Origin of the sequence: Burkholderia sp. EMB26 (assembly GCF_024730645.1) — a bacterium.
Taxonomy (GTDB): Bacteria; Pseudomonadota; Gammaproteobacteria; order Burkholderiales; family Burkholderiaceae; genus Burkholderia; species Burkholderia cenocepacia.
Genome location: NZ_CP078071.1, coordinates 346,029 through 460,448, shown reverse-complemented (window position 1 = coordinate 460,448; position 114,420 = coordinate 346,029). Strand labels below are relative to the sequence as shown.

The 114,420-nt window shown below is 68.7% G+C and carries 100 protein-coding genes (2 of these 100 running past the window's edge); 52 read left to right on the top strand and 48 right to left on the bottom strand.

Annotation, left to right across the window (positions count from 1 at the left end; translation table 11 throughout):
- On the bottom strand, positions 1-710 hold the 5' portion of the coding sequence (locus tag KU887_RS18725) for an aspartate aminotransferase family protein (RefSeq protein ID WP_012493315.1). Its footprint begins 646 nt before the window's first position; the window shows 710 of its 1,356 coding nt (coding positions 1-710); it begins with the start codon at positions 708-710; its stop codon lies off the left edge, out of view.
- A gap of 105 nt (positions 711-815) precedes the next feature.
- Here KU887_RS18725 and KU887_RS18720 point away from each other — a divergent pair, with 105 nt between their 5' ends.
- Positions 816-1,766: a LysR family transcriptional regulator gene (locus KU887_RS18720; RefSeq protein ID WP_006494919.1), complete on the top strand. Its 951-nt coding sequence runs from the start codon at positions 816-818 to the stop codon at positions 1,764-1,766.
- A gap of 18 nt (positions 1,767-1,784) precedes the next feature.
- Here the strand turns inward: KU887_RS18720 and KU887_RS18715 are convergent, their stop codons facing one another.
- Genes KU887_RS18715 through KU887_RS18705 form a run of 3 tightly spaced genes read right to left on the bottom strand, consistent with a single transcriptional unit; the run spans position 1,785 to position 3,884 of the window.
- Positions 1,785-3,026: an MFS transporter gene (locus KU887_RS18715; protein WP_048985517.1), complete on the bottom strand. Its 1,242-nt coding sequence runs from the start codon at positions 3,024-3,026 to the stop codon at positions 1,785-1,787.
- Positions 3,023-3,358: a hypothetical protein gene (locus KU887_RS18710; protein WP_006482655.1), complete on the bottom strand. Its 336-nt coding sequence runs from the start codon at positions 3,356-3,358 to the stop codon at positions 3,023-3,025. Before KU887_RS18710 ends, KU887_RS18715 begins: the two co-directional genes overlap by 4 nt.
- 37 nt (positions 3,359-3,395) lie before the next feature.
- Complete coding sequence (locus tag KU887_RS18705; protein ID WP_249189473.1) at positions 3,396-3,884, bottom strand: MarR family winged helix-turn-helix transcriptional regulator; 489 nt, start codon at positions 3,882-3,884, stop codon at positions 3,396-3,398.
- Between the two features lie 153 nt (positions 3,885-4,037).
- Between KU887_RS18705 and KU887_RS18700 the strand changes: the two genes are divergently transcribed.
- A complete protein-coding gene (locus KU887_RS18700; RefSeq protein WP_034202382.1) occupies positions 4,038-4,529 on the top strand; it encodes a 2,4'-dihydroxyacetophenone dioxygenase family protein in 492 nt (163 codons plus the stop codon).
- Positions 4,530-4,637: 108 nt separating this feature from the next.
- Here KU887_RS18700 and KU887_RS18695 read toward each other — a convergent pair whose 3' ends face one another.
- Positions 4,638-5,786 carry an epoxide hydrolase family protein gene (locus tag KU887_RS18695; protein ID WP_060265994.1) on the bottom strand — a complete coding sequence of 383 codons (1,149 nt, stop codon included), beginning with the start codon at positions 5,784-5,786 and terminating at the stop codon, positions 4,638-4,640.
- A 78-nt stretch (positions 5,787-5,864) separates the two neighbouring features.
- A complete protein-coding gene (locus KU887_RS18690; RefSeq protein WP_060265990.1) occupies positions 5,865-6,824 on the bottom strand; it encodes a GlxA family transcriptional regulator in 960 nt (319 codons plus the stop codon).
- A 132-nt stretch (positions 6,825-6,956) separates the two neighbouring features.
- Between KU887_RS18690 and KU887_RS18685 the strand changes: the two genes are divergently transcribed.
- Positions 6,957-7,757 carry an SDR family oxidoreductase gene (locus tag KU887_RS18685; RefSeq protein ID WP_006494925.1) on the top strand — a complete coding sequence of 267 codons (801 nt, stop codon included), beginning with the start codon at positions 6,957-6,959 and terminating at the stop codon, positions 7,755-7,757.
- On the opposite strand, the gene KU887_RS18680 is transcribed toward KU887_RS18685, so the two are convergent.
- From KU887_RS18680 to KU887_RS18670, 3 genes are all read right to left on the bottom strand, one after another.
- Entirely contained in the window at positions 7,739-9,103 is a 1,365-nt protein-coding gene (locus KU887_RS18680; protein WP_060265986.1) for an MFS transporter, read from the bottom strand. The genes KU887_RS18685 and KU887_RS18680 overlap by 19 nt on opposite strands.
- A gap of 94 nt (positions 9,104-9,197) precedes the next feature.
- Entirely contained in the window at positions 9,198-10,550 is a 1,353-nt protein-coding gene (locus tag KU887_RS18675; protein ID WP_034202385.1) for an MFS transporter, read from the bottom strand.
- Between the two features lie 186 nt (positions 10,551-10,736).
- On the bottom strand, positions 10,737-11,696 hold the full coding sequence (locus tag KU887_RS18670; protein WP_006482658.1) for an MBL fold metallo-hydrolase: 960 nt from the start codon (positions 11,694-11,696) through the stop codon (positions 10,737-10,739).
- A gap of 177 nt (positions 11,697-11,873) precedes the next feature.
- On the opposite strand from KU887_RS18670, the gene KU887_RS18665 reads away from it, so the two are divergent.
- Positions 11,874-13,529, top strand: a complete 1,656-nt coding sequence (locus KU887_RS18665; RefSeq protein WP_258257110.1) for an IclR family transcriptional regulator — start codon at positions 11,874-11,876, stop codon at positions 13,527-13,529.
- Positions 13,530-14,325: 796 nt separating this feature from the next.
- Here KU887_RS18665 and KU887_RS18660 read toward each other — a convergent pair.
- Positions 14,326-14,808 carry an Lrp/AsnC family transcriptional regulator gene (locus KU887_RS18660; protein ID WP_006479115.1) on the bottom strand — a complete coding sequence of 161 codons (483 nt, stop codon included), beginning with the start codon at positions 14,806-14,808 and terminating at the stop codon, positions 14,326-14,328.
- 284 nt (positions 14,809-15,092) lie between these two features.
- Between KU887_RS18660 and KU887_RS18655 the strand changes: the two genes are divergently transcribed.
- The 4 genes from KU887_RS18655 (at position 15,093) to KU887_RS18640 (ending at position 19,659) form a co-directional block, all read left to right on the top strand.
- Positions 15,093-15,749: a LysE family translocator gene (locus tag KU887_RS18655; RefSeq protein ID WP_006481932.1), complete on the top strand. Its 657-nt coding sequence runs from the start codon at positions 15,093-15,095 to the stop codon at positions 15,747-15,749.
- Positions 15,750-15,865: 116 nt separating this feature from the next.
- Positions 15,866-17,041, top strand: a complete 1,176-nt coding sequence (gene kch / locus KU887_RS18650) for a voltage-gated potassium channel protein (protein WP_006481934.1) — start codon at positions 15,866-15,868, stop codon at positions 17,039-17,041.
- Positions 17,042-17,102: 61 nt separating this feature from the next.
- Complete coding sequence (locus tag KU887_RS18645) at positions 17,103-17,534, top strand: YqaA family protein (protein WP_048985523.1); 432 nt, start codon at positions 17,103-17,105, stop codon at positions 17,532-17,534.
- 139 nt (positions 17,535-17,673) lie between these two features.
- Entirely contained in the window at positions 17,674-19,659 is a 1,986-nt protein-coding gene (locus KU887_RS18640) for a methyl-accepting chemotaxis protein (RefSeq protein WP_060265977.1), read from the top strand.
- Between the two features lie 35 nt (positions 19,660-19,694).
- Here KU887_RS18640 and KU887_RS18635 read toward each other — a convergent pair whose 3' ends face one another.
- Positions 19,695-21,347 carry an acyl-CoA synthetase gene (locus KU887_RS18635; RefSeq protein ID WP_034202390.1) on the bottom strand — a complete coding sequence of 551 codons (1,653 nt, stop codon included), beginning with the start codon at positions 21,345-21,347 and terminating at the stop codon, positions 19,695-19,697.
- Between the two features lie 168 nt (positions 21,348-21,515).
- Between KU887_RS18635 and KU887_RS18630 the strand changes: the two genes are divergently transcribed.
- From KU887_RS18630 to KU887_RS18600, 7 genes are all read left to right on the top strand, one after another.
- Positions 21,516-22,259: a Crp/Fnr family transcriptional regulator gene (locus KU887_RS18630; protein ID WP_006481933.1), complete on the top strand. Its 744-nt coding sequence runs from the start codon at positions 21,516-21,518 to the stop codon at positions 22,257-22,259.
- 185 nt (positions 22,260-22,444) lie between these two features.
- Positions 22,445-25,612, top strand: coding sequence for an efflux RND transporter permease subunit (locus KU887_RS18625; protein ID WP_006494933.1), 3,168 nt, complete (start codon positions 22,445-22,447; stop codon positions 25,610-25,612).
- A 36-nt stretch (positions 25,613-25,648) separates the two neighbouring features.
- Positions 25,649-26,878, top strand: a complete 1,230-nt coding sequence (locus KU887_RS18620; RefSeq protein ID WP_077021060.1) for an efflux RND transporter periplasmic adaptor subunit — start codon at positions 25,649-25,651, stop codon at positions 26,876-26,878.
- A gap of 5 nt (positions 26,879-26,883) precedes the next feature.
- Positions 26,884-28,389 (top strand): efflux transporter outer membrane subunit, encoded by a 1,506-nt coding sequence (locus tag KU887_RS18615; protein WP_258258460.1) that lies wholly within the window; start codon positions 26,884-26,886, stop codon positions 28,387-28,389.
- A 32-nt stretch (positions 28,390-28,421) separates the two neighbouring features.
- Complete coding sequence (locus KU887_RS18610; RefSeq protein WP_006485649.1) at positions 28,422-29,117, top strand: heavy metal response regulator transcription factor; 696 nt, start codon at positions 28,422-28,424, stop codon at positions 29,115-29,117.
- Positions 29,114-30,598, top strand: coding sequence for a heavy metal sensor histidine kinase (locus KU887_RS18605; protein WP_212111082.1), 1,485 nt, complete (start codon positions 29,114-29,116; stop codon positions 30,596-30,598). The genes KU887_RS18610 and KU887_RS18605 overlap by 4 nt, the downstream gene beginning before the upstream one ends.
- A 99-nt stretch (positions 30,599-30,697) precedes the next feature.
- Positions 30,698-31,285: a LysE family translocator gene (locus tag KU887_RS18600; RefSeq protein WP_006485658.1), complete on the top strand. Its 588-nt coding sequence runs from the start codon at positions 30,698-30,700 to the stop codon at positions 31,283-31,285.
- A gap of 12 nt (positions 31,286-31,297) precedes the next feature.
- Here the strand turns inward: KU887_RS18600 and KU887_RS18595 are convergent, their stop codons facing one another.
- Together KU887_RS18595 and KU887_RS18590 are read right to left on the bottom strand one after the other, a co-directional pair.
- Positions 31,298-32,143, bottom strand: a complete 846-nt coding sequence (locus tag KU887_RS18595; RefSeq protein ID WP_006485655.1) for an AraC family transcriptional regulator — start codon at positions 32,141-32,143, stop codon at positions 31,298-31,300.
- A 232-nt stretch (positions 32,144-32,375) separates the two neighbouring features.
- On the bottom strand, positions 32,376-32,933 hold the full coding sequence (locus KU887_RS18590) for an inclusion body family protein (RefSeq protein WP_006485654.1): 558 nt from the start codon (positions 32,931-32,933) through the stop codon (positions 32,376-32,378).
- A gap of 362 nt (positions 32,934-33,295) precedes the next feature.
- Here KU887_RS18590 and KU887_RS18585 point away from each other — a divergent pair, with 362 nt between their 5' ends.
- From KU887_RS18585 to KU887_RS18575, 3 genes are all read left to right on the top strand, one after another.
- Positions 33,296-33,850 carry an AidA/PixA family protein gene (locus KU887_RS18585; protein ID WP_080330966.1) on the top strand — a complete coding sequence of 185 codons (555 nt, stop codon included), beginning with the start codon at positions 33,296-33,298 and terminating at the stop codon, positions 33,848-33,850.
- A 122-nt stretch (positions 33,851-33,972) separates the two neighbouring features.
- Positions 33,973-34,527 (top strand): inclusion body family protein, encoded by a 555-nt coding sequence (locus KU887_RS18580; protein ID WP_048985533.1) that lies wholly within the window; start codon positions 33,973-33,975, stop codon positions 34,525-34,527.
- Positions 34,528-34,929: 402 nt separating this feature from the next.
- Complete coding sequence (locus KU887_RS18575) at positions 34,930-35,724, top strand: SDR family NAD(P)-dependent oxidoreductase (protein ID WP_006485656.1); 795 nt, start codon at positions 34,930-34,932, stop codon at positions 35,722-35,724.
- A gap of 38 nt (positions 35,725-35,762) precedes the next feature.
- Here the strand turns inward: KU887_RS18575 and KU887_RS18570 are convergent, their stop codons facing one another.
- The 5 genes from KU887_RS18570 to KU887_RS18550 all read right to left on the bottom strand — a co-directional run bounded on the left by KU887_RS18570 (position 35,763) and on the right by KU887_RS18550 (position 40,876).
- Positions 35,763-36,137 carry a hypothetical protein gene (locus tag KU887_RS18570; RefSeq protein WP_006494939.1) on the bottom strand — a complete coding sequence of 125 codons (375 nt, stop codon included), beginning with the start codon at positions 36,135-36,137 and terminating at the stop codon, positions 35,763-35,765.
- Between the two features lie 222 nt (positions 36,138-36,359).
- On the bottom strand, positions 36,360-37,430 hold the full coding sequence (locus KU887_RS18565; protein WP_006485660.1) for an AI-2E family transporter: 1,071 nt from the start codon (positions 37,428-37,430) through the stop codon (positions 36,360-36,362).
- Positions 37,431-37,568: 138 nt separating this feature from the next.
- Complete coding sequence (locus KU887_RS18560; RefSeq protein WP_006485651.1) at positions 37,569-38,678, bottom strand: NADH:flavin oxidoreductase/NADH oxidase; 1,110 nt, start codon at positions 38,676-38,678, stop codon at positions 37,569-37,571.
- 141 nt (positions 38,679-38,819) lie between these two features.
- The gene (locus tag KU887_RS18555) at positions 38,820-39,506 is read right to left on the bottom strand and encodes a type 1 glutamine amidotransferase domain-containing protein (protein WP_006481723.1); all 687 of its coding nucleotides are present in this window, start codon (positions 39,504-39,506) and stop codon (positions 38,820-38,822) included.
- A gap of 341 nt (positions 39,507-39,847) precedes the next feature.
- Positions 39,848-40,876, bottom strand: a complete 1,029-nt coding sequence (locus KU887_RS18550) for a substrate-binding domain-containing protein (RefSeq protein ID WP_258257061.1) — start codon at positions 40,874-40,876, stop codon at positions 39,848-39,850.
- A gap of 187 nt (positions 40,877-41,063) precedes the next feature.
- Here KU887_RS18550 and KU887_RS18545 point away from each other — a divergent pair, with 187 nt between their 5' ends.
- Both KU887_RS18545 and KU887_RS18540 read left to right on the top strand, forming a co-directional pair.
- Entirely contained in the window at positions 41,064-42,626 is a 1,563-nt protein-coding gene (locus tag KU887_RS18545) for a glycoside hydrolase family 68 protein (protein ID WP_258257059.1), read from the top strand.
- A 201-nt stretch (positions 42,627-42,827) separates the two neighbouring features.
- Positions 42,828-44,465 carry a glycoside hydrolase family 32 protein gene (locus KU887_RS18540; RefSeq protein ID WP_058903072.1) on the top strand — a complete coding sequence of 546 codons (1,638 nt, stop codon included), beginning with the start codon at positions 42,828-42,830 and terminating at the stop codon, positions 44,463-44,465.
- 66 nt (positions 44,466-44,531) lie between these two features.
- On the opposite strand, the gene KU887_RS18535 is transcribed toward KU887_RS18540, so the two are convergent.
- Together KU887_RS18535 and KU887_RS18530 are read right to left on the bottom strand one after the other, a co-directional pair.
- Positions 44,532-45,281, bottom strand: coding sequence for an SDR family oxidoreductase (locus KU887_RS18535; protein ID WP_006481722.1), 750 nt, complete (start codon positions 45,279-45,281; stop codon positions 44,532-44,534).
- Between the two features lie 122 nt (positions 45,282-45,403).
- Positions 45,404-46,318, bottom strand: a complete 915-nt coding sequence (locus KU887_RS18530; protein ID WP_080322727.1) for a LysR family transcriptional regulator — start codon at positions 46,316-46,318, stop codon at positions 45,404-45,406.
- Positions 46,319-46,483: 165 nt separating this feature from the next.
- Here KU887_RS18530 and KU887_RS18525 point away from each other — a divergent pair, with 165 nt between their 5' ends.
- The 3 genes from KU887_RS18525 (at position 46,484) to KU887_RS18515 (ending at position 48,932) form a co-directional block, all read left to right on the top strand.
- Positions 46,484-47,968: a PLP-dependent aminotransferase family protein gene (locus tag KU887_RS18525; RefSeq protein WP_006485811.1), complete on the top strand. Its 1,485-nt coding sequence runs from the start codon at positions 46,484-46,486 to the stop codon at positions 47,966-47,968.
- A 96-nt stretch (positions 47,969-48,064) separates the two neighbouring features.
- Positions 48,065-48,502, top strand: a complete 438-nt coding sequence (locus KU887_RS18520) for a carboxymuconolactone decarboxylase family protein (RefSeq protein WP_006479143.1) — start codon at positions 48,065-48,067, stop codon at positions 48,500-48,502.
- A gap of 10 nt (positions 48,503-48,512) precedes the next feature.
- Positions 48,513-48,932 (top strand): cupin domain-containing protein, encoded by a 420-nt coding sequence (locus KU887_RS18515; protein WP_006485809.1) that lies wholly within the window; start codon positions 48,513-48,515, stop codon positions 48,930-48,932.
- Positions 48,933-49,041: 109 nt separating this feature from the next.
- Here KU887_RS18515 and KU887_RS18510 read toward each other — a convergent pair whose 3' ends face one another.
- Positions 49,042-50,241: a porin gene (locus KU887_RS18510; RefSeq protein ID WP_006494947.1), complete on the bottom strand. Its 1,200-nt coding sequence runs from the start codon at positions 50,239-50,241 to the stop codon at positions 49,042-49,044.
- Between the two features lie 479 nt (positions 50,242-50,720).
- Positions 50,721-51,788, bottom strand: coding sequence for a phytoene/squalene synthase family protein (locus KU887_RS18505; RefSeq protein WP_258257046.1), 1,068 nt, complete (start codon positions 51,786-51,788; stop codon positions 50,721-50,723).
- Between the two features lie 370 nt (positions 51,789-52,158).
- On the opposite strand from KU887_RS18505, the gene KU887_RS18500 reads away from it, so the two are divergent.
- Complete coding sequence (locus KU887_RS18500) at positions 52,159-53,304, top strand: glycerophosphodiester phosphodiesterase (protein ID WP_212250855.1); 1,146 nt, start codon at positions 52,159-52,161, stop codon at positions 53,302-53,304.
- Positions 53,305-53,374: 70 nt separating this feature from the next.
- On the opposite strand, the gene KU887_RS18495 is transcribed toward KU887_RS18500, so the two are convergent.
- Positions 53,375-55,000: a rhodanese-related sulfurtransferase gene (locus tag KU887_RS18495; protein ID WP_124674724.1), complete on the bottom strand. Its 1,626-nt coding sequence runs from the start codon at positions 54,998-55,000 to the stop codon at positions 53,375-53,377.
- Between the two features lie 105 nt (positions 55,001-55,105).
- Complete coding sequence (locus KU887_RS18490; RefSeq protein WP_258257043.1) at positions 55,106-55,672, bottom strand: cysteine dioxygenase; 567 nt, start codon at positions 55,670-55,672, stop codon at positions 55,106-55,108.
- A 17-nt stretch (positions 55,673-55,689) separates the two neighbouring features.
- Between KU887_RS18490 and KU887_RS18485 the strand changes: the two genes are divergently transcribed.
- Positions 55,690-56,664 carry a LysR family transcriptional regulator gene (locus KU887_RS18485; RefSeq protein ID WP_179148648.1) on the top strand — a complete coding sequence of 325 codons (975 nt, stop codon included), beginning with the start codon at positions 55,690-55,692 and terminating at the stop codon, positions 56,662-56,664.
- A gap of 61 nt (positions 56,665-56,725) precedes the next feature.
- Here the strand turns inward: KU887_RS18485 and KU887_RS18480 are convergent, their stop codons facing one another.
- Positions 56,726-58,090 (bottom strand): acyl-CoA dehydrogenase family protein, encoded by a 1,365-nt coding sequence (locus tag KU887_RS18480; protein WP_258257041.1) that lies wholly within the window; start codon positions 58,088-58,090, stop codon positions 56,726-56,728.
- 226 nt (positions 58,091-58,316) lie between these two features.
- Here KU887_RS18480 and KU887_RS18475 point away from each other — a divergent pair, with 226 nt between their 5' ends.
- The 8 genes from KU887_RS18475 (at position 58,317) to KU887_RS18440 (ending at position 66,429) form a co-directional block, all read left to right on the top strand.
- On the top strand, positions 58,317-59,402 hold the full coding sequence (locus tag KU887_RS18475) for an LLM class flavin-dependent oxidoreductase (RefSeq protein ID WP_006494954.1): 1,086 nt from the start codon (positions 58,317-58,319) through the stop codon (positions 59,400-59,402).
- Positions 59,403-59,425: 23 nt separating this feature from the next.
- Positions 59,426-60,265: a class II aldolase/adducin family protein gene (locus KU887_RS18470; protein WP_258257039.1), complete on the top strand. Its 840-nt coding sequence runs from the start codon at positions 59,426-59,428 to the stop codon at positions 60,263-60,265.
- A 31-nt stretch (positions 60,266-60,296) separates the two neighbouring features.
- On the top strand, positions 60,297-61,331 hold the full coding sequence (locus tag KU887_RS18465; RefSeq protein ID WP_006494956.1) for an ABC transporter substrate-binding protein: 1,035 nt from the start codon (positions 60,297-60,299) through the stop codon (positions 61,329-61,331).
- Between the two features lie 4 nt (positions 61,332-61,335).
- Entirely contained in the window at positions 61,336-62,433 is a 1,098-nt protein-coding gene (locus KU887_RS18460; protein ID WP_212247124.1) for an ABC transporter permease, read from the top strand.
- On the top strand, positions 62,427-63,248 hold the full coding sequence (locus tag KU887_RS18455) for an ABC transporter ATP-binding protein (RefSeq protein WP_006488658.1): 822 nt from the start codon (positions 62,427-62,429) through the stop codon (positions 63,246-63,248). The genes KU887_RS18460 and KU887_RS18455 overlap by 7 nt, the downstream gene beginning before the upstream one ends.
- Positions 63,249-63,298: 50 nt before the next feature.
- Complete coding sequence (locus KU887_RS18450; protein ID WP_258257036.1) at positions 63,299-64,480, top strand: cytochrome c; 1,182 nt, start codon at positions 63,299-63,301, stop codon at positions 64,478-64,480.
- 33 nt (positions 64,481-64,513) lie between these two features.
- On the top strand, positions 64,514-65,467 hold the full coding sequence (locus tag KU887_RS18445; RefSeq protein WP_006484257.1) for an ABC transporter substrate-binding protein: 954 nt from the start codon (positions 64,514-64,516) through the stop codon (positions 65,465-65,467).
- A gap of 95 nt (positions 65,468-65,562) precedes the next feature.
- A complete protein-coding gene (locus KU887_RS18440) occupies positions 65,563-66,429 on the top strand; it encodes an MOSC domain-containing protein (RefSeq protein ID WP_006484261.1) in 867 nt (288 codons plus the stop codon).
- Between the two features lie 24 nt (positions 66,430-66,453).
- On the opposite strand, the gene KU887_RS18435 is transcribed toward KU887_RS18440, so the two are convergent.
- The 3 genes from KU887_RS18435 to KU887_RS18425 all read right to left on the bottom strand — a co-directional run bounded on the left by KU887_RS18435 (position 66,454) and on the right by KU887_RS18425 (position 69,997).
- A complete protein-coding gene (locus KU887_RS18435; protein WP_205672173.1) occupies positions 66,454-67,875 on the bottom strand; it encodes a sensor histidine kinase in 1,422 nt (473 codons plus the stop codon).
- Positions 67,876-67,954: 79 nt separating this feature from the next.
- Positions 67,955-68,635: a response regulator gene (locus KU887_RS18430; RefSeq protein WP_006484260.1), complete on the bottom strand. Its 681-nt coding sequence runs from the start codon at positions 68,633-68,635 to the stop codon at positions 67,955-67,957.
- Between the two features lie 126 nt (positions 68,636-68,761).
- Entirely contained in the window at positions 68,762-69,997 is a 1,236-nt protein-coding gene (locus tag KU887_RS18425) for a multidrug effflux MFS transporter (protein ID WP_258257034.1), read from the bottom strand.
- Positions 69,998-70,098: 101 nt separating this feature from the next.
- On the opposite strand from KU887_RS18425, the gene KU887_RS18420 reads away from it, so the two are divergent.
- The 5 genes from KU887_RS18420 to KU887_RS18400 all read left to right on the top strand — a co-directional run bounded on the left by KU887_RS18420 (position 70,099) and on the right by KU887_RS18400 (position 77,061).
- Complete coding sequence (locus KU887_RS18420; RefSeq protein WP_258257033.1) at positions 70,099-71,577, top strand: PLP-dependent aminotransferase family protein; 1,479 nt, start codon at positions 70,099-70,101, stop codon at positions 71,575-71,577.
- A gap of 196 nt (positions 71,578-71,773) precedes the next feature.
- On the top strand, positions 71,774-72,874 hold the full coding sequence (locus KU887_RS18415) for an ABC transporter substrate-binding protein (RefSeq protein ID WP_006490712.1): 1,101 nt from the start codon (positions 71,774-71,776) through the stop codon (positions 72,872-72,874).
- A gap of 108 nt (positions 72,875-72,982) precedes the next feature.
- Positions 72,983-74,755, top strand: coding sequence for an iron ABC transporter permease (locus KU887_RS18410; RefSeq protein ID WP_006490713.1), 1,773 nt, complete (start codon positions 72,983-72,985; stop codon positions 74,753-74,755).
- Entirely contained in the window at positions 74,748-75,815 is a 1,068-nt protein-coding gene (locus KU887_RS18405; protein WP_006494964.1) for an ABC transporter ATP-binding protein, read from the top strand. The genes KU887_RS18410 and KU887_RS18405 overlap by 8 nt, the downstream gene beginning before the upstream one ends.
- Before the next feature lie 154 nt (positions 75,816-75,969).
- Positions 75,970-77,061: a porin gene (locus tag KU887_RS18400; RefSeq protein WP_034202414.1), complete on the top strand. Its 1,092-nt coding sequence runs from the start codon at positions 75,970-75,972 to the stop codon at positions 77,059-77,061.
- Between the two features lie 144 nt (positions 77,062-77,205).
- On the opposite strand, the gene KU887_RS18395 is transcribed toward KU887_RS18400, so the two are convergent.
- Together KU887_RS18395 and KU887_RS18390 are read right to left on the bottom strand one after the other, a co-directional pair.
- On the bottom strand, positions 77,206-78,168 hold the full coding sequence (locus tag KU887_RS18395) for a zinc-binding alcohol dehydrogenase family protein (RefSeq protein ID WP_258257032.1): 963 nt from the start codon (positions 78,166-78,168) through the stop codon (positions 77,206-77,208).
- A gap of 30 nt (positions 78,169-78,198) precedes the next feature.
- Complete coding sequence (locus tag KU887_RS18390; RefSeq protein WP_006490702.1) at positions 78,199-78,450, bottom strand: hypothetical protein; 252 nt, start codon at positions 78,448-78,450, stop codon at positions 78,199-78,201.
- Between the two features lie 95 nt (positions 78,451-78,545).
- On the opposite strand from KU887_RS18390, the gene KU887_RS18385 reads away from it, so the two are divergent.
- On the top strand, positions 78,546-79,337 hold the full coding sequence (locus tag KU887_RS18385) for a helix-turn-helix domain-containing protein (protein WP_006490701.1): 792 nt from the start codon (positions 78,546-78,548) through the stop codon (positions 79,335-79,337).
- A gap of 78 nt (positions 79,338-79,415) precedes the next feature.
- Here the strand turns inward: KU887_RS18385 and hpaI are convergent, their stop codons facing one another.
- From hpaI to KU887_RS18350, 7 genes are read right to left on the bottom strand one after another with little or no spacing between them, the layout of a single operon-like run.
- Entirely contained in the window at positions 79,416-80,222 is an 807-nt protein-coding gene (gene hpaI, locus KU887_RS18380; protein WP_258257030.1) for a 4-hydroxy-2-oxoheptanedioate aldolase, read from the bottom strand.
- Positions 80,223-80,234: 12 nt separating this feature from the next.
- Positions 80,235-81,038: a 2-oxo-hept-4-ene-1,7-dioate hydratase gene (hpaH, locus tag KU887_RS18375; RefSeq protein WP_006490710.1), complete on the bottom strand. Its 804-nt coding sequence runs from the start codon at positions 81,036-81,038 to the stop codon at positions 80,235-80,237.
- Between the two features lie 20 nt (positions 81,039-81,058).
- Positions 81,059-81,451 carry a 5-carboxymethyl-2-hydroxymuconate Delta-isomerase gene (locus KU887_RS18370; protein ID WP_006494969.1) on the bottom strand — a complete coding sequence of 131 codons (393 nt, stop codon included), beginning with the start codon at positions 81,449-81,451 and terminating at the stop codon, positions 81,059-81,061.
- 44 nt (positions 81,452-81,495) lie between these two features.
- Positions 81,496-82,344 carry a 3,4-dihydroxyphenylacetate 2,3-dioxygenase gene (gene hpaD / locus KU887_RS18365; RefSeq protein WP_006494970.1) on the bottom strand — a complete coding sequence of 283 codons (849 nt, stop codon included), beginning with the start codon at positions 82,342-82,344 and terminating at the stop codon, positions 81,496-81,498.
- A gap of 46 nt (positions 82,345-82,390) precedes the next feature.
- Positions 82,391-83,854 (bottom strand): 5-carboxymethyl-2-hydroxymuconate semialdehyde dehydrogenase, encoded by a 1,464-nt coding sequence (gene hpaE / locus KU887_RS18360; RefSeq protein ID WP_006490715.1) that lies wholly within the window; start codon positions 83,852-83,854, stop codon positions 82,391-82,393.
- A gap of 26 nt (positions 83,855-83,880) precedes the next feature.
- On the bottom strand, positions 83,881-84,645 hold the full coding sequence (locus KU887_RS18355; RefSeq protein WP_124632818.1) for a fumarylacetoacetate hydrolase family protein: 765 nt from the start codon (positions 84,643-84,645) through the stop codon (positions 83,881-83,883).
- Positions 84,642-85,331, bottom strand: coding sequence for a fumarylacetoacetate hydrolase family protein (locus tag KU887_RS18350; protein WP_258257022.1), 690 nt, complete (start codon positions 85,329-85,331; stop codon positions 84,642-84,644). The genes KU887_RS18355 and KU887_RS18350 overlap by 4 nt, the downstream gene beginning before the upstream one ends.
- 153 nt (positions 85,332-85,484) lie before the next feature.
- Here KU887_RS18350 and hpaR point away from each other — a divergent pair, with 153 nt between their 5' ends.
- Positions 85,485-85,925 carry a homoprotocatechuate degradation operon regulator HpaR gene (gene hpaR / locus KU887_RS18345; protein ID WP_006490704.1) on the top strand — a complete coding sequence of 147 codons (441 nt, stop codon included), beginning with the start codon at positions 85,485-85,487 and terminating at the stop codon, positions 85,923-85,925.
- Positions 85,926-86,054: 129 nt separating this feature from the next.
- Here hpaR and KU887_RS18340 read toward each other — a convergent pair whose 3' ends face one another.
- A complete protein-coding gene (locus tag KU887_RS18340) occupies positions 86,055-87,266 on the bottom strand; it encodes an SDR family oxidoreductase (protein WP_006492943.1) in 1,212 nt (403 codons plus the stop codon).
- Positions 87,267-87,915: 649 nt separating this feature from the next.
- On the opposite strand from KU887_RS18340, the gene KU887_RS18335 reads away from it, so the two are divergent.
- The 4 genes from KU887_RS18335 (at position 87,916) to KU887_RS18320 (ending at position 92,512) form a co-directional block, all read left to right on the top strand.
- A complete protein-coding gene (locus KU887_RS18335) occupies positions 87,916-88,263 on the top strand; it encodes a DUF3564 family protein (RefSeq protein ID WP_109342429.1) in 348 nt (115 codons plus the stop codon).
- Positions 88,264-88,677: 414 nt separating this feature from the next.
- On the top strand, positions 88,678-90,573 hold the full coding sequence (locus KU887_RS18330) for a penicillin-binding protein 2 (protein WP_048985571.1): 1,896 nt from the start codon (positions 88,678-88,680) through the stop codon (positions 90,571-90,573).
- A 159-nt stretch (positions 90,574-90,732) separates the two neighbouring features.
- Positions 90,733-91,728, top strand: coding sequence for an arabinose ABC transporter substrate-binding protein (locus tag KU887_RS18325; protein WP_006483551.1), 996 nt, complete (start codon positions 90,733-90,735; stop codon positions 91,726-91,728).
- Between the two features lie 19 nt (positions 91,729-91,747).
- Positions 91,748-92,512, top strand: a complete 765-nt coding sequence (locus KU887_RS18320; RefSeq protein WP_006483553.1) for an SDR family oxidoreductase — start codon at positions 91,748-91,750, stop codon at positions 92,510-92,512.
- Between the two features lie 70 nt (positions 92,513-92,582).
- On the opposite strand, the gene KU887_RS18315 is transcribed toward KU887_RS18320, so the two are convergent.
- The 4 genes from KU887_RS18315 to KU887_RS18300 form a co-directional block, all read right to left on the bottom strand.
- A complete protein-coding gene (locus KU887_RS18315; RefSeq protein WP_006493088.1) occupies positions 92,583-94,298 on the bottom strand; it encodes a cation:proton antiporter in 1,716 nt (571 codons plus the stop codon).
- A 209-nt stretch (positions 94,299-94,507) separates the two neighbouring features.
- Positions 94,508-95,935: a cytochrome c gene (locus KU887_RS18310; protein ID WP_060265898.1), complete on the bottom strand. Its 1,428-nt coding sequence runs from the start codon at positions 95,933-95,935 to the stop codon at positions 94,508-94,510.
- Positions 95,932-97,710: a GMC family oxidoreductase gene (locus tag KU887_RS18305; RefSeq protein ID WP_006491161.1), complete on the bottom strand. Its 1,779-nt coding sequence runs from the start codon at positions 97,708-97,710 to the stop codon at positions 95,932-95,934. Before KU887_RS18305 ends, KU887_RS18310 begins: the two co-directional genes overlap by 4 nt.
- Positions 97,710-98,450 (bottom strand): gluconate 2-dehydrogenase subunit 3 family protein, encoded by a 741-nt coding sequence (locus KU887_RS18300; RefSeq protein ID WP_006491164.1) that lies wholly within the window; start codon positions 98,448-98,450, stop codon positions 97,710-97,712. The genes KU887_RS18305 and KU887_RS18300 overlap by 1 nt, the downstream gene beginning before the upstream one ends.
- Positions 98,451-98,820: 370 nt before the next feature.
- On the opposite strand from KU887_RS18300, the gene KU887_RS18295 reads away from it, so the two are divergent.
- Positions 98,821-99,162 carry a 2'-phosphotransferase gene (locus KU887_RS18295; RefSeq protein WP_258257016.1) on the top strand — a complete coding sequence of 114 codons (342 nt, stop codon included), beginning with the start codon at positions 98,821-98,823 and terminating at the stop codon, positions 99,160-99,162.
- A gap of 18 nt (positions 99,163-99,180) precedes the next feature.
- Here KU887_RS18295 and KU887_RS18290 read toward each other — a convergent pair whose 3' ends face one another.
- Positions 99,181-99,597 (bottom strand): DUF3995 domain-containing protein, encoded by a 417-nt coding sequence (locus KU887_RS18290; RefSeq protein ID WP_043204794.1) that lies wholly within the window; start codon positions 99,595-99,597, stop codon positions 99,181-99,183.
- 296 nt (positions 99,598-99,893) lie between these two features.
- On the opposite strand from KU887_RS18290, the gene ald reads away from it, so the two are divergent.
- On the top strand, positions 99,894-101,009 hold the full coding sequence (ald, locus tag KU887_RS18285; protein ID WP_006494982.1) for an alanine dehydrogenase: 1,116 nt from the start codon (positions 99,894-99,896) through the stop codon (positions 101,007-101,009).
- Positions 101,010-101,049: 40 nt separating this feature from the next.
- Here ald and polX read toward each other — a convergent pair whose 3' ends face one another.
- From polX to KU887_RS18265, 4 genes are all read right to left on the bottom strand, one after another.
- A complete protein-coding gene (gene polX / locus KU887_RS18280) occupies positions 101,050-102,828 on the bottom strand; it encodes a DNA polymerase/3'-5' exonuclease PolX (protein WP_058903049.1) in 1,779 nt (592 codons plus the stop codon).
- Positions 102,829-102,977: 149 nt separating this feature from the next.
- Entirely contained in the window at positions 102,978-103,370 is a 393-nt protein-coding gene (locus KU887_RS18275) for a TraR/DksA family transcriptional regulator (RefSeq protein WP_012493297.1), read from the bottom strand.
- A 384-nt stretch (positions 103,371-103,754) separates the two neighbouring features.
- Entirely contained in the window at positions 103,755-105,161 is a 1,407-nt protein-coding gene (locus KU887_RS18270; protein WP_034203353.1) for an undecaprenyl-phosphate glucose phosphotransferase, read from the bottom strand.
- 11 nt (positions 105,162-105,172) lie between these two features.
- Entirely contained in the window at positions 105,173-105,955 is a 783-nt protein-coding gene (locus KU887_RS18265; RefSeq protein WP_006494985.1) for a Crp/Fnr family transcriptional regulator, read from the bottom strand.
- A 919-nt stretch (positions 105,956-106,874) separates the two neighbouring features.
- On the opposite strand from KU887_RS18265, the gene KU887_RS18260 reads away from it, so the two are divergent.
- From KU887_RS18260 to KU887_RS18235, 6 genes are all read left to right on the top strand, one after another.
- Positions 106,875-107,657, top strand: coding sequence for a Crp/Fnr family transcriptional regulator (locus KU887_RS18260; RefSeq protein ID WP_006494986.1), 783 nt, complete (start codon positions 106,875-106,877; stop codon positions 107,655-107,657).
- Positions 107,658-107,837: 180 nt separating this feature from the next.
- On the top strand, positions 107,838-108,089 hold the full coding sequence (locus tag KU887_RS18255) for an acyl carrier protein (RefSeq protein ID WP_006490451.1): 252 nt from the start codon (positions 107,838-107,840) through the stop codon (positions 108,087-108,089).
- Positions 108,086-109,282, top strand: coding sequence for an acyl-CoA dehydrogenase family protein (locus KU887_RS18250; protein ID WP_006494988.1), 1,197 nt, complete (start codon positions 108,086-108,088; stop codon positions 109,280-109,282). The genes KU887_RS18255 and KU887_RS18250 overlap by 4 nt, the downstream gene beginning before the upstream one ends.
- Positions 109,279-110,253, top strand: coding sequence for an amino acid--[acyl-carrier-protein] ligase (locus KU887_RS18245; protein WP_006490442.1), 975 nt, complete (start codon positions 109,279-109,281; stop codon positions 110,251-110,253). The genes KU887_RS18250 and KU887_RS18245 overlap by 4 nt, the downstream gene beginning before the upstream one ends.
- Entirely contained in the window at positions 110,250-111,305 is a 1,056-nt protein-coding gene (locus tag KU887_RS18240; RefSeq protein WP_034203354.1) for a DUF1839 family protein, read from the top strand. Before KU887_RS18245 ends, KU887_RS18240 begins: the two co-directional genes overlap by 4 nt.
- Positions 111,302-113,788, top strand: coding sequence for a glycoside hydrolase family 2 protein (locus KU887_RS18235; RefSeq protein WP_258257004.1), 2,487 nt, complete (start codon positions 111,302-111,304; stop codon positions 113,786-113,788). The genes KU887_RS18240 and KU887_RS18235 overlap by 4 nt, the downstream gene beginning before the upstream one ends.
- Before the next feature lie 54 nt (positions 113,789-113,842).
- Here KU887_RS18235 and KU887_RS18230 read toward each other — a convergent pair whose 3' ends face one another.
- Positions 113,843-114,420, bottom strand: partial view of a sigma-54 dependent transcriptional regulator gene (locus KU887_RS18230; RefSeq protein WP_012493293.1) — the 3' portion only. The gene runs 814 nt beyond the window's last position; only the last 578 of its 1,392 coding nucleotides appear in the window; its start codon lies beyond the right edge, outside the window — the gene reads right to left on this strand; the stop codon is at positions 113,843-113,845.

Here is a 114,420-nt window from a genome sequence, read left to right as displayed (position 1 = left end):
ACGCCCGCCGAACCGGAGAACGGCTCGACGATCACGGCCGCGATGTTCGACGCGTCGTGCAGCGCGATCAGCTCGAGCAGGCGGTCGGCCAGCTCGGCGCCGTGCTCGGGCATGCCGCGCGAGAACCTGTTCTCGGCCAGTTGCGTATGCGGCAGGAAATCGGCATCGAGGCCCTGACCGAACAGCTTGCGGTTCGGTCCGATCCCGCCGACCGAGATGCCGCCGAAGTTCACGCCGTGATACCCCTTCTCGCGACCGATCAGGCGCGTTTTCGTGCCCTTGCCCTTTGCGCGCCAGTACGCGCGGGCGAGCTTCAGCGACGTGTCGGCCGCTTCCGAGCCCGAACCCGTGAAGAATACGTAGTCGAGGCCGGCCGGCGTCAGCTCCTTGATCTTGTTGGCAAGTTCGAACGATTTCGGATGGCCGAACTGGAAGGCCGGCGCGTAGTCGAGCTGCGCGACCTGGCGGCTCACGGCCTCGACGATTTCCGTGCGGCCGTGACCGAGGCCCGTGCACCAGAGGCCCGACAGGCCGTCGAAGATCTTGCGGCCTTCGGCGTCGGTGTAATACGCGCCCTTGCCGGACACGATCATGCGCGGATCGGCCTTGAACTGACGGTTGGCCGTGAACGGCATCCAGTGCGCATCGAGCCAGGCGGCGTCGGTGCGGAGGTTCGTGTCGTCGTGCTGGGCGGTGGTGATGTCGGTCATGTCGGTCGGCGCGGCGCGCCCCTCCTCCTTGTGATGATGTTGCACATTGTCGGGACGCCAATTAGTCTTTTGAATATCGCAATATCAATGTTCACTTGCTCAACTATGCAAGCAAAGAAACCGAAGAGCCGCGCGCTGCTCGGGCAGCTCAGCGACATGGATCTCCGTTTGCTGCGGGTCTTCAAGGGCGTCGTGCAGTGCGGCGGGATGGCGGCGGCCGAACTGGAACTGAATATCGGCATCTCGACGATCAGCCGGCACGTGAAGGATCTGGAAACGCGGCTCGGCCTCGTGCTGTGCCGGCGCGGCCGCGCGGGCTTCACGCTGACGCCCGAGGGGCAGACGGTGTACGAGGAAACGCTGCGGCTGCTCGCGTCGATGGAAGCATTTCGCAGCAGGATCGACGGCATTCACGACCGGATGGGCGGAGAACTGCACATCGCGGTATTCGACAAGACGGCCACCAACGCGAATGCCCGCCTCGGCGACGCGATCCGCCAGTTCGCCGACGAAGCGCCCGACGTCGCGCTGAACCTGCACGTCGCGTCAATCAACGAGGTCGAGCGCGGGATCATCGACGGCAGTTACCAGGTCGGGATCATTCCCGTGCACCGCAACTCGGGCAGCCTCGTGTATTCGGAGCTGTTCGACGAACGGATGCTGCTCTACTGCGGCCGCCAGCATCCGCTGTTCGATGCGCCGCACGGCAAGCTTACGTGGACGACGATCCGCAACCACGCGTTCGCCGGGCTGGGTTTCCATTCGCCGAACATGGAGCTGAGCCATCGCGCGAAGCTCACCCGCAGCGCGACCGCGTCGGACCAGGAATCGATCGCAACGCTGATTCTGTCGGGCCGCTATCTCGGCTTCCTGCCCGATCACTATGCGGAGAGTTTCGAAAACAAGGGGCTGATGCAGCCGATCGCGCCGCACCGGTTCAATTACCGTTGCCGGTTCGTGAGCCTGCTGCGGCGCTCGCCGCGGCCGTCGCGGGCGGCGCTGCTGTTCCAGTCGTGCCTCGACGCCGCGCATGCGGCGGCACGGCCGGCGGCGTAGCGGCGGCTTGCGGTCCGGTCAGGCGGCGTCGCCGCCCGTACGCGGCTGTGCCCGCTTGCGCGCGACGAAATGGGTCGCGACGAGCGCGGCCGCAAAGCCGGACGCCGCGCCGACGCCGAGCGCCCAGCGCGGGCCGAGATGGTTTGCCACCCAGCCGGCCACCGGCGCGCCGATCGGCGTGCCGCCCAACGCGACCGCGAGGCGCAGCGCCATCACGCGGCCGCGCATCGCCGGCTCGGTGGACAGCTGCATCAGGCTGTTGGTCGAGTTCATGAAGGTGATCGCGGCGATGCCCGTCAGCACCAGCGCCGCGGCGAACGACCAGTAGCCGGGCGCCAGCGCGGCGAACGTGCAGCCGAGCCCGAACAGCGTCGCGCCGATCCACAGATGACGAAACCGCGGCTGCTCGCGGCGCGCGGCGAGCAGCGCGCCCGAGATCGTGCCGACCGCCATCATCGACGACAGGAACCCGAACCCGCGCGCATCGACGTGAAACACGCTGGCGGCCATCGTCGAAATGAACAGCTGGAAATTGAGCCCGAACGTGCCGATCAGGAACAGCATCACGAGGATCGCCGTCAGGTCCGGGCGGCGCCACACGTAGCGGAACCCGTCGAGCAGGCTGCTGCGCGCGCGATCCGCCCGCACGTTCGCGCGCAGTTCGTCCTCCCGCAGCCGCGACAGCGACGCCAGCACCGCGAAGAAGCTGAGCCCGTTCGCGAGGAACGCCCAGCCGGTGCCGACCGATGCGATCAGGAACCCGGCCGCCGCCGGGCCGACCATCCGCGCGGCATTGAACGACGTCGAATTGAGCGCGACCGCGTTCGCGAGCTCGCGGTCGCCAACCAGTTCCGCGACGAAGGTCTGCCGCACCGGCGCGTCGAACGCCGACGCGCAGCCGAACAGGAACGCGAACACATACACGTGCTCGAGCCGCACGGCGCCGGTGACCGTCAGCACGCCGAGCACGAGCGCCAGCGCGCCCATCAGCGCCTGCGTCGCCATCAGCAGCTTGCGCTGGTCGAACCGGTCGGCCGCGTAGCCGGTCCACGGCAACAGCAGCAGTTGCGGCCCGAACTGCAGCGCCATCACCGTGCCGACCGCCGAGGCATCGTGATGCGTGAGTTGCGTGAGGACGAGCCAGTCCTGCGCGGTGCGCTGGATCCACGTGCCGATGTTCGACACCAGCGAGCCGATCGCCCACACGCGATAGTTGAAACTGCGAAGCGAGCGAAATACGCCCGCGGCCGGCACGCTCATGGCCGCTCCCGGTCCGGCTCGTTGCCGCCGTGCAGCGCGCCGAAGCGCCGCGCGAGGAACAGGCCGAGCACCAGGATGCCGAGGCCGAGCGCCGCGGCGTCGGCCGTGCGCTTCAGGTCGAAATCGCCGACCCGGCACACGAGCGCATACGCGATGACGAGGTTCACGACGCCCCACACCACGTTCACGGTGGACGACGACAGCCCGCGGCCGGGCGGATTCGCGAACGGCGTCTGGAACGGCTCGCCGCGCAGCCCGCTGACGAGATGCGGCACGACGTTCGCGAGAAACGCACCGCCGAAGAAGTACGACACGAGAGGCAGGAAGTTCATGCGCGGATTGTCCTTGCGGCGAGTGGATCGGAGCGGTTCACTGACGCGCCGGGTCCTGGAATTCGGCGAGCCGCTGCAGCAGCTTCACGGCCGCCGCGAGCTCGGCCTGTTCCGCCGCCGACAGTTGCGCGTGCAGCGCGCGGAACAGCCAGTCGTCCTTGGCCGCGCGGTTGGCTTGCAGCACCTTGCGGAAACCAGGCGTGAGCGCGATCAGCGTCTGCCGGCCGTCGCTCGGATCGGGCGCGCCGGCGACCGCGCCGAGCGCCTCGAGCGTCGCGACCGTCACGCGCATCGATTGCGGGCGCACGCTTTCGGCACGCGCAAGCGCCGACACGGTCGCCGGGCCGTCGCGGTCGAGCCGCAGCAACACCGATTTCTGCGAGGACGTGAGGTCGTTCGGATGGGTCTGTTCCCGCAGCCGCCGCATCAGCTTGCCGACCGAGATGCGGAGTTCGCCGGCGAGACCGGCCAGCGGGAGTGGGTCGGGGGGAGACGATGGCGCGTTCATAAATTCAAGATAGCACATCGACAGTCAAACTGTACAGTTTGACTGTATATTTCAGCGTGTAAGGATCGCCCCCGCCGTGCCGGCCTTCGCCGCGGCGCCGCCTCCGTTCGGCCGCGTGATCCGGCTCTGCGATAATGCGGGCTTCTTTCCGTTTCCGCTCCGCCTTCCGCCATGACGCAGCCGTCCGCCCCGCTCTCCACCGACCTGCCGCCGATCTCCTGCCTGCCCGGCGACGCGCTGCCGTGGCTGCCGATGAGCGCCGACCTGCCGGGGCTCGCGATCAAGTACCTGCACATCAATGCGGCCGAGGACACGCTGACCGCGCTGCTGAAGATGCCGGCCGGCGGCACGCTGCCGCGCCATCGTCACGACGGCGAGGTGTTCGTCCATACGCTGCAGGGTGCGTGGCGTTACCGCGAATACGACTGGATCGCGCACGCCGGCTCGACGGTGCTCGAACCGGCCGGCTCGGTGCACACGCCGGAAACCCTCGGCGCGCCGGGCGAGGACGTGATCACGCTGAACGTGATGCGCGGCGACCTCGTGCTGCTCGACGACGACGGCCGCGAAACGGCGCGCGAGAACTGCCGCGTCGCGCTGCTGCGCCAGCGCAAGCATGCGCGTACGGCGCCGGATGCGGCCACGGCGTTCGTCACGCGATAAGACACGCGGCGGCGGCGCGACGCGATTCGCATCGCGCCGGCTCCCGTCACGCCTGAACCGCGCGAGCGCCCTGCGGCCCAGGTTTCCGCCGAGCGGCCTGCCCGCCCGTTACCGGAAACGCCGGAAAAACCGCCGAATATCGTCGGCGAGCAAGTCCGGCTCCTCCAGCGCCGCGAAATGGCCGCCGCTCGGCATGTCGGTCCACTGCACCACGTCGAACACGCGTTCGAGCCAACTGCGCGGCGGACGGCTGATCTCCTTCGGAAAGCGCGCGAAGCCGACGGGCGCCGCCACGCGTTGCCCCGGCGCGAAGCGCATCGGCTGCAGCCGGTTTTCCCAATACATCTGCATCGACGAGCCAATGCAGCCGGTGAACCAGTAGAGCGATATGCCCGTCAGCAGCGTGTCGTGCGAAAACCGCCGCGCGACGTCGCCGTCGCAATCGCTCCACGTGCGGAATTTCTCGGCGATCCAGGCGGCCAGCCCGGCCGGCGAATCGTTGAGCGCGACGGCCAGCGTCTGCGGTTTCGTCGCGTGCACGTGCGCGTATCCGCCTTCCATCGCGACCCAGTCGGTGCGCTGCTTCAGGAATGCCTGCTCGTCGTCGGTCAGCGGCGCGGCCGGGTCGATCGCCGGCTCGTAGCTGCCGGGCAGGTAGTTCAGATGGACACCGTCCACCCTGTCTGCATGTCGCGCGCCGAGCGCCACCGACACGGCCGCGCCGATATCGCCGCCCTGCGCGCCGAAGCGCCGATACCCGAGGCCTGCCATCAACCCGGCCCAGCGATCGGCGACCTGAAACGCCGACATGCCGGGTGCCGCCGGCGCCGGCGAGAACAGGAAACCGGGCAGCGAGGGCACGACCACGTCGAACGCGTCGTCAGGATCGCCGCCGAATGCCGCCGGATCGCACAGCCGATCGAGCAGCGCATCGAATTCGAACACGGAGCCCGGCCAGCCGTGCGTGATGACGAGCGGATAAGGTGTCGGTCCCGCGCCACGCCGATGGATGAAATGCACGCGCTGCCCGTCCACGTCCGCGACGAACTGCGGCAGCCGGTTCAGCGCATGCTCGAGCGCACGCCAGTCGAAGCCCCCGGCCCAGTACGCGACCAGCTCGCGCAGCCATGCGCCGTCCACTCCCTGCTGCCAGGGCTCGGCGGGGGTCAGCGTCGGCAGGCGCGCGTCGCGCAGGCGCCGGCGCAGATCATCGAGCGCTTGATCAGGTATCGCAATGTCGAACGGTACGGCGTGCATCGTGTCTCCTCGCGAAGCATGTCGACGAGATTCTGCGCGCTTTTTCCGACTCGCGCCGGCGGCGGGCGGCCGCGCACGTCAGCCCGTTTCCCGCTCGTCCGCCCGCGCGTCGCGCCGCAGCGCCTGCGGCGGCACGCCGAACCCGCGCACGAACGCCTCGCGCATGTGCCGGCGGTCGCGAAAACCGTTCTCCTGCGCGATCACGTCGAGCGGATGGCGGCTCTGTTCGATCATCAGCCGCGCCGCTTCGAGCCGCAGCCGCTCGATCGCCTTCGCCGGCGACTGTCCGGTTTCGAGCGTAAATATGCGGCTGAACTGGCGCGGACTCAGGTGCACGGCCTCGGCCAGATCCTCGACGGTCAGCGCGCGGCCGAGGTTTTGCCGCGCGTAGTTGAGCGCGTTCTGGATCCGGTCGGATTTCGGCGCGAGATCGAGCATTTCCGAATGCTGCGACTGGCCGCCGGCCCGGCGCTGGTGCATCACCAGCTTGTGCGCGACCGCCCGCGCGGCATCGGCGCCGAGATCCTTTTCCACCATGGCGAGCGCGAGATCGAGCCCGGCCGTCATCCCGGCCGACGTCCAGATCGGGCCGTCGACGATATAGATCCGGTCGTCCTCGACGCGAATCTCCGGGTAATGCCGCTGCATGTCGCGGCCGAACGCCCAGTGCGTGGTCGCGCGACGCTGCGCGAGCAGCCCGGCCTCGGCCAGCACGAACGCCCCCGTGCAGATGCCGGCGATCCGCCGCGCACGCGTATTCGCGCGGCGCAGATAGGCGACGACGCCGGCCGGCGCCGGCGCGGCGAGCGGATCGTTGACGCCCGCGACGATCCACGTGTCGACGCCGATCCGCCCGCGCAGCGCGCGCGTGGCGACCGACAGCCCGAGCGACGAGCGCACGTCGCCGCCGTCGACCGAATAGTTGTCCATCGCGTAGAACGGCTTCTCCAGACCCATGTTCGCGTACTCGAACACCGACTGCGCGGCGAGCGCCATGATCTGGAAGCCGTCGCTGATCAAAAAGCCGATTCGGTGCATGTGCGTCCTCCGGTCCCGTGTCGATCGCTGCGATGTCCGGAATCATACCCATCTACGTCATTTGTGTCGAAGCGCTTCGAGGCCAGAATGCTTTCACGCCATCCGGCCATCCTCATCGAAACGGAGTACATCATGACGCAAGCCCATCGCGGTACCGCCCTCATTACCGGCGCGTCGTCGGGCATCGGCGCCGTCTACGCGGACCGCCTCGCGCGCCGCGGCTACGACCTGATCCTGGTCGCGCGCAGCCGCGAGCGCCTGAGCGCCCTCGCCGAGCGCATCACGAACGACACGCAGCGCAGCGTCGAGATCGTCGACGCGGACCTCAACGACCGCGCGGCGCTCGCCGCCGTCGAAGCCAAGCTGAAACAGGACGCGAGCATCACGCTGCTGGTGAACAACGCGGGCATCGGCACGCATGCGCCGCTGCTCGACAGCGACGTCGACGCGATGACGCGCATGATCGACCTGAACGTGACCGCGCTCACGCGCCTGACCTATGCGGCGGTGCCCGGCTTCGTCGCACGCGGGCGCGGCGCGGTGATCAACATTTCGTCGATCGTCGCGATTTCGCCGGAAACGCTGAACGGCGTGTACGGCGGCAGCAAGGCGTTCGTGCTCGCGTTCAGCCAGTCGCTGCATCACGAGCTCGCCGGCAAGGGCGTGCAGGTGCAGGCCGTGCTGCCCGGCGCGACGGCCACCGATTTCTGGCAGACGGGCGGCCTGCCGCTCGAGCACCTGCCGAAGGAAATCGTGATGACCGCGCAGGACATGGTCGATGCGGCGCTGGTCGGGTTCGAGCGCGGAGAACTCGTCACGATCCCGTCGCTGCACGCGGGCGACGAATGGGACGCATACGAGGCCGCGCGCCGCACGATGGCGCCGCACCTGTCGGCCGATACGCCCGCGCCGCGCTACACCGCGGCGCGCTGATTGCCGGCGGGATCCGCGTCGCGCGGTGCGGCGCGCACGCCCAGCAGCATCGCGACCGCGCACGCGGCCAGCAATCCGGCGATCATCAGCATCGCCGAATCCATGCTGCCGGTGCGCGTGCGGATCACGCCGACGATCCACGGCGTGATCATCCCGCTCGATACGCCGATGCTGCTGATCAGCGCAATGCCGCCTGCCGCACCGGCACCCGCGAAATACGCGGACGGCACGGCCCAGAACACCGGATGCGCGGCGAAGATCAGCATCGCCGCGATCGACAGCAGCGCCATCATCGCGACGATGCTCGGCAGATGCAGCGTCAGCAACGCGAGCGCCACCGCGCCGCCGAACGCGCATGCGGCGAAATGCCGGCGGCGTTCGCGCTTGCGGTCCGAGCGCCGCGCGATCGCGATCAGGCCGGCCGCGCCGATCGCATTCGGCACGATCGACAGCAGGCTGATGTGAACCACGTCGTGAATGCCGAATTCGCGAATCATCAGCGGCATCCAGAACAGCAGCATCAGCAGCGCGGTCGTCAGCGAGAAATAGATGAACGCGAACAGATAGGTGCGCGGCTCGGCCAGCACCTGCCGCAGCGACGAAGCCGCGTGCGCGGGTGCCTCCGCGCGATCGGCGGCGAGGTCGGCCACGAGCCGCCGCCGGTCGTCGTCGGACAGCCAGCGCGCGTGTTCGGGGCGGTCGCACAGCCAGAACCATGCCATCACGCCGAGCACGAGCGCCGGCGCGCCCTCGATCGCGAACATCCATTGCCAGCCGTGCAGACCGAGCACGCCGGACATCCCGCGCATCAGCCAGCCCGACAGCAGTCCACCGACCATCCCGGCCACCGCGACGCCCGCATAGAAGATCGACAGCACCGACGCGCGACGGCGCGCGGGATACCAGTACGTCAGGTAGAACACGACGCCCGGGAAAAAGCCGGCCTCGAAAAGCCCGAGCAGGAAGCGCAGCACGTAGAACTGCCTTGCGCTGTCGACGGTGATCATCGCGACCGACACCGCGCCCCACAGGAACATGATCCGCGCGAACGTGCGTCTTGCGCCGAAGCGGCGCAGCAACGCGTTGCTCGGCACCTCGAACAGCACGTAGCCGACGAAGAACAGCACCGCGCCGAGGCTGTACATCGCGTCGGTGAGGCCGAGATCCTGCCGCATCTGCAACTGCGCGAAGCCGATGTTGCTGCGATCGAGGATCGACACGATGTAGCAGACGAACAGGAACGGCACGATGCGCATGCCGATGCGGCGGTACAGCGCGTCGTGGTCCGATGCATGAGGGCCGGACGCTGCGGCATGCGCGGCGTCTGCCGGGAGAGGGGCTGACATCGATCGTCTCCTCCACGGAAGTCAACAGGGAGCGGGCAGGACGTGCAACGCCGGTCGCCGCCGCCCGCCGACGGCGACCGGCCGAAGCCGACGTTCAGCCGCGCCGCGCGCCCTCGCCCTTCACGCCGAGCATCAGCGCCACGCCGCTCGCCACCAGCAGCGCGGCCAGCAGGTACACGGCGAGATCCATGCTGCCGGTGCGCGTGCGGATCATCCCGATCACCCACGGACTGACGATGCCGCTCGTGATCCCGATGCTGCTGATCAACGCGATCCCGGCCGCGGCGGCATTGCCGGACAGGTAGCGGGTCGGCACGGCCCAGAAGATCGGCAGCGCGGCGAAGATCAGCGTGGCCGCGATCGACAGGCACGCGAGCATCGCCGCGAAGCTGTGCAGGTGCAGCGTCAGCGCCGCGAGCGCGAGGCCGCCGCCGATCGTGCAGCACGCGAAGTGCTTGCGGCGTTCGCCGGTGCGGTCCGAGCGGCGCGCGATCAGCACCAGCCCGACCGCGCCCACCGCATTCGGCACGACCGTGTAGAGGCTCACGGCGACGACGTCGGTCACGCCGAAGTCGCGGATCATCAGCGGCATCCAGAAGTTGAGCGTCAGCGACGCGCAGGTCAGCGAGAAATAGATGAACGCGAACAGATACACGCGCGGATTCGCGAGCGCGGTCATCACGCTGCGGCCGTCGTGCGCATTGCCGTGTGCGCGGCCTTCGGCGCACAGCGCGGCGACGCGCGCCTTTTCGTCGGACGTGAGCCACGGCGCGTCCTGCGGCCGGTCGACGAGCAACGTGAACGCAACGAACGCGAGCAGGATCGCCGGCGCCCCTTCGATCGCGAACATCCATTGCCAGCCGTGCAGCCCGAGCACGCCGCTCATGTCGCGCATGATCCAGCCGGACAACAAGCCGCCGAGCACACCGGCCACCGCGACGCCCGCGAAGAACACCGAGATCGCCGCCGCACGCCGGTTCGCGGGGAACCAGTAGGTCAGGTACAGCACGATGCCGGGGAAGAAGCCGGCCTCGAACACGCCGAGCAGGAAGCGCAGCACGTAGAAATGCGACGGCTGCGACACGAACATCATCCCGGTCGACGCGAGGCCCCACAGCAGCATGATCCGCGTGAACGTGCGGCGCGCGCCGAAGCGCGCGAGCAGCATGTTGCTCGGCACTTCGCAGCACACGTAGCCGACGTAGAACACCGCGGCGCCGAGGCCGTACATCGCATCGCTGAAGCCGAGATCGTGCTTCATCTGCAACTGCGCGAAGCCGATGTTGATGCGGTCGAGAAACGACACGACGTAGCAGAGGAACAGGAACGGGACGATCCGCCACGCGATCTTGCGGAACAGCAACGCGTCGCTGAAGGCGGATGCGGAAGTCGGCGCCGACGCGCTCGCGTGCGCGAGCGTCGCTTCGGCGGGAAGCGATTGGGGCATGTCTCTCTCCAAACGGGCCGCGCGATGTCGAGCGCGCGGCAGTCTCCGAGGGCGTGCATGCGCCCTGCTTTCTTGTGAGACCGGATACGGTTGCCGGCACCGCGGCGCGATGCCGCCGCGACTGCCGCAACCTTCAGGGAAACGGCGAGGCGATCATGTGAGCGCCGCCCCGCCGCCGTGTGCCGCTCAGTCCTGCAGCGCGGCCCACATGTCCTTGTCGCGCTGCGCGGTCCAGATGCGCGGATGCGCGATGCCGCTCGCCTCGTCGAACGCACGCGACACGTCGAACGGCAGACAGTGCTCGTAGATGAACACGTGGCCGAACTTCGGGTCCATCGCTTCGCGCGTGAGCGCCATCGCGGCCTTCAGGTCGAGATTGCGCTCGACGGCCTTGCGGCCCTGCGCGAGCAGCGTCGTGACGAAATCCTTCGTGTAGTCGAGGCCCTTGTTCACTTCCGCCGGATTCAGCAGCGCGGGGCCGCGGCCCGGCACGAGCTTCTCGGCGCCGAGCGCGCGCAGCGCCTCGAGCGTGGCCGGCCACTGTTCGAGCTGCGCGTCGCCGCAATAGCACGCGGCGTCGTATTCGACGAGGTCGCCCGAGAACAGCACCTTCTGCGACGGCAGCCAGACGATCGTGTCGCCCTTCGTGTGGCCCGAGCCGACGTGCATGATCTTCACTTCGAGCTTGCCGAGGAACAGCGTGATCTCGCGCTCGAACACGAGCGTCGGCCAGGTCAGGCCCGGCACCGTCTCGACGCCGGCGAACAGGCGCGGGAAGCGCTCGATCTCCGACTTCATGTCGGCCTCGCCGCGCTCGACGATCATCTCGTACGTGCCGCGGCTCGCGATCACGTGCTGCGCGCCTTCGTCGAAATACGCGGACGCGCCGAGCACGCGCACCGCGTGGTAGTGCGACAGCACCACGTGCTTGATCGGCTTGTCGGTGACGCTGCGGATCTTCGCGATCAGGTCCTGCGCCATCGCGGGCGTCGCGGTCGTGTCGACGATCAGCACGCTGTCGTCGCCGATGATCACGCCCGAGTTCGGGTCGCCTTCGGCTGTGTACGCGTAGGCGTTCTCGGACAGCTTCGTCCAGGTGACTTTCTTCTCTTCCAGATCGGCTTGGGAGGCGAATGCTTTGGCCATTGTGCGTTCCGTGGCTGCGAGCCATGTGTTGAGGGGTGTCAGCGGATCATCTGCTCGCGCCGAATATTTGTCAATGGCAAACGTGCTTGTTATTGTCTAATACGGGTAAACCTGCGGGCTGGCGCGAGAAATGGCGTCGGATACCATGCGGGGTTTCGTCAACGGAAGAATCATCGCGTGCAGAACCACGAAGTCAGCGCGGACGATGCGCCGCCCAAGGCGCAGCGCGGCATCCAGAGTGTCGAGGTCGGCGGCCGGCTGCTCGACGCGCTCGCGCGCCGGCGCAAGCCGCTCGGGCTGTCGGAGCTGGCCGCGGCGGCCGATCTCTCCACCGCTCAGGCGCACACCTATCTCGTGAGCCTGACGCGACTCGCGCTCGTGAAACGCGACGCGCTCACCGGCAACTACGAGCCGGGCCCGCTGTCGCTGCGGCTCGGGTTGATGTCGATCGAGCGCCAGCCGGCCTACCGCGCGACGCTTCCGCACGCGGTGCGGCTCGCGGAAACGGTCGGCCTGAGCGTCGCGCTGTCCGTGCCGGGCGTGCTCGGCCCGACGATCGTGCGCATCGAGCACGGCGGCTATCCGTTGCACGTGAACCTGCACGTCGGTTCGGTGATGTCGCTCGACACGACGGCGACCGGCCGCGTGTTCCGCGCGTTCGGCGACGCCGCGCAACTCGACGCGATGGCGGCCAGCCAGGCCGGCGCGGGCGATACGCTGGCAGGCGCCGAAGGCGCGCCGGTCGCGCCGGACGCCGGTGCGCAACCCGTCGAACTCGACACGATCCGCATGCGCGGCATCGAACGCAGCATCGACCGGCCGAGCCCCGGCGTCAGCGGGATGTGCGTGCCCGTTTTCGATGCGCAGGGGCGCCTGCAACTCGCGTTGACGGTGATCGGTTCGACGGGATCGATCGATGTCGACTGGGACGGCCCGATCGCCGTGGCCTTGCGCGACGCGGCGCGGCAGGCGACCGCGTCGCTCGGCGCCGCAGGTGCGGACCCGGCGCCGGCGTCCGCGCCCGCGCCGGCCGCCGCGCGCGTACCGCCCGCGCTGGCCGACGACGCAAAAGCGCAGCGCGGGATCAATGCGCTCGACAGCACCGGCGAGCTGCTGCTCGCGCTGGTGTCGGCGGGCCGCGCGCTGCCGCTGCGCGATCTCGCGACGGCGGCCGGCATGCCGGCCGCGAAGGCGTTTCCGCATCTGGTCAGCCTGCAGAAGATCGGCCTGCTGAGCCGCGACGACGCCGGCTGCTTCGACGGCGGCCCGCTCGCGCAGGCGCTCGGCCTGATCGCGATGCAGCGCGTGTCGCCGACCCGCGATGCGGAAGCCGAGATCGTCGCGCTCGCCGGCGCGACCGACATGAGCGTGGCCGCCGCGACGCTCGGGCCGCTCGGGCCGACCGTGATCCGGCTCGAAGAATCGGCGCGGCCGCAGCACGTGAGCCTGCAGGTCGGCACCGTGATGTCGCTCGTCAATACGGCGATCGGCCGGATTTTCGCGTCCGGCATGTCCGACGACGTGCTGGCCGACCTGCTCGCCAACGAGCCGGTGCGCCTCGCCGGCGCGCACGCCGCGCCGGACGATGCGGCCTTCCGCGCCCGGCTCGCCGCGATCCGCGCGGACGAACTCGATTTCGCGTTCGACGCGCCGGTGCCCGGCATCGGGACGATCGCCGCGCCCGTATTCGATCACACCGGCAGCATCCGGCTCGTGATCGCGATCATCGGCTCGTCGCGCGGCTTCCCGCGCGGGCCGGACAGCGCGCTGGCGCAAGCGCTGCGGGCCGCGACGCGGCGGCTGTCGTGGCGCTTCGGGTGGATCGGCCGGTAAGCGCACTTTTTTCCTACGCCCGACTTCGTTCTTTCTCCACGCGAGGCCGTGCCGGCACGGCCTCGTCACGCCTGCCCGGCATGCCCGGGTGGCCGACATTCATGTTGCGCAGCAGCAACACAAATTGTCAGTAATTCTCATATAACGAAATCGCATTTCACAAGACGGTGCCGCTTCGCTATGATTAGGGTTATCCCTAACTCGCCACCTATATGGGGCTTCGTCATGCAAACGTCTAATGTCTCCGATCGTTCCACCCAATCCACTGGCTGGCTCGCACGTGTTGGCGAGCTGCTGGCAGAGGCCTGGGCGCTCCACCTCGAGAACTGCGAAGTCATCGCTGAAGCACACGCGCGTCTGCCGCGCTGAGCGAACGGCCGGCCGGCTGACGCGCTTGCGCTGACGCACGCCGACCGCGGCGGTCGCGCGGCGTACCCGACGGGCGCGCCGGGCATGTAGAAAGAGGCCGGGGTTCGTCCTTCCCGGCCGGATACGCGCACCGCATCGGCAGCGTTTCAAGGTCGTCTCGAGGCCGTGTTTCAGGCCGAGACCGGCGCCGATTCGTGTCGGCGCGGACCGTCGTCAGCCGGTTGCGGCCCGGACGGGATGCCATTCTTCGCGACCTGCGCGCGCTTGCGCCGGGCCAGGCGGACGGAAGATTCATCCGTTTTTGTGCCCCCGGGGCCGTCTGCCCGGCACGCCCTTCCTCTAAGCCGTTCGCCGGCTTTCCTCCGCGCCTGCGTCCGATCGCACCCGCCGTCGCTGCAGCGACGGCCGTGCGCCCATCTCCGCTCCCTCACACCTGAATCGAAGGCACGTCCTTCATGCACCGCAGCGCGAACATCGAGCGGCTGTGGCGGATGCTCGAAATCCGGTACAGCTTTTCGCGCAGGAAGCGCTCGTAGCCGGCCGTGCCGTCCACCGCGACCTTGATCCAGTAGTCGTACTCGCCCGACACCAGATACGCCTCGAGCACCTCCGGCAGCGCCGCCAGTTCGGCGCCGAAGCGCGCCAGCGCGTCGTCTTCATGGCGATCGAGCGTGACTTCGAGGATCACGATGTCCGCGTAGCCGAGCTTGCGCTGGTTGACCAGCGCGACATAGCCGTCGATGTAGCCGTCGAGTTCGAGTTGCCGCGTGCGGTTCCAGCAGGCGGTGGTCGACATGCCGATCTGTTCGGCCAGTTCGGCGTTCGACAGGCGCGCATTTTTCTGCAATGCCCCCAGGATCTTGCGGTCCTGATTGTCGAGCGTTTTCGGCGTGCGTTCGCGGGTAGCCATGATGAGAAGAATCTTCTACTGAAAATCGGCATTCTATCTGAACGGGATTCCGGTTTCAGGCGCGTTTTGCTGGAAAACAGGAAGCCTTTTAACCGGGCCGCTTGATACATTTTCTCCATGCCTGCTGCCCGGCACGCTCCCCGCGACAACCCCTCGCAGCGGGACGCACGGCCGCAATCACGAGTTGCGGTGCCGGCCGGCAGGCATGCGATTCCCCGCCGCCCGCACGCCTATCCGACCGCGTGCGGGGCCGGTGCCTGCTTCCCCGTTCCTGCCCATCCGTCATGTCGTTCAAGCTTTATCTGTCGTTCCTCGCCGCTTCCGTCGTCCTCATCTACGCGCCCGGCCCCGTCAACCTGCTCACGATGAACCAGGCGCTGCGCACCGGCTGGCGCCGCGCGCTGCCGTGCGTCTGGGGCGGCACGCTCGCCGTGCTGCTGCAACTCGCGCTGACCGCGCTGTGCCTCAATTCGCTGGTCCACCTCGACGAACACGCGCTGACCGTGCTGCGCTGGGCCGGCGCCGCGTATCTCGTCTGGCTCGGCGGCAAGCAATGGCTGAGCCGCGCGCCGGCCGGCGCAGCCGCGGCACCGGCCGACGTCGACGCGGGAACGGCGATCGCCGCGCCGGACGCCGACTCCGGACGCGCGCTGTTCTGGCGCGGCGTCGCGACTTCCGGGCTGAATCCGAAGACGCTGCTGTTCTTTCCGTCGTTCTTTCCGCAGTTCATCAGCCCGACTGCCGACTGGAGCCTGAACCTTCAATACCTGCTGCTCGCCGCGACGTTCGCGCTGCTGTTCGCGGGCGGCGTCGCGTCGATGGCGCTGTTCTCGCACCGGCTGAGCCGCGCGCTGCAGCGGCCGGCGCGGATGCGGGCCATGAACCGCGTGACGGGCGGGCTGCTCGTCGGGATGGGCGCGATCATGGTCGGCTGGAACTGAACGGCCGGCGTGCCGGCTCCGTGGCGGCAACCATCGGGCCCCGCGAAAAAGCAGCCGAACGCCGAATGCTTTAGGGTAGCGGCTGGTTCGTTGGACATGCCCTGCCGGGCGACTGAATGAAGCACGTCACTACCCGCCTGCGGCGCCTGTTCGCGCCGATCGGCCTGCACTGGTATCTCGCCCTCCTGCTCGCGCTCGATGCACTCATGGTGCTGCGCCCCGTCGTCGAACACGCGCGGCTCGGCCTGCATCGCGCTTGGCTCGCCGATGCGCTGAACCTCGTCGACAACATGGGGCTCGTCGTGCTGCCGCAGGTGGTCGTCGCGGCCGGCCTCGCGACGATGGCCATCGGCATCGTGCTGCGCGCCCGCGTCGCGTGGGTGCTGTCGATCCTGCTGCTGGTCGCGGCGGCCGCCATCAGCGTGCTCGGCGGCTATCGCAGCCACGCGGTGTTCGTCTATACGGCCGTGCTGGTCGTCGCGCTGCTGTACTACTGGCGGCACTTCGACCGCGCGAGCATCGCCGCCAGCAGCCTGTTCGCGTTGCTGAGCATCGTGTCGCTGCTGATCTACGCGACCTTCGGCGTGCTCTATCTCGGCGACGAATTCACGCCGCCCGTCCACGATCTCGCCACCGCCGTCTATTTCTCCATCGTATCGATGTCGACCGTCGGCTACGGCGACATCGTCCCGCACGCGCCGACCGCACGCCTGTTCACCGCGTCGGTGATCGTGCTCGGCATCACGGTGTTCGCGACGTCGATCAGCGCGGTCGTCGGCCCGGTGATCGGCGGCAATCTGAAACGGATCGTCAAGGGAGGCATTTCGAACGTGATCCGCAAGCATCATTTCCTGATCGTCGGCGCGACGCCCGTCGCGCATGCGGTGCACGACGGGCTGCGCAAGCGCGGCTACGCGGTGACCGTCGTCGTGCCGGCCGGCGTCGAGCACAACTATCCGGCCGCGACCGACCTGATCGTCGGCGATGCGACCGACCATGCGGTGCTGGAGAGCGCCGGCGCGGCGACCGCCCGCGCGGTGCTCGCGCTGCGTTCGGACGACGCCGAAAACGCATTCATCATCCTCGCGATTCGCGAGATCGCACCGTCGGTGCGCACGGTCGCGCTCGTGAACCAGCAGCGCAACCTCGAACGGCTGCGGCTGTTGAAGCCCGACATGGTGTTCTCGCCGCAGCAGCTCGCGGGCGAACTGCTCGCCAGCACGCTCAACGACGAACCGGTCGACAAGTCGGTGATCTCGCACCTGCTGTTCGGCACGACGGATGCCGCATGAGATCGTGAGCCGATGACCGCGTGACCGGAGCCGGCCGCCGCATGGCCGGTACAATCGCGCGATGTCCGAATTGCTCACTTACGGCGGCCTGTTCGCCGTGTCGATGGTCGCCGCGACCCTGTTTCCGCTCCAGTCCGAAGCCGTGCTCGCCGGCCTGCTGCTCGCCGGGCGCGAACCCGCGTGGGCGCTGGTGCTGGTCGCGAGCGTCGGCAACGTCGCCGGCTCGGCGATCAACTGGGCGCTCGGCCGCGGCATCGAGCATTTTCGCGAGCGCCGCTGGTTTCCGGTCAAACCGTCCGCGCTCGCGCGCGCCGAGCGCTGGTATGCGCGCTACGGCCGCTGGTCGCTGCTGCTGAGCTGGGCGCCGGTGATCGGCGATCCGCTGACGATGATCGCCGGCGTGCTGCGCGAGCCGCTGCCGACCTTTCTCGTCATCGTGACGATCGCGAAAGTCGGCCGCTATCTGGCCGTCGCGTGGCTCGTCACGCACTGACCTCCGCTTCCCCTTCGCCCGCCTGCGGGCCCGTGATCCGCGACATCCGCTAAAGATTTCGCGAAAGTTGCCGTATTAACGGGACCACGAGCGGTGACGCGTGCGTTCCGCCTCCTCTCACTCCCACTCAGGATGTCTCATGAGAATGACCCAATTGGGCCGAGTGAGCGTCGGCGCGCGTCTGGCCGCGCTCGCGTGCGCGCTCGTCGCCTTGCTGTTTACCGTGTTTGCGTGGACGCTCGCCCATTTCGCCGGCCAGCAGCTCGCCGATGAAGCGCATCAGCGGATCGCCGACAAGGAGCAGTCGATCCGCGCGATGGTCGACCTGTTCGACCAGGCATTGAGCGCCGAAGCCAACCGCTCGATGTCGCTGTTCGCGAGTTTCCTGCCGGCCGATTTCACGCTCGACCCGGCGCGCACCGTCGATATCGGCGGCGTGGCCGCGCCGACGCTTCTCGCGGGCGGCCAGCCGCTCGACCTCGATTACTCGATTCCCGACCAGTTCCTGAAGAAAAGCGGCGCGATCGCGACGATCTTCGCGCGCGACGGCGACGATTTCGTGCGCATCACGACGTCGCTGAAGAAGCAGGACGGCGCGCGCGCCGTCGGCACGAAGCTCGACCGCGCCGGCCCCGCGTATGCGCCGCTCGTCGCCGGGCGCAGCTACACGGGCCTCGCGAAGCTGTTCGGCCGGCCGTACATCACGCAGTACAAACCGGTGACCGATGCGGGCGGCCGCGTGATCGGCGCGCTGTTCGTCGGCCTCGACATCGGCGCCGAGCTCAAGCTCGTCGAAGACGGCATCCGCGCACTGAAGATCGGCGACAACGGCTACTACTTCGTGCTCGATGCATCGCAAGGCCCGTCGCGCGGCACCTTCGTCGTGCATCCCGATGCGGCCGGCCAGCGGGCCGACGACGCGCGTGCGCCCTACGCGCAGATGCTGGCGGCCGGCGAAGGCCGGCTCGCGTACACGTCGACCGATCCCGCCGCGCACGACGGCGGGCCGAGCGCGAAATTCGTGTCGTTCACGACGATTCCGCAGTGGCAATGGCTCGTCGGCGGCGTTGCGCTCGACGACGAGCTGCTTGCCACCATGCGCGCCACCCGCAACCGCTTCCTGATGATCGGCGCCGTGCTCGTCGCGGCGTTCGCGACGCTGTTCGTCATCGTCGTGCGACGCGTGGTGAGCCGGCCGCTGGAAGCCGCCGCGCGCGCGTCCGAACGCTATGCGGCGGGCGACCTCAGCGTGCGCATCCGCGACGGCGCGGGCGGCGCGCCCGGCGGCACGGGCAACGACGAGATCGGCCGGCTCGTGCAGGCGGTCGACGGGATCGGCGACGGCCTCGCGCGGATCGTCGCGCAAGTGCGCAACAGCGCCGCCGACATCGCGCACGGCACGGTCGGCATCGCGGCCGGCAGCGGCGACATCGCCGCGCGGATCGCGACGCAGGCCAGCAGCGTCGAACAGACGGCCGCCAGCATGGAGCAGATCACCGCCGCCGTGCAGCAGAGCGCCGAGCACGCGGCGCAAGCCAACGCGCTGGTCGCGGACGCGTCGGCCGCCGCGACGAACGGCGACGCCGCGGTGCAGCGCGTGGTCGCGACGATGGACGACATCGGCCGCGCGACGCGCCGGATCGCCGAGATCACCGGCGCGATCGAAGGCATCGCGTTCCAGACCAACATCCTCGCGCTGAACGCGGCCGTCGAAGCCGCCCGCGCGGGCGAACACGGCAAGGGCTTCGCGGTGGTCGCGGCCGAGGTGCGCGCGCTCGCGCAGCGCAGCGCGGCCGCGGTCAAGGAGATCGACGCACTGAGCACCGAATCGTCGACGACCGTCGAACAGGGTTACCGGATCGCGGACGCCGCGCGCGGCACGATGCGCGACATCGTCGCGCGGGTCGACCAGGTGCGCACGCTGATCGGCGAGATCAGCGCCGCGTCGCGCGAGCAATCGACCGGCATCGAGCAGGTGAACCTGGCCGTCACGCAGATCGGCGACGCGACGCAGCAGAATGCGCGGCTGATCTCGGATGCCGAGCGCGCGGCCGTCGCGCTGCGCGACCAGGCCGCGCAACTGTCGGACGCGGTCAGCGTGTTCCGGCTCGAACGCGACGCGTGACCGACGGCGGGCGATCGGCCGCGGCCGGGCCTCGACTACTTCTTGTCGCCGGCCAGGTCGATCGCCTTGTCCGAGCCGACCGCGTGGCGCAACTGGAACTTCTGGATCTTGCCGGTCGACGTCTTCGGCAGCTCGCCGAAGCGCACGGCCTTCGGCACCTTGAAGCCCGCGAGCAGTTGCCGGCAGTGCGCGACGATCTCCGCCTCGGTCGCGCTCGCGCCTTCGCGCAGTTCGACGAACGCGCACGGCACCTCGCCCCACTTCGGGTCGGGCATCGCGACGACGGCCGCCACGGCCACCGCCGGATGCCGGTACAGCGCGTCCTCGACCTCGATGCTCGAGATGTTCTCGCCGCCCGAGATGATGATGTCCTTCTTGCGATCCTTGATCCGGATATAGCCGTCCGGCATCAGCACCGCGAGATCGCCGGTATGGAACCAGCCGCCGTGGAACGCCTCGTCGGTCGCCTTCGGGTTCTTCAGGTAGCCCTTCATGCAGATGTTGCCGCGGAACATGATCTCGCCGAGCGTCTCGCCGTCGGCCGGCACCGGCGTCATCGTGTCCGGGTCGAGCACCGTCGCGCCCGCTTCGAGGTGGTAGCGCACGCCCTGACGCGCATTCAGCCGCGCGCGCTCCTCGTCGGACACTGCGTCCCAGTGCGATTGCTTCGCGCAAACGGTCGCCGGGCCGTAGACCTCGGTCAGCCCGTACACGTGCAGCAGGTCGAAGCCGATCTCCTTCATCTTCGCGATCACGGCCGGCGCGGGCGCCGCGCCCGCGACCATCGCGTGCACCGTATGGTCGATCCCCGCGCGGAACTCGGCCGGCGCGTTCGCGATCGCGCTCTGCACGATCGGCGCGCCGCAGTAGTGCGTGATGCGCTCGCGGCGAATCAGGTCGAACACGGTCTTCGCATCGAACTTGCGCAGGCACACGTTCACGCCCGCGCGCGCCGCGACGGCCCACGGGAAACACCAGCCGTTGCAGTGGAACATCGGCAGCGTCCACAGATACACCGCGTGCTTCGGCATGTCCCATTCGAGGATGTTACTGATCGCCGCGAGGTACGCGCCGCGATGGTGGTAGACGACGCCCTTCGGGTCGCCGGTCGTCCCCGACGTGTAGTTCAGCGCGATCGCCTCCCATTCGTCGGCGGGCGGCGTCCACGCGTAGTCGGGGTCGCCGCCGGCGACGAACGTCTCGTAGTCGGTCGCGCCCGCGAAACGGTCGGGGTCGGCCGGCAGCGCGTCGGCCACGCTGACGATCTTCAGGCCCGGCACCTCGAGCGCCGCGCGCTGCGCGACCTCCGCATATTCGGTGTCGACGATCAGCACCTTCGCCTCGCCGTGACGCAGCATGAACAGCACCGACGACACGTCGAGCCGCGTGTTGATCGTGTTCAGCACCGCGCCGGCCATCGGCACGCCGAAGTGCGCCTCGACCATCGCCGGGATGTTCGGCAGCAGCGCCGCGACCGTGTCGCCGCGCCCGACGCCGGCCTGCGCGAGCGCGCTCGCCAGCTGCTTCGCGCGCGTGCAGGTCTCGCCCCACGTGCGCCGCACGTCGCCGTGCACGATCGCGAGGCGCTCGCCGTAGACTTCCGCCGCCCGGATCAGGAAATCGATCGGCGTGAGCGGCACGTAATTGGCATCGCGGCGGCCGAGCCCGGCCTCGAACATCTGCGTCATGATCCTGTCTCCCGTGTTGTGTCGACCGGAGCGCATGCACCCCGGATCGTTTTGATGTGGTTCAATTGCCGACAGCCTAACGGGCGCTATTGTGAGCCGTCTGTCATCGAAACGACAGAGTGCCGCTCGAGCGCTGCGCGTTATCCCTATCCTCGCAAACCCGCACCCATGCACGACCATCCCGACGCGGCCGCCGCCCCGGCCGACCCGCCTCCCGCACCGGGCCCGCTGCCGCCGCTGGCGACACTGTTCGGCCAATGCGCGTGGTTCCGCACGCTGGCGCCCGAGCACCAGGCGCTCGTGCTAGCCCAGTCGCACGTCGAACAGTGCGAAGCCGGCGACGTGATCGCGCACCGGCTCGCGCCTTCCGCATACTGGATCGGCGTCCATCAGGGGCTGCTGAAGCTCGCGATCTTCAACGTGTCGGGGCGCGGCTGCACGTTCTCCGGCGTGCCGTCGGGCGGCTGGTTCGGCGAAGGCAGCGTGATCAAGCGGGAGCTGCGCAAGTACGAGGTCGTCGCGATCCAGCGCTCGACCGTGCTGTTCGTGCCGGTCGACACGTTCCATGCGCTGCTCGACACGAGCCTGCCGTTCACGCGCTTCGTGATCCATCAGTTGAACAACCGGATGGGCGAATTCATCGCGTCGATCCAGAACAGCCGGCTGCTCGACGTCGACGCGCGCGTCGCGCAGGCGCTCGCGCAGCTCTTCAACCCCGCGCTGTACCCGGATACCGGCCCGTCGTTGTCGATCTCGCAGGAGGAACTCGGGATGCTCGTCGGCGTGTCGCGCCAGCGGATCAACCAGGCGCTGCAGCAACTCGAGAAGCTCGGCGCGTTGCGGCTCGCGTACAACCAGATCGACGTCGTCGATCTCGATGCGCTCGCCCGCTTCGGCATGGAGCAGCTGTGAGCGCCGCCCGATACGCGAAACCGTCGCGATCGCGGCGGCGCATTCCGTCTGCGGAATCGGCCGACGGCCCGCGCGCCTCAACCTGACGATTCCGCCAGTTTCGCGACAGTAACCCGTGCCGGGCCGACGCCTATCATTCGGGTTCCCTTCACCGCCGCCCGATCACCGCCTGCCCCGCCGCCTCCATGTGGATCGTCAATCTCGCGCTCAGGCGCCCCTACACGTTCATCGTGATGGCCATCATGATCGTGCTGGCCACCCCGCTTGCGCTGATGCGCACACCGGTCGACGTGCTGCCCGCGATCAACATCCCGGTGATCAGCGTGATCTGGAATTACAACGGCTTCTCCGCGACGGAGATGACGAACCGCATCACGTCCGTGCATGAACGGGTGCTGACGACGACCGTCAACAACATCCAGCACGTCGAATCGACGTCGCTGCCCGGCATCGCGGTCGTGAAGGTGTTCCTGCAACCGGGCGCGAACGTGCAGACGGCGATCGCGCAGACGGTCTCGTCCGCGCAGGCGATCGTGCGGCAGATGCCGCAGGGCGCGACGCCGCCGCTCGTGATCACCTATTCCGCGTCGAGCATTCCGGTGATCCAGCTCGGGCTGTCGAGCAAGACGCTCAGCGAACAGTCGCTTGCCGACATCGCGCTCAACTTCCTGCGCCCGCAACTGATCACCGTGCCGGGCGCGCAGATCCCGTTCCCGTACGGCGGGCGCACCCGCGTGGTCGCGATCGACCTCGATCCGCAGGCGTTGCTCGCGAAGGGCCTCACGCCGGCCGACATCGTCAACGCGGTCAACGCGCAGAATCTCGTGCTGCCGACCGGCACCGCGAAGATGGGCCAGACCGAATACCGGATCGACACGAACGCGTCCGCCGATACCGTCGCCGACATCAACGACCTGCCGGTCCAGACCGTCAACGGCGCGACGACCTACCTGCGCGAGGTGGCGTCGGTCCGCGACGGCTTCGCGCCGCAGACCAACGTCGTGCGCCAGAACGGCCAGCGCGGCGTGCTCATCTCGATCCTGAAAAGCGGCGACGCGTCGACGCTCAAGGTCGTGTCGGACCTGAAGGCGCTGCTGCCGAAGGTGATCCCGACGCTGCCCGAGGGGCTCACGATCACGCCGCTGTTCGACCAGTCGGTGTTCGTCAACGCGGCCGTCCAGGGCGTGATCCACGAGGCGCTGATCGCCGCCGTGCTGACCGCGATGATGATCCTGCTGTTCCTCGGCAACTGGCGCAGCACGCTGATCATCGCGATCTCGATTCCGCTGTCGATCTTCACGTCGCTGATCGCGCTGTCCGCGCTCGGCGAGACCATCAACATCATGACGCTCGGCGGGCTCGCGCTCGCGGTCGGCATTCTCGTCGACGACGCGACCGTCACGATCGAGAACATCGAGCGGCACCTCCATCTCGGTACGAACCTGCACGACGCGATCCTCGAAGGCGCGGGCGAGATCGCGGTGCCCGCGCTCGTGTCGACGCTGTGCATCTGCATCGTGTTCGTGCCGATGTTCTTCCTGACGGGCGTCGCGCGCTTCCTGTTCGTGCCGCTCGCGGAAGCCGTGGTGTTCGCGATGCTCGCGTCGTACGTGCTGTCGCGCACGCTGGTGCCGACGCTCGCGATGCTGCTGTTCCGCCCGCAGCAGGCGCACACCGGTGCCGACCATTCGGCGTCGCGCTTCGCCCGCATCCATCACGCGTTCAACCACGCGTTCGAGCGGCTGCGCGCGTGGTACATCGTGCTGCTCAGCATCCTGCTCGTGCGCCGCCGCTTCTACGCGCTGTGCTTCCTCGGCTTCTGCGTGCTGTCGACCGGCCTCGTGTTCATGCTCGGCCGCGATTTCTTCCCGAACGCCGATTCCGGCAACATCCGGCTGCACATGCGCGCACCGACCGGCTACCGGATCGAGGAAACCGCGCGCCTCGCCGACCAGGTCGAGCGCGTGATCCGCGAAACCGTGCCGCCCGACGAGCTCGGCGCGATCGTCGACAACCTCGGCCTGCCGGTGAGCGGCATCAACCTGTCGTACAGCAACGCGGGCACGATCGGCACGCTCGACGGCGAGCTGCTGATCGCGCTGAAGCCCGGCCACCGCGCGACCGGGCACTACGTACAGACGCTGCGCACGCTGCTGCCGCAACGCTTCCCGGGCGTCGAGTTCTTCTTCCAGCCGTCGGACATCATCACGCAGATCCTCAACTTCGGGCAGCCGGCCGCGATCGACGTGCAGGTGCTCGGCAACGATCTCGCGAGTAACATGACCATTGCGAGCAGCCTGATGAAAAAGATCAGGCAAATCCCGGGCGCCGTCGACGTGCACGTGCTGCAACGCAACGACGAGCCGACCCTGCTGGCCGACATGGACCGTACGCGCATGCAGCAGCTCAATCTCTCCGCGCAGAACGTCGCGCAGAACATGCTGATCTCGCTGTCGGGGAGTTCGCAGACGACGCCGTCGTTCTGGATCAACCCGCGCACCGGCGTCCAGTACCCGCTGCAGATCCAGACCCCGCAATACAACCTGTCGTCGGTCGACGACCTGCTCGGCACGCCGATCTCCGCCAGCGGCCGCGCCGGCGCGCCGCTGCAACTGCTCGGCAACCTGGTGCAGGTCCGCAGTACCGTGAACCCGGCCGTGATCACGCACTACAACATCCGCCCGGCGATCGACGTGTACGTGAGCGTCGAGGGCCGCGACCTCGGCGCGGTCGCGGGCGAGATCGACCGCATCGTGTCCGACGCGCGCGCGACGCTGCCGCGCGGCACCGCCCTCGCGATGCGCGGCCAGATCGAGACGATGCGCACGTCGTATCTCGGCCTCGGCGCGGGCGTCGCGATGGCGATCGTGCTCGTCTACCTGCTGATCGTCGTCAATTTCCAGTCGTGGCTCGACCCGCTGATCATCATCAGCGCGATGCCGGCCGCGCTCGCCGGCATCGCGTGGATGCTGTTCGTCACCGGCACGCACCTGAGCGTGCCCGCGCTGACCGGCGCGATCATGACGGTCGGCGTCGCGACCGCGAACAGCATCCTGGTCGTGTCGTTCGCGCGGCAACGGCTCGCGGCCGGCGCGCCGCCGCTCACGGCCGCGCTGGAAGCCGGCGCGACGCGGATCCGGCCGGTGCTGATGACGGCGCTCGCGATGATCATCGGGATGGTGCCGATGGCGCTCGGTCTCGGCGAAGGCGCCGAGCAGAACGCGCCGCTCGGCCGCGCGGTGATCGGCGGGCTGCTGTTCGCGACCGTTTCGACCTTGCTGTTCGTGCCGCTCGTGTTCGGCGGCGTGCATTCACGGCTGGCCCGTCGGCGCGCGCGCCAGGCCGGACACTGACTTTCGCCCCACTACCCGGTTGAATTGGTTGAATTCATGGAAGAGAAACATCACAGCGCCGTCGGCATCCAGGTGGACGAACACGGCATGCACCTGCCGACGCGCGCGTCGGTGTCGCGACGCGGACGGGTCGTCCTGATCGTGATCGGCGTACTGCTGGCCGCCGGCGCCGCGCGCACGCTGATCGTCAACGGGCTGAACCGCAACCGGCTCGACGCGGTCGCCGAGCAGAACACGCGCCAGTACGTGAACGTCGTGCATCCGGTCGACGCGGCCACCGGCGGCAAGCTGACGCTGCCCGGCACGCTGCGCGGCTTCGTCGAGGCGCCGATCCATGCGCGCGCCAGCGGCTACGTGCTGCGCTGGCAGGCCGATATCGGCGCGCACGTGAAACAGGGGCAAACGCTCGCCGAACTCGATACGCCGGAGCTGAACCAGGAACTGGCGCAGGCCACCGCGCAACGTCAGCAGGCGCAAGCCGCGCTCGCGCTCGCGAAGACGTCGTTCGACCGCGCGCAGCAGTTGCGCCAGCGCGATGCGGTGTCGCAACAGGAACTCGACGACCGGCAAGGCGCGTTCAACCAGGGCACCGCGAACCTCGCGGCGGCCGATGCGAACATGCGCCGCCTCACCGAACTGAAGGGCTTCCAGCGGATCGTCGCGCCGATCGACGGGATCGTCACGCAGCGCAACGTCGACGTCGGCGATCTCGTCAATTCCGGCAACGCGGGCCGCGCGCTGTTCACGGTCGTGCAGGCCGACCGGCTGCGCCTGTACGTGCAGGTGCCGCAGGCGTATGCGCAGCAGGTGAAGGTCGGCCAGCACGTGAGCGTCGCGCAGGCCGAGCTGCCGGGGCGGACGTTCGACGGCACGATCACGCGCACGTCCGAGGCGATCGACGTCGCGACGCGCTCGCTGCAGATCGAGATCACGCTGCCGAACCCGGACGGGCGGCTGCTGCCCGGCGCGTACGTGCAGGCGACGCTGCCGATGACGCCGGTCGGCCGCCTGCAGGTGCCGGCCAATACGCTGCTGTTCCGCGCCGAAGGCCCGACGGTTGCGACCGTCGATGCGAACGGCCAGGTCCACCTGAAGCAGGTGACGGTCGTGCGCACGATCGGCCAGACGCTCGAAGTCGACGGGCCGATCACGCCGAACGACCGCCTCGTCGCGAACCCGAGCGACGCGCTCGCGAACGGCGACCGGGTCGTCGTGCAGGCGCCGGCCGCGCAGCCGGCCTCCGCGGTCGCGGGAGCGAAGTCGTGAGCGCGATGCGCACGCGCGTGCGGCCCGTGGCGCTCGCCGCCATCGTCGCGGCCGCCGTCGCCGCCGGCTGCACGGTCGGCCCGGATTACCGGCGCCCGCCCGTCGATACACCGGCCGCGTGGCGGCTCGATCCGGCCGACCAATACTGGCAGCCGGCCGCACCGGCCCGCGCGTCGCTCGATCCGGTCTGGTGGACCGCGTTCGGCGACGCGCAGCTCGACGCGCTGGAAGCCGACGCGCTGCGCAACAACCAGAACCTGAAGGCGGTGGCCGCGCGCTACGACCAGGCGAAGGCGACGCTCGCGTCGGTCGCGTCCGCGCAGTATCCGGCCGTCGGCCTGAACGCGAGCGGCCAGCGCTTCAAGATCTCCGCCGACCGGCCGCAGACCAACTACGCGACGCGCAGCATGTCGACCGTGCAGAACGAGATCCAGGTCGGCGCGGCGGTCAGCTACGAACTCGACCTGTTCGGCCGCGTGCGGCGCAGCGTCGAAGCCGCGCAGGCCAGCTCCGAGCAGGCGCGCGACGATTTCGCGAATGCACGCCTCGTGCTGAGCGCCGATCTCGCGTCGAGCTATTTCGCGTTGCGCGAACTCGACACCGAGATCGACGTCGTCAAGCGTTCGATCGATCTGCAGCAGAAGGCGCTGGATTACGTGAGCGCGCGCCACGACCTCGGCGCGGTATCGGGGCTCGATCTGCTGCAGCAGCGCGCGCAGCTCGACGCGACGCGCACGCAGGCGCAACTGCTGATCCAGCAGCGCGCGCAGGTTGAAACCGCGATCGCGACGCTGGTCGGCGCGCCCGCCCCCGAATTCTCGCTGCCGCCGCGCGTGGTGCCGATCAACGCGCCCACGCTGCCGACCGGCATGCCGAGCGACCTGCTGCAACGGCGCCCCGACGTCGCGTCGGCCGAGCGCGCGATGGCCGCCGCGAACGCGCAGATCGGCGTCGCGCGCGCCGCGTATTTCCCGCGCATCACGCTGTCGCCGGACCTCGGCTGGGACGCGACCCGCTTCGCGGGCCTGTTCACCGTGCCGGCGCTGCTGTGGTCGGTCGGCGGGTCGCTCAGCCAGCCGCTGTTCGAGGGCGGCAAGCTGAAGGCCGGCGTCGATTTCGCGCAGGCCGGCTACGTCGCCGCGCAGGCCAGCTACCGGCAGACCGTGCTCACCGCGTTCCAGGAGGTGCAAAATGCGGTGACCGGCCTGTCGGTGCTCGCGCAGGCCGCGCAGCAGGCCTCCGCGGCCGTCGACGACGCACGCAAGCTCGTGTCGCTCGCGCAGGATCGCTACGCGGGCGGCCTGACGCCGTTCATCGACGTGCTGACGGCCCAGCAGCAACTGCTGACGAGCGAGCGCCAGGCCGTGCAGATCCAGGGCCAGCGCGCGGCGCTCGTCGTGTTTCTCGCGAAGGCGCTCGGCGGCGGCTGGGACGGCAATGCGGCGAGCGGCCCGGCGCCGTCCGACGTCGCGTCGGCGGCCCCGCAGCGCGGCGCGGGTGTCGGCCCTTGACCCACCCTTAACCGGTTACGCGGAAAGCGAACATGAAAGTGCTGATCGTCGAAGACGAACCGAAAGTCGTCGAATACCTGAAGAGCGGCCTGACCGAGGAAGGCTGGGTCGTCGACACCGCGCTCGACGGCGAGGACGGTGCGTGGAAAGCCGTCGAATTCGACTACGACGTGGTCGTGCTCGACGTGATGCTGCCGAAGCTCGACGGCTTCGGCGTGCTGCGTGCGTTGCGCGCGCAGAAGCAGACGCCCGTCATCATGCTGACCGCGCGCGATCGCGTCGACGACCGCGTGCGCGGCTTGCGCGGCGGCGCCGACGACTACCTGACCAAGCCGTTCTCGTTCCTCGAGCTGATCGAACGGCTGCGCGCGCTGACGCGCCGCGCCCGCGTGCAGGAATCGACGCTGATCTCGATCGGCGACCTGCGCGTCGACCTGATCGGCCGCCGCGCGACCCGCGACGGCACGCGGCTCGACCTCACCGCGCAGGAATTCCAGCTGCTCGGCGTGCTCGCGCGGCGCAGCGGCGAGGTGCTGTCGAAGACGACCATCGCCGAACTCGTGTGGGACGTGAACTTCGACAGCAATGCGAACGTCGTCGAAACGGCGATCAAGCGCCTGCGCGCGAAGCTCGACGGCCCGTTCGCGGACAAGCTGCTGCACACGATCCGCGGGATGGGCTACGTGCTCGAAGCGCGCGAGGACGGCGACGCGGAGCGGCGCGCATGAAACGCTCGATCATCCTGCGGCTTTCGGCGATGTTCGGCATCGTGTCGCTGCTCGTGTTCACGCTGGTCGGCTGCGGGCTGTTCGTGATGATGGAGCGCCAGCTGTTCGCCGAGTTGCGCGCGACGATCGACACGCGCGCCAAGGTCGCCCAGATGATCGTGTCGCACGCGACCACGGCCGCGCGCGGCCGCCTGATGCAGGAAAAGCTCGCCGATCTCGAGCCGCCCGACGGCTCGACGCACTACCAGGTAATCAGCGACAACCCCGCGTTCCGCTTCGGCAGCCCTGTCGACGGCGTGCCGCTCGACCCGCCGTTCGGCGCGTTCCAGCGCTACCAGCTCAACGACAGCAGCTACGCGGTGATGACGAAAACCATCACGCTCGCCGGCGCCGGCGAGCGGCCGACGCTGCAACTGGTGGTCGCGACGTCGTGCGAACGGACGCAGCGGATGCTGCGCCGCTTCGGCTGGACGCTGGCCGCGCTGATCGCGACGGCCACCGTCATCACGCTGCTGCTGAGCCGCGCGGTCGCGCGCTTCGGGCTCGCGCCGCTCGACCGGCTGTCGCAGGACGCGGCGAGCGTGAGCGCGACGAACCGCCGCCAGCGGCTGCACACCGACGCGCTGCCGACCGAGCTGCGCGATCTCGCAACGTCGTTCAACGGCGCGCTCGAACGGATCCAGCAAACCTACGCGCGGCTCGAAGCGTTCAACGCGGACGTCGCGCACGAGCTGCGCACGCCGATCAGCATCCTGATCGGCCAGACCCAGGTCGCGCTGACGAGCCGCGACCGGTCGGTCGACCGGATGCGCCAGACACTGCAGTCGAACCTCGAGGAATTCGAGCGGCTGCGCGTGATCATCAACGACATGCTGTTCCTGTCGCGCAGCGACCGCGGCGAACGCGCGACCGACCTGAAGGACGTATCGCTCGCCGACGAGGTGCGGCGCATGCTCGACTTCCTCGAAATCCCGCTCGACGAGGCGCGGTTGCGCGCCGAACTGCACGGCGATGCGCGCGCGGCCGTCGATCCGTCGCTGTTCCGCCGCGCGATGACGAACCTGCTGATCAACGCGATCCAGCATTCGGCGCCCGGCGCGACGCTGAACGTGACGATCACGCGCCGCGACGCGCTCGTCGAAATGGCCGTGTCGAACCCCGGCGAGCCGATCGACCCGGTGCTGCGCTCGCATGTGTTCGAGCGCTTCTACCGGCTCGAGGAAGCGCGCGCGAACAGCAAGGAAAACCACGGGCTCGGGCTGTCGATCGTCAAGGCCGTGGCCGAGATGCACGGCGGCGGCGTGTTCGTCGCGTGCTCGGGCGGCGTCAACACGTTCGGCTTCTCGGTATCGACGCAACCCTGCTCGGGCGGGCCGCTGCGGCCGGCCGATGTCGTCGGCGCGGTGGATTCGGCCGATTCGGCCAATCCGTCTGGTCCGCGCGACGCGCGGGCGGCGCACGCGCCGCGCGCGCTGCACTGACGGCGGTCGCGCGCCGCCGAGGGCAGTTTTCTTCAATACGGGCCGACGCGGCGCCCGTAGTCTCGATACGACTTTCGACATGTCGCATGGAGACACCTGATGAGCATGCTGGTTTCGATGGCCGCGTTCGCGCTCGCCTCGTCGATCACCCCCGGTCCCGTCAACATCGTCGCGCTCAGCGCGGGCGCCCGCCACGGCCTCGGCGCGAGCCTGCGCTACGCGGCCGGCGCGACGCTCGGCTTCGTCGCGCTGTTCCTGCTGATCGGCCTCGGCCTGCACGCGGCGCTCGCGCGCTGGCCCGTGCTGACGACGGCCACGCAGTGGTCGGGAATCGCGTTCCTGCTGTACATGGCGCTGCGGCTCGCGCTCGACGACGGCCGGCTGTCGGCCGATCCGCACGTGGCCGGCCCGTCGGCGGCGTCCGGCGCGGCGATGCAGTGGCTCAATCCGAAGGCATGGCTCGCGTGCGTGGCCGCGATGGGCGCATATGCGGCCGATGGCGACCGCGCGCAGGTCTGGCAGTTCGCCGCGCTGTATCTGGTGATCTGCTTCGCGTCGATCGCATGCTGGGGCTATGCGGGCGCGTCGTTGCGGCACCGGCTCGCGAACGCACGGCGCATGCGCGTGTTCAACCGGCTGATGGCGCTGCTGCTCGCGGGCAGCGCGCTGTTCCTGCTGGACGTGTAGCGGCTTCGCCGGTCAGCGCATCGCGCTGCGATACTGTCCGGGCGTCGCGGCCGCGATCCGCCGGAATGCGCGCTGGAAATGCGCCTGGTCCGCAAAGCCGGCGTCGAGCGCGACTTCGGCGATCGGCCGGCCGCGGCGCAACTCGGTGCGGCCGTACTGCACGCGCCGATCGATCAGGAACGCATGGGGCGTCATCCCGTAACGCGCATTGAACGCGCGGATCAGGTACGACGGCGACAGGTCGGCCGCCGCGCAGATCGCATCGAGCGTGACGGACTCGCGGCAATGGGCGGCGATGTAGTCGGCCGCGCGCGCGAGTTTCGCGTTGTCGTCTCCCGGCCGCCGGTCGGGCAGTTCACGATCGAGCGCGCCGTGCAGCGCCGTGAAGAATTCGACCGCCGCACTTTCCTTGCCGAGCGCATCGATGCCGGGCGACACGAGCGTGCGATAGAAGCCGCCAAATTGCGCGAACAGGTCGCCGCGGTCGGTCCACTTCGGCGAAAACCCGTGGAAATCGCGGTTCGGATCGTGCCCCAGCGAGTGTTGCAGCCGCGCGAGCCACGGCACGTCGACATAGACCATCCGGTATGCCCACGCATCCGGGCCGTAGGGATTGCAGGCGTGTACCTGCTCCGGATCGATGATCACGAGCACGCCGCGGCCGACGTGCGCGTTCGTCGCACCGTTTACGTACGTGCTCGTGCCGCCGACGATCGCGCCCACCGACAGCGTGTCGTGCGTGTGCTTCGCATAGCAGATCGCACGCCCGTCGTCGACCGTGCGCGCCTCGATGAACGGCAGCGCGGTATCGCGCCAGAACGGCGACGGTACGGTGGATCGGTTGGCGGTACGGTTCACGCGGCGGGCTCCGGTTCGGACGAATGCTCACCGTACAAGACTGTGCGGTGCCGCGCAACCGCACCGTCCGGCTTCGATGTTCGGTTGAATCGTGCCCACGACGATGATCGTGGGCACGATCCTGCCCGTCGCCGGCGCCCGACACGATGTCGCGCTTGGGCCGGGACATCGCGCCCTGTACCCGCCTACAGGCGTTTCCGCCTGCTCGGGCGCCGACGTCGAGACGATCGGGTCAGGCCGGCACGTAGATCTTCGGATCCCACCAGTAGTAGCCGAACAGTTCCTGGTTCTGCCCGCCGACGAGCTTGTAAAGCGCGAAGCAAACGCCGAAATATTCGGTGCCGCTTTTCCGGACCGACGAGTCGAAAGTCGCGAACGTGAGTTGCTTCTTCAGCGGCGGGAGGCCATTGCGGCTCCCCGAATCCGGGTTGGGTTCCACCGCGCCATTGCGGACGACGGTGTTGCAGACGAACGGGTTGAATACCTCGTCGCCTTGATAGCGCGGGATGTTGTAGATGATCACGGCATCGTCGGAGTTGTCGTAGATCGACACGCCGGTGAACTGGACGCGGTCACCCGGATATGCGGTGATTTCCAGGTCGGCCGTACCCTGCCCCTTGACGCCACGCGCGCCGGTGCAAATCAGGAACTGGCCATTGTGGGCGATGCCCGTCGGCTTGTTCGGATCCTGGCTCGGATTCGGATACGTTTTCTTGACCCATTCCGTATCGATCACCGCGATGATGTTGATGTCCTGTGCGCTCGATGCAAGAGTGACTTCGGTAGCCATGGCTGATCTCCATTCATTAAGCGTTATGAATTTAAATCCGACGACGCGTCATTGGCGCGTCAAGGACAATATCGCCCTCTTCGGCAATCGAAATCAATTACAGTCGATTACGCGGCGACGAACGTTTTAATTCAGACCCAACAACCCGATTCCAGACCGAAAAAATCCATAAAATCAATTACAGTCGATTACACCGCGACATCGACCCCACCTCGTCCGCGAAAAGCAACTTTCATTAAAATAAATCCCCCATCAAACCTGACAGGTACTAAAACCAATATAAATGGCCAATACTGAAAAAGCGCATCGCCGATGCGCCACGCGCACCGCACGGGCAATTGGCCCACCACGGAGGCATTCCAATGAAAGTCGATCCGAACAGCATCAATCTGGAAAAAGCCGCTCAGTCCATTCAAATTCTTGCAGTTATCGACACGAATTACATAAAGAGAAGTCACCCCAATCCGAGCCTGAACGCGCAGAACCCGACCAACATCCCCAGCACTGCGTTGTTCATGCTCAACGGCCACGCGCCCGGCGTGAGCAGTTCGGAGGGAAACGGTAATCTGGGCCTGAAATTGAATGTCGGCGACAAGGTATCCCTGATGGGGACGTCGCTGGCCGACAATTCCGGAGACGCTGCGCTGATTTACCACGTCCAGCAATACTCGGGCGCTCAGGTGTTCGCTCCGTTTACCGCGGTGACCATCGAACAGGCTGGCGCGGCGAGCGCTGCCGAAACGCCGGACCTCATCGCGACCTCGGCGCAATCCCAGGTCTTCCAGGCATTCGAATCCGTCGCAAAATCCGCCGGATCCGAGTACCTCGCCACGTCTTTTGCGCTTTATACGCGGAGCCAGAACAGGAAATCCTTGTTCGGCTACTTCTTCTGGGTCTGGCAAGCCGCCGCTGCTTGACGCGAGCGCCGCCGACAACTCGCTCCGAAGCGATACGGGAGCGATTCAAGTCGGCAGATCTTGCGCGGCGCCCCGGAGGGTGCCGCGCCTTTTCCGCGACAAAACCAAAATGGAGCACCCGTATGACAGCCGATCTTGGAAGCCTCACGCTCGACCCGAGCGCGCAGCAAATCGACATCCTTGCGGTAATCGACACGGAATACATCAAGTGGAGATACCCGCATCCGAGCAGGCAGCCCGAATTACCGATCGCCGTCGATCACCGCGCCGTGCGCCTGCTGTATACCGGTGCGCGGGGCGGGTCGATCGGAAACGGCCCGGCCGACCCTGTTCTGACGCTGTATCCGGGCGACACGGTTTCACTGAGGGCAGTCTCCCTCTATGGGAACGTGGACGACGCGGTGCTGATTTATCAGGTTTCGCACCTGTTCGGCCAGCAGGTATTCAACCCGTTTTCGCAGGACTTCCTCGACGTGAACGCCGTGCAACTGAATCCTGAAACGCGCGACGGCCTGCCGCCGGTGACGAAGCCGCAGACTTTCGTCAGCATTGGCTCCAAGGCAAGAGAGAGCGGGATAGAAACGCTTGGCGCGTGCTTCGGGCTCTATACGCTGGAAAGAAGCACCCAGGAGCTGGTCGGATACTACTGGTGGGACTGGTTCGTCACGTGCTCCTGATATTCGCCTTCCGGCGTTGACGGCTCACCCGTTCCGCGGCAATAGTCACGAAATGGGCTGGCGGCATGCACGGCATCCGCCAGCATCGGCAGTGGCGCCGACTCTTTCCGGCCGACATTCGACCTGCTGCCATCGCGGCCGGCGAATACGTCGTCGGTCGGGTACCGCGCGGGTGAAGCACGCGCGGTACCCGATCTCACGCGTGGTTGCCCCGAGCCGGCACGGATCTCTCGCGACCGAGATCCACGCCGGCACTTCACGACTTCCCTCCCCGGCATTCCTGCATGAACGCCGCCGACGCGCTCGCGAGATGGCCTATTGACCGGAATTTGCCTAAGCTTTGAATTCCGTCCGCCGCGGCACGCGCGGCGCTTCCCGTTCACTCTTCCCCCCGCCACGCTCATGCAGATCGATCTGAAAGGCAAGACCGCGGTCGTCACCGCTTCCACCGCCGGCATCGGGCTCGCGATCGCCGAAGGGCTCGCGCGCGCCGGTGCGCGCGTCGTCGTCAACGGCCGCAGCGACACGTCGGTGCAATCCGCGCTCGAGAAACTGCGCGACACCGTGCCCGGCGCAAGCTTCGACGGCGTCGCCGCCGACCTGTCCGATGCGGCCGGCGTCGCGCGTGTCACGCAGCACACGCCGGATGCCGACATTCTCGTCAACAACGCGGGCATCTACGGCCTGAAGCAGTTCTTCGACATCGACGATGCCGAATGGGAACATTATTTCCAGATCAACGTGATGTCCGGCGTGCGGCTCGCGCGGCATTACCTGAAAGGGATGATCGAACGCAATGCCGGGCGCATCGTGTTCATTTCGTCGGAATCGGGCCTGAACATTCCCGTCGACATGATTCATTACGGGTTCACGAAAACCGCGCAGTTGTCGATCGCGCGCGGCCTCGCAAAACTCGCGGCCGGCACCAACGTGACCGTCAATTCGGTGCTGCCGGGGCCGACGATGTCGGAAGGCGTGCGCGCGATGCTGAAGGCGCAGGCCGACGAAACGGGCCGCAGCATCGACGACGTCGCGGTGGATTTCGTGCGCACCGAGCGCGCGACGTCGATCATCCAGCGGCCGGCGCTGCCCGAGGAAATCGCGAACCTGGTCGTGTACGTGTGTTCGCCGCTCGCCTCGGCCACGACGGGCGCCGCGCTGCGCGCCGACGGCGGCGTGCTCGATACGATCGCGTGACGCGTGCGTGACACGCTCGCGCGGCGCAGGCGGCCGCGCTAGCGCGATGCGGCCTTGCCCGGCTGGAGCGTGCCCTTGCGGTCGGCGTCCATGCACGAATCGAAGCCGTACTGCGTGACGACGCCGGCCTTGTCGAACACGACGAAGTACGACCGGTGATCGTTGCCGTGCTCGATGAAATAGTTGTAGCAGACACCGCTGCCGTTGCGGACCATCCAGACGCTGCGCGGGTTGCCGGCGGCGCGGACGACGTCGGCGCGCGTCGCGCCGTGCCTCGACGCGGCCCGTGCCAGCGGCGTGCGCGAATACGAAAACGGCAGCCACGAGTCGAACCACGCACAGCCATGCAACATCAGGCAGCTGGCGGCCAGGGACAGCGTCGCTGCGGGACGGGACATCGAAATCAATCGCATGCTCGGGGAATCTGCTGCGCCATGCCGGCGTGATCGAAAGCCCCATGCTACTCGACCTTTGGGTCCGGATCGAAAAGAAATGTAGAGATCGTTATCCGGATCCCTGCGATCGCAGGCGTCCTCGCCCGCCGAATCGTCAGCGATCGTTGCAGCCGTCACCCGCGTGCGTGTGCATCCGCGTCGTCGCACCGCTGCGTCGAGCCGACGCCACGGCATGCGCGCTCAAGCGATCCATTCGGCCCACAGCATCGTGAGCACCGTCATCAGCGCCGGGCCGACGAACAGCCCGATCAGGCCGAACGTCTCGGCGCCGCCGAGGATCCCGAACAGCACGAGCAGGAACGGCAGCCGTGTCGAACCGCCGATCAGCACCGGCCGCACGAAATGCTCGGCGACGAACACGACGATGAACCCGAGCGCCGCAACCACGACGGCCCACATGGTCGCCCCCTGCACGAACAGCCAGAGCGCCGCGCCGCAGAACACGACCGGCGCGCAGAACGGCAGCATCGCGGCGACCGCCGTGACGAGCCCGAGCAGCGCCGCGTGCGGCACGCCCGCGAGCGCATACGCGACGCCGAGCAGCGCGCCCTCGCCGAGCCCGACGACGACGAGCCCCGTCACCGTGCCGTACACGGCCGCGACCATCCGCTCGATCAGTTCCGCGCCGTTGCGCCCGAACGCGCGCCGCGCGCCCTGCAGCAACGCACCCGACAGCTTGTGGCCCGCGCGCAGGATCACGAACAGCGTGACGAGCATGAAACCGAATTCGAGCAGCACGTGCGCGAGCTTCGTGCCGAATTGCCGGCCGAACGCGATGAATTTCTCGCTGTTGACGCCGTGCATCGCGGTGGCCGCATGCAGCGGATGGCCGAGATTGGCCTGCCACCATTCGGTGATCTGCGCCGCGCCGTACGGCAACCGGCTGACCACGTCCGGCAACGGAATGCCGTTGTCCTGGACCGTGTGCAGCCACTCGCGCAGGTCATGCGCCTGCGCGATCGCCTGGGTCGTCGCAACCGCCACCGGCAGCACGACGAGCAGCGAAATCGCCGCCGTGATGACGGTCGCGATCAGCGTCGGCCGGTCGCGGAACAGCCGGTGCGATTCGAAGCGCTTCAGCAGCGGCCACATCGCGATGGCGATCACGCAGGCCCACGCGATGGCGGGAATGAAATCGCGGATCACCCACAGCGCGAGCACCAGCAGCGCCGCATACAACGCGACGCGGGCGATCTGTTGCGCGCGCGGCCGCGCGGCGGAATCGTGAGACGACGGCACATGTGCGCCCATGGCACCTCTGTCGAAAAGAAAAAATGGCGGTTCGCGCAGGCCATCGGCCTGGACGAACCGCCATTCTATCCATCGGCGCCCGACCGGCGCCGCGCGCGATGCGCGGAGCGCCGCGGCGCGGCGTCGACGTGCCCCCGCTTACGCCACCTTGTCCGCGACCCGGTAGCGTTCGAGCCAGTGCGCGTACGGCGCGGGCAGCGTCCACGACGGACGCTCGACGCCGAGCTGCTTGGCCGCGTAGTACGGCCAGTGCGGATCGGCCAGGTGCGCGCGGCCGACCATCACGAGATCGAGTTGCTGTTCCGCCACCACGCGGTTCGCCAGTTGCGGCGTGTCGATCCCCCACGCGGACGACACCGGCAGCCCGGCCTCACGGCGCACGCGCTCGGCGATCGGCGCGAGGAACGCCGGGCCCCACGGAATCTGCGCGGTGGGCGTCGAGAAGCCGACCGACACGCTCAGCATGTCGAGCCCTTCCCGCTTCATCCGCTGCGTGAGCGCGATCGACTCGGCGAGCGTCTCTTCGTCGCGGCCGTCGTATTCGATCACGCCGAGGCGCGCGGTCAGCGGCAGATGCTCGGGCCAGACCTTGCGAACGGCGGCCAGCGTGTCGACGAGGAAACGGCCGCGGTTTTCGGCCGAACCGCCGTATTCGTCGGTGCGCTGGTTCGAATGCACCGAGAAGAAGCTCTGGCCGAGATAGCCGTGCGCGAAGTGCAGTTCCAGCCATTCGAAACCGAGGTCGCGTGCGCGCTGCGCCGACGCGACGAAGTCGGCCTGCACGCGGGCGATGTCGTCGTGCGTCATTTCACGCGGCACCTTGGGCAGATGCGCGCCGAACGGCACGGCCGACGGCGCGATGGTCTGCCAGCCGCGCGGATCGCCGTCGGCGATATGGTCGTCGCCTTCCCACGGGCGGTTCGCGCTCGCCTTGCGGCCCGCGTGCGCGATCTGGATGCCCGGCACCGCGCCGGCCGCCTTGATCGCCGCGACCGACGGCGCGAACGCCTCGGCCTGCACGTCGTTCCACAACCCGGCGCAGCCCGGCGTGATGCGGCCTTCCGGCGACACGGCGGTCGCCTCCGCGATCACGAGGCCCGCGCCGCCGCGCGCGATGCCGGCCAGATGCACGTGATGCCAGTCGTTGACGACGCCGTCTTCGGCGACGTACTGGCACATCGGCGGCACCGCGATGCGGTTGCGCAGCGTGACATCCTTGAGTTTGAACGGTTCGAACAGGGCAGACATCCACGACTCCTTTGCTTGGTTCTGCAAAACGGCTGGGAATGCGCCGCGCGGTGCGCACGACGCAACGATGCGGGCCGTCGGCGGGCCGGCAGCGCCCGGCGACGGCAAGGACGCGGCGCCGGCCCGGCCGGCGCCATGCGGTTAGCGATGGCCGAGCTTCGCGAGCAGCGCCTCGGCCGCGGGCGCCGACGACGCGGGGTTCTGCCCGGTGATCAGCAGCCCGTCGGTGACGACATGCGGCGCCCAGTCGGCGCTGCGCTCGAATTCGGCGCCGTTGGTCTTCAGCATGTCCTCGACGAGGAACGGCACGACCTCGGTCAGCTCGACGGCCGCCTCCTCGCTGTTGGTGAATCCCGTCGCGCGCTTGCCGCGCACGACCGATTCGCCGGTCTGCGGGTTCTTCACGTGGCGCAGCACGCCCGGCGCGTGGCAGACCGCCGCGACCGGCTTGCCGGCCGCGAGCGCGCGCTCGATCAGGCCGATCGAATGCAGATCCTCGGCGAGATCCCACAGCGGGCCATGGCCACCCGGGTAGAACAGCGCGTCGTAGTCGTCCGCCGATACCTCGGCCAGCTTGCGCGTCGACGCGAGTTCAGCCTTGGCCGCCGCATCGGCGTCGAAGCGGCGCGTCGCGTCGGTCTGCGCGGTCGGATCGCTGCTTTTCGGATCGAGCGGCGGCTGGCCGCCCTTCGGCGACGCCAGCGTCAACTCGACGCCCGCGTCCTTGAACGTGTAGTACGGCGCGGCCAGTTCCTCGAGCCAGAAGCCGGTCTTCTTGCCGGTGTCGCCGAGCGTGTCGTGCGAGGTCAGGACAACCAGGATCTTCATGATCGGACACTCCTTCGAAAATGAACGGGGGAACGGGGCCGCACGTCGGCGCGCCACGCCTGTCGGTTAGTCCGCCGGCGCGCGGCAACGTGCGATTCATTCATCCGCATGCGATATACGCCTATTAGACCAGTCGTCTAGAAGCGGCCGAAATAAAACGACGGCGTCCCCTGCTTGAGCCCGCCGGAGACGTCGCCGCACGCTTGAGGACGGATGATAGCGCCGGATTAGACCGGTCGTCTAGAAGAATGCGCGTTCGCCCCTGCCGTCGTCATGGCCTTTGCGACCGGGGCGCAGTCCGGTCGCGCCCCGCCGTTGCCTCGCCGCCGTCGCCGGGCGGGCTACCCGCGCGCCGGTCCGTCCGTGTCGCCCGCCTCGATGGCCGGCGCCTCGAGCCGGTGGTCGTGCACACCGTCGTCCAGCAGCCGCAGCATCAGTTCCGCGAGCGCGCGCCCCGATGCATGCCCGGTCGGCTGCACGACCGCCGTGACGCGATACGGATGCGCGAGATCGGGCGGCACGCCGTCGTAGACGATCAGCGACATGTCCGCGCCCAGGCGCAGTCCGCCGTCGACCAGCGCGCGAAATGCGCCGCCTCCCGCGATGTTGTTGTCGACCAGCAGCGCCGTCGGCGGCTCGGCCCGCGCGAGCAACGCCCGCGCCGCCTGCAGCCCGCCGTCGTGCGTGAACGCGCACTCGACGAGCAGCGCCGGATCCGCGTCGATACCGGCTTCGCGCAAGGCCGACAGATAACCGGCGCGCCGCTGCGCGGCGAAATTCAGCGCCAGCGGCGCGCTGATCATCGCGATGCGCCGATGCCCGAAGCCGATCAGCCGGCGCACCGCGTCGCGCGCGCCCGCCTCGTTGTCGAAGTCGAACCACGCATACGGGCCGGCCGTCTGCGTGCGGCCGTACGCGACATACGGAAACGCGCTCCCTTGCAGGTACGCGATACGCTGATCGTCGACCCGCGTGCGCGCGACGATCAGCCCGTCGACGAGCTTGCCGTCGACGATCCGCCGGTACGTGTCCAGCTCCGCGTTCGGCCGCGCGGACGCGATGATGAAATCGAGATTGCGCTCGGCGAGCCGCTCGGTGATGCCCGCGACGACTTCGCCGAACCGCGGATCGCCGAGATCGCCCGCGCCGAACGGATAGACGATCCCGATCATGTCGGCCCGCCCGGTCGCGAGCCGGCGCGCGGTCGGATCGGCCACGTAGCCCATTTCCCGCGCGGCCTTCGTCACGCGCTCGCGCGTCGCCTCGCTGACGTCGTCGTAACCGTTCAACGCGCGGCTGACCGTCGTCCGCGACAGACCGAGCGCGTCCGACAGCGCCTTCAGATTCACCTTCACCGTCATCCCTCGCATGCGTCGATCCGCCCGGCTGCCCGAAGCCTGGGACGCGCCGACCGGGTAATTATTTCCAATTGGTAACGATTACCGTCAAATAAATATCTTTTGCGTTCCAAACCGGTTTGAAATAGCATCCAAACCGGTTTGGACATCGATGCCCACTCAGCCGTTCACTTTCACCTTCCCAGGAAACGACGACGAGATGACATACTTTCCCCTTTTCCGTCCGGTCGCGGCCAGACGTCTGCTGCTCTCTGGCGGCGCACTCGCCGCCCTCGCGTCCGTCGCGCACGCGCAGTCCGGCGGCACGGGCGCGCCCGTGCCCACGCCCCATACCCAGCAAGCCTACGATCCCGAGGGCAACTTCACGATGCGCTGGACGCGGGCGGACATCCGCCAGATCGTCGCGCAATCGCACACTGCCGGCGCCGACAGGAACTCGCTGCCGCGGGCGCTGACGATGCCGGACATCCCGCAGGATTTCCCGCTGATCAATTCGAACGTGTGGGTGTGGGACACGTGGCCGCTGGCCGACCTGCAAGCGAACCAGCTCAGCTACAAGGGCTGGGAGGTGATCTTCTCGCTCACCGCCGATCCGCACGCGGGCTACACGTTCGACGACCGTCACGTCCACGCCCGCATCGGCTTCTTCTATCGCCGCGCCGGCATCCCCGCGTCGCAGCGCCCCGCGAACGGCGGCTGGACCTGGGGCGGCCATCTGTTCCCGGACGGCGCGAGCGCCCGGGTGTTCGGCACCGCGCCGATGACCAACAACGCCGAATGGTCGGGTTCCGCGCGCCTTACGAACGGCAGCAACGTCAGCCTCTACTACACCGCGACGTCGTTCAACCGCTCGGCGCCCGGCGGCGCCGACATCACGCCGCCGCAGGCGATCATCACGCGCGCCGACGGCCACATCCACGCCGACGACAAGCACGTGTGGTTCACCGGCTTCGACGATCACAAGGCGCTGCTGGAACCGGACGGCAACTACTACCAGACCGGCCAGCAGAACACCTACTTCTCGTTCCGCGATCCGTTCGTGTTCACCGACCCCGCGCATCCGGGCAAGACCTACATGGTGTTCGAAGGCAACACCGGCGGCCCGCGCGGCGCACGCACCTGCACCGATGCCGATCTCGGCTACGCGCCGAACGATCCGAACCGTGAAGATCTCAACGCGGTGATGAATTCGGGCGCAGTGTATCAAAAGGCCAATGTCGGCCTCGCGGTCGCGACCAACCCGCAGTTGACCGAATGGAAGTTCCTGCCGCCGATCCTGTCGGCGAACTGCGTCGACGACCAGACCGAGCGTCCGCAGATCTATCTGAAGGACGGCAAGTACTACCTGTTCACGATCAGCCACCGCACGACGATGGCGGCCGGCGTCGACGGCCCGGACGGCGTGTACGGCTTCGTCGGCAACGGCATCCGCAGCGACTTCCTGCCGCTGAACGGCGGCAGCGGCCTCGTGCTCGGCAACCCGACCGACTTCTCCGCGCCGGCCGGCGCACCGTATGCGCAGGACCCGAACCAGAATCCGCGCGAATTCCAGTCGTATTCGCACTACGTGATGCCGGGCGGGCTCGTCGAGTCGTTCATCGATGCGATCGGCCCGCGCCGCGGCGGCACGCTCGCGCCGACGGTGAAGGTGAACATCAACGGCACGTCGACGGCGGTCGACCGCGCGTATGGGCGCGCCGGCCTCGGCGGCTACGGCGACATCCCGGCGAACCTGCCGGCGACGGGGGCCGGTCACAACTGACGGCAACGGCCAGCGTATTCAGGCCAGACCACGATAACGATCGTCAATCAAGGCACGAGGTTCGGGAGGCGCGTATCGCGCGTGTCGCGTGTGCGCCTCCTCTTTTTCTTCCGCCGTTTCTTTTGACCTTTGCGCATGTCGTCGGTACAGGCGGCAGATGCGCTCCTTACCCGCTTCGCCCGACGAAGCGCCCGGCCCCGCATGAAATCGACGTCTTTCCGCTGTTCCGTCCGGCTCGTTCGCCTGCTGTTCGCCTGCCTGGCCTGCACGCAGGTCGTCGCCGCCCCGTGCCACGCGCCGCCCGAAACCGGCACGCCGCAATGGCGGCCCGCCCTCCACTACACGCCGCAGCGCAACTGGATGAACGATCCGAACGGGCTCGTCTACGAGAACGGCCGCTATCACCTGTTCTATCAGTACAACCCGCTCGGCAACGACTGGGGCAACATGTCGTGGGGGCACGCGACCAGCACCGATCTCGTCCACTGGCGCGAGCAGCCGGTCGCGATGCGCGCGAGCGCCACCGAGGAAATCTTCTCGGGCTCGATCGTCGCCGACACCCTGAACACGTCCGGCCTCGGCACGCCGGGTCACACGCCGCTCGTCGCGCTTTACACGAGCGTCTACAAGCCCGGCTCGGGTCACGCGCCCGGCATCCAGGCGCAGTCGCTCGCGTACAGCCTCGATCAGGGCACGACCTGGCAGCCGTATGCGCACAACCCGGTGCTGACGCTCGATCCCGAATCGAAGGAATTTCGTGACCCGAAAGTGTCGTGGTATGCGGCGGGCGGCTACTGGCTGATGACGACGGTCGTCGCCGATGCGCAGGTCGTGAAGCTCTATCGTTCCGACGACCTGATCCACTGGTCGTTCCTGAGCGACTTCACGCTGCCGGACGTGCCGCATGCGGGCGCGCTGTGGGAAATGCCGGACCTCATACCGCTGCCGCTCGACGGCGATCCGAAGCGAATCAAGTGGGTGATGATCGTCAACGTGAATCCGTGGTCGATCGCGGGCGGTTCCGGCGCCATGTATTTCGTCGGCGATTTCGACGGCCGCACGTTTACGCCCGACCGCGTCGCGCCGGCGGGCTCCGATCCCGCGCAATTCCGCTGGGTCGACCATGGCGCCGACTTCTATGCGGCCGGCACGTTCTCCGGCGCATCGGGCGCCCGGCCGGTCGCGATCGCATGGATGAGCAACTGGGATTACGCGGCCAAGGTACCGACCACGCCATGGCGTGGCGCGACCACGCTGCCGCGCGAACTGTCGCTGAAGGCGATCGACGGCGAGCCGACCCTCATCGTCGCGCCCGCCGCCGCGTTCGACGCATGGGCCGACGGCCGGCCGGCCGTGCATGAAGGCGACCTGACGGTCGACTCCGCTACCCGACCGTTATCGGCCGCCACACGCGGTGTCGTCCAGCGCATCACGGTGACGATCTCGCCCCAACGTGCCGCGCGCGCGGGGCTGATCGTGCGGCGCTCGGCCGACGGCTTGATCGGCACCCGAATCGTGTACGACACCGCGAAGCGCACGCTGACGCTCGACCGTGCGCGATCCGGCGAAGCGAATTTCGCCGGCACGTTCAGCCGCGAGCACATCGTCGATCTGCCGCTCGAACGCGGGCAACTGCGGCTCGAGATCGTCGTCGATCGCGGGTCGGTCGAAGTATTCGCGAACGGCGGCCGCGTCGCACTGACGGACCTGATCTTTCCGCCGCGCGATGCGGATCGCGTGGCCGTGTTCGCCGAGCAAGGCCGCGCGACGTTCGCGGGGCTGACGGTGACGCAGTTGCAAACCGGCGACGACACGCGCGGCGCCTGCACTGCCCGATAGCCACGGGTGCGGGGGCCGATCGCCCGGCATCGCAACGCCGGTGACGGCCCCCGCCCGTGTCGCCCGTCAGAGCAACCCCATCCCGCCCGACGCGATGATCTCCGCGCCGACGATGAACGCGGATTCCGGCGCGCTCAGGTGCAGCACCGTCGAGGCGATTTCGTCCGGCGTGCCGAACCGGCCGATCGGCACGAGGCCCTTGATCTTGTCGGCCGTCGCGTCGAGCGTCGCCGCATCGAGGCCGAGCTTGCCGTACAGCGGCGTCTGCACGGGCCCCGGGCTCACCACGTTCACGCGCACGCCGTGCGGCAGCAGTTCCGTCGACAGCGTCTTCGCGAACGAATTGACGGCCGCCTTGCTCGCCGCGTACACCGACGAGCCGGGCATCCCGATATGCGCGTTGATCGAGCCGTTGATCACGATCGATGCGCCGCGATTCAGCAGCGGCACGAGCGACTGGATCTGGAAATACGCGCCCTTCACGTTGGTGTTGAACACGAGATCCCACATCGCTTCGTCGCTGTCGGCGAACGGCGCGAGCTTCGCGACGCCCGCGTTGACGAATACGGCGTCGAGCCGCACGCCGGCGGCGGCGAGCGCGTCGGCCAGCGCGCGCGCCGACGCGACGCTGCCGGCTTCGTTGCGAATCGCGAGCGCGCCTTCGCCGAGCGTTTGACGGGCGGCTTCCAGCGTTTCGGCGTCGCGCCCGGTGATGACGACCCGCGCGCCTTCGGCCGCGAATCCCTTGGCGGCCGCCAGGCCGATGCCGCTGTTGCCGCCCGTGACGAGGACCGTCTTTCCTTCGAAGCGTTGCATGATGTTCTCCTGTGAACCGGTGAGTTGACCGTGAACACAGGATGCGCGCGGCGCGCGGCGTTGCCGTACGACGGGCGCGACGGACATGTTCGAAAACGTCGAACATGTTGGCCCGAGCGTGCTCAGCCGACCACGTCGATCCCGTCGAGCAGCCGCTGCGCGAGTCGCGGCTCGCGCAGTTGCTCCAGCCACCATTGCAGCGCGCGGCCATCGCGGTCGCCGTGCCACGCGACGTACAGCCGGTTCGGCTCGCGCGGGTCGGCCGTCGGCTTCTCGACCAGTTCGCCGCGCGCGAGCAGCGACGCGACGCGCCGGCGCGGCACCCAGCCGACGCCGAGCGCATCGCGCTGCGCGAGGATCTTCGCGCGCATCGACGGCACCGCGAGCACCGCCTGCCCGCCGAGCAGGCCATACGCGCGACCGGCCCGCCGCGACGAATCGGCGACGACGACCGCGCGGTGCGCGCCGATCGCATCGCGCGTCAGCACCCCGCTCGCGGACCCCAGCGGGTGGCGCGGCGACACCGCGAACACCCACTCCATCGCGCCGAGTTCGAACCACTTGAAGCCCGGAATCGCCGGCGGCTCGTTGGTCGCGCCGACGACCAGGTCCGCGCGGCCGTCGCGCAACGCTTCCCAGGTGCCGCCGAGCACCTCGTGCGTGAAGCGCAGCGACACGCCGGAATCGAGCGCATCGAATGCGCGGACGACCGGCAGAAGCGTATCGAACTCCAGCACCTCGTCGCTGACGATCCACAGCCGGTCCTCCCAGCCGCTCGCGACCTGCCGCACGCGCTGCGTCAGCCGGGCGACGTCGAGCGCCAGCCGCGCGGCCTCGTCGGCCAGCAATTGCCCGGCCGGCGTGAGCTGCAGCCGGTAGCCGCGCCGGTCGAACAGCAGCGCGTCAAAGCGCGTTTCGAGCTGGCGCGCCGCGTGCGACACCGTCGACGGCGCCTTGCCGAGCCGCGCGGCGGCGCGCGACAGGCTGCCGGTGGCGCGGATCGCGTCGAGCAGCGCCAGTTCGTCTTCGGACAGCATGAGGTCGCTCCACGGTGACGGTGTCGTCGATCGTAAGGCAGCGACGGGCGGCGGTCCAATCCGGCGAGGGCGGCTGCGGCGGCGAGCCGTCGAACCGCCGCTAGCGCGCCGGACTTCCGGTATGCTGATCCACGCGAAATTACACGAATCGAGGTAACCACTGCGATGGACATCGCGATCCGCATCGAAGGCCGTCACGACCTGACGGGGCAAATCTTCCGGCAACTGCGCACCGCGATCGTCGACGGGCGTCTCGAAGGCGGCGCGCGGCTGCCGTCGACGCGCGACCTCGCGAAACAGCTCGGCGTGTCGCGCAAGACGACGCTCGACGCGTTCGAGCGACTGGTGGCCGAGGGCTTCCTGAATACCCGCGCCGGCGACGGCACGTTCGTCGCCGACGGCCTGGCGCGCGTGCCGCACGCCGCCGCGATGTCGGCGCCGTCGATCGTCGACGACGTGCCGCGCATCGACGCGGTCGATGCGCGCGCGCTGTGGAACGCGCTGCCCGACGCGCTCGCGATGCCCACGCCGCAAGACTCGCCCGGCTTCGACTTTCGCGGCGGCGTGACCGACAAGACGTTGTTCCCGTTCGACGCATGGCGGCGCTGCCTGCATCACGCACTGCGCCAGCAGGCGCGCGGCCCCGGCCAGTATCACGATCCGGCCGGCGACCCGCAGTTGCGCGGTGCGATCGCGCGCTACGTCGCCTTCAGCCGCGCGGTCGCCTGCAGCTGGGACGACGTGCTCGTCACGCAAGGCGCGCAACAGGCGCTCGACCTCCTCGCGCGCGTCGTCGTGCGGCCGGGCGACGTCGTCGCGGTCGAGGATCCCGGCTATCCGCCCGCGCGCGCCGCGTTCGCGTCGCTCGGCGCGACGGTGATCGGCGTGCCGGTCGACGCGCAGGGCCTCGTCACGGACCGGCTGCCCGACGACGCGCGGCTCGTCTACGTGACGCCGTCGCACCAGTTCCCGCTCGGCATGCCGATGACGCTCGAGCGCCGCGTCGCGCTGCTCGAATGGGCGCAGCGCCGCCGCGCGGTGATCATCGAGGACGACTACGACGGCGAATTCCGCTTCGAAGGCCGGCCGGTCGAATCGCTGAAGAGCCTCGACCGCACGGGCCTCGTCGCGTACGTCGGCACCTTCTCGAAGACGATCTTTCCCGAGCTGCGGATCGGCTACGCGATTCCGCCGCGCGCGCTGCGCGGCGCGCTGGCCAAGGCGAAGCAGATCGTCGACTGGCACACCTGCACGCTCACGCAGGCGGCGCTCGCCCGCTTCATGCACGAAGGCGATTTCGCGCGGCACCTGAAACGCGTGCAGAAGCACTACGACGCGCGCCGCAAGATGCTGATCGCACACTTGCGCGGCGCGCTCGCGCCGTGGTTCGACGCGATCGTGCCGACCGCCGGCATCCATCTCGCCGCGCACCTGAAGCCGGGGCTCGACGAAGCGGCGCTGGTCCGCGCGGCGCGAGCGCAGGACGTCGGCCTGTACGGGATCTCGGCGTTCCACGTGGGCGTGCCGGTGCGCCCCGGGCTGCTGTTCGGCTACGGCGGGATCGACGCGCTGCGCATCGACACCGCGCTCGCGAAGCTGGCCGCGCTGCTGGATGCCGGCATCGCGGGCGGGTCACCACTGGTTACCTGAATTTCGATGGAATTGGCTATTCAAGCAGGCCAGTGCACGTCCTAAAGTAGGTCCTGTCGCGCCACCCTGGCGCAACCCGACCGAAAAGGACCTGCCATGCAACCGCGCCTGAACTTCTATGCCGCCAGCCCGAATGCCATCAAGGTGATGCGCAATGCCGAGGAATTCCTCGCGAAAAGCTCGATCGAGAAGCCGCTCGCCGAACTCGTCCGTCTGCGCGCGTCGCAGATCAACGGCTGCGCGTTCTGCGTCGACATGCACACGACCGACGCGCGCAAGGGCGGCGAAACCGATCGCCGTCTCGCGACCGTCGTCACGTGGCGCGAAACGCCGTTCTTCACCGAGCGCGAACGCGCGGCGCTGGAATGGACCGAGGCGCTGACGCTGGTGGCCAGCAATCATGTGCCCGACGCCGTCTGGGAAGCCGTGAAGCCGCATTTCACCGACGAGGAACTGTTCGACCTGTCGATGCTGATCGCGACGATCAACTCGTGGAACCGCTTCGCGATCGCATTCCGCAAGATGCCCGAGTGAGGAGCCGACGATGATCCGCTCTCCGCACCCTCGCGTCGCGCTGTACGCCGGGCTCGCGCTCGCTGCGGCACTGCCGGCCGGCGCCCACGCACACGACGCCGGCGACAGCGTGCACGCGATCATGCAGCAGGCCGTGCCCGAAGCGCCGGCCAAGCGCGTCGTCGTCGCGACCGTCGACTATGCGCCCGGCCAGGCCTCCGACGCGCACAAGCATCTCGGCTCGGTGTTCGCCGTCGTGTCGAAAGGCGAAGTGCTGTCGCAGGTGAACGGCGGCCCGCTGCGCCGCTATCGCGCCGGCGAAGGCTGGTACGAGCCGCCCGGCTCGCGCCATCAGGTGTCGCGCAACGCGAGCGCGACCGAACCCGCGCAGCTCGTCGTGTTCGGGCTGACGGGCGAGCATCAGCCGCTGAAGTCGCCGATCGATCAGTGATCCGACACGACGCATCGTGCATCGGCTCGCGACGTAAACGGAAAAACCGGCCCGAAGGCCGGTTTTTTCATACCGCATGCCGTGAGCGGCGCTTGCGCGCCGCGCGACATCAGAAGCGGTGGATCATGCCGACGCCGACAGCGATCTGGTTCTGCTTCGAACCTGCCGCCACGCCGTCGCCGATTTGCGTCGTCGCTGCCTGGATGGTGCCAGCCTTGCTCAGCGTATTGCCGGACGCGTGCTGGTAAGCCTCGAGTGCGTACAGGCCCGTGCGCTTCGACAGGCTGTAGTACTGCGACAGCGTGACCTGATGGTACTTGGCCGCGCTCGTGATGCCGTTCGACTGCGTCGCCGCCGTGTACGAGTAGCCCACTGCGAAGTCCCACTGAGCCGCTGCCTTCCAGTGCAGCACGGCGCCAGCCGTGTTGAAGATCGCACTGTTGTGGAACACCGAGCCGATGCCCGGCGTGTACTTGACGTTCGTGTACGACGCCGACACGTCCCACGCCGGCGTGAACTGGTAGCCGGCCGTCACGCCGATGCGCTGCTGCGACTGCGCCGTCTGATAACCGTTGTTGATCGCGGACACCGCCGGCTGGCCGCCGCTCGTGACCGTCGAGTTGTCGCCCCACGCGCCGCCGCCGAGCGTCGAGTTGTTGACCTTCTGGTAGCCGACCGCGATGCCTGCCGGGCCATTCAGGTACTGGACCGCCGCGCTCCACGTCGAGCCGCGATTCACGCTGCCCGGCACGCCGCCGAACGAGTACGAACCGCCGACCGTGAAGCCGTAGAACTTCGGCGACATGTAGACGAGCGAGTTGTTCGCGCGGTAGCTGGTATCCAGCGAATCGATATCGCCCGGGTGCGCGCCGTATGCGCCCGTCAGCCACGTCGTCGGGCTATACGGCGACAGCAGCGTGTAGTACGCCGTGTACTGACGGCCGGCCGTCAGCGTACCGTACGCCTGGTTCGTCATACCGACCCATGCCTGGCGGGTGAAGATACCGCCCGTCCATTGCGATGCACCGGTCGCGGAGTTCACGCCCGCTTCCAACTGGAAGATCGCCTTCGTGCCGCCACCGAGATCTTCGCTGCCCTTCAGGCCGAAGCGGCTGCCTGCCCATACGCCGCTGGACATCGACACCTTTGAGTGACCGCCGGTCGTCGCGCCCGTCGACGGGGCTGCGTTGTTCTGGTATGCCAGACCGTTGTCGACGATACCGTACAGGGTCACGCTGCTCTGGGCGTGGGCGGCGGTAGCGGCTGCAAGGCCCACTGCCGTCATGGCGAAAGCGACGCGCTTTTTCATTGATTCTCCGTCCTCAAAGAATGATTTCTTTTCTGGTGTGGTTTTATGACTGACACATGTGCGAGTACATGCCGACGCGATTCTGACGGATTACCAATTGTTTCCCAATACGAGCAGTCGGTCATCGTATGATCGACGCAACGCGCGGGTTCACCAAACGGTTACATAACACCTCGAAATGCTTGTACGGCGGGCCTTTCCGGCATTTCCCGGTGAAAACCCTAGCTTTACATTTTTACGGGTGCAACGCGGCCGTCCAATGTCGTCAGACGCCTTCGGCAAAAAATCATCTTACAAATGCGCGATCGAAGCTGACGCCGCGATTCACGCCGCCGCGCAGGATCGCTGACGTTCGTGACACCCACATTTCGAGACACGAAATCATGAAAACGTTTTAGTCGGCGTGCCGGAGACTGGACGGGAACGGCCCGGCGAACGCGGGCCGGAAGCGATGCCGGCGCCTGTCGCCCCGGCGCGTTTCAGTGCTGCGCTGCGTGGCGCGCGAGCCGCGCGGACACCGCATCGGCGAGCGCGGTCAGACGCGCGCGGATCGCCGTGTTCGAACCGACCAGCGCAAGCGACGCCACCATGATCCGGTAGACGCGCTTTCTCGGCACCTTGGCCGGCTTCGCCGGGTCGAGCCACGCAGCGTGGCCGGCCAGCAGTTCGAGCGTTTCGAGGCCGATCATGATCGGCCACAGGCACGCGAGCCGCAGCCGCACGAAGCGGCGCGGGATCGCGAGCGTATACAGGCAGGCGTCGCGATACTGGTCGAGTGCGACGCGCAGCAGGTCGACCAGCACGCCGCGCGCACGTTCCGATGCTTCTGGCTGCATCAGGTCGGCCACGACGAGCCCGTGTGCGCGCAGCACGTCGTCGGGCAGGTAGCAGCGACCGATGCGCAAGTCCTTCGCGCAGTCGCGCAGGATGTTGGTCATCTGCAGCGCCTTGCCGAAACGAATGCCCTTCTCGCGCATGTCCGGCAGATCCCAGCCGCGCGCGGCGCGCGTGTGCGCACCCGTCATGTCGGTCCAGAACTCGCCGACGCAGCCCGCGACGAGATACGTGTAGCGGTCGAGCACGTCGCGGGTCGGCAGCGACGCGACCTGCCCCGACTGCTCGTCCGGAAACGTGCGCAGGTCGAATTCCATCCCCGCGGTGAGCGTCGCGACGACCTTGCGGATCGACGCGCGATCGGCCTCCGGTTGCGCGCGCAGCAGCGCGAGCATCGGCTCCATCGAGCCGAGCAGCACGTGCTCGTGCGAATCGGTCTGCAACCGCGTCACGTCCTCGAGCGAACGCGACAGCGCCACGCCGTCGCCGAGCCGCTCGATGTCGTCGCGCAGGTCGGTCAGCAGCGCCGCGCGGCGGTCGGGCGCGACGAGCGCCGTGTCGGCGATCGTGTCGGCTGCGCGCGCGAGCAGATACGCGAGGCCGACCGGGTCGCGCATGCCGTCGGGCAGCACGCGCAGCGTCAGGTAGAAGGAGCGGGAAACGTTCTTCAGCAGCTCGCCGAGCAGATAGGCGGGATCGGTATGGGTCGTCATGGGTCGGAAAAAATCGGCCGGCGCGGGCCCGGACGCACACGGGCGCCGGGCGCCCGCGCCGGCCCGCGAGTCGCCGCATCGTCGCGCCAGGCGGGCGTCGGCCCCGCGGCGGCGATGCAAAATTCCCGCAAGTTTAGTGCATCCGGCGCGCGGGCAGCCCGAGGCGGCCGGAATGCGGGGCGGGCAAGCCCCGGATCAACCGCCTGGCGCGTGCCTCGCCGCCGAAAAACGAACGGAAAGATCGAAGTAATACATATGTAATCATTCGGTGCGACGATCGCGCACCGTTCGATTCCGCGTAGCCCGGCGCCCTGCCCGGCCACCGGCGCGAGCGCCCTCTTTTCCGACTCCGTTTCGAAGGTTCATCGACATGCTCCTCAAGCGCCCGACCTCCCTGCGCTACGTCCCGTTCGCCTGCGCCGCCGCGTTCCTGCTCGCCGCGTGCGGCGGCGACGACGACCTGACGCGCGATCCCACGCAGCCGATTTCCGCGAAGGTCCAGGTGGTCGGCCATCGCGGCGCGAGCGCGCTGCGCCCCGAACACACGCTGGCGTCGTACCGCAAGGCGATCGAGGACGGCGCGGACGTGATCGAGCCCGACCTCGTGTCGACCCGCGACGGTGTGCTGGTCGCGCGCCACGAGAACGAGATTTCGGGCACGACGAACGTCTCGACGCTGCCGCAGTTCGCGAGCCGCAAGGCGACCAAGACGATCGACGGCGCGCAGTTGACCGGCTGGTTCACCGAGGATTTCACGCTCGCCGAGCTGAAGACGCTGCGGGCGCGCGAGCGGATTCCGCAGGTGCGCCCCGCCAACACCGCGTACAACGACCAGTTCGAGATTCCGACGTTCGACGAGATCGTCGCGCTCGCGAAGCAGATGTCCGCGCAGACCGGCCGCACGATCCACCTGTATCCGGAAACCAAGCATCCGACCTACTTCCAGTCGATCGGCCTGCCGCTCGAGGACCGCCTCGTCGACGCGCTGCTGAAGGATGCGTACACGTCGCGCACGGCGACCGTCTACATCCAGTCGTTCGAAGTCGCGAACCTGAAGGCGATCCGCAACCGGATCAAGTCGAGCCAGCCGAACTGGAAGCTCGTGCAGTTGATGGACGAAGCGCAGCAGCGCCCGTACGACTTCGTGAAGGCGAACGACACGCGCACCTACGGCGACCTGTCGACGCGCGACGGCATGCGCGAGATCGCGACCTACGCGAACGGCGTCGGGCCGTACAAGACGTCGATCATCGCGGTCGCCGCGGACGGCACGCTGCAGCAGCCGACGCCGTACGTGCGCTATGCGCACGAGGCCGGCCTCGTCGTGCATCCGTACACGTTCCGTCCGGAGAACAACTTCCTGCCCGCGTCGCTGAAGGACGGCGGCACGCCGGCCACGCGCAACACGGCCGGCTCGGTGCGCGAGATCCAGGCGTACCTGCGCGCCGGCATCGACGGCTTCTTCACCGACGATCCGGCCGTCGGCCGCACGGCCGTCGATACGTTCACGCGCTGATACGAAGCGCCGATCCGCATCGTGACCGGGCGCGGCGCACGACGCGCCGCAGCCGGTCGCCCCGCGTCGGTCAGATCACGTTGAAGTGGTGCGTGCCGTCCCGCTTCAACTGGTCGACGAGCCCGTATTCCCAGTCGAGATACGCCTGCATCGCGGCGGTCGCGTTGTCGGTGCCTTCGTACGGGCGCCGGTAGCGGTCGACGCGCGGCGACGCGAGACGGGTCTCGCCGCTCTCCAGCGGCAGCCCGGCGTCGATCCACGCGGCCGTGCCGCCGGTCAGCACGCGGATGTCGGCCGACTCCGGCAGCAGCGCGCGCGCATCGTCCGCCGCGAACCGTGCCAGCAGGCTCGATCCGCACGTGAACACGTAGCGCTTCGCGGGCGGAATCGCCGCCAGCGCGTCGCGCAGCTGGGCGCGCACCGCGAACCACGCGCCCGGAATATGACGCTTCACGTAGTTCGCGCTGGCCGTCACGTCGACGATCGCGAGCTCGCCCGGCGCGGCCTCCTTCAGCCAGCCGGCGAGCGTCGCGGGCGACACGTCGGTCGCGGGCGGCGTTGCCGGCACGTCGCGCGGCGGCTGGCCGCGCTCGGCGAATGCCGCGGTGCCGGCCGGCTCGACGACGCGCACGTCCCAGCCCATCTGCGCGAGCCACGACGCGGTCATGTCCGCGCGCACGCCGTCGTCGTCGGCCAGCACGATCCGCGCGCCGCGCACGGCCGCGTGATGGTCGGTCTCCTGCACGAGCTGCCCGCCCGGCGTGCTCAGGAAGCCCGGCAGATGGCCGGCTTCGTATTCCTCCGGCGTACGGACGTCGAAGCGATACAGCGTGCGGCCCGGTTCGTCGAGCGCCGCGACGTCGGCCAGCGCGATACGCGGCACGCCGGCGCGCTCGGCCACCGCGCGGGCGGCCCGACGCGCATCGGCGCGCTGCGCCGCGTCGATCTCGTCCGGAAAGCGGCGCGCCGCGCCGCGCTCGAGCGTCTGGCCGGCCAGCGTCCAGCCGATCGTGCCGTTGCGCAGCGCGGCGACCGGATTCGGCAGCCCCGCGTTGACGAGCGACTGCGTGCCGATGATGCTGCGCGTGCGGCCCGCGCAGTTGACGATCACCTGCGTGTGCGGATTCGGCGCGAGCGCCCGCACGCGCAGCACGAGTTCGGCGCCCGGCACGCTGGTCGACGTCGGGATGTTCATCGTCTGGTATTCGTCGAAGCGGCGCGCGTCGACGATCACGACATCGGCTTTCGCGTCGATCAGCGCCTGCACCTCCTGCGCGGACAGCGACGGCGTATGGCGCTCGGCCTCGACCCATTCGCCGAACGACTTGCTCGGCACGTTCACGTCGATGAACAGTTCGCCGCCCGCCGCGACCCAGCCCGCGAGGCCGCCGTCGAGCAGCCGCACGTCGGTGTAGCCGAGTCGCGCGAGCGTCGCGGCCGCGCGCGGCGCGAGATCCTCGCCGCCCGCTTCGCCGAACACGACGATCGGCGTGTCGCGGCGCGGAATCCGGGTCCACGCGTCGAGTTCGAGCTTCGACAACGGAAAGTTGGCGGCCCACAACGGATGGCCCTGCGCGTACGGATCTTCCTCGCGTACGTCGATCAGCGCGATCTCGTCACGGGCCAGCAGGCGCGCGCGTACGTCCTGGTACGACGCGACGGGAAAGCGGGAAATGGAATCGGCGGATTGCGTCACGATGTCTCTATGTTGAATACGTTGAAGTCGGTGAATGAAGCGGAACGGCTCGATCTTCGCCCTGCCGGCGCGCACCCGCAACGGGCCACGCCAGCGGGCTGTACGTCAGGCATTCGAATAGCCCGACACGAACGGCTTCACGGTCCCGTCGTCCAGGTACACCGCGCGCTCGACCTTGCCGATGTTCGCGCCGTACACGTGGATGCTGATCGATACCTGGTCGGCGAACGCGTTGGTCACGCGATGCACGTCGCCGATGCGCGGCGACACGGCCTCGACCTCGCCCGGCTGCAGCCGCACGGCGTCGCCCGCGGGCACCGGCTTGCCGGCCGCGTCGAACCGGTACGGCTGCGAGAACTCGCCGCCACGCAGCATCCCGATCAGCCCCCACACGGTGTGGTCGTGGATCGGCGTCGCCTGGCCAGGCCCCCACACGAAGCTGACGACCGAGAAGCGCTCGTCCGGGTCGAGATGCAGCAGGTACTGCCGGTAGCGCTCGGGATCGGGCTGCGCGAACGCGTCGGGCAACCAGTCGTCGTATTCGACGAGCGCGGCGAGCAGCGCGCCGCCCTCGTCGAGAATGCGCGCCTCGTTCGCGCCGGACGCGAGCAGCGCATCCAGACCCTCGACGAACGGACGCAGCGGCGTCTGTTGCAACGAAAGCGTACTCATCGGCTGTCTCCTCGAATATGATGCCGAATATGATGGATCGTCATGATGCACCCGAAAGACCATGCAGAACAAACATGAAAATTAGCGATATCGACGCTTTTGCAGCGGTCGTCCGCTGCCAGACCCTGAGCCAGGCCGCAGCCGAGCTCGGGATGACGCAGCCCGCGATCACGCGGCGCGTCCAGAATCTCGAGGAAGCGCTCGGCGTGACGCTGCTCGACCGCAACACGAAACCGCCACGCCCGACCGACATCGGCCGGCAGGTATTCGACCAGTGTCGCGCGATCCTGCGCGAGGTCGATGCGCTGCGCGAACTGACGGCCGGCGGGCAACCACCCGCCGGCGAATTCCGCATCGGGCTCACGCAAGGGCTCGGCGAGCTGATGCTGCCGGCGCTCATCGCGGATCTCGGCGCGCAGTGGCCCGCGCTCGCGACGCAGGTCACGACCGCATGGGGCGGCCAGCTCGTCGAACGCATCGCCCGCCGCGAACTCGAGGCGGCGCTGGTCTTCCTCGCGCGCGAGATGGTGCTGCCGGCGCAGGTCGAAGGCGTTCGGTTGCTGGCCACACGGCTCGTCGCGGTCGGCCGCAAGGGCGACTGGCCGCGCCGCAGCTACCGGCTCGCCGATTGCCACGCGCGCGGCTGGGTGCTCAATCCGGACGGCTGCGGCTTTCGTGCGGGCCTGCGGCGCGCGCTCGACGCGCAGGGCCTGCCGATGCCGGTCACGCTCGATGCGTACGGCCGCGACCTGCAACTGCAGAGCGTCGCGAACGGCTTCGGCCTCGGGCTGATGCCGTTGCCGCTCGTCGAAGGCAGCCCGCTGCGCGACGCGCTCGACATCGTGCCGCTCGCCGATTTCAAGCCGCAGATCGACCTGTGGCTGCTGCGCCGGCACGATGCGGCCCGCTTCGACGCGCCGCTCGCGGCCGTCGCCGCGCATGCGCGGACCGCGTTCGCGGTCGCCGAGCAGACGCACGACCAGGCTGCGTGACCACACCGGGCGGCGTCGGCAACGCGCCGCCCGAATGACCTGCGGGGCCACGCGACCCCGTTCACGCATCGCGTCGGCCGCGTTCGATCCCGTCGCGTGACGTTCCGCCCGCCGCCGCGTTCGTTGCGCCGGGCGTCGCCGCGTCGAGCGCCGCGCGCCCCGCCGCCACCGCGATCGCATCGTCCTGCGGCGTATGCACGCGGCTGCACAGCACGTCGCGATAGTGGCGTTCGAGCGGATTGCCGCGGCTCAGCCCGTGATTGCCCGACAGCTTCAGCGCCTGTTCGACCGTGCGGATCGCCTGCTCGGTCACGGTCCGCTTGACGAGGCCGCTGGTCGTCGCCGATGGCGCGTTGCCCGCATCGGTGCGCGCGATGTGATCGTCGAGCAGCACGCGATTCGCGTGCAGCCAGCCTTCGATTTCGCCGACCGCTTCCTGCACGCGCGGCAGCGTCGCGAGCGGTGCGCCGAGCCCGCTCGGCGCACGTCTCGTCGCGAACTCGACCAGCCAGTCGCGCGACGCTCGCGCCACCGCGTCGTACAGGCTGCCGAGCAGCGCGACCATCCACGCCTGCTGATCGGCCTGCGCGTCGGCATCCGCGTGCGTGGCAGCCGACACGACCCATGCGTCCGGCGCACGCACGTCGACCGCATGATCGGCCGGCAGCGGCACGTCGTCGAACACGACTTCATGGCTGCCCGACGCGCGCAGGCCGAGGTGATTCCAGCTTTCGATCACGCGGATGCGATCGCCGTCGGTGTCAGGGTCGCGCGGCACGAGAAACACGCCGACGCGCGGCGTCGGCTCGTCGGTGCGCGCCCACACGGCCAGCCAGCGCAGCGCCGGAATGCCGGTGCTGTACAGCTTGTGACCCGAGAGCCGCCAGCCGTCGCCATCGCGGCGCGCGATGGTCGCCGGCAGCCCGCCGCGCGACGGCGAACCGAGCGCCGGCTCCACGCGCAGCGCATTGATCAGCGCACCGTGCGCGACCGCGCTGTCGAACACCGCGCGCCGCACCTGCGCCGGCCAGCGGTTATCGGCGCGGCCGAGCGCGCGATGCTGCAGGTACGTCATCGTCAGCACCAGCGCGGTGGCGGGATCGGCCCGCGCGACGGCGGCGACGATCCGGCTCGCCTGCGCCAGCGTCGCCCCGGCGCCGCCGTGCTCGCGCGGCACGACCTGCGCGATCAGCCCGGCACGATGCAGCCGCGCGAGGTTCTCGTGCGGAAACCGGCCGTCGACGTCGTTGCGGGCCGCATCGGCGGCGAGTTCGGGGGCGAGGCGTTCGAGCCGCGCGGCGAGGCGCGCGTCGTTCGTCCCGTCGGCGTCTGCGTCCGCAACGTCGGCGGTGCCGGCGGCATCGGCAGGCAGAAGGCGCAGCGCAGGTTGCGGTGGCGGCGAGGAAGCGGCAAGGCTGGCGGACATCGAAACGGATTCCCTGGGTAGTTCGGACACGGCGACGAGAACGGCGCCAACGCGCGCCCGATCATTCGCGAGCCCACAGCGTATGCGCAACGCATGCGGCCCCAAACCATGCAAATCTGATATTCAAATCGGGATTGATTATTTCCATTCCGCATGATCCCGGCGTTAACCTGCGCTCAATTCCTGCCCGGCCGTGCGCCGGGACGTCCCTGCACCGGAGACCCAGATGAGCGTCGAATTCATCGGCATGATCCAGAGCCAGAAGCAGTCGGAAATCCACCCGGCGTCCGGCCCCGTGGTCGATCCCGACTATGTGCGCGACTTTGCCCGCGCCCACGAAACAGCCGGCTTCGACCGGATCCTCGTGCCGCATCACTCGACCGGCCCGTCGGCGACGCTGACGATCGCGTTCGCGGCGGCCGCGACCGAACGCATCCACTTCATGCTCGCGCATCGCCCGGGCTTCACCGCGCCGACGCTCGCCGCGCGGCAGATCGCGACGCTCGACCAGTTCAGCCGCGGCCGACTCGCCGTGCACTTCATCTCCGGCGGCTCGGACAGCGAACAGCAGCGCGACGGCGATTTCCTCGATCACGACGCACGCTACGCGCGCACCGACGAATACCTGGGCATCCTGCGGCGGATCTGGACGGAAACGCAGCCGTTCGATCACGACGGCGCGCACTACCGGTTCAAGCAGGGCTTTTCGGAAGTGAAGCCGTTCCAGCAGCCGCATGTGCCGATCTACTTCGGCGGCGCGTCGGAAGCCGCGCTCGCGGTGGCCGGCAAGCACGCGGACGTCTATGCGCTGTGGGGCGAATCGCTCGACCAGGTGCGCGACCTGACGACCCGCGTGCGCGCCGAAGCCGCGAAGCACGGCCGCCAGGTGCGCTTCTCCGTGTCGTTCCGCCCGATCCTCGCGGCGACCGAGGACGAAGCGTGGGCGCGCGCGCACCGCATCCTCGACGAAACGCGCCGGCTGCGCGAAGCGGCGGGCCTCGGCGCCGGCGGCCCGCAGCAGAGCGAAGGCGCGCGCCGCCTGCTCGCCGCGGCCGAGCGCGGCTCGCGCGTCGACAAGCGGCTGTGGACCGAGATCGCGAAGCTCACCGGCGCGCGCTCGAATTCGACGGCGCTCGTCGGCACGCCCGAACAGGTCGCCGACGCGCTGCTCGACTACTACGACCTCGGCGTGACGACCTTCCTGATCCGCGGTTTCGACCCGTTGGAAGACGCGATCGACTACGGCCGCGAACTGATTCCGCGCGTGCGCAACGCCGTCGCCGAACGCGACGCGGCACGCCGCGCCGCCTGAGCCCAACGGAGCCCTACGCGATCATGTCCGCCGTCCTTTCGCCCCCCAACCGTACCGCATCGGGCCTCGTGCTCGCCGACACCCCGCGCCAGCACTTCTGGTTCGATCCGCCCGCGCCGCGCATCGACGTGGCCGCCGAGCGCCGCCACCGGCAGGAGCGGCTCGCAGCCGCGTTCCGGCTGTTCGCGCGCTTCGGCTTCGCGTCGGGCCTCGCCGGCCACATCACCGCGCGCGATCCGGAGCTGCCCGACCATTTCTGGGTGAACCCGCTCGGCGTGCATTTCTCGCAGATCAAGGTGTCCGACCTGCTGCTCGTCAACGCACGCGGCGAAACCGCGATCGGCCAGCGGCCGCTGAACAAGGCCGCGTTCGCGATCCATGCGGCGATCCACGAAGCCCATCCGCACGTGGTCGCCGCCGCGCACACGCATTCGACCTACGGCAAGGCCTGGTCGACGCTCGGTCGCCCGCTCGATCCGCTCACGCAGGACGCGTGCGTGTTCTACGAGGATCACGCGCTGTTCGACGATTTCACGGGGATGGTCGTCGACACCAGCGAAGGCGCGCGGATCGCCGAGGCGCTCGCGAAGCCGGACGGCACCACGCACAAGGGCGTGATCCTGAAGAACCACGGCATCCTGACGGCCGGCCCGACGGTCGAGGCCTCCGCGTGGTGGTACATCGCGCTCGACAACGCCGCGCACACGCAGTTGCTGGCCGAAGCGGCCGGCACGCCGCAGCCGATCGATCACGCGACCGCGCGCCATACGCACGGCCAGATCGGCGGCCCCGACGGTGCGCTGCATGCGTTCGACAGCCTGTTCGCGCGCGTCGTCGCCGACGAACCCGACCTGCTCGACTGAGCCGCCCTTGCGCTACCCCGGAGACCACACAATGACCCACACCACCGCACCCGCGCCCGCCGACGCGCACGACGACCAACGCCGCCGGCTGCTGCGCGCGGCCGGCGCCGCCGCGCTCGCCGTACCGGCGATCACGCTCGGCCGCAAGGCCTGGTCCGCGCCGCCGCTGAAGAAGCTGACGTTCGCGTGGAACCAGAACGCGTTCTGCCTGACGCCGATCGTCGTCGCGCAGGAGCGCGGCTTCTTCGAGAAGAACGGGCTGAAGGTCGAGCTGATCAACTACAGCGGCTCGACCGACCAGCTGCTCGAGTCGATCGCGACCGGCAAGGCCGACGCGGCGGTCGGGATGATCCACCGCTGGCTCAAGCCGCTCGAGGCCGGCTTCGACGTGAAGATCATCGGCAGCTCGCACGGCGGCTGCGTGCGCCTGCTCGGCGCGAAGGCGGCCGGCGTCACGACGCTGCAGGCGCTGAAGGGCAAGACGGTCGGCGTCAGCGATCTGGCCGCGCCCGGCAAGCACTTCTTCTCGATCCTGCTCGCGAAGAACGGCATCGATCCGGAGCGCGACATCACGTGGCGACAGTATCCGGCCGATCTGCTCGGCGTCGCGGTCGACAAGGGCGAAATCCACGCGATCGCCGACGGCGACCCGAACCTCTATCTGCTCGAAAAGCGCAGCAACGGCGCGTATACCGAACTCGCGACCAACCTGTCCGGCGAATACGCGCGCAAGGTGTGCTGCGTGATCGGCGCGCGCGGCGACCTCGTGCGCAACGACCGGCCGTCGGCCGCCGCGCTCGCGCGCTCGATCGTGCAGGCCACCGAGTACACGCACGACAACCCGAACGAAGCCGCGAAGGTGTTCGCGAAGTATTCGCCGAAGATCAGCCCCGAGGATCTGCGCAAGCTGTACGCGACGCTCACCTACACGCATCACCCGACCAACGTCGACCTGCAGCAGGAAATCGCGTTCTATGCGGACGATTTCCGCCGCATCAGCGTACTGAAGAAGAGCACGGACCCGCAGCGCTTCGCGCAGCAGGTCTATGCGAACGTACTGGGGTAACGCGATGTCGACGATCGAACACGCTTCCGCAGCACACACCGCATCGGCTCCGGCCGGCGCCGCCGCCAACGCTACAGCCTCCGCGCGTCCGGCCTGCACGACGTGCGACGCCACGCTGGCCGCGCAAGCGCGGCGCGAGCGTATCTGGCCGACCGGGATCGCCGCCGCAGTCGCGTGGGCCGCGCTCGGCGCGCTCACGCAACTGTGGCCGAACCGGATCGTCGGCTTCAGCGACTGGGCGTACACCGACACGTTCGGCACGGCCGCGTGGACGATCGCCGCGCTGCTGCTCGTCGCCGCGACGCTCGGCCATCTCGTTGCGGCGACCCGCACGCGGCTCGCACGCGTGCGTCCGGCCGGCCCGTGGCTCGTCGCGCTGCCGCTCGTGCTCGCCGCGTGGGAAATCGTCACCGCGAAAACCGGCTGGCTGCCGACGCCGTTCTTCGCGCCGCCGCAGGCGCTGATCGAAGTCTACGTCGACGACTGGCCGCGCCTCGCCGGCAGCGCCGCCAACACGCTGAAGCTGCTCGCGCTCGGCTTCGCGTACGGCGTCACGGTCGGCTTCGCGGTGGGCGTGTCGATCGGCTGGTCGCGCCGGATCGGCTACTGGGTGCATCCGGTGCTGCGCGTGCTCGGGCCGGTGCCGGCCACCGCGCTGCTGCCGCTCACGTTCTACTTCTTCCCGTCGAGCTATTCGGCCGCCGCGTTCCTGATCGCGCTGGCGACGGGCTTCCCGGTTGCCGTCCTGACGTGGTCGGGCGTCGCGAGCGTGAACAAGCAGTACTACGACGTCGCGCGCACGCTCGGCGCGAACGCGCGCTTCCTCGTGCTGCGCGTCGCGATTCCGGCCGCGCTCCCACACGTGTTCGTCGGCATTTTCATGGGGCTCAGCGCATCGTTCACGGTGCTGGTCGTCGCCGAGATGATGGGCGTCAAGTCGGGGCTCGGCTGGTATTTGAGCTGGGCGCAGGGCTGGGCGTCGTACGTGAACATGTATGCGGCGCTGATCGTGATGGCGCTGCTGTTTTCCGGGCTGATCGCGCTGCTGTTCGCGCTGCGCGACCGTGTGCTCGCGTGGCAGAAAGGAACCGTCAAATGGTAAGCGCCGCCGTACTCGAACCGTCCGCGGCCATTGCCGCGGCGCCCGCCGTCACGCCGCCGCGCGGCGCGCGCATCGACATCCGCCGCGTCAGCCACGCGTTCGACGGCCCCGGCGGCGCGCTGCCGGTGCTCGACGACGTGTCGCTGTCGGTCGCGGCCGGCGAATTCGTCGCACTGCTCGGCCCGAGCGGCTGCGGGAAATCGACGCTGCTGCGCCTCGTCGCGGGGCTCGACGCCGCGCGGCAAGGCACCATCGCGCAGGACGGCGTGCCGATCGAGCGCCCCGATCCGTCGCGCATCGTCGTGTTCCAGGACCCGACGCTGTACCCGTGGCGGCGCGTGCGCGCGAACGTCGCGCTCGGCCTCGAAGCGCGCGGGGTGGCGCGCACCGCGCAGCATCGCGTCGACGATGCGCTCGCGCGCGTCGGGCTGCAGGAGTTCGCGAACGTGTTTCCGCATCAGTTGTCCGGCGGGATGGCGCAGCGCGTCGCACTCGCCCGCGCGCTCGTCAACGATCCGCGCCTGCTGATCCTCGACGAGCCGCTCGGCAAGCTCGATTCGCTGACGCGGCTCACGATGCAGGCCGAGCTGACCGCGCTGTGGCAGCGCGACGGGTTCTCCGCGCTGCTCGTCACGCACGACGTGGAAGAAGCGCTGTTCCTCGCGCAGCGCGTGATCGTGTTCGGGCCGCGGCCGGCCCGGATCGTCGCCGAACTGCGCGTCGACCTGCCCTACCCGCGCCATCGCGGCGACCCGCGCCTCGCCGCCTTGCGCCACGACGCGCTGCGGCATCTCGGGCTCGATGCGAGCTGGTAGATGCCGGATGCCGTTCGACGTTTGATTGCCGTCCGGCGGAGACGCGCGCGATGAATGCGCCGCCGTTCGCCGACTGGGCCATCGCGTTCCTGCAACTGCTGTATCGCGCGCAAATCGCGCTGGCGCATGGGCTCCACGCGATCGGCCTGACCGGCGACGCCGATGGCCAGGCCGCGTGGCCGTGGGCGCATCGCATCGCGCTCGAAACGCTGCGCATCGACGCGGGGCTCACGCGGCAGCTCGCGCTCGCCTGCGGCGTGACGGCGCTGGCCGTCGTGCTCGCGTGCACCGCGCTCGCTTCGCGCAAGTGGCGTATCGCATCGGCCATCGCCGCACTGGCCGTCGCATGGTTCGCGCCGTGGCCGCCCGCTTCGCTGTGGCTCGCGCCGGCCGTGCCGACGAGCTTCCAGCGCGATCCCGCGCCGTTTTCCGTAGCGAACGTGATGCGCGGCGCGCACCTGTATACGCAACATTGCGCGGCCTGCCACGGCGCGGACGGACGCGGCGAAGGGCCGCTCGCCGCCACGCTCGCGCACTGGCCGCCGACCTTCGCCGGCACGCTGCTCGCGCGTCGCCTCGACGGCGAACTGTTCTGGCGCGTGCGCCACGGCACGCAGGACGAGCACGGCGCGTCGACGATGCCCGGCTTCGCGGCGACACTCGGCCCGCAGGACACCTGGGCCGTGCTCGACTACCTGAAAGCGCTGGCCGCCGGCAGCGGCGCGCAGGCGCAAGGCGCGTGGCCGGTGCCGGTCCCGCTGCCGGCCCTCGACGTGCGGTGCGGCGACGCCGCGCCTCAAGCGCTCGAGCGCTGGCGCGAAGGCCAGCGCGTGCGCGTCGTCGCGCTCGAGACGGGCGCCACGCCACCGCCGGAAGATGCGCGCTGGCAGACCTTGCTGGTCACCGAAAACGGGGGGGCGGTGCCGCCGTCGACCGGCTCGCGCGCGAACTGCGTCGCGACGACCGCCGATGCGTGGCGCGCGTTCGCGACGATTGCCGGCGTCGCACCCGAGGCACTCGCCGGCACGCAACTGCTTGCGGATCGACGCGGCTGGCTGCGCGCGCGGGCGTTGCCGGGCAGCGCCGGCTGGTCGGACGCCGACCTGCTGTGCCGCTCGGATGCGGTGGCCCGGCCGGCCGCGCGCGCCACCAGCGGCGACGCACTGACCGCGCTGCTGCTGCGCGTCGACAACGAACCCGTGCGCGACGTACAGGCCGGGCTCCCGCATTGAACCCACGAATCCTTCCTTCAACCGAACTTCACGATGAATCCGACCCGACGCCACTTCCTCGCGCAGGCGAGCGCCCTTGCCACGATCGCCGCCGCCCCGACTGCGCTGCGCGCGCAATCCGGTACACGGCCGCTGCTGCGCGCCGGCGACCAGAAAGGCGGGCTGCGCGCGCTGCTCGAAGCGGCCGGCGAACTGAACGGCCTCGCGTACGACATCGCGTGGACCGAATTTCCGGCCGCCGCGCCGCTCGCGGAAGCGCTGAACGCGGCCGCGGTCGACTGCGGGCCGATCGGCGACGCGCCGGTGATCTTCGCGCTCGCATCGGGCGCCCGCATCAAGGTGATCGGCGCGAACCGTTCCGATCCGTACGGCACGGCCGTGCTCGTGCAACCCGACGCCGCGCTGAAAGGCGCGGCCGACCTGAAGGGCAAGCGCATCGGCACCACGCGCGGCTCGATCGGCCATTTCGTCACGCTGAAGGCGCTCGATGCGGCCGGCCTGCCGCCCGATGCCGTGTCGTTCCGCTTCCTGCCGCCGGCCGACACGATGCTGGCGCTCGCCACCGGTTCGATCGACGCGTGGGCGACCTGGGAGCCCTACACCGCGCTCGCCGAAACGAGCGGCCGCGCGCGCGTGCTGGTCAACGGCCGCGGACTGTGGTCGGGCCTCAGCTATCTCGCGGCAACCGACGCGGCGATCGCCTCGAAGCGCGACGTGCTGCACGATTTCCTGCGACGCGTCGTGCGCGCGCAGGCCTGGTCGTACCGGCACGCCGACGCGTATTCGGCGGCGCTCGCGCGCATCATCGGCATTCCGCCGGCCGCCGCGAAGCTGCAATTCGAGCGCCGCGGCACGCGCTGGCTGCCGATCGACGCGACGGTGATCGCCGAACAGCAGCGCACGGCCGACTTCTACCTGAAGGCCGGGTTGCTGCGCCAGCCGCTCGACGTGCGCACGACCTTCGACACCGGCTTCCCGCTCGGCTGACGGATGCGTGGCGGTAGGCGGTACGCAGCCGCCCAAACGGCTTCGGCCCGATCTGGCACAATCGCGATTCGATCATCCCGCCGTCAGCCAGCGTCATGCCAGCCATCACCGAACTCTTCGTCTACCCGATCAAATCCTGCGCCGGCATCGCGCTCACGCGCGCGCAACTGCTTGAAACGGGCCTCGCCTACGACCGCCACTGGCTGATCACCGATCCGCGCGGGCAGATGCTCACGCAGCGCACGCATCCGCGTCTCGCGCTGATCCGTCCGACACTCGACAGCGATGCGCTCGTGCTGAACGCACCGGGCATGCCGGCATTGCGCACGCCGCTCGACGGCGACGCGACGCCCGCCACGCCGAAGATGGCAGCGACCGTGTGGCGCGACACCGTCGACGCGATCGACACGGGCGCCGAAACGGCCGCGTGGCTCACCGAATTCCTCGGCGTGCCGACGAAGCTCGCGCGCTTCGGCCCCGATGCACGCCGCGGCTGCAATCGCAAATGGACCGGCGAGATCGATACGCATACGCAGTTCGCGGATGGCTATCCGCTTTTGGTGATCGGCCAGTCGTCGCTCGACGACCTGAACGCGCGGCTTGCCGCGAAAGGCGCGCCGGCGATCCCGATGAACCGCTTCCGGCCGAACATCGTCGTGTCGGATCTCGACGCGTACGAAGAGGATTTCGTCGAGCATCTCGACACGCAAGGCGACACGCCGGTGCGACTGCGACTCGTGAAGCTGTGCACGCGCTGCCCGATGCCGACGATCGACCAGGCGACCGGCGCGCCCGATCCCGCATGGCCGCACGAGCCGACCGACACGATGCAGACCTATCGCGCGAACCCGAACTACGACGGTGCGCTGACGTTCGGCATCAATGCGATCGTCGTCGAAGGTGCGGGTGCGTGGCTCGAAGTCGGGCAGCCGGTCGAAGCGGAGATCGGCTTCGGCGATTGAGCCGGATAGCACCATCCGTTCCCTTCACGCGGCGCGCGGCATCGCATCACTCACCGCCGCCGGCAGCCGGATCGTCACGATCAGCCCGCCGCCGGCCGCATCGGCCAGCGTCACGCTGCCCTGATGCACACGCGCGATTTCCCGCACGATCGACAACCCGAGCCCCGTTCCTTCGACCGTCTGCGTCTTGCTGCCGCGATGGAAGCGCTCGAACACCGCGTCGCGTTCGTCGGCCGGAATGCCCGGCCCGTTGTCGATCACGTCGAGCCGCGCGTCCGCGCCGTCGCGCGAGACGCGCACCGTGACCACCGCACGGTCGCCCGCATAACGGATCGCGTTGTCGATCAGGTTGCCGACCATCTCACCGAGCAAGTCGGACTGCCCGAGCACGTCGATGTCGGCCTCGTGCTCGAAGCCGAGATCGATGTCGCGTGCGCGCGCGACGGGCGACCAGTCGAGCGTCACGCTGCGCGCAAGCCGGTGCAGCGCGACCGGCTTGTGCGCGACCGCATGGCCGCTGTCCGAATCGAGCCGCGACAGCGACAGCAATTGCTGGACGATCTTCGCGGCCTGCCGCACCGCGCCGTTCGCGCGCCGCAGGTGCACGTTCGCGCGCGGCTGCTCGTCGGGCCGCAACGCGAGCTCGACGCCCGCCTGCACGGCCGCGAGCGGCGTCTTCAGCTGATGGGCCGCATCGGCGAAGAAACGCCGCCGCGCCACCTGCATCCGCTGCGTGCGGCCGATGTACTGGTTGATCGAATCGACGAGCGGCGCGAGCTCGCTCGGCATCGCGCCGGTGTCGAGCGGCGTCGTGTCGTCCTCGCTGCGCGCGGCGACGGTGGCCGACAGCCGGTTCAGCGGCCGCAGCCCGCGGCCGACGCCGAGCCACACGATCCCGAGCGCCAGCACGACGAGCAGCCCTTCCTGCAGCAGCGACCCGATCAGGATCTCGCGCGCGAGCGCCTGGCGCGCCTCGATCGTCTCGCCGACCATCACCCAGACGATGCGCGACTGCGCGGTCGGCACGTCGTGCACCGGAATGCGCAGCGCGGCCATCCGCAATTGCTCGCCGCGATACACGACGTCGTAGTAGCGCGTGACGAACGGCGCGCCGTCGCCCGCGTCGCGCCCCTGCGGCAGCGGCAGGTCCGGATAGCCGGTGATCGTGTGGCCGTTGTCCTCGCGGATCAGGTAGTAGATCTTGCCGCCGTCGCTCGATTCGAGCATTTCGAGCGCGAGATACGGCAGGTCGACCTCGACCTCGCCGTCGTTGAGCCGCACGCCTTCGCGGATCGACTTCAGCGACGACGACAGCGTGCGGTCGAACGCGACGTGCGCGGCGCTCATCGCACGCTGGTACGTGAGCCACGAGTCGAGCGCGAGCAGGCCGAGCAGCGGCAGCAGCAGCCACAGCGCGACCTGCGCGCGCAGGTTCGGGCGGGTCATCATGCCTGCCGCCGCGCCGCCCCGAGGAACGCATGCGCTCCCTCGGGAGGCAGCGAATGACCGTGAGCGCGGGGGCCGCTCATTCAGCCGTCTCCGCCTTCGCTTCGAGCAGATAGCCCAGGCCGCGCAGCGTGACGATCGCGACGCCCGTGTTCTCCAGCTTCTTGCGCAACCGGTACACGTAGATCTCGATCGCGTCCGCGTTGACCGATTCGTCGAGCCCGAAGATCTTCTCCGACAGCGTGTCCTTGTTGATCGCGCGACCGTTACGCAGGATCAGCACCTCGAGCACCGAGCGCTCGCGCGGCGTGAGCGACAGCGGCTCGCCCGCGAGATGGAAGCTGCGGTCGATACTGTCGTACGAAAGCGGCCCGCATTCGACGCGCGAATGCTCGTGACCGAGGCTGCGCCGGATCAGCGCGCGGGCGCGCGCCTCCAGTTCGGTCAGCTCGAACGGCTTCGCGAGGTAGTCGTCGGCGCCGAGATCGAGCCCCTTCACGCGGTCCTCGACCGACCCGTGCGCGGTGAGGATCAGCACCGGCACCGGATTGCGGCGCGCACGCAATCGCCGCAGCACCTCCAGCCCGTCGAGCTTCGGCAACCCGAGATCGAGGATCACCAGCGCGTAGTCCTGCGTGCGCAGCACGTGGTCCGCCGCCTCGCCGTCGGCCATGTGATCGACCGCGAAACGCGCGGCGCTCAGCGCGTCGTTCAGCGACTGGGCCAGGTTCGGGTTGTCTTCGACGAGCAGCACACGCATGGGGGTTCCGGTAAGGTCAGCGAACAGCCCGCTACATTACATGATCCTTTCCGTCTCCACGCCTCGCGGAAACACGGGTTGCGCGGGTGTCGCGAACCCGCCGCGCGCGATGCCGGCCACCGCGCCTCAGCGTTCGGCCGCCGCACGGTTGCGCGCCGCGATGCGCGCCTCGCCGGCCACGCCGCGCTCGCGAAAACCGGCCACCACCGCGACGAACGCGATGCTCGCGCCGGCCGTGACGACGATCATCGGGTGCGCGGTACCGTCCGACAGCCACGCCAGCACGCCGCCGCACGCGGCCGTGATCGCCATCTGGATAAAGAAGAACAGCCCCGACGCGGTGCCGGCGATCTGCGTGTACGGCTGCATCACCGCGAACTGGCAGGCCGGAATCGCGATCCCGACCGCGATCATCACGACGAACATCGGCACGACGAGCGCCGTCACCGACGTCGGGGCGATCGCGCCGCCGACCCACAGCGCGGCGGTGCCGGCCAGATTGACGACCGCCGCCGCCGCGATGACCGAATCGGCGGACCAGCGCGCGCTGGTCCGCGCGAACGCATTCGAGCCGATCAGGTAGCCGAGCACGGTCACGCCGAAGATCGCCGCATAGACGGGCCCGGACACGCCGATGTGCCGCTGGAACAGCGTCGACGATTCCGCGATGAACGGATAGTAGGTGCAGTAGGCAAAGCTGATCGCGAACGAATAGCGCAGGAAACGCCGGTCGCGCAGCAGGCCGGCGTAGGTCCGCAGCAGCCCGGCGCCGGCGGGCGGCCGCGCGTCGCGTTCACGGGTTTCAGGCAGGTAGCGCAGCACCATCGCGGTCGCGACCAGCCCGCCCGCCGCCAGCCAGCCGAACACGCCGCGCCAGCCGAGCCACTCGGCAATCGCGCTGCCGGCCAGCGGCGCGACCACCGGCGACAGCGCCATGCCGGCCGAAATATGGCCGAGCATCGTGGCCTGCGTCGCGGCCGGAAAGCGCTCGCGCACGATCACGCGGCCGATCACCGTGCCGCTGCAGCCGCCCAGCGCCTGGCCCACGCGCGCGGCGATCAGCGTCGGGACGCTGGTCGACCATCCGCACGCGACGCTCGCGACGACGTACAGGCACAGGCCGCCGAGCAGCACCGGGCGTCGGCCGTAGCGGTCGGACAGCGGCCCCGACACCAGCATCGACAGCGCATAGCCGACCATGTAGAGGGTCAGCGTGAGTTGCAACTGCGCGTCGGTGCCGTGCAGCGCATCCGCCATCGCGGGCAGCGACGGCAGGTACGCATCGATCGTGACGCGCGGCAGGCACACCACGAGCATCAACAGGAACAGCCAGCCCCGGCGGGGTAATGAACGCGTCTTCATGCGGTAAGTCCGTGTGGGTCGGATGAGTGGAGTCGACTGCAATCTAAGGCGAAAGTGATATAAGCTGAAGGACCATTAAATCGGCCATTGACTGGACCACTATGCCGCGAGGCAAAGCCGCGATTCCGCTGGACCTGCCGCGCCCTGCCGGGCTGTCGGGCGGCAGCCCGCAGTCGAAGCAGGAATGCATCGCCGACACGATTCGCGACGCGATCCTGAAACGCCTGCTGCCGGGCGACAGCCCGCTGCCGTCGAGCCGGACGCTGGCCGCGCGCTGGGATGTCGCGCGCGGCACCGTCGAAGCGGCGTACGACATCCTGTGCGCCGAGGGTTACATCGCCCGCACGCAAGGGTCCGGCACGCGCGTGTGCGCGGTCGTGCCGGACAGCTATCTGCGCGCGACGGCTCAGTCGCGCGGCGGCGCCCCGCGCCCCATCCCGGCTTCGCCGGCGCCGGCCGCCCCGGCCGAGCCCGAGCACGGCGTGCGCCCCGGCGTCCCGTTCGTCGCGCGGCTCGCCGATCCCGGCCTGCTGCCGATGCAGCAATGGAAGAAGGCGCTCGGCGCCAGCCTGCTCGCCGCGACGGCGGACGATCTCGGCGCGACGCCGGCGCAAGGCGTCGAGGGCCTGCGCGCGGGAATCGCCGCGTACCTGCGGGAATACCGCGGCATCCCGTGCCGGGCCGCCGACATCGTCATCACGACCGGGATCCGCCACGCGATCGACCTCGTCGCACGCACGCTGCTCGCGCCCGGCTCGACGGTGCTGATGGAAGACCCCGGCTATGCGTCGGCGTGGCAGATCTTCACGTTCGCGGGCGCGACCGTGATCGACGTGCCGGTCGACCGGGAAGGGATCGATACCGCATCGCTGGAGCGCCATCCCGATGCGCGCGCCGCGTACGTGACACCCGCCCATCAGGCGCCGCTCGGCGTCACGATGTCGGTCTCGCGCCGGCTCGAACTGCTCGACTGGGCGCAGCGCCACCGCACGTGGATCATCGAGGACGACTACGACGGCGAATTCAGCTACCAGACCGCCCCGCTGCCCGCGCTGAAATCGCTCGACGCGTGCGACCGCGTGATCTACTGCGGGTCGTTCAACAAGACGCTGTTTTCCGGGCTGCGGATCGGCTTCATGGTGGTGCCTGCGGCACTGCGGCCGGCGCTGTCCGCCGTCTGGCACGCGACCGCGCGCTCGGTCGGCGTCGCGCCCCAGCTGGCGCTGGCCCGCTTCATCGGCCACGGCGATTTCGCGAAGCACCTGCGCGCCGCCCGCCACGCGTACCGCCAGCGGCGCGACATCGTGCTCGACCAGTTGGCCAAACATGCCGGCGGCCGGTACACGGTGACCGGCGAGCACGCGGGCTTTCATTTCGTGCTGTGGCTGCCGCCCGGCCTCGACGACGCGGGCTGGGTCGCGCAAGCCCGCGCGGCCGGCATCGAGCTGCAGCCGATCCGCGGCTTCTGTCGAAGCGCCCGGTGCGAAGCGGGCGTCGTCGTCGGCTATGCCGCGCTGACGGCCGCGCACGCGCGGCATGGCGGCCGCGTCCTCGGCCAGTTGCTGGCCGCCTCCGCATAGCGCGCGACCACGCGCCGCGTCCTCCCCCTTCACGCCCCGCCGCACGCCGCGCAACCCGCGGCGGCGGCCGCGTCGACCTCGGGAAATCCATGACGCGGACGGCGCGATTGCGCACCGGAATGAAAGCAGGCTGAAAGTGCCCCGCAATTAACATCCGCGTCACTCGAACAAAACCCACGCATCACTGGAGGAAGACATGCCGTTTGCACCGAAGCAACTCGCCGCCGCGCTCGCGGTCGTTCTGGGCACGGCCGCCGGCAGCGCCGTCGCGCAGGTTCCGGCCGGCTACCCGGGGAACTACCAGGGCGTGATCGACGCCGCGAAGAAGGAAGGCAAGCTGATCGTCTACTCGACCACCGACACGGGCCTCGTGCGTCCGCTGATCAAGGACTTCGAAAGCCTGTACGGCGTGAAAGTCGAGTACAACGACATGAACAGCACCGAGCTGTACAACCGCTACATCAGCGAGAACGCGGCGAGCAGCACCAGCGCCGACGTGCTGTGGAGCTCGGCGATGGACCTGCAGGTCAAGCTCGTCAACGACGGCCTGATGGCGTCCTACGATTCGCCCGAAAGCCCGAACGTGCCGCAGTGGGCGCAGTACCAGAAGCAGGCGTACGGCACGACGTTCGAACCGCTGGCGATCGTCTACAACAAGCGCCTGATCCCCGAGAACGAGGTGCCGAAGACCCGCGCCGACCTGATCAAGCTGCTCACCACGCAGGCCGACAAGTTCAAGGGCAAGGTCACGACCTACGACATCGAGAAATCGGGCGTCGGCTTCAACTACCTGACGCAGGACGCGCACGTGAACGAGAAGGTCACGTGGGAACTCGTGAAGGCGATCGGCGCGACCGGCCCGAAGCTGCAGTCGAGCACGGGCGCGATGATGGAGCGCATCTCGTCGGGCGAGAACCTGATCGGCTACAACATCATCGGGTCGTATGCGTACGCGAAGGCGAAGAAGGACAAGTCGATCGGCTACGTGTTTCCGAAGGACTACACGCAGGTCGTGAGCCGCCTCGCCACGGTATCGAAGAAGGCGAAGAACCCGAACGCCGCGAAGCTGTGGGTCGACTACCTGCTGTCGAAACGCGGCCAGACGCTGATCGCGAACCAGGCGAACCTGTACGCGATCCGCACGGACGTGAGCGGCGAAACGTCGGCCGCGAGCCTCACGAAGGAGCTCGGCGATTCGCTGAAGCCGATCCAGATCGGCACCGGTCTGCTCGTCTATCTCGACCAGTCGAAGCGCCTCGCGTTCCTGAAGCAATGGCAGCAGGCGATCAAGCGCTGATGCGCTGAGCCGCTGACCTCGGGCCGCCCGCCGCACGTCGCGCGGACGGCCCCTTCCCCTTACCGACTTCCTTGAGGCGGCCATCCGGATGGCCGCAGGGGCGAACTCATGCTTTCAACCAGCACCCGCGGCACGGCACCGGCCGTTCCGCCCGCCACCGGCCCGCGCGACGCGATTCCCGCGCTGCCGGTCAGCAGCCTGCAGCCGCTCGCCGGCATGCTGCGCTGGATCGTCGTCGCGGTCCTGACCGTCGCGGTCGCGCTGCCGCTCGGCTTCATCCTGTTCCAGAGCCTGCTGTCCGCGCCGTTCTTCGACGCGAACAAGACGCTCGGCATCGAAGGCTTCCGCTTCATCTTCAGCGATCCCGACTTCTGGTCGGCCGTGAAGAACTCGTTCATCATCGCCGGCGGGATGCTGTTCATCTCGATCCCGCTCGGCGGCATCCTCGCGTTCCTGATGGTGCGCACCGACCTGCCCGGCCGCCGCTGGCTCGAACCGCTGCTGCTCACGCCGGTGTTCGTGTCGCCGATGGTGCTCGCGTTCGGCTACGTGGTCGCGGCCGGCCCAGTCGGCTTCTATTCGGTGTGGTTCAAGGAACTGTTCGGGGTGCAGAACGTGCCCTGGAACGTGTATTCGATCTTCGCGATCACGGTGATCGTCGGCCTCACGCACGTGCCGCACGTGTACCTGTATTCGTCGGCCGCGCTGCGCAACCTCGGCTCGGACGTCGAGGAAGCCGCCCGCGTGACGGGCGCCCGCCCGTTCCGCGTCGCGCTCGACGTGAGCCTGCCGATGACGATGCCCGCGCTGCTGTTCGCCGGCGTGCTGGTGTTCTTCCTCGGCTTCGAGGTGTTCGGGCTGCCGCTCGTGCTCGGCGATCCGGAAGGCCACCTCGTGCTCGCGACCTACCTGTACAAGCTGACCAACAAGCTCGGCGTGCCGTCGTATCACCTGATGGCCGCGGTCGCGGTGTGCATCGTCGCGATCACGTTCCCGCTCGTGCTGCTGCAGCGCCGCCTGCTGAAGACCGCGAACCGCTTCGTCACCGTGAAGGGCAAGGCCGGCCGCGCGACGGTGCTGCCGCTCGGCGTGTGGCGCTGGGTCGCGCTCGCGATCGTCGCGCTGTGGCTGATGCTGACCGTGATCGTGCCGATCTCGGGCATCGTGCTGCGCGCGTTCGTGACCAACTGGGGCGAAGGCGTGCCGCTCGCCGACGTGCTGACGCTGTCGAACTTCATCGAACTGTTCGAGCAGGACAACCTGGTGCGCGCGATCGTCAACACGCTCGGCATCGGCGTGATCGGCGGCGCGCTCGCGATCGGCTTCTACTCGCTCGTCGCGTTCGCCGGCCACCGCCGCCCCGACTGGGCGACCAAGCTGCTCGACTACCTCGTGCTGCTGCCGCGCGCGGTGCCCGGCCTGCTCGCCGGTCTCGCGTTCCTGTGGATCTTCCTGTTCGTGCCCGGCCTGCGCGAGCTGAAGAACTCGATGTGGAGCATCTGGATCGCGTACACGGTCGTGTGGCTCGCGTACGGGATGCGGCTCATCCAGAGCGCGCTGCTGCAGGTCGGCCCCGAGCTCGAGGAAGCCGGCCGCAGCGTCGGCGCGACCCGCAGCCGCGTATCGCTCGACGTGACGCTGCCGCTCGTGCGCTTCGGCCTGCTCGCCGCGTGGCTCCTGATCTTCATGATCTTCGAGCGCGAATACTCGACGGCCGTCTACCTGCTGTCGCCCGGCACCGAAGTGATCGGCGCGCTGCTCGTGTCGCTGTGGGCGACCGGCGCCGTCGACCAGGTCGCCGCGCTCTCTGTCATCAACATCGCGATGGTCGGCGCCGGTCTCGGCGTGGCCCTGCGCTTCGGAGTGAAACTTCATGGATAAGCTCATCGTCGACGACCTGCATCTCAGCTACGGCGCCAACCCGATCCTCAAGGGCGTGTCGTTCGAACTGAAGGCCGGCGAAGTCGTGTGCCTGCTCGGCGCGTCGGGCAGCGGCAAGACCACGCTGCTGCGTGCGGTGGCCGGCCTCGAACAGCCGTCCGACGGCCGCATCCAGCTCGACGACCGCGTGTTCTTCGACGGCGCACAGCGCATCGACCTGCCGGTCGAACAGCGCTCGCTCGGCCTCGTGTTCCAGTCGTACGCGCTATGGCCGCACCGCACCGTCGCCGACAACGTCGGCTACGGGCTCAAGCTGCGCCGCGTCGCACCGGCCGAACAGAAGCGCCGCGTGCAGACCGCGCTCGACCAGCTCGGCCTCGGCCATCTCGCGGAACGCTTTCCGCATCAACTGTCGGGCGGCCAGCAGCAGCGTGTCGCGATCGCCCGCGCGCTCGTCTACAACCCGCCCGTGATCCTGCTCGACGAGCCGCTGTCGAACCTCGACGCGAAGCTGCGCGAGGAAGCGCGTGCGTGGCTGCGCGAGCTGATCGTGTCGCTCGGGCTGTCGGCCCTTTGCGTGACGCACGACCAGACCGAAGCGATGGCGATGTCCGACCGCATCCTGCTGTTGCGCAACGGCCGCATCGAGCAGGAAGGCACGCCGGCCGAGCTGTACGGCGCGCCGCGCTCGCTGTACACCGCCGAATTCATGGGCAGCAACAACCGGATCGACGCACGCGTCGCCGCGATCGACGGCGAATGCGTGACGCTCGCCGGCGACGGCTGGCAACTGCAGGCGCTTGCCCGTGACACGCTGGCACCCGGCCAGGACGCCCAGGCCGTGATCCGCCTCGAACGCGTGCAGGTCGCCGACGGCCCGGGCGCGAACCGGCTGCAGGCCGACCTCGTCACGTCGATGTATCTCGGCGACCGCTGGGAGTACCTGTTCCATTGCGGCGAGATGCGCCTGCGTGCGTTCGGCCATGTGCCGCGCGCGGCCGGCAAGCACTGGATCGAATTCCCGACCAACGACTGCTGGGCGTTCGCGAAAGCGGGCTGACCCGGGCGCGGCGGCTCGCCTGCCGCCGCGCATGTCGCGCGCCTCGCGCCACGCAACAGCCTTCCGTCCGGCGGACGCTTCCCGGCGTCCGCCGCGGGCGGTCGCGCGCCGTATCCGTTTCACCCAACCCACAAGAACCAAGGAGACACCGCCAATGAAGTCATGCGCACACCGTTCCCTTCGCGCCGCCGTCCTGACCGGGTCGGCCGCCGTGGCCGGCCTCGCGGCAGGCGCCGCGCACGCGCAGTCGTCGGTCACGATGTACGGGATCATGGACGCCGGCATCGAATTCACGAACCATGCGGCGCCGCAAGGCGGCAATTCGGTCAAGCTCAAGTCGGGCAACAAGAACACGTCGCGCTGGGGCCTGCGCGGCGTCGAGGATCTCGGCGGCGGGCTGAAGGCCGTGTTCCGCCTCGAAAGCGGGATCGACCTCGCGAACGGCGCGTCCGACGACGGCCCGGACTCGATCTTCGCGCGCCGCGCGACGGTCGGCCTGAAAGGCAAATGGGGCGAACTGTCGCTCGGCCGCAACTTCACCGTCACTTACGACTACATGCTGCCGTTCGACCCGATGGGTTACGCGCAGAACTACTCGTGGGCGACCTCGTCGATGGCGACCGGCGGCCGCAAGGACGGCCTGTTCACGCGCTCGTCGAACGCGGTGCGCTACGACGGCGAATTCAGCGGCTTCAAGTTCGGCGCGCTGTACGGTTTCGGCAACGTGCCGGGCAGCATGAAGACCAGCTCGAAGTACGATTTCGCGGTCGGCTACGAGACGGGGCCGTTCGCCGCCGTCGTCACGTTCGACCGGCAAAACGGCGCGGCCGACAGTGTCACGCCGGCCGATACCGTCAACTACATCCAGAGCATCCACGCGGGCCTGAGCTACGACTTCGGCAACCTGAAAACGATGGCCGGCTATCGCAACTATCGGCGCACGTTCCACACCACGGCCGCGAACCAGCTGAGCGACATGTACTGGCTCGGCGGGTCGTACCAGTTCACGCCGACGTTCTCGCTGATCGCGGCCGTCTATCACCAGAACATCAAGGGCGGCACGGACGCCGACCCGACGCTGGTGTCGGTGCGCGCGAACTACGCGCTGTCGAAGCGGACGGTGCTGTATGCGGCCGGCGCGTTCGCGATCGCGAAACACGACCAGAAGGTCGGCGTGTCGCGCGATTTCGCCGGGTATGGCACCACGCAGGTCGGGGTCACGGCGGGGATTCAGCAGCGGTTTTGAAGCTGACGCGACGAGCGGCAGCGGGTGATCGGCCGCCCCGCCTGCTTTCACGTTACGCGCGGCGGCATGACGGCGAATGGCCCGATGCCGCCGCGCAACCCGGCGCTCACGCCACATCCGGCCCGCCACGTGGCGATCCGCCGCTCACCCGCCACGCATCGTGAACACCGGGCGCACGACGCTGCTCGAATCGCCCCAGTGTTCGCCAACGGCCGACAGCGGCACCGTGCGCGTGTCGATCGCGAGTCCTGCCTCCCCGGCCGCTTCGAACACGCCGCGCACCGACGCCAGCAGGCGCGGCAACGGCACGCTGCCCAAGCCGCTGCCCATCAGCTCGATCGCGGTCGCGCGCAGCACGGCGCCCGGTAACAGCACGTCCGCGCCGCTGATCGAGCCGATCTCCACGAAACGCAGCCGCCGGCCGCCGGGCGTCGCCTTCGCGGCGACAACCAGCAGCGTCTGCGCGCTGGCGCCCCACAGATAATCGAGCACGACGTCCACGCCCGCGCGGAAATGCGGTTCGAGCGCCCGCGCCAGATGCACGTCGTCCTGCTGCAGCGACACCACCGCGTCCGCGCCGGCACTCAGCAACGCCTGCAACGCGGCCGCGTTGCGGCCCGTCGCGATCACCTTCGCCGCGCCGAGATGCTTCGCGATCCGCACCGCAAGCCGCCCCGACGTGCCCGTTGCGCCATTGACGAGCACCGTCTCGCCCGCGACGAACCTCGCGCGTTCGGTCAGCGCCGCCCACGACGACATCCCCGGAATCGCGATCGCCGCGGCCGTGACATCGTCGAGCGCGTCCGGCAGCGGCACGCACTGCGTATCCGGCGCGATCGTGCGTTCGGCCATCGCACCGAACGGCGCGGGCGCACCGAAGAAGTAGACGCGCCGGCCATCATCGAGACGCCCCACGCCGTCGACACCCACAACGAACGGATAAGCGCCAACGGAGGAATAGTGCGTACCCGCCGCACGCCCCTGCGCGATGCGGCTCAGCGCGGACGCCGTCACGTCGATCACGCTGTGGCCCGGCATCGCGCCCGGCGGTTCGAACTCCGTATAAACCGGACGCTGTCCGGCGCCTTCGACGACTGCTGCTTTCATGGTGATTCCTTCGATTCTGGAGAGTGGGCCTTACCGGGCATCGAGCCATGCGCGCAGCGCGGGGTCGCGTACTTCCAGCACGTCGAACAGGCCGAGCGCACGCAGCGCGGGCAACGCATCGATCGCGTCGGCCTCCGCACGCGCCCGCTCGGCCGGGGCAGCGTTCGGGTCGATCAATACACGCGCGTTGACCAGAAACGCGCCGACGGTCCCCTTGCGGATCGTCGTTCCGCCGGCATCGATCCGGTCGGCATGGTCGGGAAGCATCTGTTCGGCTCGCATCGCGTCGTACTCCGGTTGTCATCGATGGACGCAGTGTAGGCGTGCGAATCCGGCCGATCTCCGGTATAACAGCCATTCGATACCGATATCCGGCCATGTCCGATCCACTCCTGCCCGCCCGCTTCGTCACGTCCGACGACGGCCCGTTCGTGGTCGCCGCCGTCCTGTCGCAACGCGACCCGCGCATCACCGCGCCGCATTCGCATGCGCGCGGCCAGCTCGTCGGCGCGCTGAGCGGGCTCGTGACGATCGGCCTCGACGACCAGGAGTGGGTCGTGCCGGCGATTCATGCAATCTGGATTCCGCCGCATTGCCGGCATTCGTTGCGTTCGTTCGGGCCGATTGCCGGCTGGTCGGCGTTCGTCGCCGAAGCCCGCTGCGCGGCGCTGCCGGCGACGCCGCGCGCGATCCGCACGACGCCGCTGCTGCGCGAAGCCGTGCAGCGCGCGGCGAGCTGGGGCGATTCCGATCTGAATGCCGCGCAGACGCGGATCGCCGACGTGATCCTCGATGAAATCGCGGCGTCGGAAGCCGAGGCGCTGGGGCTGGTCCGGCCGCGGGACCCGCGGCTCGTGAAGATCACCGATGCGCTGGCCGCGGATCTCGCGAACGACCGGCGGCTGGAGGAATGGGCCGAATGGGCCGGCATCGGCGCGCGGACGATGAGCCGCCGCTTCGTCGCCGAGACGGGGCTGACGTTCGCGCAGTGGCGTCAGCAGGCCAGGCTGCTGCGGGCGCTGGAGCGCATTGCCGACGGCGTGCCGGTGACGACGATCGCGCTCGATCTCGGGTACGACAACGTGAGCGCGTTCATCGACATGTTCCGGCGCGCGCTGGGGACGACGCCGGGAAGGTACCTGGAGGCGGGACGGCAAGCACCGGGATAAGTACGGCCGCCATGCGCGGGCATGACGCCGAGCGACGAACGGCCGGCAGTCGGCACGGGAAAACCGCCCGCCGCTGCGTCAATACGTGCCGTCGCCCTGCTTCGCGGCGCCGCCACCACTCCCCTTGAACTGCGCGGCGAGCCGCTCCGCGCTCCGTGCCAGCAGCGTCGTATCGACGCCGACCGCGACGAACGACGCGCCCGCTTCCAGATAGCGCCGCGCGGCTGCTTCATCCGCGCTCAGGATGCCCGGCGCCTTGCCGGCCGCGTTGATCGCGCGGATCGCGCCGTCGATCGCGGTCTGCACGTCCGGGTGCCCCGGATGGCCGAGATGGCCGAGATCGGCCGCAAGATCAGCCGGCCCGATGAACACGCCATCGACGCCGTCGACCCGCGCGATCGCATCGATCGCCCCCAGCCCCGCGCGCGTCTCGACCTGCACGAGCACGGCCATCTCGTCGTTCGCGCGATGCAGGTACTCGCCGACGCGATTCCACCGCGATGCGCGCGCCAGCGCACTGCCGACACCGCGAATCCCGTGCGGCGGGTAACGGGTCGCCGCCACCGCCGCGCGCGCCTCGTCCGCGCTCTGCACCATCGGCACGAGCAGCGTCTGCGCGCCGAGATCGAGCACCTGCTTGACGATCACCGGATCGTTCCACGGCACGCGCACGACCGGATGCGACGGATACGGCGCGATCGCCTGCAGTTGCGCGAGGATCGTCGGCACCGTGTTCGGCGCATGTTCGCCGTCGATCAGCAGCCAGTCGAAACCGGCGCCCGCGACCACTTCGGCGCTGTACGGATTCGCGAGACCGAGCCACAAACCGATCTGCGCGTCGCCGCGCGCGAGCGCGGCCTTGAAGACATTCGACGGAATCTGCATCGTTCGCTCACCTCACTCGAAATAGCACTGGATCGTCCCGAGCGGGCCGTAGTCGACGCTGAACGTATCGCCCGAGCGCGCCGCGCACGGCCGCGTAAACGACCCGCCGAGCACGATCTGCCCCGGCTCCAGCGCGACGTCGAAGCGCGACAGCCGGTTCGCGAGCCACGCGACGCCGTTCGCCGGATGGTTCAGCACGCCGGCTGCCACGCCGGTTTCCTCGACCACGCCGTTGCGCGACATGATCGCCGCGACCCAGCGCAAATCGACGTCCTGCGGGCGCACCGGCCGGCCGCCGATCACGACGCCCGCGTTCGCCGCGTTGTCGGCGATCGTGTCGAACACCTTGCGCGGCCGCTGGGTGTCGGGGTCGATCGACTGGCTGCGCGCGTCGATGATCTCGAGCGCGGGCACCACGTAGTCGACCGCGTCGTACACGTCGAAGATCGTGCAGTTCGGGCCGGTGAGCCGCTTGCCGAGCACGAACGCGAGCTCGACCTCGACGCGCGGCACGATGAAGCGGCCGGTCGGGATCGTGCCGCCGTCCGCGAAGAACATGTCGTCGAGCAGCGCACCGTAGTCGGGCTCGTCGATCTGCGACGAACTCTGCATCGCCTTCGACGTGAGGCCGATCTTGTGTCCCTTCAGCGTGCGGCCTTCCGCGAGCTTGAGGGTTACCCACGCGCGCTGGATCGCATAGGCGTCGTCGATCGTGATGTCGGGATGGTCGAGCGAAATCTGGCGGATCTGCGTGCGTGCGCGCTCGGCGTCGTGCAGACGGTGCGCGAGCTGGTCGATGAGGGCGGGTTCGAGCATGGTCGGATCGGGAATGGGGTTCAGCCGGCCCGCTTGTAGCGGGCGTGAATGTTGTTGTGCTTGTACGAGCCGCTTTCGCTGAACTCGGTCAGTTCCATCGACAGCGCGAGATAGCGTTTCGCGTACAGCTCGGCGAAATGGGCCTTGATCGCGTCGAACAGCGCGTCGCACGCGGCTTTTTTCTGCGCATCGGTGCGGCCCGAGCCGATCTTCAGCGTCACGTGGACGAACGCGTCGTCCTCCGTGCCGTCGGCGACGCAGTAGTCGTGCAGCTCGATCGCGCGCGACCGGATGCCGCCGGTCGGGAACACGCCGCCCTGCGCGATCAGCGTCGCGTTGATCGTGCGCAGCAGCGCGGGAATGCGAGCGTCGTCGCGGATGTTCGCGGTGTATTCGACGACGATGTGTGGCATGGCAACTCTCCGGTCGGATTCGAGGGCGTGGCGGGCGGCAACGCTCAGGGCAGCGGGAAGATCGCGTTGATCTGCCCGGTGCCCGAGCTCGCGAAATAGTCGGTGACGATCTCGACGGGCCGGTCGTAACGATCCCAGCCGAGCAGCCCGAGCAGCATCGCGGTGTCGTGCATGCCGCCTTCGCCGTGGCAATGCGTGTTGTACTCGGGCAGCATCGCGCAGAAGGTCTTGAAATCGCCCTGCTTCCACAGCTCGACCACGCGCAGGTCGACCTGCCGGAAGAATTCGCGACTGATCTGATGGATCGATTCCTCGGGGCTGCCGTTGTCGTTGAAGCGGTGCGACAGCGAGCCGCTCGCGAGGAACGCGACGTTCGAATCGCTCTTCTCGATCGCTTCGAGCAGCGCCTCGCCGAAGCGCCGGCTTTCGTCGAGCGTGTGCCACATGCACCAGCCGGCGATCGACACGACCTTGAAATGCTGGTCGCCGTTCATGTAGCGCATCGGCACGAGCGTGCCGTATTCGAGTTCGAGGCTGTCGATCTCGTGTGCGCGCGTCGCGACGCCGCGCTCGGTGGCCGTTTCCGCGATCAGCCGGCCGAGCGCCGGGTTGCCCGGATACGCGTACTGCATGTCGCGGATGAAATGCGGCAGCTCGTTGCTCGTATAGGTGCCCGCGAACCGCGCATTGCAGTTCACGTGATAGCCCGCGTTGACGAGCCAGTGCACGTCCGACACGACGATCGTGTCGACGCCGAGCGCGCGGCAACGCTCGCCGATCAGCTGGTGGCCGCGGATCGCCGCTTCACGGCAGCCGTGATGCTTGCCGGGCAATTCCGACAGGTACATCGACGGCACGTGCGTGATTTTCGCGGCGAGGGACAGTTTGCCCATCGTTCAAGTCTCCCTATCGTTCTTGCGACAACACGGCCGGCGTCCGTCACACGCCCCAGCGCGGGACGTGATGCGAACCCATCGAAATGCACACGTTCTTGATCTCGGCGAACACCTCGAAACTGTACTCGCCGCCCTCGCGCCCGGTACCCGATTCCTTCACGCCGCCGAACGGCTGGCGCAGGTCGCGCACGTTCTGGCTGTTGACGAACACCATCCCGGCCTCGATGCCGCGCGCGAGGCGATGCACCTTGCCGACGTCCTGCGTCCAGATGTACGACGCGAGGCCGTACGCCGTGTCGTTCGCAAGCCGCAGCCCGTCGTCTTCGTCGTCGAACGGGATGATGCACGCGACCGGCCCGAAGATCTCCTCCTGCGCGATGCGCATCCGGTTGTCGACGTCGGCGAACACGGTCGGCCGCACGAAGTTGCCGTTGCGCAGATGGTCGGGCAGCCCGGCCGGCTTGTCCGCGCCGCCGGCGACCACGCGCGCGCCTTCCTGCTCGCCGATGCGGATGTAGCCCGTCACCTTTTCCCAGTGCTGGCGCGTGATCATCGCGCCGAGATTCGTGCCCGGATCGGCCGGATCGCCGACCACCAGGTTGTTCGCGCGGCGCGCGAATTCCTGCACGAAGCGGTCGTAGATCGTGCGTTGCACGAAGATCCGCGAGCCGGCGGTGCAGCGTTCGCCGTTGATCGAGAAGATCGTGAACAGCGACGCGTCGAGCGCGCGATCGAAATCGGCGTCGTCGAAAATGAGCACCGGCGACTTGCCGCCGAGCTCCATCGAATACTTCTTGAGGCCCGCGCGTTCCATGATCCGCTTGCCGGTGACCGTGCCGCCGGTAAACGACACCGCGCGCACGTCCGGATGCCGCACGAGCGCATCGCCGGCCGTCGCGCCGTAACCCTGCACGACGTTCAGCACGCCGGGCGGGATGCCGGCTTCGAGCGCGAGCCGGCCGAGCTGGTCGGCCGTCAGCGGCGACAGCTCCGACATCTTCAGCACGGCCGTGTTGCCGAGCGCGAGACACGGCGCCGTCTTCCACGTGGCCGTCATGAACGGCACGTTCCACGGCGACACCAGCGCACATACGCCGACCGGCTGGTACAGCGTGTAGTTGAGCATCTGGTCGTCGACCGGATAGGTGCGGCCGTTCATCTGCACGCACACTTCCGCGAAGAAGTTGAAGTTCTCGGACGCGCGCGGAATCAGCTGCTTGCTCGTCTGCGCGATCGGCAGGCCGGTGTCCTGCGTCTCCAGCGCGGCGAGCATCGGCACGTTCTTCTCGATCAGCTCGCCGAGCTTGCGCATCAGCTTTGCGCGCTCCTTGGCCGGCGTGTTCGCCCATTTCGGGAACGCTTCCTTCGCGGCGCGCACGGCCGCGTCGACCTCGGTCTCGCCGCCCGACGCGACGTCGGTGATGACTTCACCCGTCGCCGGGTTCAGCGTCGTGAAGGTTTCGCGGCTCTCCACTTCGCGGCCGCCGATCCAGTGCTTGATGGTCATGTGCTCTCCTTCCTTGGGCGACGGCCTCAGCCGGCGCGATAGTAGTCCGCTTCGCCGACGATCGTGTTCACGAGCCGGCCGATCCCTTCGATTTCGGTCACGACTTCGTCGCCCGGCTGCGTGTCCGCCAGCCCCTCGGGCGTGCCGGTCAGGATCAGGTCGCCCGGCGAAAGCGTCATGAAGCTGCTGATGTGCTCGATCAGCGCCGGCACGTCGAACACCATGTCGCGCGTGCTGCCGCGCTGCGTCTCCCGGCCGTTCACCGTCGTGCGCAGCATCAGGTCGCCCGCGTCGCCGATCTCGTTGCGGCTGACGAACCACGGCCCGAGCGGCGTGCAGGTGTCGCGGTTCTTCACGCGCAGGTTCGGGCGGTAGTAGTTTTCGAGATAGTCGCGGATCGCGTAGTCGTTCGCGACCGTATAGCCGGCCACGTAGTCGATCGCCTGCGCGCGGTTCACGCGGCGCGCCGGGCGGCCGATCACGACGGCCAGCTCGCACTCGTAGTGCATGTGCGTGGCGTCCGCCGGGCGCACGGTGAGCGACCGGTGGCCGACGAACGTGTTCGGCCCCTTCAGGAAAATCAGCGGCTCGGTCGGTGCGTTGAACGCGAGTTCCTTCGCGTGGTCGGCGTAGTTCAGGCCGAGCGCGAAGGTCGTGCGCGGCGCGACGGGCGGCAACCACGCCACCGCGTCCTCGGCCACCACCCGCCCCGTATCCAGGCGGATCGCGCCGTCGCCGGCCGGTTCGGCCGCATGCAGTGCGCCGTTGTAGATCACGCGCGCCGTCTTCATCGTGCTCCCTCCGCCATCAGCGTATGCCGCAACGTGCCGATGCCGGCCGCGGCGATCTCGATCGTGCTGCCCGCGCGGGCATGCGGTGCACCGCCCGCGACGCCGAGCAACAGCACGTCGCCCGCGTCGAACGACATGAACGCCGTCACGTCGGCGATCAGCGCGCGCACCGGGCGAATCAGCGTCCCGGTCGACGCGGACGCGGCCACCTCGCCGTCGATCCGCACCGTCAGGCCGATCGCGTCGACGTCGGCGAGCGCGGCGGCCGGCACGATCGCCGGGCCGAGCGGGCAGAAACCGTCACGGCACTTGAAGCGCACGGCCGGCCGGTAGTAGTCGGGATGCGGCACCGACACGTCGCTCGCGAGCGTGAAGCCGTGCACGTAGTCGAGTGCCTGCGCGGCCGCCACGCGCGTCGCGCGCCGGGCGAACACGACGGCCACCGACGCGCCGATCTCCAGCGCGTCGACGCCGGCCGGCACGACGACGGCGGCGCCGTCGGCCGCATGCGTGTTGACGGATTTGATGTACAGGATCGGCGCCTGCGGCGGGCGGCCGTAAGGCGGCGCATTCACGGCGTCGCCGAGCGCGTCGAGCGCCGCGCGCTCGTTGAGCAGCGCCCCGTAGACGGTACCGATGGCGACCGGCAACGGCGGCGCCGCGGCGGTCGTGCAAGACAGCTCCATGCGTCATTCCCCTGCCGCGCGTCGCGGCGCATCGTCAATAGTTAATATCTTAAGTAAACAATCGAGCGCTGGCAACCTCGATTACCCTGATAGGCGAAATTCATCAGCTTCGGCTGTTAAGATTGATGCGTCCCCGTCCTCTGCTCTCCCCCGATGAACCGTACGCTCGACCATCGCAACCTGGCCATGCTGCTGCTCGAGGCTCGCGAAACGCTGATGGGTTTGTTTCGCCCCATTCTCAAGGAATTCTCGCTGACCGAACAGCAATGGCGGATCATCCGCGTGCTCGACGGCGAACCGGCGCAGGCGCTCGAAGCCGGTCAGATCGCGAAACGCTGCTGCATCCTGAGCCCGAGCCTGACCGGCGTGCTGGAACGGATGGAGCGCGACGGCCTGATCACGCGCACGCGTGCGCAGGAGGATCAGCGCCGGCTGCTGGTCAGCCTGACGCCGCAAAGCAGGAAACTGGTGACGGAAATCGGTCCCCGCATCGACGAGCAATATCGTCAGCTCGAGTCGCGGTTCGGCCAGGACGGCCTCGAAGATATCTACCGCGCGCTCGACCGGCTCATCGAGCTCGGCAGCCACGCGTAAAAACGGCGCCCGCGCCGCGATCGGCAGGAACGGGCGCCGGTGTGGCGCGGGCGGTCGAACGGGCTTGCGCCGGCCCCACGAATGCACTTTTCCAGACAGGGAAACGTGCGTCGTTCGCGTGAACGGGCCCTAATGGATCGCGCCGCGCATCAGCTCGGTCACGGCCACGCCGCGCGACGTGCGCATGCACTCCTCGACGTAATCGATGAACGGCAGCGGCTCGAAATCGATTTCGTCGCGCACGCGGCGATTGTCGAACACGCGATCGACCGTCGCGAATTCCCCGCAGCGCTGCAGCGCCCGGCCGATCACGCGCTCGAGCGCCGGATCGGGGCGCCCGAGCACGTCGCGCACCACGAGCGGCAGCTCGGCCGGCGCGCACGCCGCGTAGCGCGGCGCCCCGGTCATCCCCGCCGCCTCGTCCATCGCGCGCACGATCTGCGCGACCTGCGGCGCCTCGTCGCCGGCCGACACGTGATAGACGTCGTGCGCGAGCGTCGGCTTGACGGCCAGCAGCATCGTCGCGCGCGCCACGTCGTCCACCGACACGATGTCGATGCGCGTCATCGGCCGCGCGGTGAAGCGGCGCGCCGCGTGCGCGAGCCGGAACATCCAGAACGAATTCGGCGCGGGCCGCGTCCCGAGCACCGTGTGGCCGACCACGTGCGACGGCCGCACGACGACGAGCGGCAGCCCGAGCGCGCGCAGGCGCTGCTCCGTTTCCGCCTTCGCGTGCAGGTAGTCGGCCGCGAGCACCGCGCCCGGCAGGCCGTCGTCGCCCGGCGCGGCGTCGTTCCCCGCGTCGCGCTCCGCCTCCTCCTGCACGATTCCGCCGCGGCCCGCATGCGCGTAGGCCGTGCCGACGTACACGAAGCGCTGCAGGCGCGGCGCGCGCGCAAAGCGTTCGGCAAAGTGCACCGCATCGGCGATGTCGGCCCGCAGATGCGCGCCGTCGGCCGGCGATGCGTGGCCCGCGCAGTGAATCACGTGCGTCGCGCCGGCCAGACGCGGTGCATCGGCGCCGTGCCACACGTCGCCGAGCGCGCCGACGATCACGTTCGCATCGGTCAGGCGCGACGCCCAGTACGGCGCAAGCCCCGCGCGCAACGCCGCTTCACGCAGCCGCGCGACCGCATGGCCGCGGTCCTGCGCACGCACGACGCAGACGATGCGTTCGAGCAGCCCTGCATTGACGAGCGCCGTCAGCACGGTACTGCCGATGAAACCGGTGGCGCCGGTCAGCACCAGCCGTCCGACGTTCGCCGCCGCGACCGGTGCGCTGGCCGGCGACACGAGGCTCGTCCGCCAGTTGAGCGACAACGCGGTTTTCCAGATCAGCACGATAGTCTCCTTCGAAGAGTCGGCCGGGCGGCGCGGTGCCCGCGGTTGCGGGCGGCGTACGGCTCACCGGCCGGGCCGGGGCTGACGCGCGCCCCGGCGGCTCCCGATCGGGCGTGCGGCCTGCGATCGCGTCGATCGCGCTCTGGCACGAGGTGGCGGCAGCCGGCGCGGACGGGCGTCCGCGGCACAGGATCGGGAAGGTCCCAGTGTGGGGCCCGAACGCATGCAAGTCTGTCCCGAAAGTTTCGTGAAAGTGTGCCGATTTGTACGCGATTGTCGGAGTGTGTCGTGCCGGCCGCCGCGTCAACACGCTGAAACGTTCGCTCGGGCCGCGTCCGGGCGGTGCCGGATCGCGCCGCCGCGGCGGTTTCGGCGGCGGCCGGCGCGCGACCGATCGACGCGGCCGGCGGCACTGTCATCCCATGTCTGGACCGCCGCGCGTCTTCGCATGGACATCGCGATCGCCGGTGTCCCCCGCGTGTGCTGACGCCTTGGGAATGACCATGAATCGTCAGACGTCGTTTCATCTGAAACCGAAATAGACCCAATACGGATTTATTGCGGATTATCACTTGCGTTTCACACCAGTCTATCTAGACTGTTCAAGTCCAAACGGTCGAATGTGTCATTTTTTTCAGGAGACGATGCAATGCGCCTCACCATTCGGATTAATGGCAGCGAATCGGCAACCCGGCATTCCTTCGCGGTACTGTGGGTCGATACCGACGAGGGGCTGTGGTCGCGCGAGGCACATCAGGGCATCGACCTTCCGACCTGGGGCAAGATCCGCGACGTCGAGGGCGCGATGGCCCTCTGCGCGGCCGACAGCGGCAATGCCGTCTGTCAGTTGAAGGGGTTGTCGTTCGATGCGACGCGGCGTGAACAAGGGCCCGCGGTGCTCGCCGGCGAACATCCCGACGGCGCGTGGCGGCTGCAGGCGGTCGATACCTGCACCACCCAGCCGGAATATCGGGAATTTATTTCCGTTGCCCGATAGGTATTATTGACATGAATCGTCTGCGGTTTTCGGGTTTATTCCGGTATCGGTGATATTCATTTCGATATTCAGCATGAATGGCGCCTCGGTTCGAGGCGCTTTTCATTTTCTGGATTAAAGAAATAACCGGGGTGCGGGCAATTGATCGCGCGCCGGGACGCTCGCGATCGAGCGGCGGCGAAGACCGCACGCTCGGATCGGCATGCGACGCTCGTGCGTGTTTCGTCCTGTGCAGCCGCCGCGAACGCCTGCCCGGCCCCGCCTTCCTCCCTTTTCCGCCGTGTTCCCGATCGCCTGCCATTCGCCTTTTTGCGGGGCCGGAACATACTTTCCCCACACGGTGTTTACTCATTTATTACAATCGCATTATTCAGACTGACCCGCCGCCGCCCGGCGGCCCGACCCGGCCATTGCATGAGCGTAAAAAAGAAGACCCACCCTGCCGATCCGTACGCAGCGGCGACCAAGAATCCGATGCTCGCGTCGCGCCTGCCGATGTGGCGCTCGCGGCTGATCGTGGTCGTCGTGTTCCTCGCGTTCGCCGCGCTGATCGCGCGCGCTTTCTGGGTGCAGGTCGCGAACCAGGATTTCTACGTCGGCCAGGGCCAGAAGCGTTATCAGCGCACGATCGAGCTCGACGCGATGCGCGGGCGCATCGTCGACCGCAACGGCGCGATGCTCGCGGTCAGCCTGTCGACCTATGAAATCTGGGCGAACCCGAAACAGGTCGCCGACACCGATTACCCGCAGATCGCGAAGCTGCTCGACATGCCGCTCGTCGAGGTGAAGCGGCGTCTCGGCAACGACAAGACGTTCGTGCTGCTCAAGCGGCAGGTCGACGCGGATACCGCGAGCCGGCTCGACAAGCTCGCGATCGACGGCATCACGCAGATCGCCGATTCGAAGCGCTTCTACCCGGAAGGCGAATCGGCCGCGCACGTGGTCGGCTTCACGAACGTCGAGGACAAGGGCCAGGAAGGCGTCGAGCTCGCGGCCAACGCGCGCCTGCAAGGCACGTCCGGCCAGCGCGAGGTGATCCGCGACCGGCTCGGCCGCATCGTGTCGGACACGCGCCCGCTCGTCCCCGCGCAGCACGGCGCGACGATCGAGCTGACGATCGACCGCCGCATCCAGCAGCTCGCCTTCAGCCAGCTCAAGGCGGCCGTGATCGAGAACAACGCGGTAGCCGGCAGCGTCGTCGTGCTCGACGCGCAGAACGGCGAGATCCTCGCGCTCGCGAACTACCCGACCTTCGATCCGAACGACCGCGCCCGCCTCACCGGCCAGCAACTGCGCAACCGCGCGGTGATCGACACGTTCGAACCGGGCTCGACGATCAAGCCGCTCGTCGTCGCGCTGTCGATCGACGAGCGCAAGGTCACGCCGAACACGATCATCAACACGTCGCCGGGCACCTACAAGATCGGCCCGGCGGTGATCCACGACACGTCGAACCACGGGTCGCTGACGGTATCGCAGGCGCTGCAGAAGTCGAGCAACGTCGCGCTCGCGAAACTGGCGCTGAACCTGCCCGCCGAAACGATCTGGAACAAATACCAGGAGTACGGGATCGGCCGCGCGCCGGAGCTGACGTTCCCGGGCGTCGCGTCGGGCCGGCTGCGCGGCTACAAGCGCTGGCGGCCGATCGAGCAGGCGACGATGGCGTACGGCTACGGGCTGTCGATGTCGCTGCTGCAGATCGCGCAGACCTACACCGCCTATGCGGGCGACGGCACGCTGCACCCGGTGTCGCTGCTGAAGAACGGCACCGATCAGCAGACGATCGACGCGCACCGCGGCCACCGCGTGACGTCGCCGCAAACCGCCGCCGCGATCCGCTCGATGCTCGAGATGGCGGTCGGCGAAGGCGGCACGGGGCGCCGCGCGCGCGTCGACGGCTACCGGATCGGCGGCAAGACCGGGACCGCGCGCAAGCAGGTCGGCGCGAGCTACGCGAAGGGCAAGTACCGCGCGCTGTTCGCGGGGATGGCGCCGATGAGCAACCCGCGCCTGATCGTCGCGGTGATGATCGACGAGCCGCGCGGCAAGGGTTACTACGGCGGCACGGTGGCCGGCCCGGTGTTCGCGTCGGTCACGAGCGGCTCGTTGCAGCTGCTCGGCGTGCCGCCCGACGCGCCGGTCGAAGCGGAGAAGAACGCGCCGGTGAAGGCCGCCGCGCCGCAGAAGACGGTCTCCGCGCCGAAAGCGGCGGCAGCGACGACGGCCGTCACGCAGAAACCGTCGGCGTCGCCCAGGACCACCGCGCAAGCCGGCCCCCCCGCACCCGCGAAGCCGGCCGCCGCCGGCTGACGAAGCCACGGGCGGTGCCGGGTCCGCATCGCCCCGCCCCATCCCACTCTCTAGGAACGCACCGCATCATTTGAGCGTTCCCGCCGCGTCCTCCTACAATTTTTGCGCGCCGCAGGCGGCCTTGCCTGCGCGCCCGACTACAACAACGGAGAGAGACGCATGCGATTCCACTGGAAAACGCTCGTGCTGGCCACCGCGAGCGTCACGCTGCTGGGCGGCGCCCCGGCCCGGGCGGCCGATGCCGCCGACGTGAAGATCGGCTTCCTCGTCAAACAGCCGGACGATCCGTGGTTCCAGGACGAATGGCGCTTCGCCGAACAGGCCGCGAAGGAACAGCACTTCACGTTGATCAGGATCGCGGCGCCGAGCGGCGAGAAGGTGTCGACTGCGCTCGACAGCCTCGCCGCGCAAAAGGCGCAAGGCGTGATCATCTGCGCGCCCGACGTGAAGCTCGGCCCCGGCATCGCGGCGAAAGCCAGGCGCGCGGGGATCAAGCTGATGTCGGTCGACGACCAGCTCGTCGACGGCCACGGCGCACCGCTCCCGGGCGTGCCGCACATGGGCATCTCCGCTTACAAGATCGGCCAGCAGGTCGGCCAGGCGATCGCGGACGAGACGAAGCGGCGCGGCTGGAATCCGGCCGAAGTCGGCATCATCCGGCTCGCGTACGACCAGTTGCCGACCGCGCGCGAGCGCACGACCGGCGCGGTCGACGCGCTGAAGGCCGCCGGCTTTCCGGCCGCGAACGTGATCGACGCGCCCGAGATGACGGCCGACACCGAAGGCGCATTCAACGCGGCGAACATCGCGCTCACCAAGCATGCGAACTTCAAGCGCTGGGTCGCATTCGGCTCGAACGACGACACGACAGTCGGCGCGGTGCGCGCCGCCGAGGGGCGCGGCATCGGCGCGGATGCGATGGTCGCGGTCGGCATCAACGGCAGCCAGATCGCGCTCAACGAGTTCGCGAAGCCGAAGCCGACGGGCTTCTACGGTTCGATCCTGCTGAATCCGCGCCAGCACGGCTACCAGACGAGCATCAACATGTACGACTGGATCACGAAGAACCAGGCGCCGCCGCCGCTCGTGCTGACGTCCGGCACGCTGATCACGCGCGACAACGAGAAGCAGGCGCGCGCCGCGCTCGGCCTGTGAACCCGCACCAGGAGCCGACATGACACGCACCACCCTCGTGACGGGCGCCGCCGGCGGCATCGGCCAGGCGCTGTGCCGCACCTTCCTCGCAGCCGGCGACCGCGTGCTCGCGCTCGATCGCGACCGCGCGGCGCTCGACCGCTTCATCGGGACGCTCGCCGATGGGCGCGCGACGCCGGTCGTCGACGATCTCACCGACGCCGAGCGCCTGTGCTCGATGCTCGAATCGCATCCGGAAGTCGACGTGCTGGTCGCGAACGCGGGCACGGCCGCCTCGACCACGCTGCGCGACACGACGCCCGCAAGCTGGCGCACCGATCTCGATGCGAACCTGACCGCCACCTACGTGAGCGTGGAAGCCGTGCTGCCCGGCATGCGCGCCCGCGGGCGCGGCGCGATCGCGATCATCGGTTCGGTCAACGGCGTGCATGCGCTCGGGCATCCGGCCTACAGCGCGGCGAAGGCCGGGCTGATCAGCTACACGAAGTCGCTCGCGATCGAATACGGCCGCGACGGCGTGCGCGCGAACATCGTGTTGCCCGGCACGGTCAAGACACCCGCGTGGGAAGCGCGCGTGCAGCGCAACCCGCAGGTATTCGAGCAATTGAGGAAATGGTATCCGCTCGACGATTTCGCGACGCCCGACGACGTCGCGCAGGCGGCGCTGTTCCTGTGCTCGCCGGCCGCGCGGATCATCACTGGTGTCGCGCTGCCGGTCGACGGCGGCCTGCTGGCCGGCAATCGCGTGATGGCGCAGGAACTGACACTCGAGACGTTCTACTGAGACTGAAGCCGGCAGCGCCGGCGGCCGCCCGCGCCGCCGTGCGCTGCCCGGTGCGCGATGCCGCGCGCCGTCAATGCGCGGCCGCGACCGGCTTCGCCATCCGGCCGAGCACGTGCTCGGTCATCCCGCGCGCGAGTTCGGTCTCGCCCATGAACACGGTGCCGATCCCCTCGTTCGACAGCAGCGCGGCCTCGTCGCTACTGTTCGTGCACAGCACGACTTCGAGCGTCGGGTTGAGCGTGCGCGAAATCTCGACGATCTGCCGCACGTCGAACACGTCGGGCAGCGTGACGACCAGCATCCCGGCGCGGGCGATATGCGCCTGCACCAGCACGATCGGCTCGATCGCGTCGCCCGACACGGCCGCGATGCCGTCCGCGCGCAGCTTCTCGACGAGCTCGCGATTCTGCTCGACGACGACATACGCGATCCCCCGCTCGTCCAGCGCATGCGCGATCCGCGTGCCGACCTTGCCGTAGCCGACGATCACGACCTGCCCGGTCAGGTGCGTCTGCGGCGTCGACATCGGCAGCGCGGCGAGCGGATCGTCGCGCGCCTCGAGCTTGCGCGCGAACGCCGAATGCTTGCGAATCCACGCGAGCGCCGGATCGATCATCGCGAACAGCAGCGTGTTCATCGCGATCGAGATCAGCGCGACCGCGAGAATCAGGCTCTGCCCTTCGGCCGACAGCAGCCCGAGCGCACGGCCGAGCCCCGCGAGGATGAACGAGAATTCGCCGATCTGCGCGAGGCCCGCGCCGACGGTCAGCGCGGTGTTCAGCGGATAGCGGAATGCGATCACGAGCGCGACGGCCGCGACCGTCTTGCCGATCAGCACGATCGCCGCGACCTCGATCACGTGCAGCGGCTCGTCGAGCAATACTTTCGGGTCGAACAGCATGCCGACCGAGATGAAGAACAGCACCGAGAACGCGTCGCGCAGCGGCAGCGTCTCGTCGGCCGCGCGCCGGCTGAATTCCGACTCGCGCATCATCATCCCGGCGAAGAACGCGCCGAGCGCGAACGACACGTCGAACAGCTTCGCCGCGCCGAACGCGATGCCGACCGCCGCCGCAATCATGCAAAGCGTGAACAGCTCGCGCGAGCCCGTGCGCGCGACGAGCCACAGAATGCGCGGGAACACGCGCTTGCCGACCACCAGCATCAGCGCGATGAACGCGGCGACCTTCAGCATCGTGACGCCGAGCGTGCTCCACACGCTGCCGCCGGCCGCGTGCGCGTCACCGGGCGGCGTGCCGCCGAGCAGTCCCGCCACCGGCGGCAGCAGCACCAGCACGAGCACCATCACGAGATCCTCGACGACCAGCCAGCCCACCGCGATACGCCCGTTGACCGTTTCGACGAGCCCGCGTCCCTCGAGCGCGCGCAGCAGCACGACGGTGCTCGCGACCGACAGCGCCAGCCCGAACACCAGCGCCGCACCGAGGCTCCAGCCCCAGGTGAGCGCGAGCCCGCCGCCGAGCAGCGTCGCGACGGTGATCTGCACGATGGCGCCCGGCAGCGCGATCTTGCGCACCGCGAGGAGATCGCCGAGCGAAAAATGCAGGCCGACGCCGAACATCAGCAGCATCACGCCGACTTCCGCGAGCTGCTGCGCGAGCGACAGATCGCCGACGAAACCGGGCGTGCCGGGGCCGATCACGATCCCGGCAAGCAGATAGCCGACGAGCGGCGGCATTTTCAGCAGCGACGCGAGGTAACCGAAGATCATCGCGAGACCGAAACCGGCCGCGAGCAACGCAATCAGGCTGACGTCATGAGGCATCCCCCCTCCCAAGCTCTTGTAACTATTTAGTAAGGTTCAAGAGTGAAAGGATAAGGGATGAGGCGGAAGAATGGCGCGCAGCCGCGAAAATTTCACGCGGCGGCGCCGGTTGGCGGGGCGCGACCCCGGCGAAGTGAAAGGCATGGCGGGCCCGGTCGCACGTCGACGTGGACCGCGCGACAGGCGGGGCGAGCGCCCCGCCGCTCCCGTCAGCGCGACGCTTGCGGGAACCGCGCGCCCGGCGGCGGCTCGGGCCGCGTCGACGGCACGCTCTTGCGCACCTTCGCGACCTGCGCGGCTGTCACCGGCGCGCCCGTGTTGCCCCAGCTCGTGCGCACGAAGTTCGACACGTCCGCGACTTCCTGGTCCGACAGGCGCCAGCCGAACGGCGGCATCGTGAAGGTCGACGGCGCGGTGCGCGTGCCCTGCAGCGCGCTGCCTTCCAGCACGACGTGGATCAGCGAGGTCGGATCGTCGCCCTGCACGACCGGGTTGCCGGCGAGCGCCGGGAACACGCGCGTGTAGCCGTGGCCGTCGCTGCGGTGGCAGGCCATGCAGTTGTCGCGATAGACGGCCGCGCCCGGCTTGCTCGCGTCGCCGGTCTGCAGCGCCTTCGCGGCGGCCGCGTCGTACACGTGCGGCTGCTCGCCCTGCACGCGCGGCGGCAACGTCTTCAGGTAGCGTGCGATCGCGTTCAGGTCGTCGTCGGTCATGTGCTGCATGCTGTGGCCGACCACGTCCGTCATCCCGCCGAACGCGGCCGTGCGCAGCGTACGGCCGGTCTTCAGGAACTGCACGATCTCGGTTTCGTTCCACGTGCCGAGGCCCGTGCGCGGCTCGCCGCGCAGGCTGGTCGGCACCCAGCCGTCGATCGCCGCGCCGCCGGCCAGGAAGTCGAGGCCGTCCGCGTCGGTCAGCCCGCGCTCCTGCATCGTCGGCGCGCGCGGCGTGTGGCATGCGCCGCAATGGCCGAGCCCCTGCACCAGATACGCGCCGCGGGCGACCACCGGGTCGGTGTACGGCGCCGCGTCGAACGGCTTCGGCGCCGGCGCGAACAGCTTGCGCCAGATGCCGAGCGGCCAGCGCATCGACAGTGGCCACACGATGTCCACCTTGCGGTTCTCGTGCTCGACCGGCGCGACGCCGTGCATGAAGTACGCGTACAGCGCCTTCATGTCGTCGTCGGTCAGGCGCGAATACGACGGGAACGGCATCGCCGGATACATCGTGTCGCCGTTCTTGCGCACGCCTTCGCGCACCGCGCGGGTGAAGTCCTCATAGGTCCAGCCCCCGAGGCCCGTCTTCGGGTCCGGCGTGATGTTCGTCGAGTAGATGCCGCCGATCGGCGTGTCGAACTTCAGGCCGCCGGCGAACGGCTTGCCGCCGTTCGCGGTGTGGCAGGCGATGCAGTCGCCCGCGCGGGCGAGGTATTCGCCGCGCTTCACGAGCGCCGCGTCGGCGGACTGGGCGACAGGCGCAGCCGCCGCGCCCGAAGCCGCGGCCGGCGTAGACGCCGGCTGCGCGAACGCGGCGCCGCCCGCCAGACCGAATGCCGCCCAGGCCGTGCCGATCGCCAGCGCGCGCCGCAGCGGGGACACCGGACGCGCGGCGTTGTGGTGGTTCATCGTCCTCTTCATACGGTCACCAGCGGGGCGGGATTTTTCAGGTATTGCTCGCGGATCGCACGTGCCGACCAGTAGGCCAGCGCCGCGATGATCCCGGTCGGGTTGTAGCCGATGCCCTGCGGCAGCGCGGACGCGCCCATCACGAACACGTTGTGCACGTCCCAGCACTGCAGGTAGCGGTTCAGCACGCTCGTCTTCGGGTCGGTGCCCATGATCGCGCCGCCGACGAGATGGGTCGTCTGGTACTGGCGCGAGTCGAAGTGCTTGCCGAACTCGCGCGTCGACACGCCGATGGCCTTCGGCCCCATCGCTTCCGCGATCTTTTTCATCTGGCCGGTCACGTACTGCGCCATCCTGATGTCGTTGTCCTTCCAGTCGAACGTCATCCGCAACAGCGGCTGGCCGTACGAATCGCGATAGGTCGGATCGAGGTCGAGATACACGTCGCGGTACGACATGTTGGTGCCGTGCGCGTCCATCGAGATCGTGTGCGCGTAGTTGTCCTTGACCGCCTTCTTCCACGCCGAGCCCCACTGCGGCGTGCCGGGCGGCGTGGCGATGCCGCTGATCGGCTTCACGCCGGCCTGGTTCACCCACAACGGCGAGCCGCCGACGAAGCCGAGCGGGCCGTGGTCGAAATTGTCCGCGTTGAAGTCGTCCACCGCGACGCCGTTGCCGCCCGCGCCGATGAACGGGTTCGTGTAGGTGTCCTTGTCGAAGAACGCCTTGATCGTCGACAGGTTCTGGTACGCGAAATTGCGGCCGACCACGCCTTCGCCCGAGATCGGATCGTACGGCTTGCCGATGCCCGACAGCAGCAGCAGGTGCACGTTGTGATACTGGAACGCGGCCACGATCACGAGATCGGCCGGCTGGTGCACTTCACGCCCGGCCGGATCGACGTAGGTCACGCCGGTCGCGCGCTTCTTCGTGTCATCGAGGTCGACGCGCAGCACGTGGCACTTCGAGCGCAGCTCGAAGTTCGGCGCCTGCTTCAGCGCCGGCAGGATGTTCAGGTTCGGCGACGCCTTCGAATACATGTAGCACGCGTAGCCGCTGCAGTAGCCGCAGAAGTTGCACGGGCCCATCTGCACGCCGTACGGGTTCGTGTACGGGCCCGACGTGTTCGCCGACGGCAGCCGGTACGGATGCAGGCCGAGCGAGTGTGCGGCATCGAAGAAGCGCTGCGCCGAATACGTATTGAGCTGCGCCGGCAGCGGGAAGTTGTCGCTGCGGTTCGCCTCGAACACGTTGCCGTCGCCGACCACCTTGCCGCCGACCTTGTACGCCTGCCCCGACGTGCCGAACACCTTCTCGGCGAAATCGAAATGCGGCTCGAGCTCGTCGTACGTGACGCCCGTATCCTGGATCGTCATCCCTTCGGGGATGAATTTCTTGCCGTAGCGCTCTTCATAGTGGCTGCGCAGGCGCAGCTCTTCCGGCGTGATCCGGAAGTGCACGCCCGACCAGTGCAGCCCCGCGCCGCCGACGCCTTCGCCCGGCAGGAACGCGGCGAGCTGCCGGTACGGCAGCGCGGTGTCCTGCAGGCCGTGGCGGATCGACACGGTCGTCTTCGACAGGTCGAGGAACAGCTTCTTGCGGATGTTGTAGGTCAGCTCGTCGATCGTGTTCGGGTACGCGCCGTCCGGATAGGTGTCGCGATATTCGCCGCGCTCCAGCGCGACGACGTTCAGGCCCGCTTCGGTCAGTTCCTTCGCGAGAATCGCGCCGGTCCAGCCGAAGCCGACGATCACCGCATCGACGTGCGGCTTCTTGTCTGCGGCCATCAGCTGCGCTCCCCGTTGATCGAGACGGGGCCGTACGGATAAGGCTTGCCGCTCTGGTTGACGAAATCCATGAAGTCCGCGCGTGCGCCCGGGAAACCGATCATCTTCCACGCGGCCATGTCGCGATTGCCGCCATGCACCGGATCGCAGAAGTAGCCTTCGCGCGTGTTCTGCAGCAACTGGCCGAGGAACACGCCGGGCGGGACGTCGTCGATCTGCGCGCCGCCCTTTTCCAGCGCGCCGAGCACCGTGTCGCGCGTCGGCGCGTCGAGATCCGCGAACGCCTTGCCGTGCGCCTTTTCGCAATAGCGGTTGACGGCCGCGATGCCGAGCCGGTAGATGTCGCGCGGCACCAGCTTCAACTGGTAGCCGAGCTCGGGCACGCCCTGCTGGAACGGCCCCTGCATGTACCACGTCGCGCCGTGCGCATACGGCGTCTCCATCTGGCGATCGATGAATTCCGGCACGCCCGCTTCGAGCGCGCCGGGGCCTTCGGCGTCGGCCGGAATCAGCCGGTCGACGGCGGCCTGGACGAACGCCCATTCCTTCGCATCGAAAAAGGTCGGCTTGTACGGCGCGCGTTCGGCGCTGGCCGCCGCAGTGGACGCGTTGCCGGCGGTCGTCGCGGACGGCGACGACGAATGCAGGTCGCAGCCGGCGACCGACGCGATCGGCACGAGCGCGACCGACGTGCGCAGGAAACGGCGACGCGAATTGGGTTTGTCAGGTGGCGTGGACATGGTCGGATGTTGATCGTTGGGGATCGGGGTTCGGACGCGCGCATTCCGCATGCCGCGTGCCCGGCACGGCAGCCGTGCCGCAAGCGGCCGGTCGCCCTGTTCTTTCGTGTGTTGCGCACAACCTCGACGCTGGCGCCCGGCCGCGATTCGCGGTGGCGCCGTCATTGCAGCCGCACTCGCCCCGGGGCCGGCGGCGTTGCGCGGAGCGACCTCTTTGCGGGCCCTATCGTCGGACAAATACCGGCATCGGCCGGCATCTTTCCGTCATCGCCCATGACCCTTATTCAACTTAGACGTCGCGCCTGCCGACGGCAAGCGCAACGTGCACGACCCTCTTTCCGGGCCTGGCGACGAGTGCCGCGAATTATATATGGAACCGGTTCCATTGCTAGAGGGTTCAATGCAATTCAGTGCATCGAAATCAGCAACAATGGAAAAACCGGATGCCGGAATGTGCAAGGATGAGGAAATGGCGGACAGCGACGATCAGGCGGCGACGGAACCCGGCGCCCCTCATCACGTGTATCTGCCGGCGGACATCCGGACGGCGCTGACCGTCGGCGCGCGTTACGGCGTGCCCGCGATCCTCGAAGTCGCGGCGCAGCTGATGCACCGGCAGGGCCACACGTTCTTCGCCGCCGAAAACGATGTGTGGCTGATCGATGCCGTGCCGGCCGAATATCTCGAGCTAATCGATACGCGCGCGGATTGAATCATGCACGTTCCTCTCTCACCACGGCCAGAACATCGACGCGATCGACAGCGCCAGCGCCGCGCACAGCGGCGAGTAATACAGCGTATCCATCCGCGCGAAACGCGACCCGCGAATGCGTTTGAAGAAGCCGACGTAGCGGAAATCGCCGACGGCCCGCACCGCGAAGATCAATGCGAGCGCAACGATCGCGAACGCGATCGTGCAGGGATACGCGTTGCGCCCCAGCCAGCCGGCACGCGCGGCGACCGCGCCTGCACCGCCCAGCAGCGCGAGCGCGACGGCAAGCGTGCCGACCGCAGTCGGCCGCAACAGCGGTACGCCATCCTGCTCCGGAATGGCCGCGCGCTTGCCCAATCGCCCGCCGAACGCCCAGTACACGTGCACGAGCGCGATGGCGCAAAGCGTCGGTACGCTGAAATACGCAGCGGTCATGTCGATCAAGGTCCTCGTCTCGTTGTCTCGTCGTTTTGCCGAAAGGTGTTCGGCTCGCGGCCCCGGCCCGCGCCACGCATGACGATACCGAAACCCGGTCACATGCGCATTGCGACCTCGAGTCGCAACCGATCGCCACGCATGCTGCGTTGCAGTGCGCATGCGTCGTCGCACAGCCCGGTCGCTTGACTTCCCTCCGCGCACTACTACCCTGTTATTCCAGTACTGCGGTCGGCCTGCCGCTGCGCGACCGGCTGCTCGCACGACGACGATAACGAAGGCCATGGAGGCGACTCATGCTGATCGGTGTGCCGAAAGAGATCAAGAACCACGAATACCGCGTCGGCCTCACGCCGGCCGGCGCGCGCGAACTCACGCGGCACGGCCATCGCGTGCTGGTGCAGCGCGGCGCGGGTACGGCGATCGGCCTGCTCGACGACGACTACACGGCCGCGGGCGCGTCGCTCAGCGACGGTGCCGAGGACATCTTCGCGCGCGCCGACATGATCATCAAGGTCAAGGAACCGCAGCCGGCCGAATGCGCGATGCTGCGGCGCGGCCAGATCCTCTACACATACCTGCATCTCGCGCCCGATCCCGATCAGGCCGCCGCGCTCGTGAAATCCGGCGCGGTCTGCATCGCGTACGAAACCGTGACGGGCCCCGGCGGCGGCCTGCCGTTGCTCGCGCCGATGAGCGAAGTCGCGGGCCGCATGTCGATCCAGGTCGCGGCGACCCACCTCGAAAGCCCGCGCGGCGGCCGCGGTCTGCTGATGGCCGGCGTGCCGGGCGTGCCGGCCGCCCACGTCGTCGTGCTCGGCGCCGGCGTGGTGGGCACCGGCGCGCTGCAGATGGCGGTAGGCCTCGGCGCGCGCGTCACCGTGCTCGACAACAACGTGAACCGGCTGCGCCAGCTCGATCTCGTGTTCGCCAACCGGATCGCGACCGTCTGTTCGAATGCGCAGACGGTCGACGAAGCCGTGCGCGATGCCGATGTCGTGATCGGCGCCGTGCTCGTGCCCGGCGCGTCGGCGCCGCGGCTCGTCACGCGCGACATGATCGCGACGATGCGCAAGGGCGCGGTCGTCGTCGACGTCGCGATCGACCAGGGCGGATGCTTCGAGACCTCGCATGCGACCACGCATGCGGCGCCGACCTTCGTCGTCGACGGGGTCGTCCACTACTGCGTCGCGAACATGCCCGGCGCGGTCGCGCGCACGTCCACCTTCGCGCTGAACAATGCAACGCTCGGCCATGCGCTCGCGCTCGCCGACAAGGGCTGGAAGCAGGCGATGCTCGACGATCCGCATCTGCGCGCGGGCCTGAACGTGTGCGACGGTCACATCACGTACGAAGCGGTCGCGCTGGCGCTCGGGCTGCCTTACGTCCCCGCGACCGGCGTGCTCGGATGACCCTCCCGGCATGAGCTGAACGCATCGCGGCCGGCCACGCTCACGCGCCCTTCGACCGACTCCGCTTCGCACCGCCGCCCGCGCTGCCCGCACCGCCCATCGTGCGCGCCAGCAGCGGCCGCAGTTGCGCGAGCGTGCGCGTGTTCAGCACGTCCTGCCGCGTCAGCCAGCCGCGCCGCGCCTGATCGACGCCGAACGCGAGGTTGTCGAGCTCGTCCGCGCTGCATGCATCCGAACCGATCGCGACCGGCACGCCGGCCTTCGCGGCCTCGCGGCACCACACGTCCGGCAGGTCGAAGCGCCGCGGCTGTGCATCGAGTTCGACGAAACAGCCGCGCGCGGCAGCCTGCGCGAGCACGCGCGGCACATCGAGTTCGCAGGCGTCGCGCTCGCCGAGCAGGCGGCCGGTCGGGTGCGCGAGAATCGAGAAATGCGGATGATCCATCGCGCGCAGCATGCGATCGGTCTGCGCGCCGCGCGGCAGGTCGAAGCCGTCGCGTATCGCACCGACCACGAGATCGAGCCGGCCGAGCAGCGCGTCGGGCACGTCCAGGCTGCCATCCTCGCGAATGCCGGCCTCCACGCCCTTGAGCAACACGAAATCGTCGAACGTCGCGTTGAGGCGATCGATGTCGTCGAGTTGCCGCGCGAGCCAGTCGAAACCGTTGCGAGCGCCGCCGTCGGGTGGGGCGCGGTCGGTGACGGCCAGATAGGCGAGCCCGCGTGCACGCGCGGCGGCGGCCATCGCGCGCAGGCCGTCGCGGCCGGCCGACGCATCGGTGTGCGCGTGCAGGTCGCCATGGAGATGCTTGCGCTCGACCAGCGCCGGCAGCGTGCCGGCACGCGACGCATCGATCTCGCCGCGACCCTCGCGCAACTCGGGCGGCACCTCGTGCAACCCGATAGCCGCGTAGACCGATGCCTCCGTCGCTCCGGCAATCCGTTCGTCGCCACGAAACACGCCGTATTCGTTGATTTTCAGGCCGCCGGCCTGCGCGAGCCTGCGCAGCGCGATGTTGTGCGCCTTCGATCCGGTGAAGTAGACGAGCGCCGCGCCGAACGCATCGGCATCGACGACCCGCAGGTCGACCTGCAATCCGTTGACGAGCATCACGCTCGAGCGCGTCTTGCCGTGCGCGAGCACGCGCGCCACGTCGTCGTAGCCGACGAACGCTGCGGTGACCGCACCCGCGTCGCGCGCGGTGACGAGGATGTCGAGATCGCCGACCGTCTCGCGGCGGCGGCGGAAGCTGCCGGCCGGCACGGCCTGGCCGACGCCGGTCACCGCCCGCAGGCGTTCGAGCAACGGCATCAGCGCATGTGCGGCGTCGGGCAGCAGGAAGCGTTGCGGCTCGCGCTGCAGGCGATCGTCGATCGCTTCGAGCAGATGCGCTTCGGTTTTCGCGCCGAAGCCCGGCAGCTCGCGCACATGCCCGCTCTTCGCTTCGGCGCGCAACTGTTCGAGCGAATCGACGTTCAGCGCGTCATGCAGCGCCTTCACGCGTTTCGCGCCGAGCCCGGGCACGTCGAGCAGCTCGACGATCGCGCCCGGCAGCGCATGACGCAAGGTTTGCTGCAGTTCGCAGGTGCCGGTCGCGGCGATCTCGCGCAGCTTCGCCGCAAGATCGGCCCCGATCGACGGAATCTTCCCGAGATCGTCGCCTTTCGCGATCATCGTCGGAATATCCCGGCCGTAGTCGGCGATCGTACGCGCGGCGTTGCGGTACGCACGCACGCGAAACGGGTTGGCGCCCTGGATCTCGAGCATGTCGGCGATCTCGGCGAACACGGCCGCGCACTCGGCATTGTGGATCGGCATGATCGGCGTGGCTCCCTTCCACGTGGATGGCGCCGCGCCCCTGCGCGACGGCGTCTGCCCGCCCGGCGCCGCATGTCGACGCCGCCGGGCGCCCGTTGGTCATCCTGCGCCGGCCGCGCGGCGCGTACCGCGCGGCTGGAGCCGCGGCGTCAGAGCGACGCGCGCGGTGTCGTCGCGTAGCGTCGTTCGTAGATCGATTGGCAATGCGTGCAACGTTCGGCGGTCGGCCGCGCCAGCAGCCGCTCGTAGCCGACCGCGCCGTCGCAGTCGATGCATTCGCCGTAACTGCCGTCACGCATCCGCTGCTGGGCGCGCCCGATCGCGCGCAGTTCGGTCAGCTTCATCCCGATCAACGCATGGTCGACGTCGACGAACAGGTCGGCATTCGCCTCGTCGCCCTCGTCCGGCGCCGCGCCGGCCAGATCCGCATAGGATTCCGACGCGCGCTGGTCTTCGCTCGTGCGGATCTCCGCACGCAGCGCCTGCTCGCTCTCGTTCAGCCGCTGTTTCAGCGTCTGCCGTTGTTGTTGGTCGAGCGACATGGCCGTCTCTCCTGTTCCGGTTCCGCGCGAAGAAAGGCGGCGCGCGGTATCGCGCCGGTGCGCGACGCGCAGGCATGACCTGCGCCGCCGCATCCGGATGATGCGACCGGACGCGCAAAACGCCGGACGCATTCGACGCAGGATAAACCCATTGAACACGCGTGTGTTGACCGGAATCAGCGTGCCGGTCATGCGACGGCGGAGGGACGAAACTGGGGACGGACGCGGAATCGCGACCGAAGGGGCGCGTGGCGAAGCCCCGTCGGCGCAAACGCAGCGCAGCAATTTCCCATGCGGCCACATCGCTTCGTTCCGTGCGCACGAGCCGGCCTCATTCCGTCGATACGGTCGCTCATGCGGCGCCGCTTCGATGATTCGTCTTCCTTAGAATGCATTGCGCCCGATGAAGCCGCGCACCACCGTCATCAGGATGATCTTGATGTCGAACCAGAAGCTCCAGTTCTGCATGTAGAACAAATCGAACTTCACGCGCGCCTCCATCGCCTCGACCTTGCGCGTTTCGCCGCGATAGCCGTTCACCTGCGCCCATCCGGTGATGCCGGGCCGCACGCGGTAGCGGTACATGTAGCAATCGATCAGTTGCCGATAGAGGTCGTCGTGTTCGATCGCGTGCGGACGCGGGCCGACTACCGACATCTGCCCGAACAGCACGTTGAAGAACTGCGGCAGCTCGTCGAGCGACGTGCGCCGCAGGAATGCGCCGACACGCGTGATTCGCGAATCGTTGCGCGACGCCTGCCGCACGACGCCCGGCTGCACGCGGTGCACGCGCATCGTCCGGAACTTCAGGATATGGAACTCGCGGCCGTCGACGCCCTTGCGGCGCTGCTTGAACAGCACCGGCCCCGGCGACGACAGCTTGACCGCGATCGCCACCATCGTCAGCAGCGGCAGCAACGGAATCAGCACGCCGAACGCGAACAGCCGGTCGAACGCGAACTTGGCCCACAGCTCCGGCGCGGCGCGCGGCGTGGTCGCGAGATTGATCGCCGGCATGCCGAGCAGGTCGGTCGCGGAGCGATCGACGACCGCCATCTGCCGCACGTCGGGCAACAGCCGCAACTCGACGAACTCGTCGCGCAATTCGCGCACGATGCGCTGGATCCGCCACTCGTGCGACATCGGCAGCGTGAGCCAGACCTCGTCGATGTCGCCGCCCCGAATCAGGTCGCGCAACGTGGGCCAGTCGTCGATCACCGGCACGCCGCCGATGCCGCCCGCGGCGGTCTGCGCATCGTCGTCGAATACGCACGCGGCCACGAACGGGCCATTCGGCGCGCGCTGCATCCGCTCGATCGCCACCCGCCCGTAGCCGGTTGCGCCGACGACGGCGACGCGACGTTGCCGCCCCCGCGGATCGCCGCGCGTCAGCGCGAACGCCAGCAACGCCGCGCGGCCGAGCAGCAGCGCCGCGTCACCGGCGAGCACCGTGCGCACGATCCAGCGGGTCGTGACGGTGCCGCCGCGATTCATGATCCACATCGTGCCGGCCACCGTCAGCACGCTCGCGCACACCACCGCCACCAGCGTGTGCGTCAGCGCGTGCGCGCCGCCCTGCACCGCGACGCCGCCGCGCACGGTGCGCAGGTAGCGCGGCAGCAGCGCCACCGTCAGCACGCACAGCAGCGCGATCGCGCCGCGCTGCGCGTCGGACAGCGCATGCCAGCCGAGACCCGACGCAGCCTGCGCGACGAGCGCGCCGGCCAGCACGAGCACGACGTCGGCCGCCGCGATCGCGGCGCGCCGCATCGCATTCGTTCCACCGGACATCGACTGCATCGTCACGCACCGTGCGCCGGGAAACCGCAACGCCCTTCCGGCATGCGCGGGCGAACCGTCGCCGGCCTCGTATTCCCGCGCGTGCCGAGCAGCCGGCGATAGTCCGCGCGAATCAGGTCGTAGCATTCGCACGCGTGATGTTCGAGGCCATCGCGGTCGAGCACCGTGATGCGGCCGCGGCGCTGCCGGATCAGGCCGGCTTCCTGCAGGTTCCCGGCCGCTTCCGTCACGCCTTCGCGCCGCACGCCGAGCATGTTCGCGATCGTCTGCTGGGTGACGGTCAGCTCGTCGCCGTCGATCCGGTCGTGTGCGAGCAGCAGCCAGCGGCTGAGTTGCTCGCTGACCGAATGGTGCCGATTGCACAGTGCGCTGCGCGAGATCTGCGCCATCGTCGCCTGGCAGGTGTTGAGCAGCAGCCGATAGGTCTGCGGCGACCGCTCGAACTCGGCGCGCATCACGCAACTCGGCACGCGATACGCCATCCCGCCGATCCGCACCTCGACCCGGCTCGACGCGGCGACGCCGCCGACCAGCGTGCCCAGCCCGACCACGCCCTCGCGGCCGACCACCGCCACCTCGACCATCGCGCCGTCCTCCATCAGGTGCTGGACCGACATCATCGCCGTCGTCGGAAAGTGCAGATGACGCATCGGCTCGCCGACCCGGTCGAGCATCCCGGCCTTGATCCTGACCAGTTCGAGATGCGGTGCGATGGTGCGGATGCTGTCCTCCGGGAGGGCAGCAAGGATGGCATTCGCCGAGTAGCTCGAGTGAAGATGAAGCATGTCTGTATCCCTTTTATTGTCCGCGCCGCCTGCAGCCGCGTGCACGGAACTCGTTATCGCGATGCGCGCCCGGACATTGACAGCGGTTGCGGCCCACAACCCTGAATCCGACTGACCATCGGCTTGTCATCGCCGGATTGAGTCGACTGTCCCGTTTCGACACGCCAGCCCGAATAAGCGATTTACGTGCCAATAGCCGTCCATCCTTAATATATGAATCACGTCCGATTTAGCGCACCCGAATAACCGTCCCCAAAATCGAAAAAACGTCTCATTTCCGGACACTCCTCCACGCAACGGACACAGCGCGCATTCGACTGATCAATTCCCGTGCATCGGCCGCGGGCGATCGGGTGACGGTCACGACGCTTACCGTTCAAATACTTACAGCCGATTTTCAATTGTTTCCGTGATGTGCAGCGCAGCATTTGCCGACGCGACCACACCTCACACGCTTGTTTCAAACTGTCTCAAATTTGAATCGGGACACTAATTCGAGGCTCTGTCCGCTACCGCACACATCATGCTCAAGCCATTGATCCCAATGAAAAATCAGGCGCTCCCCGTTTATTTGTCAAATAATGTTCAATGTCGCGGGAGCCTTTCGTTGTACGATGCGCCACGTCGTTCGATTGATTCCGGTTCGACATCGAATGACAGGAAAGCGCACCAATCCATTTCCGGACAATTAATCCCTTGAAAATGAATCATTAAATCGGCATAACGTTTGCACTGAACCGCAATCGTCAAACTTTGTGAAATTACGTAATGCGAAATTGCCCGAATTCGATTGCGTGCTAGCCTTTTTCGCCAGTATCGTCATTCCGCTTTCGATCAACACAAGTCCGCACGATCGTGCGAAATCCCGGTGCGGGATTCGCCGCGACGACGCGCGACCGCCACCCTGCGAGGATGCGCCGTGACTCACCAGGCCCCCGACGCCGTCGCGTATGCGAACGGCATGATCGAGCTTTCCCACAGCTTCGACGCCAACCGGTTTCTCGCGGCCATCGACCGCGATGAACTCGCCACGCTGACGCCCCACCTTCAACTCGTTCACCTGAAATCCGGGCAAGTGCTGTGCGAACCCGGCGAAATGCTCACGGCCGTCTACCTGCCGGTCACGACCGCGATTTCGCTGCAGTACGTGTCGTCCGGCGGCATGACGCTGGAAGTCGCGGAGATCGGCAGCGAAAGCGTGGTCTGCGACGACGTGATCGGCGGCAGCGGCCGGATGCCGTGTCGTGCGCTCGCGTGCCGCGACGGCTTCGTCTACCGGCTCGACCGGCGCGTCTTCGCCGCCGCGTTCGACGCGTCGCCGGTGATTCGCCATCTCGTGTTCGTCTGCGTGCGGCTGCTGATGGCGCAGGTGTCGCAGATCACGTTCTGCAGCCGTCACCACGTGCTCAAACATCAGTTATGCAGATGGTTCCTGCTCGCGTTCGATCGCACGCGCAGCATCGAGATCCAGGTGACGCACAGCATGCTCGCGCAAATGCTCGGCGTGCGGCGGGAGACGGTCACGGACGCCGCCGGCGAAATCCAGAAACTCGGCCTGATCCGGCAATACCGCAGCTCGATCGAGCTCGCGGACCTCGACGGCCTCGAAAAAATGTCGTGCGGCTGCCGCGCGATCGTGCGCGACGAGATGAAGCGCATCCTGTCGGCCGACTCGGGCGTGCCGGCCGCGTCGCGCACGTGATCAACGTGCCGGACCGGGACGGCGCGACGGCGCCGCCCGCGTGCAGGGTCAGCTGTTTGTAGGGTGGCGAACAGAACGCCGTGTCTGCCAATGGTCTACTGATGCCGGACTGCCGGGGGGATGTCAGCGCTTGTCGCGCGTCTGCCCGAGCGGACGACACCACGCACGCCGGAGCAGCACGTGAAAAACGAAATCAGAACCATCCTGAAGCACGTCGCCCATCTCGAAGCCGCGATCGATTCGATCGGTGACGGGGACGACCTCTACGAAGCGGGCCTCTCCTCGCTCGATACGATCCAGCTGATGCTCGCGATCGAAAAGCAGTTCAACATCGAGATTCCCGACGAGATGCTGAACCGCAACCTGTTCCGCAGCATCGACGCACTCGCGGACACGATCGCCACGCTGCAACGCACCGAGCATTCCGCATGAGCGCGCTGCTACCCGAACTCGCGCCCGACAGCGATTCGCATCGGCTCGACGAGGCCGCGCATGCGGTCGCGCAGATCGCCGCCCAGCATGCCGATGCGGTCGATCGCGACGCGCGCTGCCCGGTCGAGGCGATCGAGGCGATGCGCGCGCGCCGCCTGCTCGGCGCGATGGTGCCGACCCATCTCGGCGGCGCTGGCGCGTCGCTGGAAGACATCGCGTCGGCCTGCTCGATCCTCGGCCAGGCCTGTGCATCGTCGGCGATGGTGTTCGCGATGCACCAGATCCAGGTCGCCTGCATCGTCAATCACGCCGCCGACCAGGGCTGGCACAAGCTGTTCCTGCAACAGCTCGTGCGTCACCAGTGGCTGCTCGCCTCGGCCACGTCGGAAGACGGCGTCGGCGGCAACCTGCGCGCGAGCCAGTGCGCCCTCGAAACCGACGGCGGCGGGTTCCGGCTGCACAAATCCGCGCCGACGATCTCGTACGGCGACTATGCCGACGGCATTCTCGCGACCGCGCGACGCGATGCGGACGCGCCGGCTTCCGAGCAGGTGCTCGTCACGCTGCTGCGCGACGGCTATACGCTCACGCGCCGCGGCGAATGGGACACGCTCGGCATGCGCGGCACCTGCAGCAACGGCTTCGTGCTCGACGCGCAAGGCGCCGCCGTGCAATGCCTGCCGGTGCCGTTCGCGAAGATCGCCGAAGAAACGATGGTGCCGGTCTCGCACATCCTGTGGGCCGCGGTGTGGATCGGCGTCGCCGGCGACGCGTTCCATCGCGCGCACCAGTTTTTCCGCGCGCAGGCGCGCCAGACCGACGGCGCACCGTCGCCCGCCGCGCGGCGCATCGCCGAATCGCTCGCGCTGATGCAGGCGATGCAGGCCCGCGTCGACAACGTGCTGCGCCTCCACGCGAACGCGTCGGCCCGCTCGTGGTCGGCCGGCATGGCCTGGGCCGCCGAGATCAATACGCTGAAGACCTACGTGTCGGCAACCGCGCTCGAAGTCGCGCACCAGGCGATGATGATCTGCGGGATGGCCGGCTACAAGCAAGGCACGCCGTTCAGCATCGGCCGCCACATTCGCGACCTGCACGCGGCGCCGCTGATGATCAGCAACGACCGCATTGCCGCCAACACTGCGAGCCTGTTGCTCGCGCTGCGTCCTGCGACGCTGGAGAAACATACGTGAACGATCGCCTCGCCGTGCCCTCCGCCGCCTCCGCTCCCGCCGACGCACCGCTCGACCGCGCGGGCGTCAATCCGCTGCGCGACGCGCTGATCGACGCGGGCCTGCTGGTCTCGACCGGCATCCAGGGCCTGTTCGGTCGCAGCGAACGATTCGAGCGCGTGGTCGAGGCGCTCGACGCGTTCGTCACGCGCGTCGGCGCCGACCAGCAGGCCGAAGTGCTGCGCTTCCCGCCGGCGATGAGCCGCACCGAGTTCGAGCGCAGCGAATACATGAAGAGCTTCCCGCAACTGGCGGGCAGCGTGCATGCGTTCTGCGGCGACGAGCGCCAGCATCAGCGCGTGCTGCAATGCCTCGATCGCGGCGACGACTGGACCGAAAGCCAGAAGCCGACCTACGTCGTGATGACACCGGCCGCGTGCTACCCCGTGTATCCCGTCGTCGCCCGCGCGGGCGCGCTGCCCGCCGACGGCCGGATCGTCGACGTATTCTCGTACTGCTTCCGTCACGAACCGTCGCTCGACCCGACCCGCATGCAGTTGTTCCGGATGCGCGAATACGTGCGGATCGGCACGCCCGAGCAGATCGTCTCGTTCCGCGAGACGTGGATCGAGCGCGGCACGCGGATGATCGAAGCGCTGCGCCTGCCGAATGCGATCGATCTCGCGAATGACCCGTTCTTCGGGCGCGGCGGCAAGATCGTCGCGAACAGCCAGCGCGAGCAGAACCTGAAATTCGAGCTGCTGATCCCGATCGAGCACGACGACCGCCAGACCGCGTGCCTGAGCTTCAACTACCACATGGACCACTTCGGGCTGCTGTGGGACATCCGCACCGCGACGGGCGACGTCGCGCACACCGGCTGCGTCGGCTTCGGCCTCGAGCGGCTCACGCTCGCGCTGTTCCGCCACCATGGCTTCGACATCGACGCATGGCCGCGCGAGGTTCGCGACGTGCTGTGGGGTACGCGATGAGGTTCGTTTCCCGCGATGGCGAAGACGCATCGTTCGAGGACGTGCGCCACCGCGCGCGCCACTACCGGCCGCACCCGCTGCACAGTCAGGAGATGGTCTGGAAGCAGACCAACTGCTATGTCGACATGTGGCTCGAGGTGCTCCGGTGGTGGGGCCTCAATCCGTACGCGGCGCTGCCGTTCACGATCGCGCTCGACTTCGAGGGCGATCAGTTCACGTTCTTCAAGTTTCCGCACGACGAACTGGAGCGGCTCTACGGGATCGTCGTGCAGGAACATTCGATCTACGAGCCGCTCGACCAGCACATCGAGACGCAGGTCGCGCGCGGCCATCTGATGATCGTCGAGGTCGATGCGTGGTTCCTGCCCGATACGCGCGGCAGCAGCTACCGCACGCAGCACACGAAGACGACGATCGGCATCGACGCGATCGACCGCGAGAAGCAGCAGATCGGCTACTTCCACAACAGCGGCTATTACGTCGCCGAGGATTTCGATTACAACGGGCTCGTCGGCGGCAGTTCGCCGATGACGCTGCCGCCGTACGTCGAATGCGCGAAGCGGCGCTTTGCGCCGCTCGACGAACGCGCGCTCTGCGAAGCGTCGCTGGCCGCGTTGCAGCGTCACCTGCGGCGCCTGCCGGTCGTCGATCCGATCGCGGCATTCCGCCGGCAGTTGCAGGCCGACGCGCCCATCCTCGCGGAAGCGCCGCTCGAGCATTTCCATGCGTACTCGTTCAATTCGGTGCGGCAGCTCGGCGCGAATTTCGAACTGTTCGGCCACTATGCCCGCTGGCTGCAGGCAAGCGGCTGCACCGGGCCGTTCGCCGAGATCCGCGCCGCGTGCGATCGCATCGCGTCGGAAGCGATGGTGCTCGAATTCCGGCTCGCACGCGCGTGCGCGCGCGGCAAGGAAGAGCGCGGCGATTCGACGCTCGAGGCGATCGAGGCCGCGTACACCGACCTCGTCGCGTGCGCGCGGCAGATCGGTGCGCCACTGCGGCACGTGACACCCGTGCGCTACGACACGGCACCCGTGTCGGTCATGCGGTGACGCGCGCGCGCGCCCTGCCCGCGTGGTCGCTGCTGGCGACGGCCGCGGGCGCCGTGCGCGACCCGCGCGACCTCCCGGACGACCACGGCGGCTGGATCGCCGCGCCGGTGCCCGGCACGGTCGCGCAGGCGCTCGCGTTGGCTGGCCGGCTCGACGAAGCCGCGTCGCTCGACGAGCGCGACCACTGGTACCGGCTCGAGCTGCGCGGGCGCGGGCCGCGCATCCTGCGCTTTCACGGCCTCGCGACGCTCGCGCAGGCCTGGCTCGACGACACGCCGATCCACCACTCGGACAGCATGTTCGTCGCGCACGACGTACCGGTGTCGCTCGACGGCACGCACCGGCTGACCGTGTGTTTCCGTGCGCTCGCGCCGCACCTGCGCGACGCGCGCGCGCCGCGCCGTGCGCGCTGGCGCACGCGGCTCGCGGAACCGGCCGCGCTGCGCACGATCCGCACGTCGCTGTTCGGGCACATGCCGGGCTGGTTTCCGCCGTATGTCCCGACCGGCCCGTGGCGGCCCGTCGACGTGCTCGATCCGGCCGACGCGCCCGTTCCGAGCGACTGCAAACTGCATGCACGCGTCGACGGCGACACGGGCTGGCTCGACGCGGAACTGACGTTCGCCGCACCGCTACCCGAACCGCTCGTCGCGCGGCTGTCGTGCGGCGACCATCACGCGACGCTCGAACGCGCCGGCGCCGGCCAGTTGCGCGCGAGCGTCGCGATACCGAACGTGCGTCGCTGGTGGCCGCATACGCACGGCGAACCGGCGCTCTACGAGATCACGCTGCATATCGGCGACGCGCGCCTGCCGCTCGGCTCGACGGGGTTCCGCACGATCGAGATCGATTCCGGCGCAGACGGCAAGGGGTTCGGGCTGCGCATCAACGGCGTGCCCGTATTCGCGCGCGGCGCATGCTGGAGCAGCGCCGCGCCGCTCGCGCTGCACGCGGACGACGCGACCTACGGCCGCCTGCTCGGGCTCGCGCGCGACGCCGGTTTCAACATGATCCGCGTCGGCGGCACGATGACCTACGAGGCCGACGCGTTCCACGCCTGCTGCGACCGGCTCGGACTGCTGGTCTGGCAGGAATTCGGCTTCGCGAACTTCGATTACGCGCTCGACGATCCCGCGTTCGCGGCCAACGTCGATCGCGAAGCGAGCCAGTTGCTGTTGCGTCACGGCGCGTCGCCGTCGCTGGCCGTGCTGTGCGGCGGCAGCGAGATCGCGCAACAGGCCGCGATGTCCGGGCTCGGGCCGAAGCAGCGCTTCCTCGAGCTGACGGCCGACCGGCTGGCCGGCCACGCGGCCGCGCACCGCCCCGATGTTCCGTACGTGCCCGATTCGCCCGACGGCGGCGTGCTGCCGTTCACGCCGCGCGAACGCGTGTCGCACTACTACGGCGTCGGCGCGTACCTGCGTCCGCTCGACGATGCGCGCCGCGCGGACGTGCGCTTTGCGAGCGAATGCCTCGCGTTCGCGAACGTGCCGTGCGATGCGACGCTCGCCGAACTCGGCTGGCCGGGCGTGCACGAGCCGCGCTGGAAGGCGGCCGTGCCGCGCGACCCCGGCACGTCGTGGGATTTCGAAGATATCCGCGACCACTATCTGCAGACGCTGTACGACGTCGCGCCGGACCGGCTGCGGCGCGAGGACCCGGCACGCTATTTCGAGCTGTCGCGTGCGGTGATCGCGGACGTGATGCGCGAGACCTTTTCCGAATGGCGACGCAGCGGCTCGCGTTGCGCCGGCGCGCTCGTGTGGCAGTTCCAGGACGTGATGCCCGGCGCCGGATGGGGCGTGATCGACGCCGCGCACCGGCCGAAATCGGCCTGGTATGCGCTGCGCCAGGTGCTGCAGCCGATCCAGGTGCTGCTGGTCGACGAAGGCCTGAACGGGCTCGACGTGCATGTCGTCAACGAACGCCCGGCGCCGCTGTCGGCGGCGGTCGAACTGGTCGCGCTGCGCGACGGCCGCACGCCGGTCGCACGGGCCGGCGGCCCGGTGCGGATCGCCGCGCACGACACCGTGCGGCTCGGCTCGGCCGAGCTGCTCGGCCGCTTCTTCGACTGGACCTACGCGTACCGCTTCGGCCCATGCGAACACGATACGGTCGTTGCAACGCTGCGCGCCGACGACGGCACGCTGCTGTCGCAGGCGTTCCATTTTCCGTCCCGCACGCATCCGGCCGTGCTGGCGCGCCGCGAGCCCGGGATCGAGGCATGCGTGTCCCGCACCGGCGAGACCTGGCACGTCGACATCGATACGCGGCACGTCGCACGCCATGTGCAGATCGACGCGCCGGGTTTCATGCCGAGCGACGACTGGTTCCATCTCGCGCCGGGCACGCCGGCGCGCATCGCGCTCGTTCCGTTGCAAACCGACGGGAAGCCCGCGACGGCTGGCGACAGCGCGCCACCGACGGTAGACATCCGCGCGGTGAACGCCGCGCGCGCGGTGCGGGCTACGCAGGCCGGGTGACGCGACGCTCGCGGCCGCCGCGAGCGTCGTGCCGCTCCGTGTCAGTGCCGCGCCTCAGTCGGACGAGCCGGTGCCGCGCGGTCGCTCGATACCGTACGCCTCCATCCAGCGATACAGCGTCGCGCGCGACACGCCGAGTTCGCGCGCCGAAGCGGCGACGCGCCCACGCGTGCGCAGCAACGCGGTTTCGATCGCCTCGCGCTCGATCGACTTGCGGATGTCGGCCACCGACGGCGACGCCGCGTCGAGACAGTATTCGAGCTCGAGATCCTGCGCGGTGATCAGGCGCCCTTCTGTCATCACGACCGCCCGGCGCACGCGGTTGATCAGCTCGCGGACATTGCCCGGCCAGTCGTGCTTGTAGAGCGCCGTGATCGCATCCGTCGAAAACCCGCGCACGCGATGGCGCGCATCGCCGCGAAAGCGTTCGAGCATGTGGTGCGCGAGCAATTCGATGTCCTTGCCGCGTGCCCGCAGCGGCGGCTGGTCGATGCGCATCACGCACAGACGGTGGAACAGGTCGGCGCGAAAACGCCCTTCCTCCATCGCATCGCGCAGGTCGACGTGCGTCGCCGACACGATCCGGACGTCGACCGGCACCGGGTCGCTGCCGCCAAGACGGTGAATCGAAC

Bases quoted from the DNA above. Each gene is read 5' to 3' on its own strand.
- KU887_RS18405 (WP_006494964.1), top strand. From the start codon at position 74,748: ATGGATAAGCTCATCGTCGACGACCTGCATCTCAGCTACGGCGCCAAC.
- KU887_RS18570 (WP_006494939.1), bottom strand. From the start codon at position 36,137: ATGCGATTGATTTCGATGTCCCGTCCCGCAGCGACGCTGTCCCTGGCC.
- KU887_RS18295 (WP_258257016.1), top strand. From the start codon at position 98,821: ATGGAACCGGTTCCATTGCTAGAGGGTTCAATGCAATTCAGTGCATCG.
- hpaI (WP_258257030.1), bottom strand. From the start codon at position 80,222: ATGCAGATTCCGTCGAATGTCTTCAAGGCCGCGCTCGCGCGCGGCGAC.
- KU887_RS18585 (WP_080330966.1), top strand. From the start codon at position 33,296: ATGAAAGTCGATCCGAACAGCATCAATCTGGAAAAAGCCGCTCAGTCC.
- KU887_RS18425 (WP_258257034.1), bottom strand. From the start codon at position 69,997: ATGAAGACGCGTTCATTACCCCGCCGGGGCTGGCTGTTCCTGTTGATG.
- KU887_RS18550 (WP_258257061.1), bottom strand. From the start codon at position 40,876: ATGCGAGGGATGACGGTGAAGGTGAATCTGAAGGCGCTGTCGGACGCG.
- KU887_RS18545 (WP_258257059.1), top strand. From the start codon at position 41,064: ATGACATACTTTCCCCTTTTCCGTCCGGTCGCGGCCAGACGTCTGCTG.
- KU887_RS18535 (WP_006481722.1), bottom strand. From the start codon at position 45,281: ATGCAACGCTTCGAAGGAAAGACGGTCCTCGTCACGGGCGGCAACAGC.
- KU887_RS18635 (WP_034202390.1), bottom strand. From the start codon at position 21,347: ATGACGCAGATGTTCGAGGCCGGGCTCGGCCGCCGCGATGCCAATTAC.
- KU887_RS18450 (WP_258257036.1), top strand. From the start codon at position 63,299: ATGAATGCGCCGCCGTTCGCCGACTGGGCCATCGCGTTCCTGCAACTG.
- KU887_RS18670 (WP_006482658.1), bottom strand. From the start codon at position 11,696: ATGGCCAAAGCATTCGCCTCCCAAGCCGATCTGGAAGAGAAGAAAGTC.
- KU887_RS18680 (WP_060265986.1), bottom strand. From the start codon at position 9,103: ATGTCAGCCCCTCTCCCGGCAGACGCCGCGCATGCCGCAGCGTCCGGC.
- KU887_RS18440 (WP_006484261.1), top strand. From the start codon at position 65,563: ATGCCAGCCATCACCGAACTCTTCGTCTACCCGATCAAATCCTGCGCC.
- polX (WP_058903049.1), bottom strand. From the start codon at position 102,828: ATGCCGATCCACAATGCCGAGTGCGCGGCCGTGTTCGCCGAGATCGCC.
- KU887_RS18675 (WP_034202385.1), bottom strand. From the start codon at position 10,550: ATGCCCCAATCGCTTCCCGCCGAAGCGACGCTCGCGCACGCGAGCGCG.
- KU887_RS18305 (WP_006491161.1), bottom strand. From the start codon at position 97,710: ATGGCCGCAGACAAGAAGCCGCACGTCGATGCGGTGATCGTCGGCTTC.
- KU887_RS18385 (WP_006490701.1), top strand. From the start codon at position 78,546: ATGTCCGATCCACTCCTGCCCGCCCGCTTCGTCACGTCCGACGACGGC.
- KU887_RS18630 (WP_006481933.1), top strand. From the start codon at position 21,516: ATGCACGACCATCCCGACGCGGCCGCCGCCCCGGCCGACCCGCCTCCC.
- KU887_RS18610 (WP_006485649.1), top strand. From the start codon at position 28,422: ATGAAAGTGCTGATCGTCGAAGACGAACCGAAAGTCGTCGAATACCTG.
- hpaD (WP_006494970.1), bottom strand. From the start codon at position 82,344: ATGGGCAAACTGTCCCTCGCCGCGAAAATCACGCACGTGCCGTCGATG.
- KU887_RS18715 (WP_048985517.1), bottom strand. From the start codon at position 3,026: ATGAGCGTGCCGGCCGCGGGCGTATTTCGCTCGCTTCGCAGTTTCAAC.
- KU887_RS18335 (WP_109342429.1), top strand. From the start codon at position 87,916: ATGCGCCTCACCATTCGGATTAATGGCAGCGAATCGGCAACCCGGCAT.
- KU887_RS18525 (WP_006485811.1), top strand. From the start codon at position 46,484: ATGGACATCGCGATCCGCATCGAAGGCCGTCACGACCTGACGGGGCAA.
- KU887_RS18475 (WP_006494954.1), top strand. From the start codon at position 58,317: ATGAGCGTCGAATTCATCGGCATGATCCAGAGCCAGAAGCAGTCGGAA.
- KU887_RS18620 (WP_077021060.1), top strand. From the start codon at position 25,649: ATGGAAGAGAAACATCACAGCGCCGTCGGCATCCAGGTGGACGAACAC.
- KU887_RS18320 (WP_006483553.1), top strand. From the start codon at position 91,748: ATGACACGCACCACCCTCGTGACGGGCGCCGCCGGCGGCATCGGCCAG.
- hpaR (WP_006490704.1), top strand. From the start codon at position 85,485: ATGAACCGTACGCTCGACCATCGCAACCTGGCCATGCTGCTGCTCGAG.
- KU887_RS18310 (WP_060265898.1), bottom strand. From the start codon at position 95,935: ATGAAGAGGACGATGAACCACCACAACGCCGCGCGTCCGGTGTCCCCG.
- KU887_RS18330 (WP_048985571.1), top strand. From the start codon at position 88,678: ATGAGCGTAAAAAAGAAGACCCACCCTGCCGATCCGTACGCAGCGGCG.
- ald (WP_006494982.1), top strand. From the start codon at position 99,894: ATGCTGATCGGTGTGCCGAAAGAGATCAAGAACCACGAATACCGCGTC.
- KU887_RS18430 (WP_006484260.1), bottom strand. From the start codon at position 68,635: ATGCGTGTGCTGCTCGTCGAAGACAACCCGAACCTGGCCCAGTCGCTG.
- KU887_RS18390 (WP_006490702.1), bottom strand. From the start codon at position 78,450: ATGCGAGCCGAACAGATGCTTCCCGACCATGCCGACCGGATCGATGCC.
- KU887_RS18300 (WP_006491164.1), bottom strand. From the start codon at position 98,450: ATGTCCACGCCACCTGACAAACCCAATTCGCGTCGCCGTTTCCTGCGC.
- KU887_RS18700 (WP_034202382.1), top strand. From the start codon at position 4,038: ATGACGCAGCCGTCCGCCCCGCTCTCCACCGACCTGCCGCCGATCTCC.
- hpaE (WP_006490715.1), bottom strand. From the start codon at position 83,854: ATGACCATCAAGCACTGGATCGGCGGCCGCGAAGTGGAGAGCCGCGAA.
- KU887_RS18370 (WP_006494969.1), bottom strand. From the start codon at position 81,451: ATGCCACACATCGTCGTCGAATACACCGCGAACATCCGCGACGACGCT.
- KU887_RS18290 (WP_043204794.1), bottom strand. From the start codon at position 99,597: ATGACCGCTGCGTATTTCAGCGTACCGACGCTTTGCGCCATCGCGCTC.
- KU887_RS18480 (WP_258257041.1), bottom strand. From the start codon at position 58,090: ATGTCCGCCAGCCTTGCCGCTTCCTCGCCGCCACCGCAACCTGCGCTG.
- KU887_RS18530 (WP_080322727.1), bottom strand. From the start codon at position 46,318: ATGCTGTCCGAAGACGAACTGGCGCTGCTCGACGCGATCCGCGCCACC.
- KU887_RS18400 (WP_034202414.1), top strand. From the start codon at position 75,970: ATGAAGTCATGCGCACACCGTTCCCTTCGCGCCGCCGTCCTGACCGGG.
- KU887_RS18515 (WP_006485809.1), top strand. From the start codon at position 48,513: ATGATCCGCTCTCCGCACCCTCGCGTCGCGCTGTACGCCGGGCTCGCG.
- KU887_RS18615 (WP_258258460.1), top strand. From the start codon at position 26,884: ATGCGCACGCGCGTGCGGCCCGTGGCGCTCGCCGCCATCGTCGCGGCC.
- KU887_RS18555 (WP_006481723.1), bottom strand. From the start codon at position 39,506: ATGAAGATCCTGGTTGTCCTGACCTCGCACGACACGCTCGGCGACACC.
- KU887_RS18645 (WP_048985523.1), top strand. From the start codon at position 17,103: ATGTCCGAATTGCTCACTTACGGCGGCCTGTTCGCCGTGTCGATGGTC.
- KU887_RS18590 (WP_006485654.1), bottom strand. From the start codon at position 32,933: ATGGCTACCGAAGTCACTCTTGCATCGAGCGCACAGGACATCAACATC.
- KU887_RS18265 (WP_006494985.1), bottom strand. From the start codon at position 105,955: ATGCTTCATCTTCACTCGAGCTACTCGGCGAATGCCATCCTTGCTGCC.
- KU887_RS18565 (WP_006485660.1), bottom strand. From the start codon at position 37,430: ATGGGCGCACATGTGCCGTCGTCTCACGATTCCGCCGCGCGGCCGCGC.
- KU887_RS18500 (WP_212250855.1), top strand. From the start codon at position 52,159: ATGCTCCTCAAGCGCCCGACCTCCCTGCGCTACGTCCCGTTCGCCTGC.
- KU887_RS18660 (WP_006479115.1), bottom strand. From the start codon at position 14,808: ATGGCTACCCGCGAACGCACGCCGAAAACGCTCGACAATCAGGACCGC.
- KU887_RS18655 (WP_006481932.1), top strand. From the start codon at position 15,093: ATGTCGTTCAAGCTTTATCTGTCGTTCCTCGCCGCTTCCGTCGTCCTC.
- KU887_RS18435 (WP_205672173.1), bottom strand. From the start codon at position 67,875: ATGACCCGCCCGAACCTGCGCGCGCAGGTCGCGCTGTGGCTGCTGCTG.
- KU887_RS18685 (WP_006494925.1), top strand. From the start codon at position 6,957: ATGACGCAAGCCCATCGCGGTACCGCCCTCATTACCGGCGCGTCGTCG.
- hpaH (WP_006490710.1), bottom strand. From the start codon at position 81,038: ATGCTCGAACCCGCCCTCATCGACCAGCTCGCGCACCGTCTGCACGAC.
- KU887_RS18275 (WP_012493297.1), bottom strand. From the start codon at position 103,370: ATGTCGCTCGACCAACAACAACGGCAGACGCTGAAACAGCGGCTGAAC.
- KU887_RS18485 (WP_179148648.1), top strand. From the start codon at position 55,690: ATGATGCCGAATATGATGGATCGTCATGATGCACCCGAAAGACCATGC.
- KU887_RS18240 (WP_034203354.1), top strand. From the start codon at position 110,250: ATGAGGTTCGTTTCCCGCGATGGCGAAGACGCATCGTTCGAGGACGTG.
- KU887_RS18720 (WP_006494919.1), top strand. From the start codon at position 816: ATGCAAGCAAAGAAACCGAAGAGCCGCGCGCTGCTCGGGCAGCTCAGC.
- KU887_RS18510 (WP_006494947.1), bottom strand. From the start codon at position 50,241: ATGAAAAAGCGCGTCGCTTTCGCCATGACGGCAGTGGGCCTTGCAGCC.
- KU887_RS18605 (WP_212111082.1), top strand. From the start codon at position 29,114: ATGAAACGCTCGATCATCCTGCGGCTTTCGGCGATGTTCGGCATCGTG.
- KU887_RS18315 (WP_006493088.1), bottom strand. From the start codon at position 94,298: ATGCCTCATGACGTCAGCCTGATTGCGTTGCTCGCGGCCGGTTTCGGT.
- KU887_RS18575 (WP_006485656.1), top strand. From the start codon at position 34,930: ATGCAGATCGATCTGAAAGGCAAGACCGCGGTCGTCACCGCTTCCACC.
- KU887_RS18465 (WP_006494956.1), top strand. From the start codon at position 60,297: ATGACCCACACCACCGCACCCGCGCCCGCCGACGCGCACGACGACCAA.
- KU887_RS18455 (WP_006488658.1), top strand. From the start codon at position 62,427: ATGGTAAGCGCCGCCGTACTCGAACCGTCCGCGGCCATTGCCGCGGCG.
- KU887_RS18690 (WP_060265990.1), bottom strand. From the start codon at position 6,824: ATGCACCGAATCGGCTTTTTGATCAGCGACGGCTTCCAGATCATGGCG.
- KU887_RS18695 (WP_060265994.1), bottom strand. From the start codon at position 5,786: ATGCACGCCGTACCGTTCGACATTGCGATACCTGATCAAGCGCTCGAT.
- KU887_RS18270 (WP_034203353.1), bottom strand. From the start codon at position 105,161: ATGTCCGGTGGAACGAATGCGATGCGGCGCGCCGCGATCGCGGCGGCC.
- KU887_RS18560 (WP_006485651.1), bottom strand. From the start codon at position 38,678: ATGTCTGCCCTGTTCGAACCGTTCAAACTCAAGGATGTCACGCTGCGC.
- KU887_RS18355 (WP_124632818.1), bottom strand. From the start codon at position 84,645: ATGAAGACGGCGCGCGTGATCTACAACGGCGCACTGCATGCGGCCGAA.
- KU887_RS18420 (WP_258257033.1), top strand. From the start codon at position 70,099: ATGCCGCGAGGCAAAGCCGCGATTCCGCTGGACCTGCCGCGCCCTGCC.
- KU887_RS18410 (WP_006490713.1), top strand. From the start codon at position 72,983: ATGCTTTCAACCAGCACCCGCGGCACGGCACCGGCCGTTCCGCCCGCC.
- KU887_RS18580 (WP_048985533.1), top strand. From the start codon at position 33,973: ATGACAGCCGATCTTGGAAGCCTCACGCTCGACCCGAGCGCGCAGCAA.
- KU887_RS18505 (WP_258257046.1), bottom strand. From the start codon at position 51,788: ATGACGACCCATACCGATCCCGCCTATCTGCTCGGCGAGCTGCTGAAG.
- KU887_RS18470 (WP_258257039.1), top strand. From the start codon at position 59,426: ATGTCCGCCGTCCTTTCGCCCCCCAACCGTACCGCATCGGGCCTCGTG.
- KU887_RS18520 (WP_006479143.1), top strand. From the start codon at position 48,065: ATGCAACCGCGCCTGAACTTCTATGCCGCCAGCCCGAATGCCATCAAG.
- KU887_RS18250 (WP_006494988.1), top strand. From the start codon at position 108,086: ATGAGCGCGCTGCTACCCGAACTCGCGCCCGACAGCGATTCGCATCGG.
- KU887_RS18600 (WP_006485658.1), top strand. From the start codon at position 30,698: ATGAGCATGCTGGTTTCGATGGCCGCGTTCGCGCTCGCCTCGTCGATC.
- KU887_RS18415 (WP_006490712.1), top strand. From the start codon at position 71,774: ATGCCGTTTGCACCGAAGCAACTCGCCGCCGCGCTCGCGGTCGTTCTG.
- KU887_RS18445 (WP_006484257.1), top strand. From the start codon at position 64,514: ATGAATCCGACCCGACGCCACTTCCTCGCGCAGGCGAGCGCCCTTGCC.
- KU887_RS18395 (WP_258257032.1), bottom strand. From the start codon at position 78,168: ATGAAAGCAGCAGTCGTCGAAGGCGCCGGACAGCGTCCGGTTTATACG.
- KU887_RS18705 (WP_249189473.1), bottom strand. From the start codon at position 3,884: ATGTGCTATCTTGAATTTATGAACGCGCCATCGTCTCCCCCCGACCCA.
- KU887_RS18325 (WP_006483551.1), top strand. From the start codon at position 90,733: ATGCGATTCCACTGGAAAACGCTCGTGCTGGCCACCGCGAGCGTCACG.
- KU887_RS18350 (WP_258257022.1), bottom strand. From the start codon at position 85,331: ATGGAGCTGTCTTGCACGACCGCCGCGGCGCCGCCGTTGCCGGTCGCC.
- KU887_RS18640 (WP_060265977.1), top strand. From the start codon at position 17,674: ATGAGAATGACCCAATTGGGCCGAGTGAGCGTCGGCGCGCGTCTGGCC.
- KU887_RS18625 (WP_006494933.1), top strand. From the start codon at position 22,445: ATGTGGATCGTCAATCTCGCGCTCAGGCGCCCCTACACGTTCATCGTG.
- KU887_RS18460 (WP_212247124.1), top strand. From the start codon at position 61,336: ATGTCGACGATCGAACACGCTTCCGCAGCACACACCGCATCGGCTCCG.
- KU887_RS18490 (WP_258257043.1), bottom strand. From the start codon at position 55,672: ATGAGTACGCTTTCGTTGCAACAGACGCCGCTGCGTCCGTTCGTCGAG.
- KU887_RS18540 (WP_058903072.1), top strand. From the start codon at position 42,828: ATGAAATCGACGTCTTTCCGCTGTTCCGTCCGGCTCGTTCGCCTGCTG.
- KU887_RS18710 (WP_006482655.1), bottom strand. From the start codon at position 3,358: ATGAACTTCCTGCCTCTCGTGTCGTACTTCTTCGGCGGTGCGTTTCTC.
- kch (WP_006481934.1), top strand. From the start codon at position 15,866: ATGAAGCACGTCACTACCCGCCTGCGGCGCCTGTTCGCGCCGATCGGC.